The following is a 115343-nucleotide window of genomic DNA, read 5'->3' on the forward strand; positions in this document are numbered from 1 at the left end:
CGCTGGCCGATTTCTCAGCGTTCTGCGTCGCGGCAATGAGCCGCCCTCAGCTGTCGGCGGAGCTTCGCGTGCAAGAAATTCGGCTGGCATTCGACACGTTGCGATTGAGCCCGGAATGGCGTCCTCGAAAGCGCCTCGAGGACGCGGGAAGGGCGTATGTCGCACACGTGGCGCCGTTTCGTCTCGCACCTGATATGCGTGCATTGCCTTCGGAGTCATGCCTAGCGACCACCTGGCTGTGGATCCTGAGATTCGGTGCTTGGCAACGCTTGCATCCTTTGATTTTGTTGAGCGTTGCACATTGGTTGCGCGCTGGCCGGGACGAGTGCGCTGACGGCTAAGGCACTCGTCGACTGGTATACGAAGGCCGAGCCTCGAATAGCTTCGCCATAAGTTGTCGTTGTTTAGAAGGGTTGGACGTAGTGATAGTAGTCAAGCCGGCGCCTGGAGAGTTCTATCTCGGGCACTATGCGCGAGCGTGGTGCATCAACAATCAAGGTTCTCGTATGACGCCTGCCATGGCCCGCGTTCCGCATGGGAGGCTGTCCCATTTCATCAATACCTTTCTTCCCTATCCGATTGAGGACTTCGCAAGTTCGCTTGGCATGCAGGCCGAGGCTTACTGGAGGTCGCATACGCTACAGCCCTTGTATTTCTTCACGCGTCTGTCGAGCGAGGGAGCGGTAGCTGATTGGGCCGTGTCTAAGAAAAAGTTGGGGGAGGGCTTTGGATTCACACGCGCAGAGGTGGTTCGCTACTGTCCGGCGTGCGTGGACGAGCAAAAGAAGACGTTGGGTTTTGCCTACTGGCGTCGAGAACACTTTATCCCGGGGGCTGACCTGTGCTTCGAGCATGAGCTTGCTCTTCTCGTGGTCAAGCAAGAATATCGCGCCACGGCGTTCGCGGATGCCCCTGGCGGAGGTCATGATTCAGTCGAAGATGAGACGCCCGACTTGGAAGAGGTCCGTGATTGCCCTGCCGTTCAGAGGTACCTTGCTCGGGCAGTTGACGTTCTTTGCGCGATAGCCGGCGCCGACGCGCCGGCTCTCTCGCTTCCTCAGAGAAAAACAGAGAGGAAGCAGTCTGATCTCAACGAGGACCTGTTGCCGGTGGAAGTCATAGACAAATTGCGGCGGTCGGTACCAGATCAGTGGTTGCGAAGACATTTTCCCGCGCTGAGCGATGCTTCATCATTTCAAAAGGGGAAGTTGCGCATTAGCGACCTTCCCGGTACTGCGCTGCTCCTGCTAGAAGCGTGTGACTCGATGCTTGCAAGTCAGCGGCCTAAGGTCGAGGGTCAGTCGCTCGACGCGAGGGCTGATGATGGTAGGTTAGCTGCATAGATCTGATTTTGCATGGACGATGATCTGTTTTTTGCACGCAGAGTTTCCAGTCTTTCCTCTGTAAAGGGGTTCCGCTTGCGCTTCATTGCAGTCATTGACCTTGCATATGTGAAAGGACGCTCAGCAGAAAAAATTAAGAGATCAAGGGGGAGGCCCTGTGCACAGATTTGAGTCCCCAACTTCATTCCTCTGGCAGGAACTCCGAGCCACGCCCCCAAGCTGGGACTAGCTCGACATAAAGAGATTTTCGCCCGACGATGACGGCCAGCATAGGGCGCTTGTCCCGCCGCTTCGCGGCAAGGCGGGTCCATTCCGATCTATCAAGAGCAGAAGGACGTGGATAGTCTTCCGGGTGCGTGTGCCATTCCCCCAGATAACGGACGGTTCCCTGACTCGCAGTCCATCGAGAGAGCGCGATGGCGTCATGACCATACGGCATTCTCTCGAATAGGTAGCGAAATCGTTTGTCCCACGCCGTGGGAACCGTCGCTTGGTGGAGAAGCAAATGGGCACCGTGCACCGAACCAAGCAGAAGTCCGCCGGCTTCGCAGTCGGCATCACTGGCCTGGACATGCTGAGAGAAAGTCTCCAGCGTGGGCTCTGAAAAATGCAGCAGCATTCTTTTGTCGTGGGTGGCCCAGGAGCTCATGAATGGCATAAGGGGCAGTCCCGATCCGGAAGCGGATCGCAATCGGGCGTTGCAAGTTGATGGGAGCGATCGATCAATCTCGTTCGCAGCGCAGGAGAATAGATATCGTTTACCCAATCAAGAGCCATCTCGGCGCCCAAACTTGCTGCTTGCACCGATACTGAAGCAGGGAATGGCACATACAAACCTTCGCACCCATGCCCTGCCAGGATGACAGGAAGAGGATCCCGGGTGGAGTGGAGCTCGCCCCTTCTACTGCTGTGCCAAAGGCATCGATAGCACGCACCAGCTACGTTCGTTCTCAGAAGCCCACGGACAGTCGTTCCTGGCCCCTCTATCCATACTGAAAGCATAGGCAGCGGGGAGGGATAGCGGCCACACAACCAATGCCCTAATGACTCTTCGCCAGTAGCATCGATGAGAAAATCAATTTTCCCCAGATGTGCCTTTCTTACATCGACTGGTAGGGCTCGGATATCGGCGCCCGGCGCTAAGCGCTTGAGTTCCTTCGCCATAGCCTCGGCCTTGTTCGATAGAAGGTCCGGAAATCCTAAGCGGTGGCGCCCAATGTTCTGTGGGAGAAGGCAGTCAAAATCAACCAGTGTGATTTTTCCGCCGGATGTACCCGCCCCAGCTTTGACAAGCATATCGGCCAGATAGCCACCAATCGTTCCACACCCGACGACGGCGATGCTCTTGCCTGCTAGGATGTTTAATTTTGGAACATTTCGCTGCGCAAGATAGCGATCATCGATTCGGATCACGGAGACAGGCATCACCTTTAGTCCGTAACTTGTATCCCTACCATCGGCAAGTTTGCTCTTCCGGGATGCCTCCTGGCGATCATAGAGAACCACAAAGCCATACGTCATCAAGGGCGACTCAATGACAATCAAAACACCATTGGCCTGCGTTCGTTCACCTTCCTTGATACGCTCGTGAATCTTCCGACGACACCGCGAATCGAGAGTGCCTTGCCACGTCAAGATATCCCCAACTGTTTCTGGTGGCCAGTGCTTGGTTAGGGGCCGCGGTTGAGCCGTGGTCTTGACTCTGTAGGTCAGTACTGTTCTATCGGTAACTTTGTAGCCGAGAGAGTGCAGCTTGTTTTTTGTTCGCTCCTCGTTGTCGGTAATGAACCATAAGGGATTTCCGCTAGCCTGCGCGACAATACAACTTTGCCGCCCCAAATCCTTCCCCTGCATATCCACGAAACAGAGCCAGCCATCCCAGTAGGCGAAAAACTCCTCTGCAAGGTCGTCGACCATCTCGCCCTTCAATATCTGGCCAAACACCGAAGCCGCACGTTCTAGGCAGGCTAGGTATTGGCCGACTGGGTCGTAGATATCCAGAACAACCGTCCCCTTGGAGAGATAGCAAAGGGAACCATCTCCCCCAAGATGGGGAACGGCTTTGGGCAGCTGTGGGGGAATCTCGAGCAGTCTAATGCGAGGAAGCTCGAAGAATGTGGGATCCAGCTGGACCTCGCACGGGCAACACTCGCCCGAGCCGGGAGAAATCAAGCGCCCGTGCAACTTGACCCAGCCGTCCTTCCTCTTGCCAACAAAGTCGAAGCCTCGCTGCTTGAACGCCTCGACTACATCTGCGACCGTTACGGTGTTGCTCATCCTGCTTTCGTTCGCCCAACGAGTTCGCTCGGGCCAGCGGCGGCCGGAGCTGCCGCAATGGTGGCAGCGATGGACACCGCCTTGACCCGGTCAGGCTGATTCGGAAAACGTGGCCCGAATTCACGCTGCATCCAAATGCATGCCTGTGAGGGGCTGCCGGCGTCGGTCGCGCCGCGAAGCACCTTCTCAAAGGCCTCGAACGCCATTGCGGTATCTTCGACGCCGTCCGGGCCGAGCCGCTTGGTCAGGGACTCCGACTCCTCCACCGGATTGTTCACCCCCGCACGCAACCGGGTCGGCAATGCAGCGACGACATCGAGCAAGGCCAAGTCATCGCGTCGATCGCGCCTTTCGAAGAGAGGTGCCGCTGCGGCCATTAGCAAGATTGAAGCAGGCCCACCGGTTGGCCACCTCCAGTCACGGAACGCTTTCAAGTAACGAACCACGCGTCGGAACTGCTCGCCCTTAACCTCCACTTCGCCCAAGAACCATTCCTTCACGGGCCTGGGATCGGATGCCATCCAGTTGCATTCCCTATGGGCAAGGAGCACCTTGTCAGCGGGCAGCGCCGTCCACGCGTCCCGCTCCGCCCTGCTCATCGCCTCCGTCAGTGAGTCGAAGCCATACCGTTCCATCGAGGCCTTTGCGAGAGTGACAAATTCCTCATCGGGTATGGCATACAACGGAATATCAATGTGGGCGTATGAGGCGATGATGATGCGAATGCACGTCGGTTTGTCTGTGACAAGCTTCCAGCCCTTCTCCTCGACCAGCGGCTTCAGAGCCTCTTCCGCAGCGGCGAAGAATACGGTTGTGGCTGTGCTAGGACGCTTCGTCTGCGACACGAAACTCAGTGGTAGATAGCAGCCGTCATCTACATCCGCTTGCTGTGGACGCTGTGCCGGCGAGTTCAGCGTCTTATAGGCCCACGAACCTTGCGTGAAGAACCGAGGCTGTGGCGCTCCTTCGGTGTAGCCACGCGCCTTCAAGACGCGAGGGATGCCTGTACGCAAGCAGTCCCTGACGTCCGTACGTGCGTTAGCGATCCATTCACGCTGCTCAGGCGTCAAATCCAACTTGTCGTGCATGCACGACTCGTCTTCTACTGTAGTAAAAAAGAGCGGACTAAGGTTCAGCACGTGGCCTCCGGAACATTTTTGTTGGGGCCGTGATAGAAGATGGGCGCGCCGGCCGAGTGCGCACGAAATGGTTTAAAAAGTGGATCACCAAGCGCCCGTTGCGCCGCATGCTTTCCACGGTCCTTGAGCGTATTCGTGGCGCCAACTGAAACCCGATCCAGCGCCTTGACGTCTCTGCTTTGATCAGGTGTTGCCTTGTCGTCGATCTGAAAGTAGTTATTCCCTAACGACTGCCGCAACATATAGTCCACGGACGATTCTTGAGCAGAGATCACCAAGTCGAACAGCCCTCCGCGCCATTTGCCAAACCCACGGTCAAGACTGGCACCGCCACGGACCGTCGCGCCGATCGTCATCGTACCGATGGCGAGAACCCGAATCAGCGCGTCCGGCTTTGGCGCTAGGAATGTTCTGACCTCGTGCAACCCGAAGAGGCCAGGGGCATTGCCGACCAATCCCCCGTCTGCGAAAACGCCTCGGTCATTGCGAGCCAGTGGAAAGTAGACAGGTGCCGCAGCAGTGGCCAACGCAACGTCGACGATCTTCATGTGGTGATCCACCTCGAAGGAAGGATGGTGAGGCGTCTTGAAAAACTGCCCACGTCCCGTCGAGTAGTTGACTGCGGGCACAAGGACTCGATGCTTGAGATTACCGATAGTGGTGTCTTGGAAGCGCTCAGTCAGCACATCTCTCAATCCCACGGCGTCATGCTTCGCGCGCAGCCAGAATCCCAGGAGCCGCCTTGCAAGACTGCGGCAACCAAAAATGCGGTTGCCTTGATCTTCAAACAGCGTTTTGAGATCCTGGGCCGGTATCTCTGCAGCCAGTCCCAAAGCCAGCATCCCACCCGCCGAAGTGCCGCAGATCAGGTCGAAATGCGAAGCAATAGGACGGCCCAACACGATTTCGAGTTCGGCGAGCACCGTGGCCGTATACAAACCGCGATACCCGCCGCCCGAAAGGGCAAGCACATGGTAGGTGGGGACGTCGGTCATGGCGCCTCAGCCCTTCGGGGGGAAGGAGTCGTTGCCGTGACTGTCCTTGTCGCGGATACGGCCATCCGGGCGATGGATGACGAGTTCGGACTTCTGGTTGCGGGCAATGTCACGCCCCGCATCTATCGCTTGTTGCTGCGTGTTATGCACAGAGGTCGCCCTCTGATTGCCTGCGCCCTTGACAGCCCAACCGTCTTGGTGAGGAACAACATGCTGATTCTTACCGGCCATGGCGGCTCTCCTACAGTGAAAGCAACGAAGTCCTGGCAGTAGGCCAGGTTGTCAATGGCCGCCTGCTGTAGCACAATTCGTTGCTCAGACAGACAACAGGAAGGCCAAGCCAATTCAACCTGGAGCAGGCTTAGAACCCACATCCGTTGTCTGGCTGGACAACAATGTATCAGAGCATGTGCGACGGCGCAACTGTCATGCAACATGCACCTTTGGACACAAATGGATGTGGGACTAGAGCAACAGATGGCCATGCCGTCTCCCGCAACCGCAAGGACAAGAATTCATGCCGCAAACAGGCTTGGGCGTCGCTATCAAGACGCTACGCGAACGTAGAACTCTCTCGCTGCGTGAGATTGGCCAGCTATCGTCCGTGGACCATGCATATGTCTATCGCCTCGAAACAGGCGAAAAAACCAACCCTTCCCAAGACCTAGTCGAGAAGCTATTGAAAGTTCTGAAACCCTCGGAGAGGGACGCGGCTCTGGTGACTTGGCTCGCTGACCATGCCGATGCGGATACGAGCCTTGTCGAATTTGTGCTACAAGATCCATCTATCGGTATCGACGTATTTACGATGGCGGCGGGCGTCAGGCATCGCGGCAATGCAAGGCCCGATCCCGCCACATTGATTGCCCGAATCAAGAAGGCTCTTGAGGATGACGACGAGGACGATTGAATATGGATGAGGCGGCTGTCAGGCAGAAGGCGCGCTCGTTTGTTGCGCAAGTCGATATTGCAAACATTCGAGAGGATCTTTCTGCCTACGTAGTGGCAGCCAATGCCAAGGTCAAGAAGGATGAGCTTGGCCAGGGTGAATCCGGCTACACCCTTACCAAGCCAAGTGGGAAGCACATCATCACTGTGAACTCCCTGGAAACAGAGGAGCGCCAGCGATTCACCATTTGCCACGAAATAGCTCATATCGTGCTCGGCCTAGAGTCGAGTCATGAAGAAGTCCCGTCGTGGTCTTACGCCAAGCGACATCCTAATGAGGTAGCCTGCGACGCGTTTGCGGCCGAACTGCTGATGCCCTATCAGTCATGGCTTGCTGCCACCCCGAAGGAAGAGCCTTCTTTCGAGCTGATTCAGCACATGGCCGATTTGTTTGGTGCATCGTTTCCTGCTGCTGCGTCCAGATTTGCCACTCTCAGCGATGCCCCCTGCGCTTTTGTCACCATGGAACGCGGCGCAGTACGGTATGCAGCACGCTCTACCTCTTTGCGACAAGCCGGGGCATGGATACCTCCTAGATCGACGATCCCAGCAGGCTCAGTCGCACATCAAATCAGGTCTTCTGGAGTCAGCGCCACTGATACCGGGGAAGTCTCCCAAGACGTGTGGTTCGACAATTGGGAAAAGGGCCTTGATCTCTGGGAGCTATCGAGGCACTACGCCCGCACTGACACAACCATTTCACTACTATGGTTTGACGGTGAAGACTTGCCTGAAGTTGAAGTGAATCGTTTCGGCGCGCGAGTCGAAGACGATGGCGGCCTAGCGGAACTTACTGGAGAGCTTTCGTGGCCAGGCCGAAGCAAGCGTCGATAGCTCTCTGATCCACTGCGACCAACGTGCACCCGAGCATTCGCCCTGTTGGCTGACATGATTTGAGGCTGGCCAAACAGTGACGATCTTATCGACACCAAGTTGGAACACCTCCGTGAGGCCTTGGATCTCGCGGCGCAGTTGCTAAGTATTCCGGCTGTGTGAATGAGCCGCCGACATACAGGTGGTGCGGCGAGTATGTCAAAAAAGCGGCGTTGGTGACTGTCCGCTTGAATCCACAGCCGAAAGCCGCCACTGGCAACAAGCGCCCCGGTGTCGTCAATACAAAGCACGACGCTTCCAACTCTGACAATTCCCAACTCACAGCCGAGTGTCTCGAGACGTCCGTGTCTCCTCCGCAAAGCCCGTATTGGCATCTCCCATATCTGGGGCTTAGACCGTCGAACCAATTCGATTGCGTTTATTGCGAAGTTCGCCTTTCTTTGACCTGCAGACTGTTTATCGGCGAGGAAAAGAAGAAGATGTCCGCCCAATGGCTGGCGTTGACCACCAAAGCCAAAAGGCGAACTTCAACGAAAAAGGCGAACTTTATTCCTGCTGCTCAGGGATTCCCCCAATCACATTTCCCTTGCGGAAAATCAATGCTCTATAGGACACTTTGTGTCATAGCCGCGATTCAGCGGCGGACACAAGGGGAATCCTATGAAACGCATGATCATGGCCGCCGCCTTGGCGCTGGCCGCAAGCAGCGGCGCGCAGGCCGCTTTTCCGGATCATCCGATCCGGCTGGTGGTGCCGTTCGGCGCCGGCGGCATCACCGACATCGTGGCGCGCCAAGTCGGCAAAGGCATGGGCGATGCGCTCGGCCAGAGCGTGGTGGTGGAGAACCGGCCTGGCGCGGGCGGCGTGATCGCGGCGCAGGTGGCGGCGACGGCGCCGGCCGACGGGTATACGATCTTCATGGGCACGGTCGGCACCCAGGTGGTGAATCCGCTGATCTACGCCAAGCTCAGCTATGACCCCGACACGTTCGCGCCGGTCGGCCTGGTGTCCGGCTCGCCCTATCTGCTGGCGGTGCGCGGCGACCTGCCGGCGGCCAATTTCGCCGACTTCGTGGCGTACGCCAAGGCGCATCCGGCCAAGCTGAATTTCGGTTCGGCGGGCACGGCCAGTTCGCCGCATCTGGGGCTGGAGCTGCTTAAGATGACGGCGGGCGTGGACATCGTGCACGTGCCGTTCAAGAGCGGCAGCGAGGCGGTCAACGCGGCTATCGGCGGGCAGGTGGACGTGGTGATGGATGCCAGTCCGGTGATCATGCCGCACGTGGCCTCGGGCAAGCTGCGCGCGCTGGCGGTGGCGGCGGACCAGCGTTTGCCGTCGGCGCCGCAGGTGCCGACCGCGGCGGAGGCTGGCGACGCGGGGCTGCAGATCAGTTCCTGGAATGCTTTCTTCGCGCCGGCCGGCACACCGCCGGCGGTGCTGGAAAAGCTCAATGCGGCGCTGCGCCGGACCTTGGCCTCGCCCGATTTGAAGGCGCGCCTGGCGGCGCAGGGCACGCAGCTCTATAGCGGCGCGCCCGATGAATACCAGCGCTTCATCGCGGCCGAAAAGAAGAAGTGGGCCGGGATCGTCAAGCGCGCCGACATCAGGATGGATTGATCATGATGACTCACCCGCTGGCGGGGCAGCCGCTGGAACTGGCGGACACGTTGCGCTCAGGCAATGCCTGGAAGATCCGGCTGGCCTGCGGCTACATGGGGCTGGCGCTGACGCGCCGCACCTTCGACATCGTGCAGGGCGATCTGGAGACCGAGGAATTCGGCCGCATCAACCCGTGGCGCCAGGTGCCGGCGCTGCGCACGCCCGAAGGCGTGTGGCTGGCGGAGTCGCAGGCCATCCTGTGGTACCTGGGGCGCGGCACGCCGTGGCTGCCGGAGGGGCGCCTGGCGCAGGCGCAGGTGGCCAGTTGGCTGAGCTTCGAACAGACCCAGCACATGCATGCCTTCGCGCAGCCGCGGTTGCTGATCCACCTGCGCGGCACGGCGCAGGTGGATGAGCCGGCGATGGTCGAATGGCGCCGCGCCGGCATGCGCGCGGCGGCGTGGATGGATGCGCATCTGGCGGGCCGCGCCTTCCTGGTGGGCGAGTCCGCCACCATTGCCGACATCGCGCTGTATCCCTACACCAGCATGGCGGAGCAGGGCGGCTACGACCTGTCCGCCCTGCGCCACCTCAACGCCTGGCTGGCGCGCATGCGCGCCCTGCCGGGTTTCACGCCGTTGTTGGAAACGGCATAGCAAGGAGTCAAGCATGGCCGATACGATGCACCTGGGCAAGGATGAACTGATCGCGCGGGCGCAGGCCGAGATGCAGCGCCAGTTCGATACGCCCGACTGGACCCTGCGCGAGCGCCTGGCGCTGACCTGCCGCATTTTGTTCGACGGCGGACATGATTCGGGCCTGGCCGGCCAGATCACGGCGCGCGCGCCGGAGCCGGACCGCTACTACACCCAGAGGCTGGGCCTGGGTTTTGACGAGATCACGGCCGGCAACCTGCTGCTGGTGGACGAGGACCTGCGGGTGCAGGAGGGCGGCGGCATGCCCAATCCGGCCAACCGCTTCCATTCCTGGATCTACCGGGCGCGGCCGGACGTCAACTGCATCATCCACACGCACCCGCTGCACGCGGCCTCGCTGTCGATGCTGGAGGTGCCGCTGGAGGTCTCGCACATGGACAACTGTCCGCTCTACGGCGACGTGGCCTTCCTGAAGGATTGGCCCGGCGTGCCGGTGGGCAACGAGGAAGGCGAGATCATCTCGGCGGCGCTGGGCGACAAGCGCGCCATCCTGCTGTCGCACCACGGCATGCTGGTAGCGGCGGGCACGGTGGAAGAGGCGTGCGTGCTGGCGCTGCAGTTCGAGCGCGCCGCGCGCATGCAGTTGCTGGCGATGGCGGCCGGCGCCATCCAGCCGATTCCGCCGGCACTGGGGCGCGAGGCGCACGACTGGATCCTGACGCCTAAGCGTTCGCAGGTGGGATTTTCGTACTACGCGCGGCGGGCGCTGCGCCAGCATCCCGACGTGCTGGGCGCGTAGCCGCCCCGGCGGCAGGCTGGCGCCGGTCAGCGGCTGCCCAGGTGGGGCGGGGCGCTGAGCGACTCGACGGTTGGACGGGTTTCGGGCATGCTTAGCGGTCGTTTTCGCCATTTGCCCGCCCATGATCGACCTGCCTCACCGCCTGCGCACGCTGCGCCGCCAGCAATCCCTGTCCCTGGAACAGCTGGGCGAGCGCACGGGCCTGACCAAGAGCTATCTGTCCAAGCTGGAGCGCGGCCTGAGCGAGCCGTCGATTTCCACCGTGCTGCGGTTGGCCGAAGCCTATGGCGTGGGCGTGTCGCAGCTGGTGGGCGGCGACGGCGCGGCGCAGGACGAGGTGGTGAGCCTGGTGCGGGTGGCCGACCGCGAGGTGCTGCAGCGCCGCGGCCTGGGCAGCGAATACCATTACGAATCGCTGGCCGGGCGCCGCAAGGTCAAGGCCATGGAACCCTTCGTCGTGCACCCGCCGCGCGAGTTTCCCGACGCGGCGGCGGTGTTCCCGCATCCCGGCGAGGAATTCCTGCTGGTGCTCAAAGGGGCCATCGAGGTCCAGGTCGGCGAACGCGTGTTCCGCCTGGAAACGGGCGATTCCCTCTATTTCGATTCCGAACTGCCGCATCGCATGCGCACGGTCAGCCGCGGCGCGGCCGAGGTGCTGGTGGTGGCGGCGCATTGATTCCAAGGAAAGCGCAGTGAAGCATGATCAATCGCGGCTGGTCCGCATCGACGCCGGTCCCATGAAGAACCCCGTGCCCGGCAAGCCCAGGCGTCCCCTGTCGGGCGACGCGGCGTTCCGCACCGTGACCGCGTTCGAAGGCAATGGCGGCCGCGCCGAGGCCGGCGTATGGGAAAGCACGGCCGGCAGTTTCCAGTCCAATACCACCGGCTACATCGAGTTCGGCTACATCGTCGAGGGCGCGGCGCGCCTGGTCGATCCGGACGGCACCGTGCACGAACTGACCGTGGGCGAGGCCTTCGTCATGCCCGAGGGCTATACCGGTCGCTGGGAAGTGGACCAGTTCGTCAAGAAGATCTACTTCATCAGCCGCACGGCCTGAGGCCTGCCGGTCGCCGCCGGCCGCGGAAAGGGTGGATGGCCGTCACGGCGTTGGCCGCTGCGGATAGGCCGAGGTGCCGAAGGTGTTGCCCATGCGGTTGCCGATGGTGGCGGGCGTGGGCAGGCCCATCTGGTTGGGCGGCCGCTGCGCGATGGCCTCGGAGCCCAGCGTGGGCGGCGGCTTGGGCGTGGTGTCGGGCGCCATTTTCTGATTGAGGCAGTCGTACGACAGGGCGCGGTAGCCGTTGACCTCGGTGTCGATGCAGGCGCCGCCGGGCGCGGCCCTGGCCGCCGGCGAGGCGGCCTGGGGGACTGGCGTGGGCGTCGTCTGGGCGCCCGCCGTCAGGGGCGTTACCGCCGGCGCCACCAGTATCAGCAGGCAGGCGCGGCGCGCGGAGGGGCTGTGTGTGCGCATGCGGGTTCCTTTGAACGGGTCCAGTGGCCCGGGGCCGCCATGTCACCAGTATAGGGACGAATCGCGCCGCACAGGTGACGATTGCATGGCGGTCTGGCGTGGCGCGGATGTGGCGTGTCGCGATTGCGTCATGCACGCGCCCTGGCATGGTGCCTTTCCGTCCGAGCAGCGCGGCCTGTTCGCGCGCCAGGTTTATTTCCGCCGAACTGCGCGCCGGCGGCCGGGAATACAACGAAAAGTCCAGTCCGCGTCACGGCAGCTACCTGCGTGGCCGCCAGGCCATCGCCGCGCTGTTCCCCGGCACGACACCCTGGGCCTACGAGGGCGATGTCACGCTCTACGGCGGCCAGTGACGCGTTCGTGAGGTTTGCCGGCAAAGGGGCCGCTACCGTCACGAGCGCGTCACCCGACCGTCACATGCGGCCGCTACCATGCCGCTTCCGCCCTGCGTCCGGCCCCTCGCCGGCATGCTGTGGCCACGCCATTTTAGAGACATCGGGGTGTTATGACAGTCACGCAGGCGCCTGGGGCCGCTTGGGCGTTCGCCTGCTGGTTCGCGTTCGGCCTGTCGGTGCTGCCGCCAGCCGCGCTGGCTCAGCAGCGGGCGGCGGACACGGCGTTGATGCCGTTCTACATCGCCGCGCAGCCGCTGGATGCGGCCCTGGCCGCCTACACCCAGGTCACGGGCATGGCGGTGCTGGTAACCAGCCGCCTGACTGCCGGCCGCCAGGCCAGCGCGGTGCGTGGCCGGCTGGCGCCGCGCGAGGCGTTGCGCCAATTGCTGACGGGCACCGGCCTGCAGGCCCGCTACACCAGCACGTCAGCGTTCACCCTGGTGGAGGCGGCCGCGTTGCGCGCGGCGGCCGTGGCGCCGGCGCCTACGGCGGTGACGCGCTATGCCGGCGTATTGCAGAACACCCTGACGCGCGCGCTGTGTCAGTGGACCGGCGCGCAGTTCGGCCGCTACCGCGCCTCGCTGCACTTGTGGATCGGCCGCAACGGCGTGGTGCGCCAGGCGCGCGTGCTGTCGGGCACCGGCGATGTGCGCCGCGACGAGGCGTTGGCCGGCGTGTTGTCGGGATTGATCATGGACACGCCGCCGCCGGCCGACCTGCCGCAGCCCGTGACCATCGTGCTGGCGCCGCGCCCGAATCCAGGCGCCGATTGCCGTCTGGCCGGCGCGGCGGGTTGACGCGCATGTCCATGACCGGCGACGCCCTGCGCAACTTGTTCCTGGCCAAGTACCAGGAATTCCGCAAGCGTCTGCGCATCCGGCTGGGGTCGGAAGACCTGGCCAACGACGCCATGCAGGAAGCCTGGCTGCGGGTCGACAGCCTGGCCGAGACCGCGCCTGTGGAGTATCCGGCCGCCTATCTGTTCAAGATCGCCGCGAACATCGCCGAGGACCAACGCCGCGCCAATGCCCGCATCCTGTCGATGGCCGAGATCGATGAACTGTATGACATGGCCGACGAGGCCGCCGGCCCGGCTCAGGTGGCCGAAGGGCGCCAGCAGATCGAGGCACTGGAGGCGGCGCTGGCCGAACTGCCGCGGCGGCGCCAGGCGATCGTGATCGCGGCGCGGGTCGATGAGGTGCCGCACCGCGAAATCGCCGAGCGCTTCGGCATTTCGCTGCGGACCGTGGAAAAGGAATTGCGCGCGGGGCTGGAGCACTGCTGCGGGAAATTGGAAAAAAAATATGTCCAGCGCTACGGTCCCCGGGCCCGGGAAACGTCTTAGCTATATGACGACCCTGTTCAGACGCTTCCGCCCCGGTGGCGACCCCGCGGCCGCGCTCAAGCGCGAGGCCCAGGCGTGGGTCTTGCGCTTGGCCTCGGGCCAGGCCAGCGTGGCCGATGGCGAGGCCTTCCGCCGCTGGTGCGGGCAAAGCGTCGAGCATGCGCGCATCTTCAAGGAAACGCGCCATGCCTGGCAGCAATTGGCGCCGGCCGCGCGGCAGGCTCAGGCCGCGCAGGCGCGCCGCGCCCGGACCGCTCGGCCGGCGCGGCGCGCCTTCCTGGGCGGCGCGGTGGCGGCCTGCGGCGCGTGGCTGGCGTTCAAGCCGCCGCTGGGCCTGTGGCCGGCGGTCGATGAACTGACCGCCGATGTGCGCAGCGGCACCGGCGAGCAGCGCCGCGTGGCGCTGGCCGGCGATGCCAGTGTGCAACTGAATACTCAGACCCGCATCAACCTGTCGCGCAGCGGCCAGGCGCAGCAGATTGATCTGCTGGCCGGCGAGGTTGAACTGGTGACGGCCGGACAGCCCGTCAGCCTGACGGCGGGCGCCGGCCAGGTCAACACCGCGTCGGGGTGTGTCAACGTGCGCTATACCGACAGCCAGGTACGCGTAACCTGCCTGGAAGGCAGCGCCCGCGTCACCTTGCGGCAGGAATCGGTGGAATTGACGGCGGCGCAGCAGGTGGTGCTGGGCGCTGGCGGCGCCAGCGGGCCGCGGCGGGTGGACCCTGACCAGGTCACGGCCTGGCGCCGTGGCGTGCTGGAATTCAATAACGTGCCGCTGGCGCAGGTGGTCGACGAGATCAACCGCTATCGGCCTGGCCGCATCGTGCTGGTGGGCGACCGTCTGGCGGGCAGCCTGGTGCAGGCGCGTTTCTCGTTGGACCAGTTGGCCGATGCTGCGCTGCTGATCCGCGACGTGTACGGCGCCCAGGTCACGTCGCTGCCTGGCGGCATCGTGCTGCTGAGCTGAAGCGCCCGCCGTCCGGCCGGATAACGCCGCGTCCCAAAACCTGGAATATGAATTTTTTGTGAAAAGGCGCAGTCGATGACGCTTGAAGCGGTCTAGGCACCCATGCGCAGAACTGCCCGGTCCGCGTCGCCGCTTTTTCCCGGCGAACCGGCCCCGGCGCTGCAGATGCCAGATCCGATTCCACCAAGGAAAAGCCGTCATGCCCAGCCGTAATCACGCTCTTGTCTCCCGCAGTTTCCCGTGTCGCTCGCGCCGTCCCGCCTGGCGTCTGGCGCCGGTCGCCCAGGCGTTGGCGCTGCTGCTGATCTCGGGCGGCTGGAGCGGCGCAGCGCAGGCCCAGGCGCGCGCCTTCAGCCCGGGCTGGTTCGCCGACAAGAACGCGGTGCAGTCCACCGCGCAACGAACCGGCCGCATGCCCGACGGCAGCCTGGCGGGAATCGGCAATAGCGCCCGCAAGCAGGCGCAATCGCGCCAGCAACTGCAACGCTCGCTGGACAACCTGAACCGCACTGCGGCGGCGGTGGCCGCGCAGCAGGCGGCGCAGGCGGCGGCGCGAGCGGCCGCGGCGGCCAACGGCACCGCCCTGCCGGACGGATTGGCGCAGGGCGGGCTGTGGATCGCCGAGGGCGCGCAGGCCAAGTGGGAGGGCGCCAACAAGCCGCGCACCGGCACCGAGGGCGGGCGTCAGCTGGTGACGATCGAGCAGACGCAGTCGCGGGCGATTCTGAACTGGGACACGTTCAACGTGGGCCGCAACACCACGCTGCGGTTCCAGCAGAAGGCCGACGACGCGGTGCTGAACCGGGTGGTGGGCGCATCGGCCCGGCCCAGCCAGATCCAGGGCGCGATCCAGGCCGACGGCACGGTGCTGGTGGTGAACCAGAACGGGGTGATCTTCAGCGGCACCAGCCAGGTGAACGCGCGCAACCTGGTGGTCGCGGCCGCCACCATGAGCGATGCGCAGTTCCGCGAGCGCGGCATCTACGCCGACGCCGACGGGAAGATCGCCACTTTCCAGGACGCGCTCGGCAAGATCGAGGTGCAGCCCGGCGCGCGCCTGGCCACCGCCGCGCCCGGCAGCGCCACGCGCGGCGGCGGCTACGTGCTGCTGGCGGGCAAGGACGTGCTCAATGCCGGCGAGATCAGCACGCCGCAGGGCCAGGCGCTGCTGGCTGCCGGCGACAATTTCATCATCCGCCGCGGCCAGGGATCGGACAGCAACATCGCGTCTACCACCCGCGGCAACGAGGTGCAGGTGGCCGGCGCCGGGCTGGCGCGCAACACCGGCCTCATCCAGGCGCCGCAAGGCGACGTCACCCTTACCGCCCAGCGCGTGGAGCAGGCCGGCGTGGTGGTGTCGACCACTTCGGTCGACGCGCGCGGCACCATCCATTTGGACGCGCGCGGCAACGGGGCCGCCGTGACGCTGGCCGAGCGCGCCGTCAGCGCCATCCTGGTGGACGCCGGCCTGGCGACCGCGCTGGACGGCCAGCGCGGCAGCCTGCTGCAACCGGCCGTGAGCGGCAATACCGCGCTGGTCCCCGGCGACGAATTCCGCCGCGACCTGTCGCTGCTGCGCATCAGCAGCCAGGGCACGGTGGATTTTCAGGGTGGCTCGCTGTCGCTGGCCACCGGCGGCCAGGTGGCGGTCAAGGCCGATGGGCGCGCGCTGGTGCGCGACGGCGCGCGCATCGACGTGGGCGGCGCGGTCGGCGTGATCGTGTCGATGGAGTCCAACAACCTCAAGATCAACCTGCAGGGCAACGAACAGCGCGACGCCCCCGTCAACCGCGACAGCAAGCTGCTGAACAACAGCGAGGTGTGGCTCGACCGCCGCGACCTGGTGCGCCTGGCCGCCGGCAGCGGCGGCAACGACACCGACCGCTGGTACACGGCCGGCGGGCTACTGGAAGTGGGCGGCTACCTGGGCACGCTGGGCGTGCCGGTGAGCCACTGGCTGGCGCAGGGCGGGGTGGTGCGCTTCGATGGCGCCGAGGTGGTCACGCAGGCCGGCTCGGCCATCAATCTGTCGGGCGGCACGCTCGACGTGCAGAGCGGCCAGATTCGCCAGAGCTGGTTGCGCGGCGAGGACGGCCGCCTGTACCTGGCCGACCGCGCGCCGGGCGACCTGCTCTACAGTGGCCTGTACCGGGGCTACGAGTCCGTGTCGCGACGCTGGGGCGAGAACGCCACGCGGCGCTTCTACAACCCGCTGCTCGCGCCGCCGACGCGTTACGAGTCGGGCTACACCGTGGGCCGCGACGCCGGCACGCTGGTGGTCTCGACCCGCAACGCGGTGCTGGATGGCGACCTGATCAGCGACACCTACCAGGGCGACCGCCAGACGCGCGCGCCGGTGGCCGGCCAGGACGGCTACAGCCAGTCGCACCGCAACGCGGCGCGCGCGGCGCAGTTCGTGGTGGGCAGCTACAAGCCGTACTACGACACCGCCGGCAATTTCCTGCGCTACCAACTGGGCGCCACCGGCACGGCCGCCGAGGTGGCGGTGGGCAAAGACCTGGCGGGCCGTTCCGCCGGCCTGGACCTGGCCGATGCGCTGCCCGCCGACCTGAAAGGCAAGCTGTTCCTGGATGCCGACCGGCTGAACGGCTTCGGTCTGGGCGCCATCCGCATCGCCGCCGGCCGTGGCATCAGCGTGGACGCCACCCTGCGCAGCGCCGAGGGCGGCGAGATCACCCTGTACGCGCCTACCGTCGACATCAACGCCGACCTGGTCAGCCGCGGCGGCCTGATCCAGGCCGGCAATGTGCTGCGCCAGCCTGGCGAGGCCGGCCGCGTCGAAGACGTCGCACTGGCGCCGGCGGCCGGCGCCAAGGCCGCGCTGCGCGTGGCGGGCGGGGTCGTGCTCGATACGCGCGGCGTGTGGAGCAACCTCAAACAGGATCCGGCCGCGCAACGCGGCTTGGCCGTCATCGATGGCGGCCGCGTGTCGCTGCGCGGCAGCGGCGATGTGGCGCTGGCGGCGGGCAGCCTCATCGATGTGTCGTCGGGGGCGGCGCTGCTGACCAGCGGCGCGGTGCAGGGCGGACGCGGCGGCAGTGTGACGCTGGAAGCCAACGCGGTCAGCACGCAGGCCGAGTCGGGCGGCAAGGTGTCGCTGGCCGGCGCGGTGCGCGGCTACGGCATGAGCGGCGGCGGGGCCTTCAGCCTCGCCAGCGGCGGCACCGTTGTGCTGGGCGGCCCGGCCGACGGCCTGGCGGCCGATGCCGTGCGGCTGGATCCGTCCTTGTTCCAGGCCGGCTTCGCCAGCTATGACATCAACGGCCATGGCGGCCTGCGGGTCGCCGAGGGCGCCGACATCTCCGTCGCCATGCCGGTATGGCGCATGCGGCGCGAAGCCGGCGCCCTGCCGGTGTCGGGCGCCGACCCGGCCGAGGCCCTGGCGCTGTGGGCGCCGCCGCTCTACACGGAAGACCCCAAGCGCGCCAAGCTGAGCCAGCGCGGCGGCGCCAGCCTGACGCTGCGCTCGGACCGCGCCGCCCTGGGCGGCGTGCTCGAGATCGGCGAGGGCGCGCGGGTCGCGGTGGATCCGGGCCAGTCGATCCGCCTTGTCGGCGGCGACCAGATCACCGTGCTGGGGCGCCTGGTGGCGCCGGGCGGCCTGATCTCGATCCTGGATACGCGGGTGAATTCGCAGCAGAACTACACCCCCAAGGCCAACGGCCGTTCGGTGTGGATCGGCGAGCGCGCGGTGCTGGACGTGGCCGGCGACAGCCACGTCGCGCTGGCCACCGACGGCCGACGCTACGGCGTGGCGCGGGCCGGCGGCAATATCGAGATCGGCGGCGCGCTGGACTGGGAGGCCGACGCGCATGCGCTGCGCCGGCCGATGGACCGGCACCTGATCCTGCGTCCCGGCTCGCTGCTGGACGCATCCGGATCGCAGGCGCTGGTGGACCTGCCCGGGCGCGGCGCAACGCTGCTGGCCTACAACGGCGGCAGCATCGTGCTGGCGTCGGCCAACAGCCTGCACCTGGACGGCGACCTGCGCGCCGCGGCGGGCGGAGCGGGCGCGGTGGGAGGCACCCTGGGCGTGGCGCTGGCGCCCGCCTTCTATCTGCGAAGCCTGGCCGAGGCCGAGGTGCTGACGCCACGGGTGTTGACGCTGGCGCAGCGCCAGGGCGACTCGTTGCTGTCGGACGATCTGCGTCCAGGCGAACTCGGCGGGAACCTGCGCTATGGCGTCGGCCGCCTGGGCGTGGACCGCGTCGAGGCCGGCGGCTTCGGCAACCTGGCGCTGTTCGCCTCGATGCGGGCCGACAGCGGCCTGACGCTGGCCATGCCGCAGAGCCTGCGCCTGTCGGGCGCGCTGATGCTGAGCCCGGATGCGCCGGCCGGCAGCCTGGTGCGTCTGTCGGCGCCGCGCATTTTCCTGAACACCGCGACGTACGAACCGCCGTTGGGGGCCGACAGCGTGGCGCAGGTGCCGCTGGTTGAGCCGACCTGGCTCAAGCGCGGGCATCGCCTGGTGCTGGACGCCGACATGATGGACCTGCGCGGCCGGCGCGACCTGAGCAGTTTCGACGATGTCCAGGTGAACCTGCGCGGCGACCTGCGCCTGGCGAGGTTTTCCATGGGCCAGGACGCCAACAGCGCCACGCGGATGGCCGCGCCCAACCGCCTGACCATCACGGCCGCCCAGATCTATCCGATCCTCGGCGGCGGCGGCATCCTTGCCGCGGGCGAGTACTACCTCTCGACTGGCCTGGTGAGCAATCCGGACGCGGTGCTCACCATCCAGCGCGCCGCGGGCGATCTGCCCGCCATGCCGTATTCCGCCTTTGGCTCGATGACGCTGTCCGGACCCAACATCATCCAGGGCGGGGTGCTGCGGGCGCCGCTGGGCTCGATCATCTTCGACGGTCCCCAGGGCAAGCCGTCGAGCGTGCGCTTCCTGGCCGGCAGCGTCACCTCGATCAGCGGCCAGGGCTTGCTGATGCCCTATGGCGGCACCACCGACGGCATCAAGTATCTGTATGGCGGGCAGGAGATCCGGGCCGGCGGCGTGGGCGGCAATGACATCGCCGGCGGCCCCACCCGCATGATCCAGATCAACGCGAAAACCATCGTGGCCGAGGCCGGCTCGTTGCTGGACCTGTCCGGCGGCGGCGAGCTGACCGGCGCCGCGTTCGTGCGCGGGCGCGGCGGCTCGGTGGACGTGCTCAAGTACGCCATGGCCGATGCCAACCCCGGCTTCGGCTTCAGCAAGTCCGGCAATGCCGTCTACGCTATCGTGCCCGGGTTCAACGGCGACTATGCGCCGGCGACCAAGGATGCCGCCACGCCCGCCTACGGGCAGCGCGTCACCATCAGCGCGGGCGTGCCGGGGCTGCCGGCCGGCACCTACACGCTGCTGCCGGCCAATTTCGCCCTGTTGCCGGGCGCGTTCCGCGTCGAGGCTGGCGCGCCGGGCGTGTTCGATGCCGCGCAGGCCGCGCGCACCCGCGGCGGGTCGTGGGTGACGACGGGCCAGATGACGACGCCGGGCGCCAACGCCGGTTCGGTCCCGGCCAGCCAGTTGCTGCTGACCCCGGGCGACGTGGTGCGCCGCCATGCGCAATACAACGAGACCTCGTACAACGCCTTCCTGGTGGCGAACGCGGTGCGCACCGGCACGCCCTTGCCGATGCTGCTGGCCGATGCCGGCATGCTGCGTCTGAAGCTGACGCCGGGCGCGGGGCGCGAGGGCGCGCCGGCCCTGTCGTTCGACGGCGTGGCGCGTTTCGGCGCGGCGCCGGGCAGCGCCGGCGCGGGCGGCACCCTGGCCGTGGACGTGCGGGGAGGCGGCCTGGAAATCCTGGGGCCGGGCCAGACGCCCGCCCTGGCCGGCGCCGCCGCGGCCGTCTCCGCCGACGCGCTCAATGCGTTGCGCCCCGCCGCCATGGTGCTGGGCGGTGCCTTTGGCGCCTCGACCAGCGCCGATTCGCTCGGCCTGATCAGCCTGGGCGGCGAGAGCCAGCGGGTGCTGGTGCGCGGCGGCGCGCGTCTGCACGCCCCGGAGATCGTGCTGGTCGCGCCCGACAACGGCGGCATCACCGTGGAGCAGGGGGCCGTCCTGTCCACCATCGGCTTGGGCGCGGCGCCGCGCGATGCGCGTGGCGGCTATTACTACAGTGCCTCGACCGGCGGCGCGCTGATCCTGTCGAACGGCCTGGTCAACATGCGATCGTCGGAAGGCGGACGCGTGGCCATCGACGTGGGCGCCTGCGCGGGCGTTTGCGCAGGCGTCACGCGCCTGGTGTCCGAAGGCACCATCGGCGCCGCCACCAACGGCGCCTTCACGCTGCGCGACAACGTGGAATACGGCACGCGCAACCTGATGCTGAGCGTGTCCGGCCTGAACCTGGGCTCGCCGCAGGCGCTGGCCCAGGCCGCGGCGGCGGGACAATTGCCGCCGGGACTGGCGCTGGACCAGGATGCCTTGGCGCAATTGCTACGCGGCAATACGGCGCTGGGCGCGCCCGCGCTGGAGAGCCTGATCCTCAATGCCGCCGAGTCCATCAACGTCTATGGCGCGGTGACGCTGGACACCCGCGCCGCGGCCGGTCCCTCGGCCTTGCAGCGCCTGGTGCTGGGCGCGCCGGCCGTGTATGGCTACGGCGCGGCCGGCGACACGGCGCGCATCAGTGCGCCGGAAGTGATCTGGGCGGGCGCGGTCATGGCCAATCAGGGCGGCAATGTGCCGCTGGGCTACGATACCCCCGCCGCGCCGGGCGGCGCGGTGCTGGACCGCCTGGGTGACGGCAGCCTGACCATCGCGGCCGACGTCATCCGCTTCGAACACGCGCCCTACACGGTGCCGGCCACGCTGGTGCCGGCCAACCGGCTGGCGCTGGGCTTCGCGTCGGTCAACCTGGAAGCCGCCCGCATGATAACGGGCACGGCGAGCGGCAGCCTGCACGTCTATCACAAGCAGGACGGCTACGTGGCCGGCGAAGGCTGGCGCTACCAAGGCGGCGACCTGTCGCTGCGCACGCCGCTGCTGACCGCCGAGGCCGGCGCGACGCTGGCGTTGCGGGCGGGCGGCGCGCTGGCGTTGACGGGTACCGGCGCCGCGGCGCCGGCGCGCGACGTGCTGGGCGCCACGCTCGACCTGAAGGCGCGGCGCGTGACGCTGGACTCGACCGTGGCGCTGCCGTCGGGCAAGCTGAGCGTCAAGGCCGACGACGACATCACCCTGGGGGCCGGTGCGCGCATCGACCTGTCGGGCCGCGCCTTCACGGCCTACGACGCGGTGCGCTACAGCTGGGGCGGCGATCTCGAACTGAACAGTGTGGCCGGCAACATCGTCCAGGCTGCCGGGTCGGTCATCGACCTGTCGGCGCGCAACCAGCGCGGCGGCCGCATGCAGGCCGTGGCGCTGGGCGCGGCGGGCGGCCGCGTGGCGCTCGATGGCACGCTGCTGGGCGGGGCCAGCGGCGAGTATGACGCCGGCGGCACGCGAGTGCCCTATGACGGCGCCGAGATCACCCTGCGCGCGCAGACGCTGGCGGATTTCGCGGGCCTGAATCAACGGCTGAACCAGGGCGGCGTCACCGGCGCGCGTCGCTTCCAGCTCAAGCAAGGCGACCTGGTGGTGGGCGACGAGGTGCGCGCGCGCGTGGTCGAGATCAGCGTCGACGGCGGCAGCCTGACGGTCAATGGCCGCATCGACGCCAGCGGCCGCCAGGTTGGCAGCATCCGCCTGGCGGCGCGCGACGACCTGCGCATCAACGGCCTGCTGGACACGCATGGCGCGCGCCTGCGCCTGGATAGCTACGGCAAGGTCATCGACGCCGCCAACCGCGCCATCATCGAACTGACCTCGCGCGACGGCACGCTGGCGCTGGACGCTGGCGCGCGCTTCGATCTGCGCGCCGGCACCGACGATGCCAGCCGCCTGGGCGGCCGCCAGCTCGGCACGCTCGACCTGAACGCCCGCCGCCAGGGCGGCGGCGCCGGGCGCGGCGCGCTTCCCGGTTCCGGCGACGGCGCTAACGACGTGGCCATCAGCATCACTGGCACGCCGCAGATCCTGGGCGCCAAGACCGTGGCCGTGAATGCCTTCCGCCGCTACGACGATGCGCCGCTGGCGCCCAAGCCGGACGTCAGCGGCAAGACGCCGCAGCTGATCACGCAGGCTTACCTGGACGGCATCGACGGCGAGAGCGTGGCCTACATGAACGCCGCGCTCGGCAATGGCGCGCTGACTGCCCGCCTGGCGGCCCTGGGCCCGTACCACCTGCGCCCCGGCGTCGAGATCGTCAGCGCCACGCCCGATGGCAACCTGACGGTGTCGGGCGATATCGACTTGTCGAATTATCGCTACGGCCCCAACGCCAACCGCGCGGTGGCCGCGCTGCGCGGCTACGGCGAGCCCGGCAAGCTGGTGTTGCGCGCCGGCGGCGACCTGGCCATCCACGGCAGCATCAACGACGGCTTCGCGCCGCCGCCCGAGACCCTCGACGACAGCGGCTGGAAGCTGGTCGAAGGGCGTTTCCTGGGCAATGGCCAGACGCCGTTTGGCGAAGACCTGGTGGTGCCCATCGATGGCGTTCAGCTGGAAACGGGCACGGTGTTCCCGGCCGGCCGCGCGCTCAATTACGACCTGCCGGCGCAGGCCGCCACGCTGCCGGCCGGCACCGTGCTGCCGATGGCGGCGACGCTGAACGGCCCGCTGGCGCTGCCCGCCGGCCTGGTGCTGACCGGCGACCTGACGCTGGCCGACGGCCGCGTGCTGCGCGCCGGCTCGGTGCTGCAAGAGGCGCTGGCGTTGGGCGCGGGCGCCCGCCTGGGCGTGGGCTTCACGCTGCGCAACGAGGCGGCGCTGCAGGCCTTCACCTGGCCCAAGGGCGTGCCGCTGCCGGCGGCGCTCAAGGCCAGCGCGCGCCTGGACCTGGCGCGCGGTTCTTTGATCCCGTCGCAGACTTTCATCGAACTGCCGGGCCATCAACCCATCAACCTGCGTCCCGTCGGCCCGGACGGCCGGCAGGGCCGCAACTGGGCCCTGGCGCCGATGCTGGGCGAGGGCGCCAGCGCCTGGAGCCTGATGGCGGTGGCGGGCGCCGACCTGACGGCGGCCGACATGGCCGCGCGCCGGGCCGACGGGCAGGGCGACATCATCCTGGCCGACACGCACTACGGCCGGCTGGGCTTCGGCACCAAGACCGTCACCAATGTCTTCATCGGCGACCGCGGGCTGACGCAGCTCGCCATCGACGAGTTGGGATTGGACCCGTCCCTGCTGGGAACCTCGCCCAAGGCCATTGCCGAAAGTTTCTTCATGACCGAAGACGACTTCTGCAACGGCACGGGCTACTGCGAAGCGGCCTCGCGCACGCTGACGCTCGAGGGGGCGATGTTGTACTTCGGCGATGCCGCCTACGTCGGCTACTCCGTCAGGAAACTGGCGCAAGAGTGGTTCATGGATGAGAACGAGGTGTGCTTTGACGCCAGCTACTGCGCAGGCGGCGGCCGCACCGAGACCACCGTTACGCGCGACTACCGCTACGCTGACCGCGCGCCGCTGTTCAGCGTGCTGCGCACGGGCAACGGCGACCTGTCGCTGCTGGCCGGGCGCGACGTCGGCATGGCATCGGTCTACGGCGTGTACACGGCCGGCGCGCCATCGTCGCTGGGGGCGGCGCTGGACGCGCGCTTCAACCTGCCGCGCGGCGCCACCGATGACGACGCCGTGCTGGGCTCCATCCAGCACGACGGCAAGTACGACGCGGCACTGGCCGCCTATCGCGCCTGGTACCCGGACCAGGGCGGCAACCTGACCGTGGCGGCGGGCCGCGACATCTACGGCGATGCATGGAGCGCGAATTCCATGAACGCCCAGCGCTATGGCACCCAGGATGTCGAATACACCAAATACCCCAGCGCCGCGCTCAGCAACTGGCTGTGGCGCCAGGGCAGCGTGGGCATGCCGGGCGTGACCGATATCGCGTCGAGCTGGTGGATCAACTTCGGCACGTACGCGGCCAATGCCACGACCAACAGCCAGCAGCCGCGGGTCGTGGGTTTCACCGGCTTCGGCACCCTGGGCGGCGGCAATCTGAGCATCAGCGCCGGACGCGATGCCGGCGTGCGCGATGCGCGCGGCGACGCGTTGCTCAACAACAATATGGCATCGGGCCGTTCCCAGGCCGTGGTGGCCGTGGTGGCCGGCACCGGCCGGGTGGTGGATGGCGACCTGGTGCTGACCGGCGGCGGCGACATGGACCTGCGGGTCGGCGGCGCATTCAACCCCAATCTGCGCGCGATGCAGCAATCCGATGGCCGCTCCGGCGTGGGCAACAACTATGCCGGCAACTTCGAAGACGTCGACCTCAATGGGCTGCTGGTCAACCTGCGCGGGCAACTGGCCTTGACGGCGGGCCGCGTCGGCGGCATCTCGCTGCTCCATGGCGATGGCGCGCAGTTGCGGGCCACCGACCTGTATGCGGTCGCCGGCGGCCGGCCCATGGGCGGGCCGCGCCTGCTGCTGGGCGATGCGGTGGCCTCGCTGGATACGCGCGGCGACCTGGTGCTGGCCGATGCGCCGGACCCGGGCCGCGTGCGCCAGATCAACACCAGCCCCTACACCCAGGGCAGCCTGTCCAAGGGCGGCGGCGCCGAAAGCTGGTTCACGCTGTGGACGCCGGCCACGGCCATCGATCTGTTCTCGGCCGGCGGCAACGTGACGCCGTTGACCACTAACAATACCTACAAGCCGGGCACGGACCTGCTGACCGAAGACTCGACCCGGACCGGCGCGCGGCGGCAGATCAGCTACGTCTACCCCGCCAGGCTGGGCGTGACGGCGGCCGGCGGGGACATCATCCTGGCCACCACTACGCGCGAGGCGGACGACGTCAACCACGTGCTGTTGCTGGCGCCGTCATCCAGCGGTGAATTGTCGATGCTGGCCAGCGGCTCGATCTTCGCCGCAGGCGCTCACGCGGTGTCGATCTCCGGTGCGGACGCGCCGCTGCCGACGCCGTGGCGCCCCGGCTTCATGGCCGTCAATGCGGGCGAGAACAACGACCAGACCATCTTCAATGCCACGGTCGAGGGCAACAAGGTCTGGCAGAACTCGCCCAAACCGCTGTTCACGTTCGGTCCCAATACGCCATTGGATGCCTCGCCGCGCCAAGGCGGAACGGGACTGGCGCGTTTCCATGCCGTGGATGGCGATATCGTCGGCCTGCGCGCCGGCGCCGAAACGCGGATCATGGAGGATGCCTTGCAGGGGCGGAGGCGCACCGTGCTGACCTGGTACGAGGCCGCATTGCCGGTCTCGGTGCGGGCGGGACGCGACATCTTGGGGATGAGCGCGCTGGGGCTGCACAGCAATGCCAACGATCTGTCGCAGGTGAGTGCTGGCCGTGACATCGTGCGGGCAGACCTGAAGGTGGCGGGCCCCGGCACGCTGCTGGTGCAGGCGGGCCGCAACATTCGCCAGGACGACGTGGCCAGCATCGTCAGCATCGGCGCCATCGTGCGCGGCGACGCGCGTCCCGGCGCCGATATCGCGGTGCTGGCGGGCGTCGGCCCGCAGGGGCCGGACTACGCCGGCCTGCTGGCGCGCTACCTGGACCCGGCGCGGGCGCTGGCCGCCGGCCAGACGCTGGGCGCCAATCCGGACCGCGTGGTGCAGTCCTATGCCGGCGAACTGTCGCTGGCCGGCTGGCTGCGCCAGGTGTATGGCTACCAGGGCGACGAGGCCGGCGCGCCGGCCGAACTGGCGCAGCGCCAGGCGCAACTGGATGCCGAGGTGGCGGCCGATCCGTCGCGCAAGCGCCGCGACCTGATGCAGGACTATCGCCAGGAAAGCGAGTTGCACCTGGTCAACTGGCTGCGCGCGCATCAAGGCTACGACGGCGGCGAGGACGGCGCGCGCGCCGCCCTGGACGCCCTGGCGTCCGAACAGCAGGGCATCTACGCGCGCCAGTTGTACTTCGCCGAACTGCGCAAGGGCGGCCGCGAGTACACCGATCAGGACGGTCCGCGCAGCGGCAGCTATCTGCGCGGCCGCCGCGCCATCGCGGCGCTGTTCCCGCGGACCGATGCCGAAGGCGCGCAGCGCTTGTACCAGGGCGACTTCACCATGTATGGCGGCGCCGGCCTGCGCACGCAGTTCGGCGGCGACATCCAGGTGCTGACGCCGGGCGGGCAGCAGGTGCTGGGCATCGAAGGCGCGGCGCCGCCGGCGACGGCGGGCGTGGTGACGCAGGGGCAGGGCGACATCCAGCTGTACGCGCTGGGCAGCGTGCTGCTGGGGCAGAGCCGCATCATGACCACCTTTGGCGGCCACATTCAGGCGTGGTCGGCCGAGGGCGACATCAACGCCGGCCGCGGCGCCAAGACCACCGTGTTGTACACGCCGCCCAAGCGCGTCTACGACGCCCTGGGCAACGTCACCCTGGCGCCGACGGCGCCGTCCACCGGCGCCGGCATCGCCACGCTGGCGCCGATCGCCGAAGTGCCGGCGGGCGACGTCGACCTGGTCGCGCCGCTGGGCACTATCGACGCGGGCGAGGCCGGCATCCGCGTGTCGGGCAACGTCAACGTGGCGGCGCTGCACGTGGTCAATGCCGCCAACATCCAGGTGCAGGGCGACAGCAAGGGCATCCCGGTGACGGCGGTGGTCAACACCGGCGCGCTATCGTCGGCCAGCGCGGCTTCCTCGGCCGCGTCCGGCGCGGCGCAGGACTCGGCGCAGCGTGCCCGCCAGCAGGCGCGCCAGAACCAGCCGTCCGTCATCAGCGTGCAGATCCTGGGCTATGGCGCGGAACCGCTGGCCGGGGCCGGCGTGGCGCCGCAACCGCGCGAGGCCGTGCCGTCCTACCGTCCTGACGGTGTGGTGCAGGTGCAGGGTGCGGACAGTGGCGGTTGATGCGCGATGGGTTGCAACCGGCGCGGAAAAGACTGGCCGGCTGTCATGCCGCCGTCATGAAAACGGAGTGTGAAAAAGCCCGCGGGGCCCGGCATTTGCCGGGCCCTGATTCTTTGACGCGCACCTTCTCTCGGGGCCCGCGCTGTTTCATGAAATTTTTCTTACAACGCGCAGTCCGCGCCGTCCGGGAACGTCTAGTAACAAGCAGAAGCTGTAGACGCGGGTATGCGGGCAGAAAGCGGTAACCGGATTGTCGCAAGCGCGCTGCACGGTAGCGGCCGGTGCCAGACCGGCCATCACACAAGGAACTGAGTGCATCGCTATGCATGATTTCGAGAGCAGGGGCGGCGCGCTGCGCGCCATGATGCGCAGCGCGCCGGCAGCGGTGGTGCTGGCGTTGGCCGCGAACGTGGCCTGGGCGCAGCCGGCGGCGGCCGCGCAGGAGGCGCGCCGCGTCAACGTCAACGAATACATCGTGCGCGGCAACACCGTGCTGGACGCCCGCGACATTGAGAAGGCCGTCTATCCCTACCTGGGGCCGGACCGCACGCTGGCCGACATCGAGGCCGCGCGCGAAGCCTTGCAGACCATCTACCAGGAGCGTGGCTATCAGTCCGTGTACGTCGACCTGCCCGAGCAGCAGGTAGCCGACGGCATCGTGTTCCTGCAGGTCGCGGAAACCAAGGTGGGCCGCGTGCGGGTGGTGGGCGCCAAGCACTATTCGCCGCTGGCCATCCGCGATGAAGTGCCGGCGTTGCAGGAAGGCGAGGTGCCCAACTTCAACCAGGCGCAGGCCGAACTGACCAACCTGAACAAGGGCGCCAGCCGCCAGGTGGTTCCGCTGGTCAAGGAAGGCCGCATTCCCGGCACCATGGACGTCGACCTCAAGGTCGAGGACAAGAACCCGTGGCACGCCAGCCTGGGCCTGAACAACGACTACAGCGCCGACACCACGCGCCTGCGCGGCACGGCGTCGCTGGGCTATGACAACCTCTGGCAACTGGGCCATTCGGTCAGCCTGACCTTCTTCACCGCGCCGCAGGAAACCGACAACGCCAAGGTCTGGTCCGGCTCGTACTCGATGCCGCTGGACCACCAATGGAGCCTGCAGTTCACCGGCTACAAGAGCGACAGCAACGTCGCCACCATCGGCGGCACCAACGTGTTGGGCAAGGGTTATTCGTTCGGCATGAGCGCCATCTACACCCTGGCGCCGCAGGGCGATTGGTACAACTCGCTGTCGTTCGGCCTGGACTACAAGAAGTTCGACGAGACCACGCGCTTTGGCGGCAGCGAGGACCTTATCCCGCTCAAGTACGTGCCGTTCACGTTCTCGTACAACGGCTACCGCTATTCCGAGTCGTCGCAGAGCAGCATCGGCCTGTCGCTCGTCGGCGCCAGCCGTTCTTTTTTCGGCCTGGGCAGCGACTGGAAAGAGTTCGACGACAAGCGCTACCGCGCCAGCCCCAGCTTCGCGCTGCTGCGCGGCGACGGCACCCATACCCAGAACCTGTTCGGCGATTGGCAGCTAGGCCTGCGCGCCGGCTTCCAGTTGGCCTCGGGCGCGCTGGTCTCGAACGAGCAATTCTCCGCCGGCGGCAGCACCAGCGTGCGCGGCTATCTGGCCGCCGAGCGCACCGGCGACGATGGTTTGCTCGGCTCGGTCGAGTGGCGCACGCCGTCGCTGGCGCGCTGGCTCGGCAGCAACGTCAACGAATGGCGCTTCTACGCCTTTGCCGATGCCGCCACGCTGCGCCTGCGCGATCCGCTGCCCGAACAGGACGCAAGCTATTCGCTGGCCAGCGTCGGCCTGGGCACGCGCCTGCAGGTGCTGGACTGGTTGTCCGGCTCGCTGGACTGGGGCTATCCGCTCAAGGACGGCCCCAGCACCAAGAAACACGATCCCCGATTGAACTTCAGCGTCCGTGCCAATTTCTGAGCACGCGCGCAACCGTATTTATCCCGGAGTCCTGACCATGCAACGCTTATTGATGCTCCTACTGACCGTGCTGGCCGGCGTGCTGCCGTCCGCCGCCAACGCCTGGTGGCAGCCCGACTGGCAGTACCGCAAGCAGATCACCGTCGACAGTACGCCGCAGGGAGCGCCGTTGGGCGCCGCGGCCGGCCGCGCGCCGCTGCTGGTGCGTCTGCACACCGGCAATTTCACCTTCGACGGTATCAACGAGAAGGGCGCCGACATCCGCTTCGTGACGGGCGACGACCAGACCGTGTTGAACCACCAGTTGGAAGCTTTCGACCCGCTGCTGGGCATGGCGCTAGTCTGGGTCGATCTGCCGGCACTGGCCGATGGCCAGCGCCAGGACATCTGGATGTACTACGGCAACCAAAAGGCGCCGGCATCCGCCAATGGTCAACTGACATTCGATCCCAACTACACGCTGGTCTACCACTTCGACGGCGCCGCCGGCGTCCCGCCGCGCGATACCACCGGCAACAGCAACAACGCCCAGACGCCGATGGCTGGCGCTATCGATGGTGTCATTGGCCGCGCCGCGCAATTCGCCGGTGGCGCGCCGCTGATGCTGCCCGCCAGCCCTTCGCTGGCCGTGCCGGCCGCGGGCGCCTTCACCTTCAGCGCCTGGGTGCGCGCCGACCAGCCAGCCGGCGAGCAACTGGTGTATGCCCGCCGTGACGCCGGCAATGCGCTGCTGATCGGAATCAACCAGGGCGTGCCCTTCGTCGAAGTGAACGGCCAGCGCAGCCAGCCCGGCCAGTCGCTCACGCCGGCCGCCTGGCAGCACCTGGCCGTGACGGCCGATGGCAGCCTAGTCACGCTGTATGTGAATGGCCGCGCGACGTCTTCGTTGACCGCCAGCCTGCCGCCGCTGAATACCCCCGCCGCCCTGGGGGGGGACGTGCCGGCGCCGGCCGTGGCGGTTGCGCCCGCCGCATCCGCCGCCGTCGAAGCCGGTGCCGAGCCGCTGGAAGCGGCCGCCGCCGCCGCGCCGCGCGTCTATGCGCCGTTTGTCGGCGCCATCGACGAAGTGCGCCTGTCGCGCATCGCCCGTCCCGCCGCGCTGATCCTGGCCGACGCGATCTCGCAGGGCGCCGAATCGCGTTTGGTGGTCTATGGCAACGACGAGGAACAGTCGGGCTTCGGCTTCGGCGGCCTGGGCTTCCTGCTCAAGGCGGTGCCGGTCGACGCCTGGATCATCATCGCCATCCTGGTGCTGATGATGGTGCAGTCGTGGGTCATCATGATCAAGAAAAGCCGCAACGTGGCCCGTGTGGCGCGCGCCAACGAAGCCTTCCGCGAATCCTTCGCCACCGTCGGCCAGCGCCTGGAGCTGCTGGCCGACGATGCCGCCCTGGCGCGGCGCCTGGAGCACGCTTCGCTGTGGCGTCTGTACCGCGTGGCGGTTAATGAAATCCGCACCCGCCGCGCGCAGGGCGCCGACACGCGCTCGATCTCGGCCGCCACCATCGAAGCCATCCGCGCCTCCATGGACGCAGTGCGCACCAAGGAAAACCAGTTGCTGGGTGCCAGGCTCGGCTCGCTCTCGAACGCCATCGCCGGCGGCCCGTACATCGGCCTGCTGGGCACGGTGCTGGGGATCATGGTGGTGTTCCTGGGCACCGCCATGGCCGGCGACGTCAACATCAATGCCATCGCCCCGGGTATGGCCGCCGCGCTGCTGGCCACCGCCATGGGTCTGTTCGTTGCCATCCCGGCGCTGTTTGGCTACAACCGGCTGGTCTCGCGCAACAAGGAAGTCAGTGCCGACATGCGCGTGTTCGTCGACGAGTTCGTGACGCGGCTGGCTGAAGTGCATGGCGAAAGCCGGGACCAGGAAGCCGCCCATCACAGCGCCGTACTCGCGTCCGCCGCCACCCGCGCGGCCGTGCGCGACCCGCAGCCGGCCGCCGCCGAAGCATAAGGAGACGACCCCATGGCTTCCGTATCCGCCTCCCAGGACGATGACGACGACGCGCCCGTGGACGGCATCAACATCACCCCGCTGGTCGACGTGCTGATGGTCGTACTGGTCATGTTCATCCTGACCGCCACGGCGCAGATTGCCGGCATCAAGGTCAACCTGCCCAAGGCCAGCTCGTCCATCGCCCTGTCGCAGCCCAAGACCAAGGCCATTTCGGTCAACGACGCCGGCCAGGTGTTCCTGGACGCCTACCCGGTGACCCTACCCGAGCTGGAAGACCGGCTGCGCACGGAGAAGGCGCTGAATCCCGACTTTCCGGTGATCGTGCGCGGCGATTCCACCGTGCAGTACCAGAAAGTGGTGGACGTGCTGGACCTGCTGCGCCGGCTGGAGCTGGCTCAGGTCGGGCTGGTCACCGGCAAGCCGAAATAGGGGCCGAGGCGACCGTCATGCCGCACCACGACTCCGATTCCCCGCGTACCCCCCATCCCGCGCGCCGCTGGCTCAAGCTGGCGGCGGTGGCGGTGGCGTTGATCGCGGCCGCCTATGCGCTGTGGCGCTGGGCCAACGACATGGCTGGCGTGCGCCGCGACGCGCCCAAGGTCACCGCGATCATCCCGCTGCCGCCGCCGCCGCCGCCGCCGCCCGAGCCGGAAAAGCCGCCCGAGCCCGAGCCTCCCAAGGAAGAGCCGGTGGCGCCGCCCGAACCCGAGCCGCAGCCCACGCCCGAACCGCCCAAGCCGCAGGACGAGGCGCCGCCGCGTCCGGCCGACGATCTGGCCAACCCGATGCAGATCGACGGCGATGCCCAGGCGGGCACCGACGCCTTCGACATCGGCGCCGGCCAGGGCAAGGGCATGGCTGGCGGCGGCGGTGGCCGCGCCGGCAACGCCACCTATAGCCAGTACCTCGCCTACGCGCTGCAGAAGATCCTGCGCGAAGACGAGCGCACGCGCAACCTGACCTTCCGCCTGCAAGCCAACATCTGGCTTACGGCCAGCGGTCAGATCACGCGTGTCGAACTGACCCGTTCCAGCGGCGATGCCGATGTCGACGCCCGCGTGGTGGCGGCGCTGCGCGCGGTGCCGGGGCTGGATGAACGTCCGCCGGCCTCGGCCAGCATGCCGATCCGGGCATCGCTGACCGGCCGCCGTCCTTCTTGAAAGTACTGAATTGAACCGATCCTGGAGTGCCAAGAGAATGAAGTTCCAATTGAACCGGTTGGCGGCCTCGCTGGCCCTGGCCGCGGCTGGCGCGGCGGCGTTGCCGGCCACGGCCAGCGCCGCGCCCGCCCCATCCGAAAACGCCACCATCAACCTGATTCGTCTGCTGGTGCAGCAGGGCGTGCTCAAGGCGGAGCAGGCCGACGCGCTGGTGGCCCAGGCCGAAGCCGAAGCCAAGGCCGCCCGCGCCGCGCCGCAGGATCGCGGCGCCGCCGTGGCCCAGCCGGGCGACGTGCGCGTGCCGTACATTCCGCAGACCGTGCGCGACCAGATCCGCGACGAGGTCAAGGCGGAAGTGATGGTGCAGGCCAAGGAAGAGAACTGGGCCCAGCCGAATACCTTTCCCGACTGGGTCTCTCGTATCACCATCGACGGCGATGTGCGCGTGCGTGATGAGTCGCGGTTGTACTCGGGCAGCAACAGCAACGAGATCGTCGACTTCGCCAAGCTCAATGCCAAGGGCCCCTACGACCTGAACCGCAACACCAACGGCAATTACCCGCCGATGCTGAACACGCGGGAAGACCGTCGCAACCAACTGCGCATCCGCGCCCGCCTGGGGGTGCGCGCCGACATTTCGGAATCGTGGACCGCCGGCATCCGCCTGGCCACTGGCAGCGACGACAGTCCGGTCTCAACCACCCAGACGCTGGGGGGCGGCATGGCCAAGAAGGACATCTGGCTCGACCAGGCCTATCTGACTTACCGTCCCACCGCATGGGCCACGGTGACGGGCGGCCGCATCGCCAATCCGTTCGAGTCGACCGACATGCTGTTTTCGAACGACCTGAACTTCGACGGTGTCGCCGCGATCTTCAAGCACCCGCTGCAAGGCCGCGACGTAACCCTGTTCGGCACCTTGGGCGCGTTCTCGACCGAGTACGGCTCGAACGGCTGGAACTCGTCGTCGTTCTCTGAAGGCAAGAGCGAGGACAAATGGCTGCTGGCCGCGCAGGCCGGCGCCGACTGGAAGATCGACAACCGCAACAGCCTGCGTGGCGCGCTGGCCTACTACCACTTCGACAACATCGCCGGCAAGCGCTCCAGCCCGTGTTCGCCGTGGGCCGGCCAGGAGAACTGCGACACCGACTGGTCACGTCCGGCCTTCATGCAGAAGGGCAACACCCTGTTCCTGCTGCGCGACATCACTTCCAATCCGCTCGACCCCGCCAACACGCCGCAGCCGCAGTACGTCGGCCTGGCCTCCAAGTTCGACCTGCTCGACCTTAACCTGCGCTGGGATACGCGCGTATTCAATGGCTTGGGCCTGCGCGTGAACGCCAACTACATCCGCAACCTGGCCTACGGCAAGGGCAAGATGTGGAGCCGGTCGCAAGGCAATATCGTCAACAACTTCGGCGACAACGGCGAGGTCGAAAGCGGTCCCAATGCCTGGATGCTGCAGGCCACGCTGGGCCGATCGTACGACTTGAAGGAAAAGGGCGATTGGCTGGCTTTCGTCGGCTACAAGTACATCCAGCCCGATGCGCTGCCCGACGCTTTCAACGATTCGTCGTTCCACCAGGGTGGCACTAATGCGCGCGGCTACTACATCGGTGGCGGCTACGCCTTCGACAAGAACGTGTACGGCGTGTTGCGCTGGATGAGCACGCGCGAGATCTACGGCGCGCCGCTTTCCATCGACACCATGCAGTTCGAGATCAACGCCAGGTTCTGAGGCCATGGACATGCATACCTTACGGAACGACGTACGGCCATCCCGCGCGACCGGGCAATGCCGGCGGCTGGCCGCCGCCGTCGCCCTGAGCGCCGCGGGGCTGGGCATGGCGGTGCCGGCGCGAGCCGACACCATGGAAGAGCGGCTGCGTGCCCAGTTGCGCAGCACCACCCAGCAATTGCAGCAGTTACAAAGCGAGCAGGCACAGGTCAACGCCGCCAAGGTGGCGGCCGAGGCTCAGCGCGATGCCGCCCAGAAAGAGCTGGAAGCCGTGCGAGGCCAGTTGGCGCGTGCCACGGGGCAGATCGAGAAGCTGGCCGGGCAGCAGGACGCGGTCATGGCCAGCGCGCAGGCGCAGGTGGCCGCCAGCCAGACGCAATTGGGCAAGTTCCAGGGCGCCTACGACGAACTGCTGGCCTTGTCGCGCAGCAAGGAAGCGGAACGCCAGGTTTTGGCCCGCACTCTGGCGCAGCGCGACACCGAGGCCAAGGCCTGCGTCGCCAAGAACCGCGAGATGTATGAGGCCGGCAAGCAGATCCTGAACGCATACGAGCGCATTGGCGCGGGCGGTATTTTCGCCATGAAGCAGCCATTCGCCGGCAGCGCGCGCGTCAAGTTCGAGGAACAGGCGCAGGCCTATGGCGACCAACTGTACGACGCGCAGGTCGGCGCCGCGGTGCCGGCCCGGCCCTGAGCGGGGCCGGGCGCTGTCTTATCCCTTTCATGCGGGACGATTGTAATGAACAACTTTGCTTCTTTTACCTGGGAATGACTGTGATGACCGACTCCAGCCTGATTCTGGAAATCAACGTGGAACGCCTGCAGGAGTTGCTGCAGGCGGCCGGCTACCGCGTCACCGTGTCCGAGCAGAACGGCATGGTGCAACTGCTGAGCGCCAGCCAGGGCGTGGGCTTCGCGGCGCGCATGGGCAACCCGGCCATCGAGCCGGGCAGCTACCTGGACTACACGCTGAGCTGCGCGTTGCGCGTGCAGGGTGACCTGCCTCCTGGGTTGGCCGAACGCTGGAACGTGGAAAAGCGCTTTGCCCGCTTGACGCTGCAGGGCGTGTTCCTGGTGCTGGAACTGGACGTGATCCTGGCCGGCGGCGTGTCCGGGAACTACCTGCGCGCCACAGTGGAACTATGGGATCGCCTGCTACAGGAATTCCTGCTGTTCCTGCGTGCCAACGCCAGCATCGAAGCCGGCGCCGAAACCGGCGCCGCAGCCGCCGCCGAGGTGGCCAACTGAGCCATGCGTCTGGCGCGATGCCGCTCGGGCGTTGCCAGCCCCAGTCTGCCGCGGCGGCGCATGGCGCTTTCAAGCAAGCGAGGTTCCGATCATGAACATGCTTTCCAATCAACCGGCGCGGCTGCGCGTGACGATGGCGGTGCTGCTGGTCGCGGTACTGGCCGGCGCCGTGGCGCTGATGCGCGACAGCCCCGCTCAGAGCGGCGAACCGCCTCCCACGGCCGCCAAGGCGGCGCCGGCCAAGGAGGCCGCACCGGCTCCGCTCCAGGCCGACACCCTGCCTGCCGCGGCCAAGGGGCCCGCCGTGGCCACGCTGGGCGCGGTGCAGGTGGACCGCGACGAACTGGTGCGCCAACTCGAATCGTTGCCGCCCGAGGCCCGCGCCCAGCTCAAGGGCAACCGGGGCGCGCTGGACCAGTGGCTGCGCGCCCGCCTGGCGGAAAAAGCGCTGGTCGAACAAGCCCGCGCCCAGGGCTGGCAGGAACGTCCCGAACTCAAGCGCGCCTTCCAGGCGGCGCAGGAGCGTATCGTGCTGCAGACCTACCTGGATTCGGTCACCCGCGCGCCCGACGACTATCCGGCCGAAGCCGACCTGCGGTCCGCCTACGAGCGCGCCAAGCCGCAACTGGCGCAGCCCGCGCTGTACCGCGTCAGTCAGATTTTCCTGCCGGCAGCGTTGGATGACAGCGACGCCGTGGCCGCCGCGCGCAAGCAGGCCCAGGATCTGGTCAAGCGCGCCCAGGCGCCCAAGGCGGATTTCGCCGCGTTGGCCCAGCGCTATTCGCAGGACGGCTCCAGCCGTGCCCAGGGTGGCGACATTGGTTATTTGCCGCTGGCGCAGTTGATGCCGGAAATGCGGCCGGCGGTCGAGCAACTGAAGGCGGGCGAGGTGTCGGCGCCGCTACAGTCGGCCGCCGGCTTCCACATTCTCAAGCTGGTGGACCTGCGCGCCGCCAGCGTGACGCCGTACGAGCGGGTCAAGGACGAGTTGCGAGCCGCGTTGCGGACCCAGCGCCAGGAACTGGCGGCGCGGGCTTACCTGGAGGGGTTGTTGAATGCGGGAACCGTCAGCATTGATGGCGCGGCCCTCAATGCCGCCTTTGACCAGACCGCGGCGGCCACGGTGGCCCAGCCCGCCGTCGCCGCCCGGGCTCCGTGAACCCGGCGGTATCGCGGCGGCGCTGGAGGCGCGGCTCAGCCAGGCTCTGGGCCAGTCCGGGCCGCCCGCCAGCCTGCAGTGCGCGGCCGCGCTGTTGCAATCGCTGCGCGTCGCGTTTGCCGGCGAGTTGCTGCACTGGCTGGCGCTGGTGCCGCAGGTCGAACCCGGCCGGCCGCGTGACCCGTTGCGCGACCACAGCCTCGATCTTGCTGACCTGCGCGTGCTGTACCGGGCGTTGCGGGTGGCGTGGCTGGCCGAGCTGGTGTTCGGCGGCGTGGAAGGCGCGCGGCGCTGGCTGTGCAGCCCCAAGCGTCGGCTGCATGGCCGTGTGCCGCTGCTGCTGTGCCAGTATGGCCGCTACGCCGTGCTGATCGAACAGTGGTTGATCGATATCGACGAAGGAAACGGCCCATGATCGCGCTCTGGCGCTTGAGCAACAGTCAGGACCTGATGCCGCGCGCCCGTCCCGCGGGCCGCTGGCATGGCGCCGGCGCGGCGGTGGTAATGCTGGACGCCACGCCCGCCGCAGCGGTGTTCGCACGCCTGGCGCAGGCCGAGGTGGCGCATCCGCGCGCCTTGCCGCGCCACTACTTCCTGCTGGAGGTGACGGCGCCGGCCGCGGCCGTGGCCGCGCCCCGGCCTCCGGCGGGCTGGCAGAGCGATCCGCAGGCGGCGCGCGCTTTTGGCAATGCCTGGCTGGCGCGTGGCGAGACGCTGCTGCTGCGGGTGCCATCATTGGCCGGGGGCTTCCAGTACCTGCTGAATGCCGACCATCCGCAGCGCGCGCAGTGCCAGATCGTGTCATCGCTGGCCTATCCGTTCGCGCCGCATCTGGCGGGTATCGATGGCGCCGTACTGGAAGGCGCCGGCTGGCTGGCGTCGACGCGCGATTGAGGCGGCGCCCGGAGCGGGCAGCGGCGGAAGAGTGGGCATAGAATAAGGCCGAATCCGTCTTTGTCCGCAGGAGCCTGCCGCATGACCGCCCATCCCGCTGCCCCGCCCCCCGGCGCAGCGTTGCCCGCCGTGACCGCGCGGGTCGACGTCGTTTCCATCCAATCCCAGGTTGTCTACGGCTGCGTTGGCAACAACGCCGCGATGCCGGTGTTCCGCCAGGCCGGGCTGCGCGCCATCGCGCTGCCCACGGTGATTCTGAGCAATACCCCGCACTATCCGACGCTGCATGGCGGCGCGATGCCGCCGGACTGGTTCCAGGGGCTGCTGCGCGGCCTGGACGAGCGCGGCGTGACCGCGGTGGCGCGCGCCGTGGTCTGCGGGTACCTGGGTCAGCCCGCCCAGGCCGACCTGCTGGCGGACTGGCTGAGCGGGCTGCGCGCCACGCGGCCCGAGGTGCGCGTGCATATCGATCCGGTCATGGGCGACCGCAACGACGGTCTGTACGTGGACGCCGGGCTGGTGGCGCAGTACCGCCGCAGGCTGGTGCCACAGGCCCACGGTATGACGCCCAACCATTTCGAGCTGGAGCAGATGGTGGGCCGGCCGCTGGCCTCGATCGACGAGGTGGCGGCGGCCGCGCGCGAGCTGATGGCCGAAGGGCCGGAATGGATCGTGGTCACCAGCGCCGCGCCGCAGGCGGCGGCGCCTGGCACCCTGCAGTTGGCGGTGGTGACGGCCGCCGACTGCAGGGTGCTGCGCCACCCCGAGGTCGCCATCCCGGCGTCGGTGCATGGCACGGGCGACGTGTTCATGGCGGCGATCACGGCGCGGCTGCTGGCCGGCGACCCCCTGGAGGAAGCGGCGCGCGATGCCGCTGCCGCGGTGACCGGCGCCTTGGCGCGCACCCGCGACCTGGGCTGGGAAGAACTGGCGGTGGAAGGCTGACGCCGGCGGGCCGGTGCGCCAATCCGGGCCGCGTCAGTACATCTTGTACGGCAGGAATTTGCCGCTCATCACGATCTGCACCCGGTCGCCCTTGGGGTCGGACTCGCGCGCCAGATCCATCTTGAAGTCGATGGCGCTCATGATGCCATCGCCGAATTCCTCGTGGATCAGCGCCTTGAAGGTGCTGCCGTAGACATTGACCAGTTCATAGAAGCGGTAGATCAGCGGATCGGTCGGCACCGTGGTGGGCAGCGAGCCCTTGTACGGCACCACCTGCAACTGGGTCACGGCGTCGGCGGGCAGGTCCAGCAGGCGGGCGGCAGCCTGGGCCTGGGTTTCGGTCATGGTCATCTGGCCCAACAGCGCGGCCGTGGTCCACTCCTTGCTCTGGCCCACGGCCTCGGCGATGGCGGCCCAGGAGAGTTTCTTTTCGAGGCGGCGGGTGACAATCAGTTCGGTGACTTCGGCGCGGGACATCATGGGGATTCACTCCTTGTGGGAAGCCTTGTCGACCAGGAAGTCGACGAGATGGTTGCGGATTTCGTAGTAGCGCGGCTCGTGGTGCAGGCTGGCGCGGGTCCGGCCGCGCGGCAGGTCCACGTCGACGGACTCGGCGATGCGGGCGTGGGGGCCCGCGCTCATCAGCAGGATGCGGTCGGACAGCAGGATGGCTTCGTCCACGTCGTGCGTGATCATGAATACCGTCTGGCGCGTTTCCTGCACAATAGCGCGCAGTTCGTCCTGGATGGTGCCGCGGGTCAGCGCGTCGAGCGCGCCGAAGGGCTCATCCAGCAATAGCATGCGCGGCTGAATGGCGAAGGCCCGGGCGATACCCACGCGCTGTTTCATGCCGCCCGACAGTTCGCAGGGCTTCTTGTCGGCGGCATGGGCCAGGCCGACCATGTCCAGGTAGCGCAGGCTGTGTTCGCGCGCCTGGGTCCGGGAGTATTGCGGCCAGCGCGAACGCACGCCGAATTCGACGTTCTGCAATGCGCTCAACCAGGGCAGCAGGGCGTGCGCCTGGAACACCACGCCGCGCGACAGGGACGGCCCGGCGATTTCGCGGCCGTCCATGATGACCACGCCCTCGCTGGCCTCGTCGATGCCCGCCAGGATATTGAGGATGGTGGTTTTGCCGCAGCCCGAGTGGCCGATGACGCAGACGAATTGCCCTTGCGCGATATCGAAGCCGATGTGCTCGAACACCGGCGCGCTTGCCTGGCCGTTGCGTCCGGGATAGCGCTTGGCCAGCGCCTGCACTTGCAGAAAGGGGGGGCTCATGGTGTTCACTCCCGATAGCTGACCAGCCGCGTGGCGCGCGCCAGCAGGGTGTCCAGCAGCATGCCGATCAGGCCGATGAACAGGATGGCGCAGATGATGTTGGCGATGGAAAGGTTGTTCCACTCGTTCCAGACGAAATAGCCGATGCCGGTGCCGCCGATCAGCATTTCCGCGGCCACGATCACCAGCCAGGCGATACCGACCGAGATGCGCATGCCGGTCATGATGGTGGGCGCGGCCGCCGGCAGGATGACCCGCAGCGCGGTTCGCAGGCGCGAGACCTCCAGCGTGCGCGCCACATTCAGCCAATCCTGCCGTACGCTGGCCACGCCGAAGGCCGTGTTCGCCAGCATCGGCCAGAGCGAGCAGATGAAAATCACGAAGATGGCCGAGGTATTGGCATCCTTGATGGTATAGAGCGCCAGCGGCATCCAGGCCAGCGGCGAGATCGGCTTGAGCACCTGGATGAACGGATCGACGGCGCGGTGGACCATGCGGGACATGCCGACCAGGAAGCCCAGCGGAATCGCCACCAGCGCCGCCAGCAGGAAGCCGGTCAGCACCCGCGCCACCGAATACGCCAATTGCACGCCGATGCCCTTGTCGTTCGGGCCGCGATCGTAGAACGGATCGCGCAGGTGCTGCCACAGCTTGGCGCCGACCTCGGCGGGACCGGGGAAAGGCGTCGCCGAACCGCTGGCGGCGGCGCTGCCGACCAGCGCCGCGTAGGCCGGATCGACCGTCACGGTGCCTTCGGCGGGGCGGGTGGCGACGTGCCAGATCAGCAGGAACGTCAGGAACAGCGCGACGGAAAGGCCGGTGGCGCGCCAGGGTTGCTGCGCCTGCATCAAGTCCTCCGGATCTTGAAGCTGGCCAGGTAGGCCTCGGGCTGGCTGGCGTCGAACGGCTTGCCCATCACGCTGAAGGTCTTGGCGCTTTCGGCGGGCGGCGTCAAGCCGGCCTCGCGCATCAGGTGCAGCGCGTCGGTTGCCAGGAAAACTTCGTTGGCGACCTTCTGGTAGTCCACCTCGCCTTTTATCTGGCCCCAGCGCTTCATCTGCGTCAGGATCCACACCGCGAACGAGCCCCAGGGCATCGGATCGAAGTCGATGCGCTCGGGGTCCGACAGCACGTTGCCCAGGCCGTCGGCATAGGTGCCGGTGAGCACCTGTTCGACCACTGTGACCGGCTGGTTCAGGTAGTTGGGCGTGGCGATGGCGCTGGCGATTTCCTTGCGATGGGCCGGGGCGCGGGCGTAGGCGGTGGCTTCGATAATGGCCTTGAGCAGCGCCTGGTAGGTATTGGGCTGGGAGGTGACGAACTCACGGCTGGCGGAAAAGGCGCAACACGGATGGCCATCCCAGATCGCCTTGGACAGCGTGTGGATGAAGCCCACGCCGTCATATACCGCGCGCTGGTTGACCGGGTCGGGCGCGAGAAATCCGTCGATATTGTCCGCGCGCAGGTTGGCCACCATCTCCGGCGGGGGCACCGACCGGATCTGCACATCGGTGTCGGGATCGATGCCGTGTTCGGCCAGGTAATAGCGCAGCAGGTAGTTGTGCATGGAATAGTCGAACGGCACGGCGAACTTGAAGCCTTTCCAGTCCTTCGGGTCGCGCCGGTTCTTGTGCTTCATGGCCAGCGTGATGGCCTGGCCGTTGATGTTCTCGACGGCCGGCATGGTCCAGGGCTGCGGGCGGCTGGCGCCTGCCCCCAGCGAGATGGCCAGCGGCATCGGCGACAGCATGTGGGCGGCGTCGTATTCGCCGGACATGGCTTTGTCGCGGATCAGCGCCCAGCCTGCCGTCTTCACCACCTCCACATCCAGGCCCTGCTTGCCGTAGAAGCCCATGGGATGCGCCATGATGATGGGCGTGGCGCAGGTGATGGGAATGAAACCCACCTTCAGCTTGCGTTTTTCGAGCGGGCCGGTGGACTGCGCGAAGGCCTCCTTGGCGGCAGCCAGCGGGAACAGCGCGGCGACCGCCGCCATGGCGGTGCCGCTGCCCACCGCGCGCAGAAAGCGGCGCCGCAGCGCATCCTGGGGGAACAGGGCGCGCATGACGGCGTTTTCCACTGCGTTGTCGGCCGCGTGCGCCAGGGTGGCGTCAGGGGCCGCCGTCCGCGCGGCGCGCTCGTGCTCGGCGCGGGACGCGTGGCGACCGCAGCCGCAGGCCAGGCGGCTGCCGGGGTCGAACGGATTGCTGAACAGGGACATGGGAGCCTCCGGTTTGGGAATGCCCCCATCTTGGCGCCGGCCGTGCCTGCGCGCTATCGCCGGTTCGACGATATGCGTGTAGTGCGCCAACTACACAGTGCGTGGCCTGCGCCAGGGTGGTGCGTGATGGCTCAGCGGGCACCCAGCTGGTGCGTGTTGGCGTAGGCCACCAGTTCGACCAGCGTGCGCACGCCGAGTTTCTCGAAGACCCGTGCGCGGTAGGTGGAAATGGTGTTCACCGACAGCGCCAGTTGCTCGCCGATGGCCGATACCGATTTGCCGGCCACCAGCAGTTGCAGCACCTGGAATTCGCGGTTGGACAGCAGTTCATGCGGCGGGCGGGTGCTGTCCTGGCGCACGGTGTGCGCCAGCAGCTCGGCGACCGGGCCGGTGACATACATCCTGCCGGCGGCGGCGTTGACCAGCGCGGCGAGCAGTTCGTCCGGGTCGCAGCCCTTGTTCAGGTAGGCATGGGCGCCCGCGCGCAGGGCCCGCACCGCGAATTGCGATTCGGGATAGACCGACAGCATGACCACGCCCAGCGCCGGATGGTCGGCGCGCACTGTCTTGAGCATGTCCAGACCGTCGCGCTCGCCCAGCGCCACGTCCAGCACCATCGCGTCATAACGGTCCTGGCGCAGCGCGCGCAGGGCGGCCGGGGCGTCCGCGGCTTCGGTCACCGCGCCGATCCGCGGGTCTTCCTGCAGGATGCGGGCCAGGCCACGGCGGATGATCAGGTGGTCGTCGACGATCAGCAGGTTCAAGGGCATGACGAGGACGCTCCGGTCAAGGGCGGGTTCAGCCGCAGGCGGGCGCGCATGCCGGCGCCGGGCGCGCTGTCCAGTTCCAGCTCGCCGCCGATGGCGCGGGCCCGCTCGCGCATGCCCAGGATGCCGAAGGTCTGCCGCGTCTGCGGCAGCGCCATGCCGACGCCGTCGTCCTCCACCGCCAGCAGCAGTCCATCGTCGCCCCAGACCGCGCTGACGCTGACGCTGCGGGCCCTTGCGTGGCGCTGCACATTGGTCAGCAGTTCCTGCACGATGCGGTAGACGGCGATTTCGGCTGCCGGCGCCAGCCGTCGGCATTCGGTATCGGGGGGGCACAGGTAGCGGCACTGCAGGCCGCTGCGGGCCTGCAGGTCCTGCAGCAGGGTTTCCAGCGCCGCCCACAGGCCCAGGTGGTCCAGCACTACCGGCCGCAGGTCGTTCAGGATGCGGCGGGTGGCGTCCATCGCCACCTGCGTGACTTCCAGCATCCGGTCCAGGTGCGCCTGCAGCGGGGGTTGCGCCGCAAGTTGCCGGCGCAGCCAGTTCAGGTCCAGTTGCAGCGCGGTGAACGAGGCGCCCAGGTCGTCGTGGATGTTGCGGGCGATATGGGCCCGCTCCTGTTCGCGCAGCGTGCTCAGGTGCGAGGACAGGCGCCGCAGCGATTCATGGGCGGCGCTCAGTTCGGCCGTGCGCGCGTCCACCCGCGCTTCCAGCAGCGCCCGGGTGGCATGCAGTTCGCGCTCGATGCGTTTGCGCGCGGTGATGTCGGAGAAAATCACTACGGCCCCCACCACTTCCTGCTCGTTGCGGATGGGGTACGACGCGTACTGGGCGTCGAAGCACGAGCCGTCGCGCCGCCACAGCACCTCGTCGTCCACCCGTTCGCCGCGGCCGTCGCGGAAAGCGTTGAAAATGCGGCAGTCGTGTACCGGCATCAAGGTGCGGTCGGCGTGCGAATGGTGGATCAGGTAGTGCATATTGCGGCCCACCACCTCGTCCGGGGTGTAGCCCAGCATGGCGGCCCCGGCGCCATTGATGAAAATGCAGCGGCCGCGCAGGTCGATGCCATAGATGCCTTCGCCGGCTGATTCCAGCAGCATTTCCAGCTGGCGGCGCCAGGCGGCGTGGTGTGACAGGTGTTTCAGATCCGCGAACATGCCTTATGGCGGGCCTGGAGGGCCCGGCTCCCCGGTATGTGGGCGTATTCCGCCCTGTTATTGTCCTGCCAGCGAAGTGTAAGGCAGGCGGTCCCATTTATTGCATTTTCCAAACACACCGTTCCGCCAGCCCGAACAAGCCGCCCGCGCCCGAGGGGTAAAATCAGCGGCTGACCACCACGCCGGGAGCAAGAGTGCAGCCTGTCATTTCAGTTCAAGGCCTATCCAAGCGATATGCCTCCGGATTCCAGGCGCTCAAGCGCGTCGACCTGGAAATCCAACGCGGTGAGATCTTCGCCTTGCTCGGCCCCAACGGCGCCGGCAAGACCACGCTCATCAGCATCATCTGCGGCATCGTCAACCCGACCGAGGGCCGCGTGCTGGCCGACGGCCATGACATTCTCACCGACTTCCGGGCCGCGCGCAGCGCGATCGGCCTGGTGCCGCAGGAAATCTCCACCGACGCTTTCGAAAGCGTGTGGAACACGGTGACGTTCAGCCGCGGCCTGTTCGGTAAGCCCGCGAACCCCGCATACATCGAGAAGGTGCTGCGCGACCTGTCGCTGTGGGACAAGAAGGACAGCCGCATCATGGCCCTGTCCGGCGGCATGAAGCGGCGCGTGATGATCGCCAAGGCGCTGTCGCACGAACCCAAGATCCTGTTCCTGGACGAACCCACCGCCGGCGTCGACGTCGAATTGCGGCGCGGCATGTGGGACATGGTGCGGCAGCTGCGCGAGAACGGCGTCACCATCATCCTGACCACCCACTACATCGAGGAAGCCCAGGAGATGGCCGACCGCGTCGGCGTGATCCGCAAGGGCGAGATCATTCTGGTCGAGGAAAAAGACGCGCTCATGACCAAGCTGGGCAAGCGCCGCCTGACGCTGACGCTGAAAGCGCCGCTGCCGGGCATCCCGACGGCGCTGGAGCCGTTCCACCTGGAAATGTCGGCCGATGGCCGCCAACTGGTCTACACCTACGACAACCAGGGCGGCGGCGAGATCTCCGGCCTGCTGCGGCGCCTGACCGAACTGGACATCGAATTCACCGACCTCAATTCCTCGGAAAGCTCGCTCGAGGAGATCTTCGTCAGCCTGGTGCACGGACAATCATGAATTTCTACGCAATCCGCGCCATCTATCGCTTCGAAATGGCCCGCGCCTGGCGCACCCTGATGCAGAGCGTGCTGTCGCCGGTCATTTCCACTTCCCTGTACTTCGTGGTGTTCGGCTCGGCCATCGGTTCGCACATGGTGCAGATCGACGGCGTCAGCTACGGCGCCTTCATCGTGCCCGGCCTGATCATGCTGTCGCTGCTGACCCAGAGCGTGGCCAACGCCTCGTTCGGCATTTACATGCCGCGCTTCTCGGGCACCATCTATGAGATCCACTCGGCGCCCATTTCGTACCTGGAGATCGTGGCCGGCTATGTCGGGGCGGCGGCCAGCAAGTCCATCATCCTGGGGCTGATCATGCTGGCCACGGCGCGTCTGTTCGTGCCGTTCGAGATCGCGCATCCGTTCTGGATGCTGGGCTTCCTGCTGCTCACGGCCGTCACCTTCAGCCTGTTCGGCTTCATCATCGGCGTCTGGGCCGACGGCTTCGAGAAGCTGCAGATCATTCCGCTGATGATCATCACGCCGCTGACCTTCCTGGGCGGCACGTTCTATTCCATCAAGATGCTGCCGCCGTTCTGGCAGGCGGTGACGCTGTTCAATCCGGTGGTTTACCTGGTCAGCGGTTTTCGCTGGGCGTTCTATGGCGTGGCCGACGTGAACGTCACCGTCAGCGTCGCCATGACGCTGGTGTTTCTGGCCATCTGCCTGGTGGTGGTGCGCTGGATCTTCAAGACCGGCTATCGCCTGAAGACCTGAACCGCGCCCTGGCGTGGCCGCCCGCCGGGGCGGCCAGCGCCTGGCGCCGGCGGGTGCCCGCCGGCGGGTATCCGGTTACGCCGCCGCCACCGGCGCCTGACGCGCCAGCCCGCCATGGGCGTCGAGCAGCCGCTCGCGCCACGCGGCCACCGGATCGTCGTCCGCCAGCAGTTCCAGCGCGCTGGTGCAGCGCGCCCACATGAAGAAACCGAATACCGCATAGTCCGCGTAGGCCGGCTGCGTGCCGGCCAGGTATGGCTGCCGCGCCAGCATCTGGCGCAGCGGCAGCAGCGATGCGCGCAAGGCCGCGAGCTGTTCGTCGCGCGAGGCGGGCAGGTCTTCGAGCGGGCCGAAGCGCTTTTCGCGCGTGTGGCGGAAGTAGTCCTTGTCCTTGGCGTCGATCAGCGCGTGGATTTCCGGCAGCAGCAGCCGCGCCAGCGTCGGCACCAGGGTGGTGTCGGCCCAGCTGTTGGCGAACAGGCTCAGGGCGCGGCCGGTGTCGCCGCCGAACAGCGACGGACGGTCGGGGAAGGTGTCTTCCAGGTAACAGGCGATCTGCCAGGAATCGCTGACCACGTGCTCGCCGTGCACCAGCACCGGCACCAGTTTCTGGCCCGAGAATTCGATCGCTTCCTTGTCGGTGAAGCGCCAGGGCACGGTCTTGGCGTCCAGGCCCTTGTGGGCCAGCGCCATGTGCGTTTTCCAGCAATGCGGACTGAAGCGCAGCGTCGGGTCGGCGCCGGCCAGGTCGTAGAGGATGAGATCGGATGTCAAGATGCCGCGCTCCTTGGAGGAAGAGGCCCCGGGCCTGGGGACAGCGCTCTAGGATACCTCCGATGGCGGCGCGGCCGCGAGCGCCGGCCGGCCGGCCGGCCGGGCGCGGCCATGCCGGCGCGCGCGGCGCTTACTGCGTGGCGGCGCCGGCCTGGCCCATGTTCATCAGGCGCTGCTTGACCTGCGGGTTCTGCTGCACGGCGCGGCCGATGCCGTTGAACTCCTCGACCGACAGGCCATCGGCCCGCACCAGCTTGACCATCTTGGCGTCGGCCTCCTGGATCACCTTTTGTTTGTCGGCATCGGTCTTGGCGGCGTCGACCTTGGGACGGTACTCGTTCACCACGCCCGAGACCTTCTGCGATGCCGAGGCGAAGCGCTGCAACTGCTGGTCGGTGGGCTGCGCGGCGGCCGGCGCCATCGGCGCCTGTGATTGTGCCTGGCCGGCGGGGGCGTTCTGCGCCGCCAGGACGGGCGCGGCGGACAGCGCGGCCGTCACCATGAGGGCCGATAGGATTGCGGTTTTGGAACGCTGCATGAAACCTCCTTGTTCCGGATGTGTGTCCGGCCATGATCGCAACGCTGGCGGGGAGGCTTCAAGTTTCGCAATGTGTTTTCCTGTGTCGGCGGGCCACTGTGGGGTGGCCCGGCGCGGCAGGGCGGCGCCGGGGGCGCCGCGGATACGTTTGCGCGCAATTCAGTGACGTCTGCAAACGGGGGCGTGACCATTTTTCAGGCCCGCCCCGCCCGGGGCGCGCCGCTTCAGGCCATTTCCAGCGCGATCGCGGTGGCCTCGCCGCCGCCAATGCACAGCGTCGCCACGCCGCGCTTGCCTTGCGTCGCCTTGAGCGCGCCCAGCAGCGACACCATGATGCGCGCGCCCGAAGCGCCGATCGGGTGGCCGACCGCGCAGGCGCCGCCGTGGATGTTGACCTTGTCGCGCGGGATGCCGTGTTCCTTCATGGCGGCCATGGTGACCGCGGCAAAGGCTTCGTTGATCTCGAACAGATCGACGTCGGCGGTCTTCCAGCCGGTCTTGTCGTAGAGCTTTTTGATCGCGCCGACCGGGGCGGTGGTGAACCACTCGGGTTCCTGCGCGAAGCTGGCATGGCCGACGATGCGGGCGATGGGCTTGCAGCCGAGCTTCTTGGCGGTGGACTCGCGCATCAGCACCAGCGCGGCGGCGCCGTCGGCGTTGCCCGACGAGGACGCGGCGGTGATGGTGCCGTTGGCGGCGAAGGCCGGCTTGAGCGTCGGAATCTTCTCGACGTTGAGCTTTTGCGGACGCTCGTCCTGCTCGACCACCGTGTCGCCCTTCTTGGACTTGATGGTGACGGGCACGGTTTCCCATTTCAGCACGCCGTCGCGGGCGGCCTTCTGCGCGCGCGAGACCGATTCCATGGCGAAGGTGTCCTGTTCCTCGCGGGTGAAGCCGTACTTGGCGGCGCAGTCCTCGCCGAACGTGCCCATGGCGCGGCCCACCTGGTAGGCGTCTTCCAGGCCGTCGAGCATCATGTGGTCGTACATGGTGGCGTGGCCGGCGCGATAGCCGCCGCGCGCCTTGGTCAGCAGGTAAGGCGCGTTGGTCATGGATTCCATGCCGCCGGCCACCACCACGCCGTAGGTGTCGGCGATGATGCCGTCATGGGCCAGCATGGCAGCCTGCATGCCCGAGCCGCATACCTTGGACACGGTGATGGCGCCCACCGACGACGGGATGCCCGCCTTGATGGACGCCTGGCGCGCCGGGGCCTGGCCCTGGCCGGCTTGCAGCACGTTGCCCATCAGCACCGCGTCGACCTGATCGGGCTTGAGGCCGGCGCGCTCGAGCGCGGCGCCGATGGCGACGGCGCCCAGCTCATTGGCGGACAGCGTGGAAAATTCGCCCTGGAAGGCGGCCAGCGGGGTGCGCACGGCACTCACGATAACGATGGGATCAGACATGTGAACGCTCCTTGTCGATGGGGGACAACGTAAAGGGGAGGCTTCAAGGATCAATCTCCAAGGCAGTATAGACGTGGCCTTGTGCGCTGCGATAGCCGCATTGGAACAGGTGACCCGGCCCGAATTCCGGCGTGGCCGCGCGCAGCAAGCGCAGTTCCAGGCGCTGCGCGGCCGGATCGATGCGGGTAATGGTGACGTCGGGGAAGTCGAATTCGACGCGCGTGAGCGGCTGCATGCATTTGTAGAACGCTTCCTTGGCCGAGAACAGCAGCGTGGCGAACTCGGCGCGTGTCAGCGCGCCGGCATCGAAGCCGCGTTCCTCGGGCCGCATGCAGACTGATTCAATGGCATCCACCGCGCGCGCATCGGCAATCGCCTCGATGTCGATGCCGAGCGCGCGCACCTCGCGCCGCCGCGCCACCGCCACGGCCACCAGCCGGCGGCTGTGGCTGATGGAGCCGACGTAACCTTTGGGCCAGATGGGCGACCTGTCGCCGGCCACGCCGACCTGCGTGCCGGGGGCGTCCAGCGCCTGCAGCAGCGCCGCCGCCAGGCGCCGGCCGGCCTCGAACTCCGCCTGCCGGCGCTGCCCCGGCGGCAAGCCGCCTGGCGCCGTGGCGCCGGGCGTGATCCAGGCCAGCCGCTGCGCCACGCGCGGCCCCAGCGGCAAGTCGGGCAGGTGGCCGGCCTGCGTGTCAATCATGGCCGGCCGCCCTGGCGGGCGGGTATGGAAGGGGGAGTCGGGGGCTGTGGCATGCAAGGAATGAAACAGTGTTGGAATGCGCCGGGCCATCCTGGCCGGCACGGCGCGGCGGATCGCCCGGCAGGGGCCTGGAAATCGTCCGCGCGATGGCGCGCCAGACGGCGCCGCGGGCAGCGCGAAAACCCGTCTGAAACCGCAGGAAAAAGCCCATTCCAGGTGCCGATAGCTTCTTATACACTGGCGCCTCGAAGCCCGCACGGACAAGATGCGGGCCGCCACAAAAGCGCAACGGATTCCGCTGCGCAACGGCAAAACCGGCACGCTATCCGGGGAGACAATATGAGTGACTTTCACCTGACATTGCTCGCCTTCAAGGAATCTCCCGCGCCGCAAGTCATCTGCAGCGCGCGCAAGATCTCGGAATGCAATCACTCCTTCGCAAATCTGTTCGGCTACACGCGCAGGGAACTGGTGGGCAAATCCATTCTGCAGCTTTATCCCTCGCTGTCCGATTTTCACCAGATCGGTCAACGTTGCCTCAAGCACCTGGAAAGCAATTGCTACTACGAAGACGAGCGCTTCATGCAGCATCGCAGCCGCGAGGTGTTCTGGGCGCGGGCGCGCGGCATCACCCTGACCCCGGAGGACCCCTTCGACCTGATGATCTGGAGCTTCGAGCGTATCGCCGAGAGCTGCCTGCGCACGGCCAACCTGACGCGGCGCGAGCGGGAAATATCCGCTTACGTCGCCAACGGGCTGAGCTGTAAGGAGATCGCCATGCGGCTGGATATCTCCTACCGCACGGTGGAGGTGCACCGCGCCCGCATCATGCGCAAGCTGGACGCGAAAAACACCGCCGAACTGGTCTCGAAGATCATCCTGGTCGACAACATGGCCTGACCGGCGCCGCGCATCCTGTTTCATTTTCCCAGCATCATCTCGGGCAGGATCGTGACGATCACCGGGAAAAAGAACAGGATCAGCGTGGTGACCACCTCCATGATGACGAACCACCAGGCGCCCTGGAAGATGTGCGTCAGCGGCGTCTGGCGGTCGATGCCCGCGATGACGAACACATTCAGCCCGACCGGTGGCGTGATCAGGCCGATCTCGCACATCTTCACGGCCAGGATGCCGAACCAGATCGGGTCAAAGCCCAGCGACACCACGGTGGGAAACATGATCGGCAGCGTGATCACCAGCATCGAGAACGCGTCCAGGAACATGCCCAGCGGGAAGTAGGCCAGCAGCATCAGGCCGACCACCAGCAGCGGCGGAATGTCCGAGGACACGATTCCCTGGGCGATCTGCTGCGGGATCTGCACCAGGCTGAGGAACAGGCTGAAGAGGCCCGCGCCCAGCATGGTGAACAGGATCATCACGGTGGTGGTGACGGCGCTGCGCAGGCTTTCGACCAGCTTGCCGCGCAGTTGGCCGCGCGCCTGGCGGGCGCATAGCAGCATGACGAACGCGGCGAAGGCGCCGACCGCGGCGGCTTCGGTCGCCGTGACGAAACCCAGGTAGATGCCGCCCAGCACGATCGCGAACAACACCAGCACCTGCCAGCCGTTGCGGATCGAGCCGATGCGCTCGCGCCACGGGCTCTTGGGCAGCACCGAGGCGGCCATCCGCGGCGAGGCGCTGATGACGCGGATGCCGAGGATGAACACCAGGGTCGACAGCAGGCCGGGCAGCACGCCGGCCACCAGCATCTTGCCGGCCGAGACTTCGGTCAGCGCGGCGTAGAAGATCAGCAGCACGCTGGGCGGGATCAGCACGCCCAGCACGCCGCCGGCCGCCACCGCGCCGGCCGACAGGCGCGGATCGTAGCCGGTGCGCTTCATCTCGGGAATGGCCACCGCGCCCACGGTGGCGGCGGTGGCGACGCTGGAGCCCGAGGTCGCGGCAAAGCCGGCGCAGGTCAGCACGCTGGCGATGGCCAGCCCTCCGGGCATGTGCCCGACCCATTTGCGCGCCATGTCGAACAGCCTGCGCCCCACGCCGGCATGATGGGCGAAGGCGCCCATCAGGATGAACAGCGGGATGACGGTCAGTAGGTACGAGGCCGACTGGGCGTAGGAATACGACTTGAGGCGGTTCAACACGAAGGCGGTATCCTCGACCAGGATCAGGCCGGTGATGCCCGCCAGCGCCAGCGCGGCGAATACCGGCGCGCCCAGCAGCAGCAATACAAAGATCAGGCCGGTGGCGACCAGGGTTACGGTGATGTCATCCATGGGGCAAAGGTCCGGTAGCGTTCAATGCGGGGCCAGCGCGGGCGCGGCGGCAGCCACCGGCGCGGCGCGGCACAGGGCGCAGCCGGCCTGGGCCAGCATCTGCAGGGCGCCGAACCACAGGCCGGCGGCGACGATGGCCTTGGTCCACCAGATCGGCACTTCGACATAGCCCCAGCGAAACTCGCGGATCTGGATCGATTCGAGCGCCTCGCCAGTGGCGGGGTAGGCCAGCAGGGCCAGCACCACGGCCGCCGCCAGCCAGGCCAGCGCGTCCATCCACTGCGCCACGCGCGGCGGCACCTTGCGATGCAGCAGCGTGACACGGATGTGGGCGTCTTCCATCTGGGTCCAGCCCAGGCCGAGGAACACGATCACCACCAGGCTCAGTTCCGACATCTCGAACAGGCCGGGAATGGAATGGCCGTAGAGGGCCCGCACGATGGCGTCGAGCGTAATGCCGAACATCAGGAACAGCAGGAACAGGGTGGCGATGGCGCCGAACAGGTTGGAGAAGGCGCGCAACACCGCGCCCAGGCGGGTGGAATAGTCCATGGATGCTCTGCCAGTGGGCGGCCCGGCGCGCAGGCCGGGCCGTTGGAGGGGCGTCAGGCCTCGGCGGCCAGTTCGTCGAAGCGCTTCAGGCTGCCCTGCGTGTCGTACTTGGCGATGGCCTTGTCGACCAGGGCCTGCATCGCGGGGCCGTCCAGCCCGGCCGGCTTGGCCACCCGGTCGACCCAGCCGTCGGTCTGCGCCGGCTGCACCAGGGCCCGCGCGCGATCCTTCTCGGCCTGCGGCAGCGACGAGAACTTGGTGCCCTCGGCCTTGGCGGTCTTGACGTACTGGCGCGCGGCCGCCTCGTAGATGCGCGCGTATTCGCCGCCGTAGATCTCGCTGACGATCTGGTCGCTGGCCTGCTTGACCGGATCGGGGAAGGCGTTCCAGACCCGCGCGTTGATGATGGTGGCGGCCGGACCGTGGGGGCCGTCGCCGATGTCGGTGAAGTAGGGCGCGATCTCGTGCAGCTTGTAGGCCACGGCGGTGATGAAGTCGAAACCATAGACGCCGTCCAGCACGCCGCGCTCCAGCGCGGTGTAGACCTCGGGCGCGGCCATCGGCACGGCGGTGCCGCCCAGGCGCTCGATGACTTCGTTGGCGGCGCCATAACCCCGGATGCGCTTGCCGCGCAGGTCATCGATCGAGCGGATCGGCTGGCGCGTCACCAGGGGCGCGTAGTACCAGTTGGTCCAATACAGCACCTTGCTGTTGTAGCGCCGCTCCCACTCATCGCGCAGCGGCTGGTATTCGGCGTACACATCGCGGCACAGCCATTGCAGCGCGTCTGACCGGTGCATGCGGTAGTACCATTCCAGCCCGCGCGTCACGGGCAGCTGGGCCTGGTAGTAGCCCGGCGAGATCAATGACATTTCCGAGGTGCCGTCGCGCACTGCGGACAGGTGCTCGCCGACCTTGTTGAGCGACTGGGCCCAGTAGCGCCGCACCTTGACCGCGCCGTTGGTGCGGGTTTCGAGCTGCTTGAGATACCACTCGTCCAGCCGCGAGGGGCCGGCGCTCTCGCTGATGTACGTATCGAACTTGATGCTGACCGGCTTGGCCGCCGCGGCGGCGCGGCCGGTCCAGACGGCCGGGGCCGAGGCGCCCGCCAACAGGCTGGCCGCCTTGATGAAATCGCGTCTTCTCATGCTCTCCTCCTTGGGGGATTCCGGCTTCTGATGCGCCGGTTGATGGGCCGGGCCTGGTGCCAGCCTAGCCGGTGGATTCGGCACTGCGCAGCGTGGCGCGCAATGCGGTTTTGAGAATCTTGCCGTAGCTGTTCTTGGGCAGCTCTTCATGGAATACGTAGCGCTTGGGCTTCTTGAACGAGGCGATTTCGCCGCGGCACCAGGCGTCCAGTTCTTCGGGCGCCAGCGTGGCGCCTGGGCGCGACACCACGAAGGCCACCACTTCCTCGCCCCATTGCGCGCTGGGCGCGCCCACCACCGCCACCTCGCGCACGCCCGGATGGCGCGCCAACGTTTCCTCGACTTCGCGCGGGTAGATGTTGGAGCCGCCGGAGATGATCACGTCCTTGCTGCGGTCGGTCAGCGTCAGGAAGCCGGAGGGGTCGAGCCGGCCGATGTCGCCGGTGCGCAGCCAGCCGTCCACCAGGGTTTCGGCGGTCGCCGGATCGTTGCGCCAGTAGCCCTGCATGACGGCGTTGCCGCGCACCAGCACCTCGCCCTCGGTGCAAAGGGGCACGGTGCGCAGCGCGGCGTCGACCACGCGCAGTTCCATACAGCTCTGGGCGGTGCCGACCGAGGCCAGCCGCGCCGCGCGCTCGGGATGGGCGGCGTCGGCGATCACCTCGCGCGACAGGGCGGTGATGGTCATGGGGCTTTCGCCCTGGCCATAGATCTGCACGAAGCGCTGGCCGAGCACCGCCAGCGCGTCTTCCAGGTCGGCCAGGTACATCGGCGCGCCGCCGTAGATGATGGTCTTGATGCCGCGGCCATCGCGTCCGCCGGCGCGGGCCTGCTCGACCAGGCGCTTGATCATGGTGGGCGCGGCGAAGAACGACAGCGGGCCGCTCCGTTCGGCCAGCGTCAGGATCTCGGCCGGTTCGAAGCCGCGCGAGTCGGGCACGATATGGCGGGCCGCCTTGCGCACGTACAACACGTGGTACAAGCCGGCGCCATGCGACATGGGGGCGGCGTACAGCATGCCGTCGCCGGGCTCCACGGTTTCCACGTCGACGGCATAGCACAGGCCCATGGCCACCAGGTTGCGATGGCTCAGCATCACGCCCTTGGGCCGGCCGGTGGTGCCGGACGTATAGAACAGCCAGGCCAGCGCATCCGCATCCAGTGCCGCGGGCGGCGCCCACGGACCCGCCGTGGCGCAGGCCGCGGCGTAGCCGGCGCCATCGATTTCCAACTGGCGGCAGCCGGCTGGCAGGCAGTCCGCCGGCAGGTCGTCGAGCCGGTCGGTGAATAGGACGCTGGCATCGGCGTTGGCGGCGATCCAGCCGACTTCCTTCGGGTGCAGCTTGGGATTGATGGGCACCGCCACCGCGCCCAGCCACCAGGCCGCGTACAGCAACTCCAGGTATTCGACCCGGTTGCGCGCGAACAGGGCGATACGGTCGCCCGCGGCCACGCCGTAGTCACGTTGCAGCCAGTCGGCCAGGGCCGCCGCATGGCGGGCGAAATCACGGTAGCTGGCGTGCAGCTGCGCGCCGCGATACAGGGCCGGGCGCGCGCCGTGTTCCAGCGCCGCCGCCTGCAACCAGTTGGCGATGTTCATGCCGTCACGCCCGCACCGCTTCGAGCACCGAGGCGTAGTTCGCCACGGCCATGCCACCCATGTTGAAGACCAGCCCGAGTTCGGCGCCCGGGCGTTGCATGTCACCGGCGCGGCCGGTCAGCTGGCGGTAGGCCAGCGCGTGCATCGAGACCCCGGTGGCGCCCACCGGGTGGCCCTTGGCCTTGAGCCCGCCCGACAGGTTGATGGGCAGGTCGCCGTCGCGCCGCACCGTGCCTTCGGCCAGCACGCGGTGGCCTTCGCCCGGCGCGGCCAGGCCCATGGCTTCGTAGATCAGCAGCTCGGCGATGGTGAAGCAATCGTGCACCTCGGCGAAATCCAGGTCCTGCAGCTGGATGCCGGCATCCGCGTAGGCGCGCTGCATGGCGCGGTGCGGGCCCTCGAAGGCCAGCAGGTCGCGTCCCTCCAGCGGCAGCATGTCGTTGACCTGGGTGGCGGCGCGAAAGCGCACCTGGCGCGCATAGCGCGGCGCGCGCCGCTCGCAGGTCAGGATGACGGCAGCGGCGCCGTCGCTGATCGGCGAGCAGTCGGTCATGCGCAGCGGCGCCGCGATCATGGGATTGCGTTCCGAGATCGTGTTGCAGAAATCGGCGTCCAGTTCGCGGCGCAGCTGCGCCAGCGGGTTGCGCAGGGCGTTGGCGTGGTTCTTGGCGGCGATGGCGGCCATGACCGGCAGCGGATCGTCGTAGCGTTCGGCGTATTTCTCGGCCAGGCGCGCGAACTGCTGCGGAAAGCTCATGCCGCTTTCGCGCGGGTCGTTCTTGTAGCCGGCGCAGGCCAGGGCTTCGGTCACTTCGGGGGTGCTGCGCGAAGTCATCTTTTCGACGCCGATCACCAGCACGGTGCCGGCCGCGCCCGATTGGATCGCGCGCAGGCCCGAATGGATGGCGGCCGAGCCCGAGGCACAGGCGTTCTCGCAGCGGGTCGCGGGCTTGAAGCGCAGCGCGGGATGCGCCTGGTGCACCAGCGAGGCGGGAAAGGCATCGGGCACCAGGCCCGCGTTGAAATGCCCCAGGTAGATCGCATCGATCTCGGCGGGGTCGACACCGGCGTCCTCGATCGCCTCGTTGGCCGCCATCACGATGAGTTGCTCAAGATTCAACGCGTCCAGTTTGCCGAACGGCGTATGGCCGCTGCCCACGATCGAAACGCCCGAGTGGTCGAACATGTCCCTCTCCCCATGCACATTGATGTGCGGCGGTGGTGTGCTTATGCGAATCAAGTGTAGGGCTGCGCCAATACGTATCTCTATACGTGCATCCACGTATTCGAATACGTAGCGTCGGAGGGCGGGCGTGGACTCGTACGTACCGCGTTGCTCGCGCTTGGTGGCGCGATATCGGGCCGCGTGGCGGCCGCGATGTGACGCGAGAAATACGACGCAGAGGTCCGGATTCAGGCGCTTTCGAGCACGTTGGCGTGTATTCGCGGCACGCTCTTGCGGCGCGGCGGGCGAGATACGGCAATGCGTGTTTTTGCTCGAATAAATGGGGGTGTACGTACGTGTGAAGCGGCAGTGACGCGTCTGGAATTTTCAAATCATCTGTATAAGAATTCGTCGACGCGAGCATGCGGGCGACAAGCAACGCACGAGAAAAAAATGCTGTCGCCATGGTCGGAATTGTCTTTCAAAGGAAGAGCAGATCATGACGAGTTTCGTATCGCTTTTGGTTGGAGACGGCAGTGTTCTGGTTCGTTGCGGCGAACTGCTGATGGCGAAGGGGCACCGCATCAATGCAGTGATTTCCACCGATTTGACCGTGCGCGCGTGGGCCGCCAAGGCTGGCATTCCGCAATATGCGCGGGACGACGCGGTCAAGCCGGAATCGCGGCTGTCGGCCGACATTCTCTTTAGTATCGGCAACTACTCGGTGATCCCGGACGCGCTGCTGCAGCGCGTCGGGCGCATGAGCATCAACTACCACTATGGCCCGTTGCCGGAATACTCGGGCCTGCACGTGCCGGCCTGGGCGGTGTATGACCGCGCCACCGACTACGCCATTACCTGGCACCGCATCGGCGAGATCATCGACGGCGGCGGCATCCTCAAGCGCGTCGCGGTGCCGATCGAATCGACCGACACGGCGCTGTCGCTGGGCCTGAAGTGCGACGAGACCGCGATCCAGAGCTTTGGCGCGCTGGTCGACGAACTGGCCGCCGGCCGCGAGCAGGAGACGCCACAGGACCTGTCGCGGCGCCGCTATTTCTCGCGCCATTCGCAATTCTCGGCCGAAGGCCTGATCGACTGGCACCAGGACGCCGAGCAGATCGCCGCCATGGTGCGCGCCACCGACCATGGTCCCTTCAGCAGTCCGCTGGTGTGGCCCAAGGCCTTGATCGACGGCCGCGTGCTGGCCGTGCGCAAGGTCAGCATCGAGGCGCGCGCCGACGGCGCGACGCCGGGCGACGTGGTGGCGGCCGATGCGTTCGGCGCCGGCATCGCCACCGGCAACCGCGTGCTGCGGCTGGAGTCGCTGTGCACGCTGGAAGGCGAGGAGGTCGCCATCGCCGATCTGGTCAGCGCTGGCAGCCTGCGGGCGGGCGCGCGGCTGGTTTCGGTGGGCGAGCAGGCCCGGGCCCGGGTGACGGCGGCCGGGACCGCCGCATCGGGCGCGACGGCGTACTGGCGCGGCCAATGGAACGCATGGCAGCCGTACCGGCTGCCGTACGCACGGCCGGCCGTGGCCGAGACCAATACCGCGCCAATTGTCGGCAAGCTGCCCGCTGCGGGCGGCGCGGACCGTGAACAGGCTTTCCTGGCGCAGGCCGTGGGTGGCCTGTGCACATTTCTGGCGCGCGCCTCGGGCGCGGCCGATCTGCACGTGGCGGTAGCGGTGCCGCGCGGCGAAGTCGCAGCGGACTGCCGCGATGTGTTCTGCGCCTGGGCGCCGGTCCTGGCGCGGCTGGATGCGGCGGCGCCGCTGGCGGATAACCTGGCGGCGGTGGCCGCCGCCCTGGACGCGGCCCGCGGGCATGGCCTGATTCGCCGCGATCAGATCGGCCGCGACGCCACGCTCGCCGCGCGCCATGCGCGCGGCGAACTGACTCCGGATGTGCTGGTGTCGAGCCAGGTCCCGGCCGCGTTGGCCGCCGACGAGGACCGCCCGGCGCTGGAGTTCGTGCTGCTGGCCGGCGGTGAGGCGTTCGAATTGCATTTCAACCCGCGCAAGATCGCGCGCCGCACCGCCGCCCAACTGGCGGCGCAAGTGGCCGACTGGTGTCGCCGCCTGCCCACCTGCGCCGACCGCGCGCTGGGCACGGTCGAGGCGCTGTCGGCCAGCGAGCGGCAGGTGCTGGTGGAACAGTTCAACGCCACCGACGACGACGCCACGCTGGGCGCGGTGGTGCACGAACTGTTCGAGCAAGCCGCCGCCAGCAACGAGGGCAGGGTGGCGCTGCGCTGCGCCGATCAGGCCATGTCATATGGCGAACTGAACGCCAGCGCCAACCGGTTGGCCGGCGTGCTGCGTCGCAAAGGCATCGGGCGCGGGCAGTTGGTGGGCGTGTGCCTGGACCGATCCATCGATATGGTGGTGGCGCTGCTGGCGGTGCTGAAGTCGGGCGCGGCCTATGTGCCGATCGACATGGCATTTCCTGCGGATCGTATCCGCCAGATGCTGGAGGCGGCCCAGCCGGCGCTGCTGATCGCGCCGCCGGCGGCGCGCGATGGCAGCCTGAGCCCCTGGGCCGAGCGTTGCCTGGACCTGGGCGCGGCCCTGGCCCAGGCCGACGACGACAGCGCCAACCCGCCGCGCGCGGCGCGGGCCGATGACCTGGCCTATGTGATTTTCACGTCCGGTTCCACCGGCAAGCCCAAGGGGGTGGAGGTCACGCACGGCGCGCTCGGCAACTTCCTGCTGTCGATGCGGACCCAGCCGGGCTGCGAGGCCGGCGACAGCCTGCTCGCGGTCACCACCATCTCCTTCGATATCGCGGCGCTGGAACTGTTCCTGCCGCTGATCAGCGGCGCCAGCGTGGTGATTGCGCGGCAGCAGGAAAGCCTGGACGGCCAGACGCTGCTGGACCTGATGCGCCGCCATGCCGTGACCATGATGCAGGCCACGCCCACCACCTGGCAGTTGCTGCTGCAATCGGGCTGGCCGCGCGCCGTCGCGCTCAAGCGCCTGCTGTGCGGCGGCGAGCCCTTGCCGCGTGCCCTGGCCGACGAGCTGCTGGCGCGCGCCGAGTCGGTGTGGAACATGTACGGCCCGACCGAGACCACGGTCTGGTCGAGCGTCTGGCAAGTGCAGCCGGGCGAGGACATCGTCATCGGCCGGCCCATCGCCAATACGCAGCTGTACGTGCTGGATGCCAACCTGGCGCCGGTGCCGGCCGGCTTCGCTGGCGAGCTGTGCATCGGTGGCGCCGGCGTGGCGCGCGGCTACCACAAGGACGCGGCGCAGACCGCGGCGCAGTTCGGTCCCAACCCGTTCGGGTCGGGCGCGCTGTACCGCACCGGCGACCTGGCGTGCTTCAAGGAGCCGGGCAAGCTGGTTGTGCTGGGCCGCAATGACGGCCAGATCAAGCTGCGCGGCTTCCGCATCGAATTGGGCGAGGTCGAGGCCGCCGTGGCCAGCCACGAGGATATCGGCCGCGCCGTGGTGGTGGGCCGCAACGATCAACTGGTGGCCTATTGCCTGCGCAATACCGCGCCTGCCGGCGCAACCCAGGACCGGCGCGCCGAAGCCACCGCCGTGACCGAGTGGCGTGACGTCTGGGACCGCGCCTACGAGCCGGGCGGGGCCGATCCCACCTTCAACACCGCCGGCTGGCACAACAGCTACGATGGCCTGCCGTTCGCGGCGGACGAGATGCGCGACTGGCAGCAACGCACGGTCGAGCGCATCCTGGCCACCGGCCCGGAGCGTGTCTTCGAGATCGGCTCGGGCACCGGCCTGGTGCTGTTCGGCGTGGCGCCCAAGGTCAGTCAGTACCGGGCCATCGACGCCTCCAGCCAGGCGGTCGACCAGATCAACCGCCACCTTGGCGGCCTGCCGCAGGCCGCATGCGAACACCGCCTGGCCCATGACCTGCCGGAAGTGGCGCCGGGCAGCTACGATACGGTGGTCATCAACTCGGTGGCGCAGTATTTCCCCAGCGCGGACTATCTGCTGTCCGTGCTGGACTGGGCCACCCAGGCCGTGACCGACGGCCGCATTTTCATTGGCGACGTGCGCGACTTGGCGCTGCTGGAGGCGTTCCACGCCGACGTCGCCAATTTCCAAGGCCTGTGCAGCCTGTCGGCGGACGAACTGCGCCGGCGCGCGCAGCGCGGCCTGCGCTCGGAGCGCGAACTGGTGCTGGCGCCGGAGTTCTTCGCCAGCCTGCCGTCGGTATATCCGCGGATTTCGCGCGTCGAGATCCTGCTGCGCGATGGCGCCTACGTCAACGAGATGTCGCGTTTCCGCTTCGACGTCATCCTGCATCTTGGCGCGCCCGCCGCCGGCCGCGCCGAGGCGCAGGCCGCGAGTGCGCTCGACTGGCACCGCGACGGGCTCGACCTGGCGGCGCTGGCGCAGCGCCTGGCCAAGGGCGGCAAGCCGCTGGCCATCGCCAACATTCCCAACGGACGGCTGGCCGACGTGCAGCAGCGGGTCGGCCACGTACTCGACGCCAAGGCCACGGCCGGGCCGGGCCAGTGGATCGATCCACGCGACCTGGCGCAGGCCGCCGAGGCGGCCGGCTATCGCATGGCCATGCTGCCCAGCAGGGCGCGCGATATCTGGGCCTTCGACGCGGTGTTCTGGCCGGCCGGCGAACAGCCCGACCTGGCCTGGCAGGCGCCGCAGGCCGCCACGCGCGAGACCCTGGCGCAGTGGGCCAATCAGCCGGCAGCCGGGGCGCCGCCGCGGCCGGCGCTGCAACGCGTGCTGCGGCCCTGGCTGGAGGCGCGCCTGCCGGGCTACATGATCCCGGACTTCTTCGTCGAGCTGGACGAGTTCCCGCTGACGCCGAACGGCAAGATCGACCGCAAGGCGCTGCCCGAGCCCACCGAGGTGATGCTGGAGCCGGCGGTGCAGCCCACCAACGAACTGGAACAGCAGTTGCAGGCGGTCTGGGCCGAGGTGCTGGGACACGACCGCATCGGCATCCACGACAGCTTTTTCAAGATCGGCGGCAATTCGCTGCGGGTGGTGCGGGTGCAGGCCGAATTGCAGAAGCTGCTGGGCCGCAATGTATCGACCTCGACCCTGTACGAGCACTTCACCATCAAGGATCTGGCCGCGCACCTGGCCGGCAACAAGAAGGCGGCGCTCAATACGCCCAAGCGCCGCAATGCGCTGGCCGATGAGCCCATCGCCATTGTGTCGATGGCCTGCCGCCTGCCGGGCAATGTCAACACGCCCGAAGACCTGTGGAGCCTGCTCGAACGCGGCGGCGACGGTATCGTCGAAGTGCCCAAGGAACGCTGGGACGCGGCCGCCATCTATGACGCCGACCCGGACGCGCGCGGCAAGTCGTACTGCATGCGCGGCGGCTTCGTCACGCCCATCGACCTGTTCGACGCGCCGTTCTTCGGCATTTCGCCGCGCGAGGCGCGGGCGCTCGATCCGGCCCAGCGCATGATGCTGGAAGTCACGTCGGAGGCGATCGAGCACGCCGGCTATTCGATGGACCAGCTGCGCGGCAGCCAGACCGGCGTCTTCATCGGCATCGGCAAGGGCTACCACGAGTATGGCCTGGCGCTGGCTGGCGGCCTGGCCGACCTGGACGGCTACGTCGGCACCGGCTCGGCCGGCAGCACCATGTCGGGCCGGGTTTCGTATGTGCTGGGCCTGGAAGGGCCGAGCATGACGGTCGACACCGCCTGCTCGTCGTCGCTGGTGACCACGCACCTGGCCTGCAATGCGCTGCGCCAGGGCGAATGCGACCTGGCGGTGGCCGCGGGCGTGACGCTGATGCTGTCGCCCGACCTGCACGTGGAATTCAGCCGCCTGCGCGGCATGTCACCGGACGGGCGCTGCAAGTCGTTCTCGTCCAGCACCGACGGCACCGGTTGGAGCGAGGGCGCGGCGGTGGTGGTGCTCAAGCGCCTGTCGGACGCGCAACGCGACGGCGATCCGATTCTGGCGATCCTGCGCGGCACCGCCGTCAACCACGCCGGCCACAGCGCCAGCCTGACCACGCCCAGCGGCCCGGCGCAGCAGCGCGTGATCCGCCAGGCGCTGGCCATGTCGGGCCTGCAGCCGTCGGACATCGACTACCTGGAGGCGCACGGCACCGGCACCAAGCTGGGCGATCCGATCGAGGGCAATGGCCTGGCGGCGGTGTTCGGCGGCAGCCACACGGCCGAGCGGCCGCTGTGGGTCGGCTCGGTCAAGTCCAACCTGGGCCACACCCAGGCGGCGGCCGGCCTGGCCGGCGTGATGAAAGCGGTGCTGGCGATGCACCACGAGAAATTGCCCATCACCCTGCACGTGGTCGAGCCGACCCCGGCGGTGGACTGGGATGCCGCGCAGATGGCGCTGGTGCAGCAGGAGCAGCCATGGCCGGCGGGCGAGCGGCCGCGCCGCGCCGGCGTCAGCTCCTTCGGGATTGGCGGCACCAATGCCCACGTTGTTGTCGAAGAACCGCCCAAGCCGGTCGCGCCGGCCCGCGCCGCCAAGCCGGTGGCGCCGCCGGAATCGCTGCCCTTCGTGCTGTCGGCCTTCACCCTGCCGGCGCTGCGCGCGCAGGCCGACAAGCTGCACCTGCACATGGGCATGAACATCCAGGACCGCTTCCTGGACGTGGCCTATTCGCTGGCCACCACCCGCACGCATTTCCGCAAACGCCTGGTGGTGTTCGCCAAGGGCAAGTCGGACCTGCTGGATGCGCTGGCCTCGTATGCCCGCACCGGCGAAGTGCCGGCGGGCGCGGTCAGCATGGTCGATGAGCGCGAGCGCGAGTGCCGCCTGGCGCTGCTGTTTACCGGCCAGGGCAGCCAGTTGCCCGGCATGGGCAAGGGGCTGTACCAGTCCAACCCGGTGTTCCGCCAGGCGCTGGACGACATTGCGCAGCGCTTTACCGAGTTGGAGAAGCCGCTGCTGGATGTGATGTTCGCCGAGGCCGGCACGGCCGAGGCGGCCTTGCTCAACCGCACCGACTTCACCCAGCCGGCCTTGTTCGCGCTGGAGGTGGCATTGTGGCGCGTGTGGGAGAACTGGGGCGTGCAGCCGGAACTGCTGCTGGGCCACAGCATCGGCGAAATCGCCGCTGCCCACGCGGCGGGCGTGTTCGACCTGGACGACGCCTGCCGCCTGGTGGCCGCGCGCGGCCGCCTGATGCAGGCGCTGCCGGCCGGCGGTGGCATGGCATCGCTGGAGGCCAGCGCCGCCGAGGTCGAGGCTGCCCTGGCCACGCTCGGCCTGGCCGCGCAGGTCTCGCTGGCCGGCCTGAATGCGCCGCAACAGACGGTGGTGTCGGGCGACCTCGACAGCATCGACAAGGTGGTGGCGCACTTCAAGCAGCAACAGCGCAAGGCCAAGCGGCTGGAGGTGTCGCACGCCTTCCACTCGCATCTGCTGGAACCGATGTTGGGCGCCTTCCGCCAGGTGGCGCAATCGCTCAATTACGCCACGCCCAGGCTGGCGCTGGTCAGCAGCCTGACCGGCGAGCTGGCCAGGCGCGGCGAAATGGCCCAGCCCGAGTACTGGGTGCAGCAGGCGCGCCAGGCGGTGCGTTTCAACGCCGGCATGCGCACTCTGTACCAGCAGGGCATCAACGCCTTCCTGGAACTGGGGCCGCAGCCGGTGCTGTCGGGCATGGGCGCGGCCTGCCTGGCCGATGACGGTCCGGTCACCTGGGTGGCGTCGCTCAACCCGGCCAAGGACGAGACCCAGACCCTGCAGAAGGGCCTGGCCGAGCTGCATGTGCTGGGCGCGGCGGTGGACTGGCGCGGCTTCTTCGCGCCGTATGGCGGCGAGCGGGTCAAGCTGCCCACCTATGCCTTCCAGCGCGAGCGCTACTGGCTCGAACCGATGCCCACGCGCACCGTCGGCGCCGGCCTGAACGACGCCAACCACCAGTTGCTGGGCGGCGGCGTGCAGATCGCCGGCACCGACATGACGATGTTCACCACGGTGGTGGCGGCCGACGAGCCGGCCTGGGTGCAGGAGCACCAGGTGATGGACGCGGTGCTGATGCCGGGCACCGCCTTCTTCGAAGCCATGCGCGCCGCAGGCCGCCAGGTCAAGGGCCCGTGGGACCTGGCCGACGTGATCATCCTGGCGCCGATGGTGCTGACACCGGGGGTGCCGGTGCGCATGCAGATCACCGTGGGCGCGGAATCGGGCGGGGCCCGCACCGTGCACGTCTACAGTTCGCCGGAAGCGGACGAGGACGGCGAATGGCAACTGCATGCCGAAGGCAAGCTGGTGGCGGCGCAAGTCGCGCGCCAGGAGGCCGTCGAGCTGCCGCCGCCGGACGGCGATCCGATCGACGTGGCCGCGCTCTACCAGGACCTGCATGAACTCGGCTACGGCTATGGGCCGACGTTCCAGGGCATCAACGCCGCCTGGCACGTGGACGGCGATGTCTGGGCGCGGGTGGCGCTGCCGGAGGCGGCCGCCTCCTCGGCGATCCGCTACGGCCTGCATCCGGCGCTGCTGGATTCGTCGATGCATTCGTTGCTGCTGACGCAACGCCTGAAGGCGCAGGTGGGCGACGACGTGTTCGTGCCGTTCGAGGCCGAACGCCTGTCGGTCTGGAAGGACGGCCTGGCCGAAGTCTGGGTCAAGGTGGCGCAGTTCGAGATGGGCGAGGGCGAGTTCTGGGCTTCGCTCGACCTGTATGACGCCGACGGCGAGCATGTGGGCCGATTGCAGCGCCTGCACGCGCGCCGCATCGACCGCGCCGCGCTGCGGCGCCTGGCGCAGGCCGGCATCGACCGCTTCCTGTTCCGCACGCAATGGCAGCCGGTCGAAGCGCCCGAAGCCGTGTTCGGCGGCACCTGGGGCCTGCTGGGCGGCAGCGGCACGCCGTGGGCCGACGAGGTGCGCTCGCGTCTGATGCAGGCTGGCGCGCAGGTGGTCGACATCGCCCAGTTGAACGAGGCCGAGGCCTGCGATGGCGTGATCCAGCTGTGGGCCGGCGACGCCCAGGTGATCGAGCCGTCGCACCGCCAGGCCGCCAGCGCGTTGTTGCAGGTGCAGGAACTGGCGCTGGCCGGCTTCGCCAAGCCGGTCATCTGGGTGACGCGCGGCGCCGTCGGCACCAGCAGCGACGATCCGGTGTCCGACCTGGGCGCCAGTCCGTTGTGGGGCCTGCTGCGCACCGCGCGCAACGAGCATCCGGAACTGGCCCTGCGCATCGTCGATCTGGGCGAGACCGCGGCCGACCTGGACACGCTGGCATCGGCGCTGGCGCTGGCTGACGAGCCCGAATGCGCGCTGCGCGGCGGCAAGGTCCTGGCGCCACGCCTGAAGAAGGCGCCGGCGAACGCCGGACTGGCGCTGCCGGCCGAAGGCAACTGGCGCCTGGAAATCGCCACCAAGGGCCGCCTGGACCAGCCGCTGTCGGTCAAGACGCTGGTGGATGAGCCTTTGGCGGCGGGCGAGATCCGCGCCGCGGTCAAGGCCACCGGCGTGAACTTCCTGGACGTGCTGAACGCCCTGGGCATGGTGGAAATTCCCGCGCTGGGCCTGGAGTTCGCCGGCGTGGTCACCGAAGTCGGCAGCGCCGTCAAGCACCTCAAGCCGGGCGATCCGGTGCTGGGGCTGGCGCGCGGCGCCTTCGGCTCGTCCATCGTGGTGGATGCGCGCCAGGTGGTGGCCAAGCCGGACAACCTCAGCTTCGAGGAGGCCGCCACCATTCCCATGACCTTCCTGACGGCGTGGTACGGCCTGCACGTGCTGGGCAACATGCAGCCCGGCGAGCGCGTGCTGGTGCATGCGGCGGCCGGCGGCGTCGGCATGGCGGCGGTGCAACTGGCGCGGCTGCACGGCGCCGAGGTCTACGGCACCGCCAGCGAACCGAAGTGGCCGGCGCTGCGCAAGCTGGGGCTGGCCGATGACCACATCGGCACCTCGCGCAGCCTGGACTTCGTCCAGACCTTCGCCGAGACGGCGCCGGGCCGCAGCTTCGACATTGTGCTCAACTCCCTGGCGCGCGAGTTCATCGACGCCAGCTTCGCCATGCTCAAGCCGGGCGGACGCTTTCTGGAGATGGGCAAGATCGACCTGCGCGACCCGGCCTGGGTCGAGGCCAACCATCCGGGGGTGACCTACCGCGTCTACAACCTGCCCGAGGCCGGCGTCGAGCGCATCCAGGAGATGCTGACCGCGATCGCCGCGCTGTTCGCCGAGGGCAAGCTCAAGCCGCTGCCGCTGCGCACCTTCCCGCTCGACAATGCTTCGGACGCGCTGCGCTTCATCGCGCAGGCGCGCCACGTCGGCAAGGTGGTGCTGGTGCCGACGCAGCGCCGCGGCATGGTCGATCCGGACGGCGCGGTGCTGGTCACCGGCGGCCTGGGCGGCCTGGGCCGCTACGTATCGAAGTGGCTGGTGCAGAACCATCAGGTGCGCGACCTGGTGCTGACCTCGCGCAGCGGCATGCGCTCGCCGGATGCCGAGGCCTTTGTGGCCGAGCTGGCCGAACTGGGCGCCCGCGCCACGGTGATGGCGTGCGACGCGGCCGACGCCGATGGCCTGCAACGGGTCATGGCCGAGTTCGGTGAGGACCGGCCGCTGCGCGGCGTGGTGCACGCCGCCGGGGTGCTGGACGACGGCATGCTGGCCGGCCTGACGCCGGAGCGCTTGGACACCGTGTTCGCGCCCAAGGTCGACGGCGCCTGGCACTTGCACCGCCTGACGCAGGACCTGCCGCTGGACTTCTTCGTGCTGTTCTCGTCGATCTCCGGCGTGACCGGCGCGCCGGGCCAGGGTAACTACGCCGCCGCCAACACCTTCCTGGACGCGCTGGCGCACCACCGCCGCGCCAAGGGCCTGGCGGCGACCTCGGTGGCCTGGGGCGCGTGGGACGGGCAGGGCATGGCCGCGCGCCTGAGCGATGCCGACAAGACGCGCTTCAGCCGCCAGGGCATGGAGGCGCTGGGTCCGACCGAGGCGCTCGACCTGTTCGAGGCCGCCGTCATGGGCGATGCGCCCATGGCCGTGGCCGCCGCGCTCGACCTGGGCCGCCTGCAGCGCACGCTGGAGGACAACAACGGCGGCAGCGCGCCGGCGCTGTACCGCGAGCTGTTCAGCCGCGCGGCGGGGGCGCGTGGCGCGGGCGGCGGCGGGGGCGGCGGCGCCGGCCTGCGCAAGCTGCTGGTGGAGACCGCGGTCGAGCAGCGCGAGGCCGCGGTGCTGGATGCGGTGCGCGCCGAGGTGGCCAAGGCGCTGGAGTTCGCCTCGCCGGAGGATGTGGACGTCAGCCTGCCGCTGCAGGACATCGGCATCGACTCGCTCACCGCCGTGCTGCTGCGCAATCAGCTCTCGGACATGACCGGTCTGGCGCTGCCCGCCAAGATCGCCTTTGACCATCCCAACCTGCGGGCGCTGAGCCAGTTCCTGCTGGAGAAGCTGACCGAGGCGGGACTGGAAAGCCAGGAAGCCCCGGCCGAGACCGCCGCGGCGCCCCGGGAGGCGGCCGGCGGCCGCCGCCTGGACGACCGCGTGGCGCGGCGCGGCTACCTGGAGCCGGAATTGCAGTTCGATAACGTGGTGACGCTGGAAGCGGAGCCGGAAGCCGTCTTCGTCACCGGCTCCACCGGCTTTGTCGGCGCCTTCCTGCTGCACGAACTGCTGCGCGCCAACGTCATCGCCTACTGCCTGGTGCGGGCCGACGATGCCGAGAAGGCCATGGCGCGGCAGGTGGAGATTCTGCAGAAGTACGATCTCTGGCAGCCGGAATACGCGGCCCTGCTCAATCCGGTGGTGGGCGACCTGACCCAGCCGCTGTTCGGCCTGTCCGAGCACGAGTTCGATCAGTTGGCGAATCAGGTGGACGCCATCTGCCACTCGGGCGCGCTGGTCGATTGGATGCTGCCGCTGGACAACTATCTGGCGCCCAACGTGGTCGGCACGCACGAGGTGCTGCGGCTGGCCTCGCGCGGGCGCGGCAAGACGGTGCACTTCGTCTCGACCGCCGCCACGCTGCCGCGCTACCTGGGCTACGAGGTGTCCAAGGACGAACGCGAATACGGCTACCTCAGCTCCAAGTACATGGCCGAACAGATGGTGGCGGCGGCGCGCTGGCGCGGGGCCAAGGCCTCGATCTACCGCCTCCCGTTCGTCGGCGCCAGTTCCACCACGGGCCATTTCCGGCTCGATCGCGGCGACTTCCTGCACAACCTGATCTCGGGCTGCATCGCCATGGGCAGCTTCCCGCTGCTGGGGTCGGACATCGGCGGCGTGCTGCCGGTGGACTACCTGGCCGGGGTCATCGCCCAGGTCATGACCCGCGACCAGGCCCGCATCGGCCAGGACTACGACTTCGCCAACCCGCAGGCGCCTGGCTTCAACAGCCTGGTGCAGCACATCCGCGGCGCGGGCGCGCAGGTCGGCAGCGTGCCGTTCGAGCAGTGGAAGGACGATGCGCTGGCGTATGCGCAGGCCAACCCCAAGAGCGCCATCGCGCGCATCGCGGCGGTGCTGGACGGCCTGGGCGTGCAGAGCGACCTGGAGCAGATGTTCGACGGTTTCCCGGTGGGCCGGCAGGTGTTCGGCGGCGAGGTCTATCCCTGCCCGCCGGTCGATGCCAGGCATGTCCAGCCCTACGTGGACCGGATCCTGGCCGCGATGCCCGCCGTCCGGCAGGCGCAGGAGTTGGCGCCGGTATCGCAGCCGGCTTGAGCCAGTTCGACCCGTCGCCGGGGCGGCGCCAGCCAGGCGCCGCCCGCCGGGCGGCGTTCTCAAACCGATTTCCACGACCCGTGGAGGATTTGAATGACTACCCTCGAATTGCAAGAGCAACCGCAAACCGCCGCGCCGCAAGCAGCCCAGGGCACCGGCATCTGGCAGAAGACCGGCACCTTCCTGAACGAGGCGGCCGGCGTGCACGCCCGCCATCTGGTGCGCGTGCTGGACCGCTACACGGTCGATGCGGCCGCCGTGGCCTCGCGCCTGCCGCCCAACCGCGTCCTGAACACCTGCTGCTTCTATCCCGAGCACCAGCCCACCCAGGTCATCCAGATGAATGTGGATGCCGATCTGGCCAGCAAGCTGCGGCGCGAGCTGCGCCTGCAGGCCAAGGTGGCGGGCAGCTTCTCGGACACGTCGGTGGGTACGTATTTCCCGCTGTCGACCATGTTCGAGAACAGCGCCCTGTTCATTCCCTCGGCCAAGCGCTTCTATGACGACAACCAGGACAAGGTCATGGAGCACTTCCCGCAGGCGGCCACCACCGTGGTCAACGCCTTCGTGGTGCCGGCGGGCAAGAAGCCCTATGGCACCCATTCGGCCAGCGGCATCGCCCTGCAGATCCCGTCGCTGGTCAAGAAGGGGCTGGGCTTTCCCAAGCATTACAAGAGCTTCCACACCGCCCTGACGCCCACGCCGATCACGCGCCAGCCGTTCGTCATCTTCGAGGACGCCGAGGTCGAAGCGCCCAACCTGAATTTCGTCTACATGAAGATGCTGGACATGGACCTGGAGCCCGAGGAAAAGGCGGCCATCGACAAGGCCCTGTACCTGTACACCGAAGGACTGCTGTCGGAAATCGACCTGCCCACGGTGCGCGACTTCCTGATGGCCAAGTATTGGGAGAAGAAATACGCCGACAAGCCCTCGTCCGGGTGGTTCTGCGATTCCAAGGTGGGTCAGGCGCTGTTCTTCGACAACTATCGGGCGCACGCCGACAGCACCTTGCCGCAGGCCACCGAGGACCGCGTCACCATCGACTTCCGCTGCTTCTCCAAGGTGGAGTATCCGGCCGGTATGACCAGCGGGCTGGACTTCATCGTCGATCCCAAGGAACGCGCCTACCAGACCAAGCGCAAGCGCGCCGGCATCGAGTTCCTGCTGACCGCGCTGGGTTACCACGATATCGACGAGTTCCTGAAGATGATCTTCGGCTCGCCCTACGGCCACATCAATCCGTTCGAGCTGCTGACCGACCTGCAGTTCGGCGTCTACAACAAGACCCGCCATCATCTGCTCGACCAGAACCTGGACGCGCACTACGAGCGGGTCGAACGCCTGTACGAGCAGATCGAGCGGGACGGCGAATATGTGTTGCCGGAGCGGGCGCGCCAGTGCCTGGCGGCGATGGCGGGGAGCTGATGATGGCGGATACCGCGCAAGACCCGGCCTTCGCGGCCATCCTGGAAAAGTACTGCGCCATCACGCGGGTGCCGTATGACGCTTTCACCCGCGCGTTCCTGGGGCGCTGCCAATCGTTCTCGGTCAAGGCCAATGGCGCCGTCTACAAGTACTACCGACGCGGCGCCGGGCCGACCGTGGTGCTGGCGCACGGCATCCACAGCCACCTGGGCAGCATGGTGCCGCTGGCCGAACAATTGCTGGACCTGGGCTACGAAGTGGTGCTGTTCGACATGCCGGCGCATGGCGAGGCCGCCGGCAGCGGCACCGACCCGGTGCAGGTGCGCGACTTCATCCGCAAGGTCTGCGCCCGGCTGGGCGAGATCCACGCGGTGGTCAGCCATTCGCTGGGGGGCTTGTGGGCGCTGTCGGCCATGCATCAGGGGTTCCGCGCCGACGCCTTTGTCTCGATCGCGACGCCGTCGAGCACGCGCTTCCTGGTAGAGAAGTTCGTGCAGCTCAACCAGCTCGACAGCGATATCGAGGCCCGGTTGTGCGCCGAGCTGGAGCGGCGCCATGGCGCCGCGTTGTGGACCGACTATGCGCCGCGCCATATCGTCGGCACGCTGGACCTGCCCGGCCTGGTGATCCACGGCGCGCGGGACGACTTCGTGCCGCCGGCGCACGCGCAGGAACTGGCCGATGCGTGGCCCCAAGCCACGCTGGAGATCGTCGATGGCGCGGGCCATTTCGAGATCCTGGGCCTGGGCGCCGTCGGCAAGCGGGTCGGGGCCTATCTGCGCGAGGTGCCGGTGGCCGCCGCGGCATGAGCGGCTCGCCCCGGCGCCGGCGGGCCGGGGCTTTTTTTCCATAAAACGCTTTTGACAGGACTTGGGATCACAGATGAAACACGCAACGCAAGTCGAAACCCTGCGGAAGATGTTCAAACTGCGCGAAGTGGACCGCGACGAAGACATGCTGGGCCGGGTGGTGCAGGTGCCGGCCAGCGTCTATATGGACGAGGGCGTGCTGCAGCGCGAACTCGACACGGCTTTCCGCGACTATCCGCTGGTGGTGGGCGCGTCGACCCAGGTGCGCGAACCCGGGTCATATCTGCTCAGTCCCTGGGACCGGCTGCCGTTCGTGGTGGTGCGCGACAAGGGCGGCGCGCTGCGCGCCTTCCTGAACGTGTGCCGTCATCGCGGCGCGCGCCTGGTGTCCGGCAACGAGACGGAACTGAAGTTCTTCACCTGTCCGTTTCACGGCTGGGTCTATGGCCTGGACGGCGAGCTGAAGGGCGTGACCAAGCCCTATAACTTTCCCGATCTGGACTGCCAGCAGCACAAGCTGGTGGAGCTGACCGTGACCGAGCACATGGGGCTGGTCTGGCTGCATCCCACGCCGGGCGCCAGCATCGATCTGGATGCCAGCCTGGGCGCCGACATGAGCGAGGAGATCGCCGGCTTCAAGCTCGACGAGCTGGTCCTGCACAGCCGCAAGGTCAGCACCCTGAACGCCAACTGGAAGCTGCTGCTCAAGACCTACCTGGAGCGCTACCACGTGCCGATCCTGCACAAGCACACCATCGGCCCGGTGTTCGAGAAAGGGGTGATCGCGCATTTCGAGCACGGCCTGCACATCCGCATCGCCGCGGCCAAGACCAACCTGATGGAGGCGGCCGCCAACGATCCGCAGTCCTGGCGCATCCTGGACTACGCCTCGGTGTTCTACACGCTGTTCCCCAATACCTTTCTCATCAACCACGCCAATATCGTGTCGCTCAATTCCTTCTATCCGATCGCGCCCGACAAGACCATCTGGACCCACGACATGCTCTACCGCGAGGCCGACTATGCCGGCGAGGAAGGGCAGGCGACGCTGGCACAGCGCTTCGGCAACATCGACGCGGTGTTCCACCGCGAGGACTTCGGCATTGTCGAAGGGGTGCAGGCCGGGCTGCGCTGCGGCGCCAATCCGCAGCACACGCTGGGGCTGGAGGAAGGGTTGCTGGGCATGTTCCAGCACAACATTGACCGCGTGACCGGCTGACGGAGCGGTTGCCATGACCGGCATCGACTGGGTCTTCGTGTCCGGCATCGCCGCCATTCTGCTGACCCCCGGCCCCACCAACACCTTGCTGGCCGCGGCCGGGCTGGCGCGCGGCTGGCGCTGCTGCGCGCCGCTGGTGGGGGCCGAACTGGCGGGCTATCTGGCCGGCATCAGCGCCTGGGGCCTGTTCCTGGCCTCGGTCCAGCCGGCCTATCCGTGGATCGGCATCCTGGTGCGCGTGGCCAGCAGCGCGTACCTGGCCTATGTGGCCGTGAAGGTCTGGTGCTCCGCGGGCCTGGACCTGGCGGGAGGCCGCCAACCGATCGGCGCGGGGGCCTTGTTCGTCGCCACCCTGCTCAATCCCAAGGGACTGGTGTTCGCCTCCGCATGGTTTCCGGCGCGTGCCTTTGAGCACATGCCGGCCTATCTGACGGCGCTGGCGCAGTTCAGTTGCGTGCTGGTGCCGATCGCCTTCATCTGGGTCCGGTTCGGCGCGGCATTGGCGGGGCGTCGCGCCGGCGTGATCAACCCCGCAAGACTGCAACGCGCCGCCGCGCTGGTAATCGGGGTATTCTCTGTATCGATTGTTGGGTCCGCCGTTCGCTTGTCTCTGCTACCAGGATAAAACAACGTATGACGACTGAAAACAAGCTCTCCGCCGTTGCCGCCGCCGATACGGGCGCCGCGCGCAAGCCGCGCAAGAAGCCCATCGCCGCCCGGGCCATCGGCGCCGTGTTCGGCATTGCCGGCACCGTGGCGCCGGGCGCCACCGCCAAGGTGGTGCAGAAGCTGCTGTTCACGCCGGCGCGGCTCAAGCCGTCCGAGCCTGGACGCAGCGTACTGGCCCAGGCGCGCGCCGAACCGCATCAGATCGACGGCCAGACCGTTTATTACTACGCCTGGGGCGACAGCGGCCCGCGCGTGCTGCTGGTGCACGGCTGGGGCGGCGATGCCGCGCAGATGACGGCCTATGTCGAGCCGCTGCGCCAGCGCGGCTACCAGGTCGTCGCCATCGATATGCCGGCGCATGGGCGTTCGAGCGGCAAGCAGGCCTCGGTGCGCCACTTCGAGCCCTGCGTGGCCCATGCGGCCCAGGCCTTTGGGCCGTTCCACGGCGTGATCGCGCATTCGCTGGGCGCGGCCGCCGTCACCTTCGCCCTGTCGCGCGGCTTTGGCGCCGAACGCGCGGTGTTCCTGGGCCCGGTCAGCCGCTATGACAGCGTCTGGGACTATTCGCGGCGCATGATGAACCTGCCGCCCAAGGTCATGCCGCTGGTGCTCCAGCGCGCGCAGGACTGGCTCGGCATCACCTTTCCCGAAATGGAACCGGCGCGGCTGGCGCCGGCCATGGCGACGCCGCTGTTGATCATGCACGACCGCGGCGACCGCGAGAGTCCCTACGAAGACGCCGCGGTGCTGGCCCAGGCTTGGCCGGGCGCCGAACTGGTGACCACCGAGAAGCTGGGCCACACCCGCGCGTTGCGCGATCCGGCGCGGGTGGCGCAGGTGGTGGACTTTATCGCGCAATAGGGCGGCGCCGCGCTACGCCAGCACCAGGCTCAGCAACACCAGCGCCAGCAGGGCCACGTAGACCCGCGCGTGCAGCCGGTCGGGAATGCGCGGGATCCACGGCGCCGCCAGCCGGATGCCCGCCAGCGCGCCGAGCGCCAGCGTGGCGAAGGCCAGCAGGTCGACATAACCGATGATCCAGGGCGCCAGCGGCGCTGGCAACGTGCGCGCCGCCGCCATGTAGGCGAGCGTGCCGACCAGGGCTACCGGCAGCGTCAGCGGATTGGCCATGGCCGCGGCCTTGGCCATGGGCAGGCCGCGGCGGCGCAGCAGCGGCACCGTCATCACGCTGCCTCCCACGCCCAGGAACGTGGCGACCACGCCGATCACCACGCCGCCACCGACTACCACGCCCCGGCCCAGCGGGCGCGCCGCCTGAGCCTGTGGGCGCGCCATGAAGCCCTGGCGCAACAGGCAATCGAGCAGGGTGACGGCCAGGTAGGCGATGAAGGCGTCGCGCACCAGCTCGCCGCTGGCGCGGGTGGCGGCCCAGGCGCCCAGCAGCGCGCCGGCGGCAATGAAGGCCGCCAGCGGCCAGACATAGGCGCGCACCAGGTTGCCGGCGCGCAGGTGCCGGCGGGTCGCGGCCAGCGAGTTGACGATCATCACGCAGGTCGAGGTCGCCACCGCGATATGCATCGCCGCCTGGCCGATGGGGTCATCGGCGCCGTGCGTGGCGCGCAGCACGCCATACAGCACCGGCACCACCACGAAGCCGCCACCGAAGCCGAACAGCACGGTGGTCACGCCGCTCAAGGCCCCGAACAGCGCCAGAGTCACATACAGCATCGCAAACATCCTTGGAGGGGAAAACGCCACGATAGGATGGCGCGCGCTGGCTGGCTTTCGAGGATTGGACAATAATGTTCGTGTTTCGGCCAAACCCGCCGCCATGCGCAATACCCACATCGACCCGCACGACCGCCTCGACCGCGCCGTGGTCGCCATCGGCAACGACTATGCGCCCGGCGCCTTGCTGCCGGCGCATACGCACCGCCGCGCGCAGCTGTTATACGGCGCCACCGGTGTCATGCACGTGGCCACGCGCGACGGCAACTGGGTGGTGCCGCCGCAGCGCGCGGTGTGGATTCCCGCCGGCGTGGCGCATCAGGTGCGCATGCAGGACGTCAGCACCCGCAGCGCCTATATCGAGCCGGGCGCGGCGCGCGCCGGCGCGCGCGTCTGCGAAGTGGTCGAGGTCTCGCCATTGCTGCGCCAGTTGCTGCTGGCGGCGGTGGACATGCCGGCGCGCTACGACCGCGCCGGCCGCGACGGCGCGCTGGCCGCGCTGCTGCTGCACGAGGTGACGCGCGCGCCGGTGCTGCCGCTGCACATCCCGCTGCCGCGCGACAAGCGCCTGGCGCCGCTGTGCCGCGCCTTCCTGGCCGCGCCCGACGTGCGCCAGTCGCCGCTGGCCTGGGCCGCGCGCCTGCACATGAGCCCGCGCACGTTCAGCCGCCATTTCCGCCAGCAGACCGGCATGGCGTTCGCGGCCTGGCGCCAGCGCGCCTGCGTGGTGCTGGCATTGGCGCGGCTGGCCGCAGGCACGCCGGTCACGGCGATCGCGCTGGATTTCGGCTATCAGAGTCCGGCGGCCTTCTCGACCATGTTCCGGCGCGTGTTGGGACGGCCGCCCACGGGGTACCTGCAAGCGACCCACTGAGCGCCGGCCGCGGCGCGGCTCGCCCTCAGGCGGCGCCGGCGCCGTACCACAGCACGGCGAAGAAATGACAGGCCGTGCCGCCGAGCACGAACAGATGCCAGACGAAGTGGCTGTATCGCCAGCGGTTGTCGCACACGAAAAACACCACCCCGCCGGTATAGGCCAGACCGCCCGCCACCAGCCACCACAGGCCGCCTTCGGGCACCGCCTGCAGCAAGGGCTTGACTGCGATCACCACCAGCCAGCCCATGGCCAGGTAGAGCCCGGTGGAGATGGCCGGCCGGTCCAGGCGCTTGCTGACTTTCAGGCCCACGCCCAGCAGCGCCAGCCCCCAGACCAGCGCGAACAGCGTCCAGCCCCAGGGCCCGCGCAAGGCGCCGAGCGCGAACGGCGTGTAGGTGCCGGCGATCAGCAGATAGATGGCCGAATGGTCGAGCAGGTTGAACAGGCGCTTGGCGCGGTTGTCGGGCAGCGCGTGGTAGAGCGTCGAGGCCAGGTACAGCAGGCACATGCTGGCGGCGAACACGGCGGTGCCGGCAATGAAGGCGGCATCGCCGCGGCGCGTGGCGGCGACGATCAGGATCGGGGCCGCGGCCAGCGCGCCGGCCGCGCCCAGTCCATGACTGATGGTATTGGCGATTTCCTCGCCCGGGGTCTGGCGGCGGTCGTTCGGGAACATGGCTTGTCGCGGCCTGCAATGAACATGGAACCTGGGATTGCAACCTTAAGGTTTTTGCGCGGCCGCCTCAAGCCGCCGCCAGGGCGCGGGGCGGAAACGCTTGATCTGTGGCAAACCCGGGCCAGGTTGGTTTGCGCGAAAAGCTGCGGGGACAAGTTACTGTGTGATACATTTCACACGCTCAATCAGCCGCCCGCAGAGGCGGCGCGACGCGTTATCGAAGGGCAACGCATCCGGCGGGCCCGCACAGACTCTCAAGGGGAGGCGCTTCTATGATTCCGGCAATCGGCCTGATGGTTGGGGCATACATCGTCACGCGCATGACCGCGACACTGACGCAACCCGGCACCAGCAAGGTCGTCAAAGTCCTTGCCATCATCACGATCGTGGTGGCGCTGGTGTCCTGCCTGGAGCTGCTGACCAGCAGCGCGGCGATTTCCTCCGGCCGTTTCTGAGCCGGACTGCTCCAGGTGTCCGCCCGCAGGCGGGTGCCAGCGGGCCGCGCTGCGGCCAGGCACCTGCCAAATGCCGCCGTGGAGTCACACAGCGTTTACAGGCCCAAACCATGGCGCGCAGTTTCGCTCATCTGTTTTTCAATGCCGCGAAGAAGCTGGGCAGGATCCAGCGCGCGGCATTGCGCATGGCAGCGCCCCAGCAGGCCCGCCAGCGCGCCGCGTCGGCGCGCCAGGCCGCCGCGCGGCGTGGCGCGGTCCATCCCGCCGGCGCGGGCGCGCCCAACCTGGGCGGCGGCCGCTGGGAGGCCACGCGGCAATTTTCCGACGCCCATGGCCGGCGCCTGAGCTTCGCCCGCTATACCCCGCCAGCGGCGCCGCGCCAGGGCATGCCGCTGGTGGTGATGCTGCACGGCTGCCGCCAGACCGCGCTGGCCTTCGCGCGCGGCTCGCGCATGAATCAATGGGCCGACGCCGGCGGCTTCATGGTGCTGTATCCGCAGCAGTCCATGACGCGCCAGGTGCAGCGCTGCTGGCGCTGGTTTCAGCCCGACGCGCAGCACGGCGGCGGCGAGGCCGATCTGATCGCCGCGCTGATTCGCGCCGAGGTCGCGCGGCACGGGCTCGATCCGCAGCGCGTCTACATCGCCGGCCTGTCGGCGGGCGCCGGCATGGCGGCGCTGGTGGCGCTGCGCCATCCGGCGCTGATCGCGGCGCTGGCCATGCATTCGGGACCGGTGGTGGGCGATGCGCACACCGCCGCGGCCGGGCTGCACGCCATGCGGCGCGGCTCGCTCAAGCCGGTGCTGCCGTTGCTACGGGACGTGGCCGATGCGGCGGTGTTCCGGCTGGGCATGCCCGCCATGATCCTGCAGGGGCAGATGGATCCGGCGGTGGCGCCGCGCAACGCCCGGCAGTTGTTCGAGCAGTTCCGCGCCGTCAATGGCCTGGCCGAGGACGAACCGACGGTCGAGCGGGTGCTGGGCCTGGGCACCGAAAGAGCCTACCGGCGCGTCGACATGCTGCGCAACCGCAAGGCGGTATTGCGCCTGTGCGAGATCAGCCGCATCGAACATGCCTGGAGCGGCGGCGACGCCGCGGTGCGCTACCACGCGCGCGGCGGCCCCGATGCGTCGGCGCTGATCTGGCGTTTCTTCCAGGGGCATCGGCGCCTGCCGGCGTAAGGGCCGGCCAGGGCGCGATTGGTCGGAAAAAATATATGCACATGTCGCCATGGCCGCCCGCCGCGCCTGCCGTGGCGGCGCTAACATCGCGTCATGTGCGGTGATCCGGCGCCACCTCAGGGGCCGGCCGGCAATGCTTTTTCGGAACTGATCATCATGTCCCTGTCCTTGTACCAGGCCTCGGTGCCTGTCTTCATCCGCGGCCTGAGCGTGCTGGCCGCGCTGCTGGAAAAAGGCGCGGCCCACGCGGCCGCCAACGGCATCGATCCGGCCACGCTGGTCAACGCCCGGCTGGCGCCCGATATGTATCCGCTGTCGGGCCAGGTGCAACGCGCCAGCGATGCGTCCAAGTTCGCCGTGCAGCGCCTGTCGCTGGTCGAGTCGCCCAAATTCCCCGACGAGGAAACCACCTTCGAGCAACTGCAAAAGCGCGTGGCCGACACCATCGCCTATCTGCGCGCAGTGCCGGCCAGCGCGCTCGATGGCGCCGAAGCGCGCAGCATCACGCTCAGCTTCGGTGAATTCAAGCCGCAATTCCAGGGCGACGCCTATCTGCTGACGTTCGCGCTGCCCAACTTCTACTTCCACGTCACCACCGCCTACGACATCCTGCGCCACGTCGGCGTGCCGATCGGCAAGCTGGATTTCCTGGGCCCGTATCCGGGCTGACCGGCGCGGCGGGGCGCGCGCCCGCCCTGGCCGGCGGGCGCTGGCGTTCAGCCCGGTTTGTTGGCCGGATCGCCGCAGCCTTCCATCGGACCCATCTTGGCCATGTTCGCCTGGATTTCCTCGGGCGTCAGGTCTTCCTTGTGGGTGGCGATGGACCAGCGGTGGCCGAACGGGTCCACTACCTGGCCATAGCGGTCGCCCCAGAACATGTCGGCCGCCGGCAGGGTGACCTGGGCGCCGGCCGCCACCGCCTGCTGCATCGCGGCATCGACATCCTGCACGTACAGGTGCAGCGTCACCGGCGTGCCCTTGAGCGCCTTGGGCCCCAGGCTGCCCCACTCGGGAAAATCGTCCATCAGCATCATCACCGAATCGCCGATGCGGATGGCCGCGTGCATGATCTTGCCGCCGGGGCCGGGCAGGCGCGCCAGTTCCTGCGCGTCGAAGGCCTTGCGATAGAACGCAATGGCGTCCGAGGCGCCTTCGCACACGATGTGCGGGGTCAAGGTGTGCATGCCGTCGGGAATCGCCTGCTTTGCGGGGGTAGCCATGATGTGTCTCCGAAAATCCTGGATGAAGGTTGGGTCTTGGGGGAGGGCGGCGCGCCAACCAGCCTGCCCGTCCTTTCCCACGACGAATGGCGGCCGCCGCAATCGACAGGCCGCCTCGTTTTTTTTACTGGGGGCGGGCGGTTTTGCCGACCAGCGTGGCAAAGCCGCCCCAGCACATGCGCTTGAAGTCGAACACGCCTTCGCACGACATGCTGTTCAGGCGCGGATCGGCCATGACCTTGGCATTGATGCGGTCGCGTTCCGCCTTGCTGGCGAACGCGATCCACGAGAACACCACGGTCTCGCCCGCGCGCGCGCCGGCCGCGGCGCTGAACGAAGCGAAGCCCTCGCCGTCGATGTCGTCCGCCACGCATTCGCGGAACTCCAGCGCGCCGTGTTCCAGCCAGATCGAGCCGGCCAGCTCGGCCATTTTGCGATAGGCCTCGATGTTGGCCTGGGGCACGCTCAACAGGTAACCGTCTATGTACTGTTCCATCTGATGCTCCTTGACTTCGTGTTGTTGTGTGGACCGGCGCGGAACCCGCATTCGCGCGTCGGCAGATGTCACTGTATCGGGATCGGCGGCGCTTTCAGATAGGCGTTTGCGACATTCTTGAGGGTGGATTGCGACAGGCCGCAAGCGTATGCTTGGCGGCATGAAAAACATCGCCTTTCTGCTGCCCAGCGGCGCCAACATTGCTTCGCTGGAAACCGCCCGGCACGGCTTCCTGGTGGCCAATGAATACCTGGCCGCGCAGGGCCGGCCGCCGCGCTTCAATGTGCGCACGCTGGCCGCCACGCGTCAGGTCAGCCTGGATGAAGGCCGCATCACGGTGCAGGCCGACCTGGTGCTGGACGAAGCGCGCGATATCGACATCTGCATTGCGCCGCCGTTGCTGGGCGCGGTGTCCGACGCGGTGCTGTCCAATCGCGAATTGATCGCCTGGCTGGCCCGCCATTACCGTGGCGGCGGCGAAGTCGCCAGCCTGTGCCTGGGCGCGGCGCTGCTGGCCGCCGGCGGCCTGCTCGATGGCCAGCAGGCGGTGGTGCATTGGGCGGCGCGCAACCTGTACGCCAGCATGTTCCCGTCGGTGGACTGGAGCTGCGACCGCGTGGTCCAGTCCGGCAACGGCATCTACACCAGCGGCGGCGCTTTCTCGGCCGCGCACCTGGTGCTGCACCTGATCGAGAAATACACCGACCGCGACACCGCCATCTGGTGCGCCAAGTACTTCCAGCTCGATTGGAGCCGCCAGAGCCAGCTGCCGTTCTCGGTGTTCATGGGCCACAAGTCACACGCCGACCAGGTGGTGCGCGCGGTGCAGGAGTACATCGAAAGCCGCTACACCGAGAAGATCACGGTCGAGGACCTGGCCGACCGCCACGCCCTGGGCCGCCGCACGCTGGAACGGCGCTTTCGCCAGGCCACCGGCAACAGCATCGTCGAATACGTGCAGCGGGTGCGCGTCGAGGCCGCCAAGAAGCGCCTCGAAAGTTCGCGCAAGAGCGTGGCCGAGGTGATGTACGAGGTCGGCTACAACGACACCAAGGCCTTTCGCGACCTTTTCAACAAGTATTGCGGCATGTCGCCGGTGGGCTATCGCGAACGCTACCAGTAGCGCCCGCCCGGACGCCCGCCATGGCTGGCGCGGCAGGGCGCGCGGCCTTTCAGCCACGGCGGCGGCGGAATGCCAGCCAGGCGACGACCGCGGTGAACGCCGCCACCAGCACGCAGATGATCCAGAAACCATGGTGGTCGGCCGATAGCGGAATGCCGCCCACATTCATGCCGAACAGGCCGGCCATGATATTGATGGGCAGCGCCAGCACCGTCACCAATGTCAGCGTGAAGAGCGTGCGGTTGTTCTGTTCATCGAGCCGCGCCGTCATTTCCTCCTGCAGCAGCTTGATGCGTTCGACCAGGCCGGCCATGTCGCCCAGCACCACCGAGAATTCCTCGGTCGATTCGCGCAGTTCCTGCACGTCGCGCGGACGCAGCCACGCCGGCGGACGCGCCAGCAGGCGGAACACCGAGCCAGGTTCCGGCGCCAGCATGCGCTGCAGGCGCACCAGTACGCGCCGGGTGGCCGCCAGATCGAGCCGGCCCGGGCCGCCGCGCGCGGCCAGGAAGTGGTCCTCGATGTCATCGACATCGACGCTGGCCTTGCGCACGATCTCCATCATCAGGTCGGCCTGGTCGCGCATCAGGTGGGTCAACAACTCGGCTGGCGAACCGAATGGCTCGCCCCGCCGCACATGCTCGCGCAGGCGGTCCAGCGAACGCAGCGGCTTGCGCCGCAGCGTGACCAGCAGCTTGCGATGGGCGCAGGCCCACAGCGTCGAGACCTGCGCCGGGGTGCGGTCGAAATCGAAGATCACGTCGTTGAACACCGCCACCAGCGTGCCCTCGTGCTGCTCGATGCGGGTCGAATGGGCGTGCCCGCCCAGCATGCCGATGAAGGTGTCGGGCAGGTCCAGGTGCGCCTGCAGCCAGCGCACGCAGCCGGCTTGCGACAGGTTCAGGTGCAGCCACAGGAAGGCGTCCTCGTCGTCGCCGTCACTGGCGCAGGCTTCGGCGGCGCGCGCCAGCAGGCCGGCGACCGCGGGCGCGGCGATCTCGGCGGCGGGGCCGCCGCCGGCGAAGCGGAACGCGCAGATCAGGCCGGAGATATCGGTTTGGTAGTCGGCCGCTGCCGCTGGGGTGGTCATGATGCGCGATGGTGACGCGCCAATGTGACCGTTCTGCGACAGGGCGGGCGTGGGGCCACGCTTGACGGGCGGGCGGTCTATAACGTATCGTTTTGCGCTGTTATTAGGCCAAGATTGTCATGCACTCCCGTTTCGACCAGTTCCGCGCCACCCCCCTGGGCCAGCAGCTCGAGGCGCTCATCGACGACCCCGCGCGCTATCCCGAATACGCGGCGCTGTCGCGGGTCGGCGTGGCCGCCGTTGCCGCCATCGCTGACGACATCCAGGAAAGATTCCCCGAGGTGGCGCAAGACACGACCGCGCGCCAGTTCTGCGGCGCGCTGGTGGCCGACCGCATGCGGCGCCACGGCCACGAGGTGGTGCAGGCGCGCGGCCGCATCGGCGGCGCGGTCTTCAGCTATGGCGCGGTGTTCAGCGCGCGGCCCGTGGTGCTGCCGTTCGCCGAGGTCATCGCCAGCCTGGCGCGCATGCCGGAAGCGCTGGCCGCGCGCATGGCGGCCATCGACCCGGCCTGGCGCGGCCGGCGGCCCGCCGGCAGCGGTTTTTCGATGACCGAGCATGTTTGTCACCTGCGCGACCTGGACAGCGTCTTCGCGCAGCGCATCGACGTCATCCGCACCGCGCCGCTGCCCGTCATCGCTTCGGTTGACGGCACCGCCCTGGCGGCCGAGCGCGCCTACCAGGAGCAGAACCCCGAACTCGCCCTGGCCGCGTTCCGCCGCGGCCGCCAGCGCCTGTGCGCCACGCTGCGCCAGCTCGATGCGGCCGCGCTGGCCCGCTGCGGCCTGCGCGATGGCCTGCACCGCATGACCCTGGATCAGATCGTGCGTGAACTGCTCGACCACGACCGCACCCACTGCCTGGAGCTGGAGGAACTGGCCGCCGAACTGGCGCAGGAGGCCGGGCCGGCGGGCGCCGGCAATCCCGCCGCCTGACGCCATGGGGCGGACAATGCCGCGCCGGTTGCGCGGGATCGGCATGGGCGGGCGCGCCGCCGGCCTCAGTCGGGAATCTGCGGCTCGACCAGCCGCATCAGCTGGGCCAGCGATTCCTGCCAACCCAGATAGCACATCTCCGGCGGAATCACCGCCGGAATGTTCTCCTGCACCACCGTCATCTCGGTGCCGCAGGACACCTTGCGCAGCGTGATGGTGGTCTGCATCCGGCCAGGCAGGTTCGGATCGTCGAATTCGTCGCTGTAGCGGATCTTCGCGCCCGGCACCAATTCCAGGTATTCGCCGCCGAAGCCGTGGGCGTGGCCGGTGCCGAAATTGCGGAACGCCATGCGGTGCCGGCCGCCGACTTTGGCGTCCAGTTCGAAGACTTCGCAGGTGAAGCCGTAGGGCGGCAACCAACGCGCCACGGCGTCCGGTTCCAGGAAAGCGCGGTACACGGTGTCGGGCGCAGCGCGCAGCACGCGATGCAGGGTCACAGTGCCAGTCGTCATGATGAATCCACCTTTGAAGGGAAGTTGGGCGTACAGGGACGACGTTCGAGCTTCCCCCGGATCGACAAGGGCGGCATGGGGACAAACCCTAAGGGGCGTTCGCCGCGCCTCAAGCGATCTCCCGTAGCAGCACGTCCTCATAGAACGCGCCGATCGGCAGCGTGCGGTCGCGCACCTGGATCTCCAGCACCCAGATGCCATCGGCCGGCACGAATTCAGCCTGCGCCAGCCGGTGCCTGCCGTACAGCGCGTGCGGAAAATCCGCCACCCGGTGGCCCGGCACCTCGCGCACCAGCTCGCACCCATAATCGCGCGCGTAGGCCTCGGCGCGGTCGTACAGGGCCGCGCCGGTCAGCCCCCGCAGCCAGTCCTCGCGCGTGCGCCGGAACACCTGGCGCGCGGCTTCGGCGCAGCGCTGGCGGTCGGCATCCGCGCCCAGCACGAAGGTGTCGCCATAGTCGCCCTCATAGCCGTCCCATACCGGGCCGATATCCACCACGAATACGTCATCGTCGCGCAGCCGGCGCTGGAAGTCGGTGGGCTGCACCGCTGGCGACTGCGAGTCGGGGCCGAAGCGCACGTAGGTCGGATGCCAGTTGTGCGAGGCGCCCATGCGGCGCAGGTGGGCGTCGGCGGCCATGACCGCCTCGCGCGTGGTCATGCCGGGCCGCAGCAGCGCGGCGATCTCGCGCACCGCATCGCGTGAACGGCGGCGCGCGTCGAGGATGCCGTCCAGGCTGAAGCGCTGGCCGACCTGTTCCCAAGGATGGGCCGGGGCCGGCGCGACGCGCTTGCCAGGCAGGTCCCGCGCCGGCACGAAGGCCTCGGACACGAAGCAGTCCGGCGGCAGGCCGGCCGCGCACAACCGGTCGCGCGCCGCGCGTACCATGGCCGGGTTGCCACAGGCGTAGGCGACCGTGCGCGGCCAGTCATGGTCCGCTGCCAGGGCGGCGTCCTGCACGTGCCAGGCGGGCGCGGCGGCGGCCCGCGACAGCACCGCCTGCCATTGGAAACCGCTGTGCTTGCCCTGCAAGGCGTTGAGCAGCGGGCCCGCGTAGCAGTCGTCCGCGTCGCGGCCGCCCCAGTAGAGCGTGACGCGCTTGATGCGCGGGTCCTGCAATGCCGCCATCATGATCGGGTGGACGCCGGCATAGCCGGTGCCCGTGGCCAGCAGCACCAGGGATTCGACCGCCCCGGGCCAGCCTTGCGCCGGCCAGACACAGGCGCCATGCGGACCCGCCAGGGTCAGCGTGTCGCCGGGCATCAGGCGCGGCAGCACCCGTTCGGTGAATCCGCCGCCGGGCATGCGCCGGATATGGAATTCGAGCCGGGTGGGGCCGGCCGCGGCCGGCACGCTGGCGATGGAGAACGGACGCTCGCCGCCATCTTCCATCAGGAAGCGCACATGCTGTCCGGCCTGCCAGGTGAAGGCCCCGGCAGTGTCGTGGGGCGCCACGATCAATTGGGTCACGTCAGCGGTCAGCGGCGCCCGCGACAGCACCGTCGCCGGATAGTGGCGCGCCGTTCGCGCCGGCGCCTGCCAGTGCGGAAAGCGCAGCGTCAGGTCGCCGGCCGCGCGGCACTGGCACATCAACAATTCGTCGGCGGCGGTGACATAGGTGCGCTCGGTGGGCGGCGCGAGGCGGGCGTAGGCGCCGCCGGCGACCTGGGCGCGGCACGAACCGCACTCGCCGCGCTGGCAGGAAAACGGCACGGCCACGCCCTGGGCCAGCGCGGCCTCCAGGATCGAGGCGCTGCCATCGCTGGTGAAGCAGCCGTGCTCGAGGGTGATGGTGTGGGCGGGCGTGGACATGGCGCGATTCCGTTGGCGTGCCCGAGGGGGCGATGGGGCCAATGTAGCGATAGAATGGCCTGACGAAATAGGGCCATTTCTATGAACCAGACCAAGCCACTTTCGCGCGATGCCCGCCAGGAGGCCAGCCTGGACCTGCCAGTCGATCCGCCGCGTCCGGACGAATCCAAGCAGTCCTGGGTGTATCGGCAGATCCGCGAACGCATCCTGCGCGGCGTCCTGCCCTCGGGCGGGCGGCTGCCTTCCACCCGCAGTCTGGCGGCGCGCTGGCATGTCGCCCGTTCCACCGTCGAGGCCGCCTACGACCAGTTGCGCGGCGAAGGCTACACCGCCGGCGCGGTCGGCTCGGGCACCTATGTGGCAGCGGTCATCCCGGACAATTTCTTCCGCCACGGACTGCCGGGCGATATGGCCATGGCGCCCGCCGCGGCCGGCGCGCCGCCCGCATCGGGCCGCGCGCCGCGCTTGGCCCCGGATGGCGACCATTCGGTTCCCCCCTTGCGGCACGAACCGCCTTTCACCGCGCGCGGCGCCGACGCTTCGCTGTTTCCCATGGCGGCCTGGCGCCAGGGCCTGCAGGCCAGCGCCCGGCGGGTCACGGCGGCGCAACTGGCGCGCGAGGATCCACAGGGCTGGTATCCCCTGCGCGAACAGATCGCGCGGTATCTCGGGGCGGCGCGCGGCATTGCCTGCGATGCCGATCAGGTGGTGGTGCTGACCGGCATCCGCGACGGTCTCGACCTCAGCGCGCGCCTTTTGCTCACGCCGCGCGACAAGGTGCTGGTGGAAGATCCCGGCTATCTCAACGCCATGCCGCTGTTCAGCCAGTACACGCGGCGCGTGGTGCCGGTGGCCATCGATCCGCACGGGTTTTCGGTGGCGCGCGCTCGCCGCCATCACGGCGTCAGGCTGGTGCACGTGACGCCGGCGCACCAGTCGCCCACCGGCATCACCATGCCGGTATCGCGCCGCCTGGAGCTGCTGGACTGGGCCGCGCAGGCTGGCTGCTGGATCCTGGACGACGACTACGACAGCGAATTCAACTACGACGGCGCCCCGCTGGCGGCCCTGAAAAGCCTGGACCGCGCCGACCGCGTGATCCACTGCGGCAGCTTCAACAAGACCCTGTTCAACGCCCTGCGCATCGGCTATGCGGTGCTGCCCCGGCCGCTGGTGGCGGACTTCGCCCGCGCCCGTTACCTGACGGGGCGCTCCAGCAGCATCGTCGAGCAGATGACGCTGGCGGCGTTCCTGGAGGACGGCGGCTTTGCGCGCCACGTGCGGCGGGCGCGGCCGGTCTACGCGCAGCGGCGCGACCGGGTGCTGCGCATGTTGCGCCAGGCGGTGGGCGCGGCGCCGCTGCGCGTCAGCGGCGAACAGGCGGGCTTTCACCTGGTGTGGTGGCCGCCGCCCGGCATCGACGTGGCGGCCTTGCTGGCGCGGGCGCGCACGCTGGGCCTGGGCCTGCAGCCGGTCGCGGAATTCTGCCGGTGCGTATCCTGGCCGACGGGCGTGGTGATCGGATACAGCGCGCGCCAGGAGGCGGACCTGGACCGCCTGGAGGCGCTGCTGCGGGAAGTCGCCGGCGTTTCGTAGCAAAATGCGGCATGGCGGCGCCGAGCCGCCGCTCATACCCGCTCGTTTCCAGGATTCCGCATGCCGCAACTCGATCTCTACCAGGTAGACGCCTTTTCCGCCGCGCCCTTCGGCGGCAACCCCGCCGCCGTGGTGCCGCTGGCGGCGTGGCTGCCGGACGCCACGCTGCAACGCATCGCCGAAGAGAACAACCTGTCCGAGACCGCCTACGTCGTGCGCCGCGGCGACATCCACGAGCTGCGCTGGTTCACGCCAGCGGTCGAGGTCGACCTGTGCGGCCACGCGACCCTGGCGGCCGCCTGGGTGCTGTTCGAGCAACTGGGCGCCAAAGAAGAGGTGCTGCGCTTTGCCACCCGCAGCGGCGAACTGCGGGTCAGCCGCGCCGGTGACGGGCTGGCGATGGACTTTCCCGCCAAACAGCCGGTGGCCGAAGCCATTCCCGACGGCCTGTTGCCGGCGCTGGGCCTGCCGGCGGCGCGCGCCCTGTACCGCAGCGACGACTACCTGGTGGTGATCGACGACGAAAGCCTGATCGACGGCCTCGCGCCGGACTTCGCCGCGCTGGCGAAGTTCGACGTGCGCGGGGTGGCGGTGACGGCGCCGTCCTCCCGCTACGACTTCGTGTCGCGCTGGTTCGGCCCGCGCGTCGGCGTCAACGAAGACCCGGTCACGGGGTCGGCGCATACCTCGCTGGCGCCGTACTGGGGCGAGCGGCTGGGCAAGACGCGGCTCTCCGCCGAGCAGGGCGGGGCGCGCAAGGGCCAACTGCGCTGTGAGTTACGCGACAACGGCCGCGTCATCATCAGCGGCCAGGCCGCGCTGTACCTGCGCGGCACGATCTTCCTGTGAACCTTGCCGCCATCACCGAAAACCTATCGCGGCATCAGCACTTCAAATAGGGCCATCGCGGCGCGCGCCTAGAATCTGCCGTCACGAGATCCCGGCGGGCCGAACGGCCCGCCAGCGGACGCGACCACAAGGAGACGCAGGGCAATGGATGCGGTATGGATAGTCGCCATCGGCGCGGCCGTGGCGGGGTTCGTGCAAGGCCTGTCGGGCTTTGCTTTCGGCATGGTGTCCATGTCGTTCTGGGCCTGGGTGCTGGACCCGCGGCTGGCGGCGGCGCTGGCCGTGTTCGGCGCGCTCACCGGCCAGCTGCTGGCGGTGTTCTCGGTGCGGCGCGGCTTCAACTGGGCGCTGCTGTGGCCCTTTCTGCTGGGCGGGCTGGCCGGCATTCCGCTGGGGGTGCGGATCCTGCCGCACCTGGACATGGACTGGTTCAAGGTGGTGCTGGGCGCGCTGCTGGCGCTGTGGTGTCCGGTGATGCTGATGGCGCAGCGGCTGCCGCGCATCGGCGGCAACCGCTGGGGCGACGGCGCGGTCGGCCTGGTGGGCGGCGTGCTGGGCGGCATCGGCGGCTTCGCTGGCAGCGTGCCCACGCTTTGGTGCACCTTGCGCGGCTTCAACAAGGACACGCAGCGTGCCGTGATCCAGAACTTCAACCTGTCGATGCTGGCCGTGACCATGGCCACCTACCTGGCCACCGGCATCGTCACGCGCGACATGGCGCCCATGTTCGCGGTGGTGGCGCCGGCCATGCTGATTCCCACGCTGCTGGGCACGCGCCTGTACATCGGGATCTCGGAAGTCACGTTCCGGCGGCTGGTGCTGGGGCTGCTGACGTGTTCGGGGCTGACGCTGCTGGCGTCGTCGCTGCCGCGCCTGCTGGCGCATTGACGCCGCGTTGACCCCAACGTCGCGCCACGCTATGGTCGCCTGATCATCAAATCCGGCTTGAAGATCATGACCTCCACCCGCATGCTGCCCGGCACGCGCGCGCTGCGCACTTTCGAGGCCGCCGGCCGCCTGCTGAACTTCACCCGCGCGGCGGACGAGGTCGGCCTGACCCCCGCCGCGGTCAGTTACCAGATCAAGGAAATCGAGGACCAGCTCGGCCTGGTGCTGTTCACCCGCACCAGCCGCAGCATCCAGCTGACGCCCGCCGGCGCGGAACTGCTGCGGGCCGCCACCGACGCGCTCGACGGCCTGCGGCGCGCCGTCGGCCGCGCCCGCCGCATGGCGCGCGGCCCCGGCCACCTGCGCCTGTCGCTGGAGGCGCGTTTCGCCACCCACTGGCTGCTGCCGCGCCTGGCGCGCTGGCGCGCCGCGCATCCGGAGCTGGAGCTGAGCTTCGACATCAGCGAACAGGTACGCGATTTCGAGGCCGACGACATCGACGCCGCCATCCGCTTCGGCGCCGGCCGCTACCCGGGGGCGCGGGCCGACCGCCTGTTCGCCACGACGCTGGCGCCGGTCGCCAGCCCCGCCTTGCTCGCCAGCGGCCCGGCCATCGCCGCGCCGCAAGACCTGGCGCACTATCCCTTGTGCCATATCGACTGCGTGGTCGACGGCATGGCCTGGCCCGATTGGAAAGCCTGGATGGCCGCAGCCGGCGTTGCCGGCTTCGACGATGGCCGCAGCTTGGCCTTTCCGGATTCCAGCCACGTGGCGCAGGCGGCGCTGGACGGCAGCGCCGTGGCCCTGCTGGAACCGGCCCTGATCGAAGCCGACCTGGCCAGCGGACGGCTGGTCAGGCTGTTCGACCGCGAGGTCGGCATGGCGCCGGATTTCGCGTATTACCTGGTGTACCCGGAGGGCAGCGCCGATGATCGGCGCCTGGTGGCTTTGCGGACCTGGCTGCGGCAAGCGGCGCAGCATCTTGCCAGCGCCTGACCCGCGGGGCACGCCAGCGACAAATGGCGCCTGATGATGGGGCGCATTGGCCTGCGCGCCGGCTAGGACGTGACGTCCTGGCGATGGACGCAAACGAGGTGTGCGTACGCCGTTGCGCCGATCGCCTCATGGAACAGGTTCAAGACCGTCCCACGCCGTCCCGCACGCTCACCGCCAGCATCTGCGCCGTTGCCGCCGACAGCGTCCAACCCAGGTGCCCGTGGCCGGTGTTGTAGAACACGCCCGGCCGCTTGCCTGGTCCCACGCGCGGCATCATGTCGGGCATCATCGGCCGCAGACCGCACCACGGCACCACGCGCGCGGTGCGTACGCCGGGAAAGTGGCGGCGGGTCCAGTCCACCAGCGGCTGGATGCGTTCGGCGCGGATGTCGAGGTTGAAACCGTTGAACTCGGCGGTGCCGGCCACGCGGAAGCGGTCGCCCAGGCGGCTGGTGACGATCTTGGCGGCCTCGTCCAGCAGGCTCACGCTGGGCGCGGCGGCCTGGCTATCGGCGTCATCCAGGTGCACGCTGATCGAATAGCCCTTGACCGGATAGATGTTCAGCCGGTCGCCCAACTGCCTGGCGAACCGGCGGCTGGCGGCGCCGGCGCAGATCACGATGGCGTCGGTCTCGTGCGGCTCGCGCCGCGTGCCGTCCTCGCGCGCGACGTCCAGCACGTAGGGCCGGCCGTCGCGGCTGATGGCGCGGATGTCGGCGTCCTGCTCGAACTGCACGCCGCGGCGCACGCAGGCTCGCGCCAGCCCACTGGTGAACTTGTGGATGTCGCCGGTGGCGTCGGACGGCGTGTAGAAGCCGCCGTGGCAGGGCGTGCGCAGCGTGGGCTCGATGGCGCGGATTTCCTGCGGCGTGACCGCGTGCCGATCCAGCCCGCCTTCGCGCAGCAACGCATTGGCGCGGCGCGCGGTCTCGAAGCTGGCGGCGTCGTGGTAGATGTGCAGGATGCCGCGGCGCTCCAGGTCGAAATCGATGCCTTCTTCCTCGGCCATGGCATACAGGTGCCGGCGCGCCTCGATCGCCATGCGCGTGGTGGCGATGGTGTTCTGGCGGTAGTTGCGGATCTGCCCCATGAACTGCACCAGCCACGAATACTTGTGCCAGCTCGGGCGCGGGTTCAGCAGCAGCGGCGCGTCATGGCGGCCGAGCCAGCGCAGGCCCTTCATGATGGTGGCGGCGCTGTTCCAGACCTCGGCATTGCTGGCGGACAACTGGCCGCCGTTGGCGTAGGAAGTCTCCATGGCGGGATAGCGCTGGCGGTCGTAGACGGTGACGTCGTAGCCCAGTTTGCTCAAGGCATAGGCGGACGTGACGCCGGTGATACCGGCGCCGATGATGGCGATGCGGGGCATGATGGCTCCAGATGGCGTGGCCACGACCCGATGATCGTGGCACCCCATCTGTCTCTGTACCTGAGAGCTTCACCCGGGCGCGGCGGCGCGGGTTCCCCTTCGGTGGGCGCCAGGCGCCTCTCTCCAGATTGTCTAGACCGCGCAGTCCTGTTGCCTGAGAGTTTCCGGGGCGGTTGCTCCGTCGGCGCCCGCCACGGGGCGGGACTCTTCTGCGGGGTTTTGAATCGACGAGGTGAGGATAGCCAAAATCCGTCGCGCGCGGGACCCAGGGTTAATACCAGGGTGGTGCGGGATTGGCTCTACACTGGGCGCCGACTCCGCCGGCACGGGCCGGCCCCAGCGATAGGACGATCCCGCATGCGCGCTCCGGCAACGCCCCGCATTTCCCTGTTGATTTCCGCCCTGGTGATGGCCCTGGCGCCGGCCGCCATGCTGGCGGCGCCAGCCACGGCTTCCCCGGCCACCGCGCCGTCCAGGGCCGGTACGCCCGTAGCCGGTACGCCCGTAGCCGGTATGCCCGCCAAGGCCGATCGTGCCACGGCTGCCGTCGACGCCGCCGTCGCCGAGGTCATGCGCCAGTACGGCATCGCCGGCATGGCCATCGGCGTCAGCCACAACGGCGAGCAGCGCTTCTTCAACTATGGCGACGCCTCGCGCCAGCCGCGCCGCGCGGTCTCCAGCGACACCCTGTTCGAGCTGGGATCGATCAGCAAGACCTTCACCGTCACGCTGGCCGCCTACGCGCAGGCCAGCGGCCGTCTGTCGCTGGACGACAGCCCCGCCAAATGGCTGCCCGAACTGCAAGGCAGCGAATTCGCCAGGCTGACGCTGGTAAACCTGGCCACGCACACCGCCGGCGGCTTTCCCCTGCAAGTGCCGGGCGCGGTGCAGAACACGGCGCAACTGATGGACTACCTCAAGGCCTGGACGCCGCGGTATGCGCCTGGCACCAAGCGCACCTACGCCAACCCCAGCATCGGCATGCTGGGCGTGGTGGCCGCGAGGGCATTGGGCCAGCCCTACGTCGCGGCGCTGGAGCAGGATCTGCTTCCCAAGCTGGGTCTGCGCGACACCTACCTGGAGGTGCCGCCACGAAAAATGGCTGACTACGCCCAGGGCTACGACAAGCAGGACGCGCCGGTGCGCGTGAATCCCGGCGTGCTGGCCAACGAGGCTTATGGCGTGAAGTCCAGCGCCCGCGACATGCTGCATTTCGTCGAGATCAACCTGGGCACCGCGCCGGTCGACGCCACGCTGGGGCGCGCGATCGCCGCCACCCACACCGGCTACTACCAGTTGGGCGCGATGACGCAGGATCTGATCTGGGAGCAGTACCGCTATCCGGTGTCGGTCGACGACCTGGTGCACGGCAATTCCGCCCAGGTCGCGTTCGAGACCCTGCCGGTCAAGGCGCTGCGGCCGCCGCTGGCGCCGCAGCAGGCAGCGTGGATCAACAAGACCGGCGCCACCAATGGCTTCGGCGCCTACGTGGCGTTCGTGCCGGCGCGCAAGCTCGGCATCGTGATCCTGGCCAACCGCAACTATCCCAACGAGGCGCGGGTGCGGCTGGCGCTTCAGGTGTTGAAGACGCTGGCGCCCTGAACGCCACGGACCCGAGGCGCCGGCCGCCCTTCAGGATGCGGCGGCCGCCTTGGCGCCATCGAAGGTCGGCAGCAACCCCATGATCTCCAGCCGCGCGCACAGCTCGCCCAGCCGCCGCAGCTTGTACGCCTCCACATCCACGCCGGCATAGTCGTAGAAGCCTTGCCCTTCGCGCAGGCCGTTGCGGCCCTGTTCCATGTTGCGCTCGATGATGGGCGGCGCCGCGAAACGCGCGTCGAGCGCGCCCGACAGGTAGCGCGAGGCATAGTAGAGAATGTCGCCGCCGCCCCAGTCGATGAACTCCAGCAGGCCCAACACCGAGAAGCGCAGGCCGAAGCCCAGCCGCACGGCGGTGTCGATGTCCTCGGCGCTGGCCACGCCTTCCTCGACCATGCGCGCCGCCTCGTTCATGGCCAGCGCCTGGATGCGCGGCACGATGTAGCCGGCGGCGGGCGCGCACTGCACCGGCGTCTTGCCGGCCAGGCGCAACACCGCCAGCAGGTCCTGCAAGGCAGCCGCGGTGGTGCGCGGGCCGGGGCTCACTTCCACCAGCGGGATCAGGCAGGCGGGATTGAGCCAGTGCGCGTTCAGGAAGCGCCCCGGCTCGGGCACCATGCCGGCCAGCTCGGTGACGAGAAAAGTCGAGGTGGTGGAGGCGATCACGCTGTCGGCCGCGCAGACGCGGCCGAGCCAGTCGAAGGTCTCGCGCTTGACGTCCAGCTGTTCGGGCACGGCCTCGAACACCACGCGGGCGCGGGCCAGATCGCCGGCCGCCTCGTCGCGCGCGACCAGCCGCACCCGGCCCAGCGCGGTTTCCGCCTGGGCCGCGTCCAGCAGCCCCAGCCGCGTCAGCGTAGCCATTTCGCGCCGCAGTCCGCCCTGCACCGCGGCGAAATACTCGGCGCGGGCGGCGCGCGGCTTGATGTCGATCAGCGTCACGTCCAGCCCCGCATGGATGTACGACAGCGTGATGCCGATGCCCATGCGGCCGGCGCCGGCCACGCACAAGGTCCCGTCCATGCTCATACCCCCCGGGCCAGCAGCGCGGCCATCGTGTCGCGCGAGAACTGCGCCAGCCCCAGCGACTCCAATGTGCGGCCCTCGGCGTACAGGTCGCGGCCGGTCACGGCAGCGGCCACGTTCAACAGGCCTAGCGCCACCGGCGTGGGTACGCCGGCCCAGCGTCCCAGTGACACCAGCAACGACAGGCCCAGGCGCGTGTCCTCCAGCATGTAGCGGTGCGTGGCCAGATCGATGGCCTCGCGCCAGTCGCCGCTGTCGGTCAGTTTGCCGTGGGCGCCGCGGCCGTACATCCACTCATCGCCCGCGCTGGCGTAGTGGTCGGCCAGCGGGAAGTGCGGCGCGGCGTAGCCCAGCGCCGCGCGGATGGCGATGCGCTCGGCGTCCAGGGCGTCGGTCACGCGCCGGATCGACGGCTGCGTGCCTTCGTTGTGGATGTCCCAGCGCTCGAAGTGTTCGAGCGGACCGGCGTTCATCAGGATCAGCGGCGGATGGATCACCGGGCCGGCGTTCATCAGGGCGCCGGACAGCGCGTCCTCGACCGGCTCGATGCTGGGATAGGCCTGCGCCAGCGTCTCCAACGCCGGGCCGGCCAGCCGGCTCGGAAATACCCCGGTGGGCAGGCGCGTGGCGTAGGCGCTGATGACGACCCGGTCGCCATGCTTGCGCGCCAGGTAGGGCAGGGTGCCGGTCTCGGCGAAGGCGACCTCGGCCGGATTGCCGGCGTCGCGCAGGGCGCGGGCGAACAGGTAGCTGCCGAAGGTGCCGGGAGGCAGGAATACCACCTGGCCGTCGCGCAGGTGCGGCGCCAGCTCGGGCGCCAGCGCCGCGTGCGCGGTGGATGGCAATGGAATCACCAGCAGTTGCGCGTCTTCGGCGGCGCGGGCCAGGCCGGCCGCCAGTTCGATCTGGCCGGGCGCTTCGCCCAAGGCGATATGGCGGGTGCCGCGATAGTCGGTGACGGCCAGGGCGCCGGCGCGGCGCAGGCTGTCGAATGCCGCCGCATCGCGGCGCCACAGCCGCACCTGATGCCCTTTTTCCGCCAGGTCGGCGGCCGCCGCGTAGCAGCCGTGGCCGCCTCCAATTACCCCGATACGCATGATCAAGCTCCTTCGAGAGAGCCTTGATGCTAGCGGCGGCGCGCGCGCCGGACTGCGCGGCAGGCGCAAGCGGAATACGGAATCGGCAAGGGAATGCGCGGCGCGCGCCTCAACAGGCGCGGGCGCGGCGCCGCCTGAGCGTGTCGGACGGCAGGCAGCCGTAGCGTTTGCGGTAGTGCGTGGCGAAATGGCCGAAGCTGGTCACGCCGCAGCGCAGCAGGATGTCGGTGACACTGTCGCCGTCGCCCGCCTCGGCCAGCGCGGCGTGCGCCAGCGCCAGGCGGCGGTTGCGCAGGTAGTCGCTGGGACTTTGCTGCAGGAATTGCGTGAAGCCATTCTGTAGTGTGCGGATCGACACGCCGCAATGCGCGGCCAGCTCGGGCAGCGCGATGGGCGCGTCGATGTGGTCTTCGATGTAGTCGCGTGCGCGCCGCACGTGCAGCGGCAGCGGCTGGCGCCGGTCGGCGCGCAGCGCCTCGGAGTAGTTGTGTGGCAGCTGCATCAGCAGCAGCGAGATGAGGTAATCGGAAAAGCCCGCCGCCAGCGTCTGCGTCACCCCTTCGATGGCGGGATGCTGATACAGCCGGCACAGGTAGGCCAGCGTTTCCTGCACCGCCGCCAGGCCGGCCGAGCCGGGCGCGGCCTCCAGGTCGAACACCAGCGCCTGCTTGAGCGGGCGCTCCAGCAGCTGTTGCAACTGGCGTTCCAGCGCTTGCCGTTCGACCCGCAGGATCAGGCTGCGGCAATCCTGGCCGATGCGCAGGATGCTGCGCTCGGACGGCGACGAGATGGTCAGGCCGCCTTCGCGCAGGGCGGCGCTGCGCTTGCCCAGCGTGACCTGGCCGGCGCCTTGCAGCGTGACGCGCACCAGGTAATAGCGGGCGATGTCGCCGGCGTCGATCTCGACCTCGGCGCCATAGTGCAGGTCGAACAGCGCGGCGCTGCCGAAGAACACGCCGTACAGCCGCGATTGCAGCGGGTCGCCGCGCGCCACGCACATGCGGTGCGACCACAGGTGCTGGCTGACCTGGTCGGTGATCTCGGAGAGATTGCCCGAATTCAACAGGCAATGGCGTTGCAGCGGATAGGTATCGTGGAACATGCTTTCCTGCGCCCCGGGAATAGCCGTTGCGCGCCCGGTATAGAGCCGGCCGGCGCAAAGGCCTACAACAGATGCAGCCATCGGAATGGCGAACCAGACAGCGGGACGCCGCCGCCGCCTCGACGCGGCCGGCGCGATCCCATTGCGATACAAGGGAAAAACATGACGGGCGATACCGGAACCGACGCGGTGCAAAAGCGCTATGCCTATGAGTGGTATGTCGTCCTGATCTGCATGCTAGCGTACATATTTTCGTTCGTCGACCGGCAGATCCTGGCCCTGATGATCGAGCCCATCAAGCGCGACCTGCAGCTCTCGGACACCCAGTTCAGCCTGCTGCACGGGCTGGCTTTTTCGCTGTTCTATGCCTTCATGGGCATTCCCATCGCGCTCTTGGCCGACCGCTGGTCGCGGCCCCGCATCATCGCCATCGGCGTGGCCTTCTGGAGCCTGGCGACCGCCGCCTGCGGCCTGTCGAAGAGCTTCGGCCAGATGTTCCTGGCGCGCATCGGCGTGGGCGTGGGCGAGGCCGCGCTGTCGCCGGCCACCTATTCCATGCTCAGCGACATGTTCCCGCGCCATAAGCTTGGCCGCGCGGTCGGCATTTATTCGATCGGCTCGTTCATTGGCGGCGGCCTGGCGTTCCTGATCGGCGGCTACGTCATCGACCTGCTCAAGAGCGTCGACAGTGTGCATGTGCCCGGGGTGGGCGCGCTGCGGCCATGGCAAGTGACGTTTTTCATCGTCGGCCTGCCGGGCGTGCTGGTGGCGTTGCTGATCCTGCTGACCGTGCGCGACCCGCAGCGCAAGGGCCTGCGCCACGATGCCGGCGGCGGTGTGCGGAAACCGGCGGCTGGCGACGTGTTCCGCTTCCTGGGCCACCATCGCGGCACCTTCTGCTGTCATTACCTGGGGTTCTCGTTCTACGCCATGATCCTGTTCTGCCTGCTGGGCTGGACGCCGGCCTTCTACATGCGCAAGTTCGGCCTGTCGCCGGTGCAGGCGGGCTACATGCTGGGCACGGTGGTGCTGGTGGCCAACACCGCCGGCGTTTTCTGCGGCGGCTGGCTGATGGACTGGCTGGCGCGGCGCGGCCATGACGATGCGCCGCTGCGCGCCGGCGTCATCGGCGCGATCGGCATGGCGCTGCCGGCCGTGGCCTTTACCCAGGTGGACGGGTTGTGGCTGTCGGTGGGCCTGCTGTTGCCTGCGATGTTCTTCGCTTCGTTTCCCATGCCGACTTCCACCGCCGCCATGCAGATCCTGCCGCCCAACCAACTGCGGGCCCAGGTATCGGCGCTGTTCCTGCTGATCTCCAACCTGGTCGGGCTGGGCCTGGGCACCACGGCGGTGGCGCTGTTGACCGATCGGGTGTTCCACAATCCGGCGGCGGTCGGGCATTCCATGTCACTGCTGATCGGCGTGGCCACGCTGGCATGCATCGGCCTGCTGGCGGCCGGTTGCGGCAAGTACCGCCGCAGCCTGGCGCGGGAAGAGGGCGAGCGCGCCACGCGGGTTGTCCCGGCGCCGGCCGCGCCGGCCCGCGCGCCTGTCGGGCAGACGCCGTGATGTCCCGATGCCGGGCGCGGCCTTTGCCATCGCGCAAACTCAGGCGGGCGGTTCAGCGCTGATGCGCGCCGCTCGGGCGATAATCGCGCGCATGACCTACCAACTTCTCAAAATGCTGCATGTCGCCGCCGTGGTTGCCTGGCTGTGCGGCTCCCTGTTCGTGTCGCTGTTCCTGCTGTCGTCGCAACCGCCCGACAGCGACGAGGCGCCCAAGGAACGCAAGATGCTGGGCGCGCTGCGCCGCTGGACCCTGTGCGTGACCACGCCGGCGATGGTGCTGGCCTGGCTGGTCGGGTTGCATCTGGCGGTGACGTTCGGCTGGTTCGCCATGACCTGGATCTGGATCAAGATCGCGCTGGCGCTGACGCTGTCGGCCTTGCTCGGGGTGCAGAGCGCGGCGCTGCGGCGCCAGGCGCAAGGCAGCGCCCGGCGCGCGCCGTTGGTGGACCTGTACGCGCCGTTCACCGTGATCGCGGCGGCGGTGATCGTGACGCTGGTGGTGGTCAAGCCATTCTGAACGAATGTTCCGGGCCGCGCCGCCGCGCCGTCCGCGTCAGCGCAGCGCCGACATCAGGCTGTCGAATTGCTGCGCTTCCAGCCGCGCGCGTTCCGCGGTCAACTGGCGCACGGCCAGTTGATGGGCGCGGAAGCGGTCGAGCAGGCTGTCGCGATCGAACACGATCTCGTTGCCCGCCACGCGCCACGAGCGGCGGTTGTCGTCGAGCAGGTTGATCATCTGCGCGTACTGGTCCAGCATCTGGCGCTCCAGTTCCCAGTTGCGCGCCAGCGAGGCCTTCTGCCGCGGCCGCGCCTTGATCGCGCCCTCGACCATCTGGTTCTTCTGCTGCTCGCTCAGATCGAGCGAACGGAGGATGGCGGGCACGTCCGCCAGCAGCCGCTGGTTTTGCTGGCTGTATTTCTGCACCACGTGTTGCGCTTGCTCCAGGATCAGCCGGCTCTCGATCAGGCCGCGGTCGCGCGCGAGCCGGTTGGGGATGAACAGCTCGGACAGCCGCGCCTCGTCCAGTTCGGTCACGTAGGCGCGGTACTGCGCCACGTGCTGGCGCAGGATGATCTTCATGCCGCGCTCGATTTCGCCGTACATGCCATGGGCCTTGGGCGTGGTGTCGATGTCCGGTATATCGCCGGGCGGATTGTCGGGCGCGTCGAGCACCGCGCGCATCCATTCGCCGGTGCGGCGGAGCTCGGCCATGGCGGTCGCCCTTTGCGCGTCGCGATAGGCGCCCAGGCCGGCCAGGACGGCGCCCGCCACCAGCAGCACCAGGCCGGTGGCGAACGCGATGCGCATGCGGTGCAGCGGCGTGCGCAGGCGCTTGAACGGCGACAGCGCCAGGATCGCGACGATGGCCGGCAACAGCAGCATCAGCGCGCAGCCGATCGCGGCGCCGATCCGGTAGCTGAGCGTTTCGGCGGCGTCGCCCGGCGCCGGCGTGTTGCGGCCGCTGAGGACCAGCAGGGCCAGCCACAAGCCGATGTACAGGAACCCGGTGGCGGCGCGCAGCGCGGGGCTGGGCCGTGGCGCTGCGGGGCGAGCGGGGCGAGCGGGGGGCGCGAAGATCGGCGTGTCGGCGCCCGGCGGACTCAGGGTGGGTTCTCTACGCGTGTCCACGATGGGCGGCGATAATGAAATATTTGGTATTGGATGTTACAGTGCGGGCGTATCAGGCGCAATGCGGCTCACGCTTCCAGATTATCCATTCGCCTTCGCCGGCGAAGTGGCGCGGGCCTTGCGCGATGGCCGCCAGCCCCGCGCGCAGCGCGCGCGGGTCCCGGTCCGGCATGTGCCGCAGCAGGGCCGCCGGCAAGGCATCGGGGTCGAGGTGCTCCAGGCTGAACTCCACCGCCATCAGCGTGCCCGCGTCGCGTACCCGGATGTACCAGAGGCTCTCCATGTAGTCGCCGTACCATGGGTCCGGAAACAGCGCCGGCGTGAAGCGCAAGCCGAATTCGCAGATGTCGTTCCAGGGCCAGGACTGGCGCCGGCCGCCCGCGCCATCCGGGCCGAGCGCGCGGGTGAAGCCGGCTTCGTCGAAGCGGATGGTTTCGGCATAGGGATCGGGCGGGACGGGCGGACCGGCGAACAGGCGTCTGAGCAGCGACCACATAGGGCAGAAGGGGCAACGTCGATGGCTGCAGTGTAGCGGCGGCCATGGCGTCCCGGCAGGCGCTGCGCAAGAGAGATTGCCGCAAGATTGTTACAAGCATTGATACACATCAATCCTGTGCGTCGCGGTGCGCGTTAGGGTTGAGGTTTTTCCTGACGGGTCGCCGGCGACTGCCTGGCCATCCGGCATCGCCCCCACGCGCAGCAAGGACAGTACTGATGACAGACAAGACCCCGCAAGTTTCCGAGCAGAACCCGGCCGCCGACGGCCAGGCCGCGACGCGTCCGCAACGTCCCGCCAAGCGCACCGCCCGCGCGGCGCGGTCCAGCGCGTCCGGCGCCGCCAAGGCCGGCCAGGCGGCAGTGGCCGCCAATGGCGCCACCGCCGCGCGCCGGCCCGCGGCTGGCACCGCCTCGCCCGCCGCCATGCCCGCCATCGAGCCAGCCATCCAGGCGCACAAGCGCGTCAATGCGCGCGCGACCGCGGCGCGCCAGGAAACCACCGCGGTGCTGGCCGACATCGCCCGCCGCTATCGGGTCGGCGACTCCGGCGAGGCGCACGCGGCGTTGCGCTCGGTGATCGAGGAACTGTCGCCCGATGACGCGATCGCGGTGCAGCGCGCGCTGCTCGAAGCCAACGCGCAGGCCGGCGGCGCCCGCCGTAATCCCGACGAGGAACTGGCGACCGACTGGCGCGAAGGCATTTATCCCTACCGCCATCGCATGCTGCGGCGCAATTATGAAAAGCAGAAGTACGCCCTGCAGGTCGAGTTGCTGAAGCTGCAGGCCTGGGTCAAGGCCACCGGCCAGCGCGTGGTGATCCTGTTCGAGGGCCGCGACGCGGCCGGCAAGGGCGGCACCATCAAGCGCATGATGGAACACCTGAACCCGCGTGGCGCGCGCGTGGTGGCGCTGGAAAAGCCGTCCGACACCGAGCGCGGCCAATGGTATTTCCAGCGCTACGTGCAGCACCTGCCCACCGCTGGCGAGATCGTGATGTTCGACCGTTCCTGGTACAACCGCGCCGGCGTCGAACGCGTGATGGGCTTTTGCTCGCAGGACGAATACCTGCAGTTCCTGCGCCAGGTGCCCGATTTCGAGCGCCACCTGGTCACCAGCGGCATCCACCTGGTCAAGTTCTGGTTCTCGGTCAGCCAGCAGGAGCAGCGCCGCCGCTTCCTGCAGCGCAAGGTGCATCCGCTCAAGCAATGGAAGCTCAGTCCGGTGGACCTGGCCTCGCTCGACAAGTGGGACGACTACACCCGCGCCAAGGAGGCGATGTTCGCGCACACCGACACCGCCGACGCGCCCTGGATCGTGGTCAAGTCCGACTGCAAGAAGCGCGCGCGCCTGAACGCCATGCGCTACGTATTGAGCCGTCTGCCGTACGAAGGCAAGAGCGGCCTGCCGGAGCTGGCGCTGGACCCGCTGATTGTGGGAAGGGCGCTATAGCGGGCCCGCCACGCCGGCCGCCTCACTTGCCTCGCATCTGATCGATCAGGCGCCGGTCGCGCTTGGTCGGCCGGCCGGCCGCGATGTCCAGCGCCGGTTCGGGCGCCAGGCGCCGCATCTCGGCCGCGCGCGCGCGCGCAGCCACGCTTTCCGGGGTTTCCTCGTACAACTGGCGCGCCACCGGCGCCGGACCGCGCACGCCGCTGACCGCCACCACGCGCACGTGCAGCGCCGGATCTTCCTTGCGGATGCTGACCAGGTCACCCGGGCCGACCTCGCGCGCCGGCTTGGCCGGCTGGCCATTGACCTGCACCCGGCCCTTGCCGATTTCATCCACCGCCAGGCTGCGCGTCTTGTAGAAGCGCGCCGCCCAGAGCCATTTGTCGAGCCGTATCTTGTCCATTGCCGCCATCGCGATATTGCGCCATCAAGCGCACATGATAGCGGCAGGCGTCATGCCGGCGTGTCGCGCAGCAGCGCGGCGAAGGCGCTGGCGGGCAGGGCGCGGCTGAACAGGAAGCCCTGCATCGCATCGCAGCCTTCCTCGATCAGCATTTCGCGTTGCGCCTCGGTCTCCACGCCTTCGGCCAGCGTGCGCATGCCCAGCGAATGCGCCAGGCGCACCACGCCGCGGATCACGGCAGTGGCGGTGGGGACCTTGCCCAGCGCCCAGACGAACGACTGGTCGATCTTGAGCGTATCGATCGGCAGGCGCGCCAGGTAGGCCAGGCTCGAATAACCCGAGCCGAAATCGTCCAGGGACGCCGAAATGCCGGCCTCGCGCAGCGCGGCCAGGATGGCGGAGGCCTTTTCCACGTCGCTCATCAACGAATTCTCGGTGACTTCCACGTCCAGCAGCGTCGGCGGCACGCCGTGCCTGCGGGCCAGGCGCACGATGGTGTCCGCCAGATCCGGCGCCACCAGCTGGCGCGCCGACAGATTGAAGGAAATGCGCGGCACCGGCAGGCCTTCGGCCAGCCATTCGCTGATGTGCAGGCAGGTGGCGTTGGCCACCCACTCGGTCAGGGCCGGCTCCAGTGGCGAGTCCAGGAGCACGTCCAGGAACGCGGCCGGCGCCAGCAGCCCGCGGGTCGGATGACGCCAGCGCAGCAGCGCCTCGGCGCCGCACAGCGACGCGTCGTGCATGCTGATCTGCGGCTGGAAGTGCAGTTCGAACTGGTTGTTGTTCAGCGCGTCCTGGATGTCGCCGCGCAGCGACAGGCGCGCGCCCAGGCCCTGCATCAGCTCGCGATGGTAGACCCGTACCTGGAAGCGCCCGGCCGACTTGGCCGCGTACATGGCCGCGTCGGCGTAGTTCAGCAGCATTTCGGCCGATTCGCCAGGGGCATTCATCAGGGCGATGCCGATGCTGGCGCCGAGCGAGACCGAGCGGCCGTGGATATCGCTGGGCCGCGCCAGCGAATTCAGGATCGAATTGGCCAGCGCCTCGGCCGCGCGCTCGTTGGTCCCGCGCAAGACCAGCAGGAATTCGTCGCCGCCGACCCGCGCGCAGAAGATCGAGGGCGTCAGGAACCTGCGCAGGCGCTCGGCCACGTCGCACAGCAGCAGGTCGCCCTCGGCATGGCCGAAGGCGTCGTTGACTTCCTTGAAACGGTCCAGGTCCAGGAACAGCACCGCCAGCGTGGCGCCCTGCGCGGCCAGCGCGGGCTCGGCCTCGGCGATGGCGGTCGAGAGCGTGTCCATGCACTGGCGCCGGTTGGGCAGGCCGGTCAGGTAGTCGTGGTTGGCCTGGTACCTGAGCTGCGCGCTTTCCTCGCGTTCGCGCGAAACATCGCGCAACAGCACCAGCAGGCCGCCGTTATGCGGAAAGGCGCGCGCCTCGAACCAGCTCGCCAGCGGCGCATGGTAGCCGGTGTGGCTCGCGGGGCGGCCGGTCTGCAGGGCGCCGCGGCAGGCGTCGTAGTAGCCAGTCCCGACCAGCTCCGGACAGGCGTCCCACAGGCCGTGCCCGATCAGGTCGGGCCTGCTGCGTCGCAGCAGTCGTTCGGCGCCAGGGTTGAGATAACGGACACGCCAGTCGCGGTCCAGCGACAGCAGGCCGTCGGCGAGCGCGTCGAGCGTGGCGCCGTCGGCGCCGGCCGCGATGGCGGCGGCGGAGGGGGAAGCGTCGTGGCTATCGTGGTTCATCTCGTTGCGCATATCCCTGGGCACGATCAATGTGCTGTTTTATCGCATCGCTAGGCCGCCGTAAAACCAAAAAAAGCGCCCCGTGAGGCGCCCAAGACCGGCAATCCGGCGGACGGGCATGCGCCCGTCCGTTCTCAATCCATTTTCAATCCGGCTTCCTTGACCACGCGCTGCCATTTCTCGATCTCGGCGCGGCGGAAGGTGTCCAGTTCGGCCGGCGTCGAGCCGATCGGCTCGGCGCCGATGCCCGCGAGCTGCTCGGCGATCTGCGGATCCTTCAGCACCTTGGCCAGTGCCTGCGAGACCTGGTTGATGATTTCCGGCGGCGTGCCGGCGGGCGCGAACACCGCGTTCCATTCGTAGGTTTCGTAGCCGGGCACGCCCGACTCGGCGATGGTGGGCAGATCCGGCGCGGCCTTGGAGCGTTCCGAGCCGCCCACGGCCACCGCGCGCAGCTTGCCGTTCTTCACGTGTTGCCAGGCCGAGCCCATGCTGGCGAACATCACCGGCACCTGGCCCGACATGACGTCGATCATGGCCGGGCCGCCGCCCTTGTAGGCGACGTGCTGCAGCTGGGTCTTGGCCAGCAGGTTGAACAATTCGCCGGCCAGGTGCTGGGCCGAGCCGGGGCCGGCCGAGGCGAAGTAGACCGGTTCCTTGGCGCCCGGTTGGCCCAGGCGGATCAGGTCGGCCACGGTCTTGACTTCGTACGACGGCGTCACCACCAGCACGTTCGGCACGCGCAGCAGCAACGACACCGGCGCGAATGCGGTCAACGTGTCGAACTGCATCTTGGTGTGCAGCGCCGCGTTCTGCGCGTGGTTGGAGGCGTCCAGCATCAGCGTATAGCCGTCGGGCTGGGCCTTGGCGACCGCCGCGCCGCCGATCATGCCGCCGGCGCCGCCACGGTTTTCAATGACCACCGGCTGGCCCAGCTCGGCCGCCAGCTTGGGGCCGATCAGGCGGGCCACTACGTCCACCGTGCCGCCGGGCGGATAGGTCACGACCAGCGTGACGGGGCGCTCGGGATAGGCGGCGCTGGCCGCGCCTGCGGCGCCGGCCAGCATGCCGGCGGCGGCCAGCAGGCTGACGCGGCGCGCGAAGCGTTTGAACAGAGGGGTCATTGGGAGTCTCCTTGGAATTGGAATAGTCGCAATGGCGTGTCGGCCAGTACGGCGCGCCGTTGCGCGGGGTCGTCGATCCAGTCGTCCAGCCACTGCGTGGCCGCGGGGTAGGACGCCAGGTGGCGATGCTCGGTATGGGGCCAGTCGCTGCCCCACATGAGGCGGGCGGGGCCGCAGGCATTCAGCAATTGCCGCGCGGCCTCGCGGCCGGACGTGGCACAGGCCGGGCCGCTCCAGTTGCGGTAGGGGGCCGACAGCTTGACCCAGACCTGGCCGCTGGCGGCCTGCCGCAGCAGGTACTGGAAACCCGGGTCGGCCACGCCCAGCGCCGGATCGGGGCGGCCGAAGTGATCGACCACCACGCGGCAGCCGGCCCGCAGTAGGGCCGGCAGGATATCGGCCAGGCGCGCGGCCTGCAGATGGAGCTCGACATGCCAGTCGAGCGCGTTGATGCGTTCGAGCAGGTGACGCCAGTCGGGCGCGGCCAGGTCGGGCAGGGCCAGGCCGATCAGGTTCAGGCGGATGCCGACCACGCCGGCCGTGGCCAGCGCGCGCAGCGCCGCATCGTCGATGGCGGGGTCCACCACCGCCACGCCCCGCAGCCGCGCCGGCGCGGCGCGCAGCGCCTCGACCAGGTGGCTGTTGTCGGTGCCCAGGAAGCTGGGCTGCACCAGCACGCCGTGCGACAGCCCGTGCGCATCCAGCAGGCCCAGGTATTGGGCCAGCGTGGCATCGTAGTCGGGCGTGTGGCGGCGCGTGTCCGCCAGCGCCAGGCCCTGGTGAAAGACATGGGCGTGGGCGTCGACGGCGGGGCCGGTGACCGGTGGGGGCAAGGCTGTCTCCTGCGAGGTGCTGTGCATGCCCCAACGGGGTGCGCAGCTGTCGGGTTCTATGAGCGGGATTCTAGGCAGAAGGGGTATAGTTTTCTATTCTGTGAAACTGCTTTATTCATATTGGATTGATATGGAAACCCGGCACCTGCGCTACTTCCTCGCCGTGGTCGACCACGGCAGCGTCAGCCGCGCCTCGGAATGGCTGGGCATTGCCCAGCCGGCCCTGAGCCAGGCGCTGGGCCGCATGGAAAAGGACTTGGGGGTGCGCCTGTTCGAACGCTCGCGTCAGGGTTCCTCGCCCACGCCGGCGGCGCTGGCCATCCTGGAGGACGTGCGCGCCAGCATCGCCCGCATCGACGCCGCCACGCGCCGCGCCCGCGAGATCGGCCGCGGCAGCGCCGGCCAACTGACGGTGGGGCTGGTGTCCTCGGCGCTGTTCAACACCTTGCCACGGGCACTGCGCGAACTGCGGCGGCAGGCGCCCGGCGTGCGCGTGATCCTGCGCGAGATGAGCAACGCCGAGCAGGCCGAGGCCCTGCAGACCGGCGAGATCGACATCGGCCTGATGCACACGCCGGTGGCGCTGGGCGGCCGCATGCGCGAGCGCCAGCTGTTGCGCGAGCGGCTGGTGGCGGCGGTGCCGGACGAGTTCGACGTGGCCGCCGACGGCCAGGTGTCGATGGCGCAGATCGCGCAGGCGGGTCTGGTGATGTATCCGCAGTCGCAGCTGCCGGCGTTCTACGCCGACATCCTCGATGCCATGCGCAAGGGCGGCCATGACGCCCATGTGGCGCAGGAGGCCAACCGCACGCTCACCGTGCTGGCCTGCGTGGCCGGCGGCTGTGGGGTGGCGCTGCTGCCCAGCTGGATCCGGTCGATGGATTTCCGGGGCGTGCGCTTTTGCGAAGTGCGCGATGGCGAGCGCCTGCCCAGCTTCGACCTGAGCGCCATCTGGCCGGCCCGCTCGGTGCCGACGCTGGCGGACCTGTTCGCCAATCTGGACCTGGGCGGCGACTGAGCGTTCAATCCGTCCGACGCACACTTAAGCCACGCTTAAGACGGCGTTTTCGCCGGAACCGCGGCGCCCCTGACGTTCTAAACAGAAACAACGTCAGAGGGGCGGTTCATGGATCTGGACTGGCAGCAGCAGTTGTGGCAAAGCGCGCTGTGGATGGCGCGCGCATTCGGCATCAGCGCCGTGGCGTTGGCGCTGGTCGCGTTCGCGCTGTCGCGCGGGACCGATTGGGGGCGCAAGTTCTGGCGCCTGGCCTGGCCCTACCTGACGCCGCGCCGCAGTTGGCGCCCGCTGCTGACGCTGGCCGCGCTGCTGTTCCTGGCGATGTTCGCGGTCCGCATGACGGTGCTGTTCTCGTTCTGGTACAACGGCTTCTACAGCGCCCTGCAGGCGCTCGACGCGAACGCGTTCTGGCATTTCCTCGGCATTTTCGCGGTGCTGGCGACGGTGCACGTGGTGCGCACGCTGATCGACAGCTACGCCGGCCAGGCCTTCGACATCCATTGGCGCGTCTGGCTCAACGACCGCCTGACCGGCGACTGGCTCGACGCGCGCGCCTACTATCGCGGCCATTTCGTCGATGAGCCGGTGGACAACCCCGACCAGCGCATCGAACAGGACATCGCCGCGTTCGTGACCGGCTCGCGCACGCTGGCGATCGGCGCGCTCAGCGCCGTGGTGTCGCTGGTGGCGTTCACCGCCATCCTGTGGAACCTGTCCGGCGCACTGGACGTGGCCGGCGTGGAGATTCCGCGCGCCATGGTCTTCATGGTGTACCTGTATGTCATTGTCGCCACGCTGTTCGCCTTTCGCATCGGCCGGCCGTTGATTCTGCTGAACTTCCTGTCCGAACGCCTCACCGCCAACTTCCGCTATGCGCTGCTGCGCCTGCGCGAGAACGCCGAGAACGTCGCGTTCTATCAGGGCGAGGCGGTCGAGCGGCGCACGCTGTGGACGCGCTTTTCGGCCTACATCGCCAACCTGTGGGCGCGGGTCTACCGGGGGCTGAAGTTCGATGGCTTCAACCTGGTGGTGAGCCAGGTGGCGGTGGTGTTTCCGTTTCTGCTGCAGGCGCAGCGCTTTTTCAGCGGCGCGATCAAGCTGGGCGACGTAATGCAGACGTCGCAGGCGTTCGGGCAGGTGCAGGATTCGCTGTCATTTTTCCGCACCTCTTACGATGCCTTCGCGCAGTACCGCGCCACGCTCAACCGCCTGGCGGGCTTTCTCGACGCCAACGCGGCGGCGCGGGCGCTGCCGGCGATCGAGGCGCAACCCTTGCCCGACGCCTTGGAGATCGCCAGCCTGGAGGTGTCGCGTCCCGATGGCCACGTGCTGCTGCGGCATCTGGACTTGGCGTTGCGGCCGGGGCAGGCACTGCTGATCAAGGGGCCTTCCGGCAGCGGCAAGACCACGTTGCTGCGCGCCCTGGCGGGCCTGTGGCCCTATGCGCGGGGCGTGGTGCGGCGGCCGCAGGGCACGGCGGCGCTGTTCCTGTCGCAGCGTCCCTATCTGCCGCTGGGCACGCTGCGCGATGCCGTGGCCTACCCGGGACATGCCAGGGCCGACGACGATGCGCGCCTGGCGGCGGCGTTGCGCGCAGTGAACCTGGGCCACCTGGCCGGACGGCTTGAGCACGAGGCCGACTGGTCGCGCATCCTGTCCATCGGCGAACAGCAGCGCGTGGCGTTCGCGCGCGTGCTGTTCAACCGGCCCGCCATCGTATTCCTGGACGAGGCGACCTCGGCCACCGATGAAGGGCTGGAGCACATGCTCTACGGCCTGCTGCGCGAGTACTTGCCGCAGGCCATGCTGGTCAGCGTCGGCCATCGCAGCACGCTTGACGCCTTCCATACGCACCGGCTGGACCTGGATGGCGCGGGCGGCTGGGCGGTGGCCGCCATGGACGCGACGGACGTGATCGACCCGGCGCCGCCGCGCGGCCTGGCGGCGGCCTAGCGGCGTCCGTGTCGCTGCTGGCCGGGTGCGAGGCGCGGGCTCAGGTGCCGACCCGCAGCGGGCTGGTCAGCTTGCGCAGCGCTGCGATCACGCTTTGCGCGGTGATGCGGCCGGTCTTGGGATTGGCCGACGGGATGTTCTGGATCTCCATCGAGAACGAGGCCGAATCGGACACCACCTCGACGCGGTGCACGTTGCGCTCGAGCGACGGGTCGGCCCAGATCTCCAGGGTGGTGCGGTCCGGGCCGATGCCGGCCAGCGACACGCTCACGGCCACGTTCAGGTTGGCCGGAAAGCCCGCCGCCGCTTCGCGCGGCGAGCCGCGAAAGATCAGGCGCGGTTCGGTGATGCCGTCGATGTCGATGTTGTTGTCGGTCAGGTAGGGCGCGCCCAGCAGGCCGCGCACCGGCTTGCGCGTGATCATCGTCACCGAGTGGATCTCGCCCTCGGCGGCGGCGGTGATCGCGTCCAGGCCCAGGATGGCGCCGGAAGGCACCAGGATCTGGGCCTGGTGGCGGCGCGCCAGCTCGATCAGGTCGTCGTGGCGCAGCAGCGCGCCGGCGCTCAGCACCACCAGCTTCTTGCCGGTCTTGAGCACCGGCTCGGCCAGTTCGCGGAACACGGCGGCGGGGGCGCATTCGACGACGACGTCGCAATGCCCGGCAAGGTCGCCGAGGGTGGTGAACTGCGGGCTGGCGGTGCGCCACGCCACGGCGGGCGCGGCGCGGGGGTCGCGCACCGCCACGGCGGCCAACGTCAGCCCGGGCAGGCCGGCATCCAGGGATTGCGCCACGGCCTGGCCGATGGCGCCGAAGCCGGCGATGCCGACACGGTAGCTATTCATGAGGAATCCGGAAGAAAAGGGATCGCGGCGCGCCGCGAGGTTGGCAGGCCGGCCGGCGGCGGCAGGGCCGGCCAGGGTCGGCGGTCACTGTAGCGAGGGGGCGGGCGGGCGTCAATTGGCGCGGGCCGCCGCGCGCAGCACCGGCCGCGCCCGGCGCGTGGCCCACACCAGCAGCAGCGCCGCCAGCAGCGAGGCCACGCCGGCGCCGGCCATGGCGGCGTGGAAGCCGTCGGCCAGCGCGGCGGCGAACAACGCCGCCACGCCGTCGGGTTGCGCCGGCAGCACGTGCCGGGTCACCGCGACGCGCGCCACCGCCTGCGCATCCGCCTGGCCCAACCGCGTCAGCGCCGCGGCCAGGTGGTCGACGGCGCGGCTGCTCATCAGCGCGCCCAACAGCGCGATGCCGATGGTCATGCCGGTCTGGCGCAGCGCGTTCATGGTGGCCGAAGCCATGCCCGAGCGCTCGCGCGGCACGGTCGCCATCACCGCCATGCTGGTGGCCGGCACCGCCAGCCCCATGCCCAGGCCCAGCAGCACCATCAGCGATCCGGACAGGGCATAGGGCGTGTGCGCATCGAAGCTCAGCATGCCCAGCATGGCCACGCCGACCATGCCGTAGCCGGCGATCATCAGCCGCGGCAGGCCGAAGCGCGGGTTCAGGCGGCCGAACACCGTCGACACGACGCCGGTGGCCACGAATTGCGGCGCCAGTTGCCAGCCGGCTTCCAGCGGCGACAGACCGCGCACGTGCTGCAGGTAGAGCGAGAAGAAGAACAGGCTGCTGTAGGCGCCGAAGCCCATCACGAACGAAGCGAAGTTGGTGCTGGCGAAGCCCGGGTCGCGGAACAGGCCCAGCGGCAGGATAGGGCGCGCCACGGTGCGCTCGACCCACAGGAAGGCGAGCAGCCCGATGGCGGCCACGGCCAGCGCGGCGAGGGCGGCCGGCGCGTGCCAGCCATGCTCGCCGGCGGTGATCAGGCCATAAGTCAGCGCGCCCAGCCAGATCACGCTCAGGGCCTGGCCGGCCGGATCGAACGCCGCATGTTCGGGATGCGCGCTTTCCTGGATGCCCCAGGCGCCCAGCGCGAGCGCCAGCGCGCCCACCGGCAGGTTGATCAGGAAAATGCTCTGCCAGCTGAAGTGCGCCACCAGCAAGCCCCCCAGCATCGGCCCCACGATCAGCGAGATGGCATTGCACGAGGCCCACAGGCCGATGGCGCGGGCGCGCTCGGCCGGATCGGGAAAGGCCTGCGTCAGCAACGACATGGCGCCGGGGATCAGCAGCGCGCCAGCCACGCCTTGCACCGCGCGGCCGGCCAGCAGCAGCGGCAGGTTGTCGGCCAGCCCGCAGAAGGCCGACCCCAGCGTGAACAGCGCCACGCCCGCGAGCCACGAGCGCTTGCGGCCATAGCGGTCCCCCAGCGGCCCGGCCGAGAGCATGAAGGCCGACAGGAACAGCGCGTAGGCGTCCACCACCCATTGCAGGCCGGCCATGTCGATGCGCAGCGCGGCCTGCATGGTGGGCAGGGCGACGTTGACGATGCTGATATCCAGGATGGTGATGAAGCTGCCCAGGTTGACGGCGAACACCAGGGCGCGGCGGCGGGAGGCATGCATGCGAAAGGGCCGGGAAGCAAATGTGAAACCGTATTCTAGTAATCGACTGACCGTCGGTCAATATATAAAAAGACGCATTCCCAATGGCTCCCGGACGCCGCGCCGGGCGCCTCCTCTACACTGGGAATCATTGAGAATGATGGAACCCCCGCTCGCGATGGCCCCCGTTTCCGCCAAGTCCGCCGCCCGATCCTCAGCCCGGCCCGACCCGCAGGCCTGCGCCGCCCCGCCACCGCGTACCAAGCCGGCGCCGGTGCGCCTGGACGAACTCATGGCCGCCGCCGAAGACCTGTTCGTGCGCCAGGGCGTCGAAGCCACCACCATCGACCAGATCGTGGCGCAGGCCGGCGTGGCCAAGGGCACCTTCTATCACTACTTCTCGTCCAAGGCGGAGGTGCTGGCAGCGCTGCGCGCCAAGTTCTCGCAGGGCTTCCTGGACCGCATCGACGCGGCCATGGCGGCCTGCGCGCCGGACGACGGCGTGGCGCGGCTGCGGGCCTGGACGCATGCCGGCGTGCAGGCTTATTTCGACGGTTATGCGCTGCACGATGTGGTGTTCCACGACGTCAACCACCCCCATCGCGGCGCCGCCGAGCGCGCGGCGGTGCTGGCACAGGCCGAGGCGATGTTGCGCGCCGGCCAGCAGGCCGGCTGCTGGCAACTGGCGCAGCCGGCGTTGACCGCGATCCTGCTGTACCACGGCATGCACGGCGCGGTCGATGACGCCATCGCGCGCGGCGCGGCCGACGCCGACGCGCTGGCCGCCAGCCTGATCCCGCCGTTCCTGCGCTTGGTGGGCGCGCCCGGCGCGGCCTGATTCCCAGTTTCTCGATGAGCGGGCCCGGCGCGCCCGGCCGGCCTACTTCAGGATGCGCGCATCCATGCTGTTGTCGGCCAGCGCCTGCGCCTGGGCCTGGGTCATGCCCAGGTGCTCGTACAGCGCGTGGAAGTTCTCGGTGACGTAGCCGCCGAAATAGGCCGGGTCGTCGGAATTGACCGTGACCTTCACGCCGGCGTCCAGCAGCGACAGGATGTTGTGCTGCGACATGTGCTCGAATACCCGCAGGCGCGTGTTCGACAGCGGACAGACGGTCAACGGGATCTGCTCATCGATCAGGCGCGCCATCAGGCGCGGGTCCTCGGCGGCGCGCACGCCGTGGTCGATGCGCCGCACCTTGAGCAGGTCCAGCGCTTCCCAGATGTACTCGGGCGGGCCTTCCTCGCCGGCATGGGCCACGGCCGGCAGGCCCTCGGCGCGGGCGCGGTCGAAGACGCGCTGGAACAGGCGCGGCGGAAAGCCTTTTTCGCTGCTGTCCAGGCCGACGGCGATGAAGGCGTCGCGGTAGGGCAGCGCCTCGTCCAGCGTGCGCATGGCCTGTTCCTCGGGCAGATGGCGCAGGAAGCTGAGGATCAGGCCGCTGCTGATGCCGAGCTTCTCGCGGCCGTCCGCCAGCGCCTGGCTGATGCCGTCCAGCACCACCTTGAACGGCACGCCGCGGTCGGTGTGGGTCTGGGGATCGAAAAACGGCTCGGTGTGCACCACGTTCTGCTCGTGGCATTTGACCAGGTAGTCCCAGGTCAGGTCGTAGAAGTCCTGCTCGGTGCGCAGCACGTCGGCGCCGCGGTAGTACAGGTCGAGGAATTCCTGCAGGTTGCTGTAGTCGTAGGCGGCGCGCAGGGCATCCATGTCGGGCCACGGCAGCGCCACGCCGTTGCGGTGGGCCAGCCGGAACAGCAGCTCGGGTTCGAGCGTGCCTTCCAGGTGCAGGTGCAGTTCCGCCTTGGGCAAGGTGTTGAGCCAGTCGTACATGGGCGCTCCTAAGTAGGGGTATTGATGGCCTGCGCCAGCCTGGCGGCGAATGCCCGGCGGCCTCCACAGGCTGGGTCCGGCCGTCAGCATTCCGCGGCCGAATGCCTGCGGCAGGGCGCCGATCATATCCGGAATCGGCGGACCCTCGCGTCGCCGTGGCATTTCCCGTTCACCACGGAAGCGGCTGCCTTTGCCGGTGCCGGATGCGGCATTTTCCTCTGAAGGGCGCCATGGCGGGCGCGGCAGCGGCGATGCGCCGATTATTGTCCCGCGCCGGGCCCTTGGCAACGCGCATCGGGGTTTCGGTATAGTTCGTCGCCAGGGAGGCGGGCGTGCGATGCGCATGAGGACAACACAGCAGGGCGGGGGGGCGGTGGCCGCGCGACGGTGGGCATTGGCGGGGCTGCTGCTGGCGGCGCTGGCCGGCTGCGGCGTGTCCACCGTGGACGAGGTGCGCGTGACCTGGCCGCCGTTCAAGGACGGCACGGCGCTGGTGCTGCCATCCGATCCGGCGCAATGCCCGGACCTGGCCGGCACCTATCGCGTCGCCGGCCAGGCGCGCGCGGGCGAGGCCGCCGCCGGCGTGGCTGATCTGCGCCGCTTCCTGGCCTACACCCTGGACCTGCCGGACCTGCGGGATACGGCGCAACTTGCCTGGCGCCCCACGCCGGCCGCCCGCGTCACCTTCAAGGCCGCGCCGCAGGGTTGGCAGGTCCTGGCCGATGACGGACAGGGCGGCCGCTTTACCGGCCTGTTGCCGCTGCGCGACGTCACGGCCGGCTCGGTCCGTCCAGCGCATGGACCGCTGGCCGACATCCAGCACTTCGGCGGCTGCACCCAGGGCCGCTATTGGATCAGCGCCCGGCGTGACTGGCGCCAGTACGAATCCATGGGCGTGTTCCGCACCGTGGCGCTGCTGCGGCCCCAGGCGGGCGGGCTGCTGGTGAGCGTGCAGCGCGAGTCGCACAGCATCGGCCTGCTGCCATGGTATTCGTCGGATGAAACGCGGTCGCAGTTCTGGTTCGGGCCGGCCGGGCCATGACGGCCGTTGCCGCGGTGCCCGCCCGTTTCGTCTCCGGGCCGTTGCGAAACCATGTGCTTGAAATGGTGTTGACGGGCTGGGCCAGCATGCTGGCCGTGTTCGCCATCGAATTCCTGACGCTGCTTTACCTGGGCACGCTGCGCGACGAGGCCGTGCTGGCGGCGGTGGGATTCGGTTCAATGGCGCTCTTCACGGTCACGTCGATCTGCATCGGCGTGACCGTCGGCGGCGCGGCGCAGGTGTCACGTGCGCTGGGGCAGGGGGATGCGCCGCGCGCACGGCGGCTGGCGGCGGCCTCGCTGCTCCTGATGATGGCGGCCGCGTTGTTGTCCGCCGCGGGGTTCCTGCTGGCGATCGGGCCGTTCACCCGGATGATTGGGTTGGCGCCGGACGTGCGGGCGCTGGTGCTGTCCTATGTCGCCATTACCGCGCCGTTCTCGGTGGTGATGGGCGTGGGCATGATGCTGTCGAACCTGCTGCGCGCCGCCGGTCAGGGCCGCCAGTCGATGTGGGTGCTGTTGGCCGGCACCGCCACGGTGGCGATTCTGGATCCGCTGGTCATCTTCGTGTTCGACGGGGGCATGCAGGGTGTGGCGTGGGCCGGCGGGGCGGGGCGGTTGGCAACGGTCATGCTCGGGGCCTGGCTGGTATTCGGGCGCTACCGGTTGGTGGCGCGGCCGGTGCGATCGGAGCTGTGCGCGGATCTGGCCGCGGTCGGCGCCATTGCCCTGCCGGCCGCGTTGAGCGCCCTGGCAACGCCTGCGGCGGTGGTTTTCACTGCCTCCGTTTATGCCGGGTTCGGCCCCAGCATCATGGCGGGCGCGACCGTGGTGGACCGGGTGCTTCAGCTGTCGTATTCCTTGTTCTTCGTGTTGCCAGGCGCCATCGGCCCGATCCTGGGTCAGAACCTCGGCGCGGGCCAGTGGGAGCGGGTCCGGCGGACCGTGCGCATCACCGCCGGCCTGGCCCTGGCGTATGGGGTCGGCGTGGCGGTGTTGCTGGCCTTGCTGGCGCCCTGGATTGCCGATCTTTTCCGGGTTACCGGCCCCGGGCGCGAGCTGGTCATGGCCTTCTGCCGTTACGCCAGCTTCATGTGGGCGCTGAACAGCCTTTTCTTCGTCTCGGTGGCGGTATTCAACAACCTGGGCCATGCCACCTATGCGACCGCGGTCGGCTGGTTGCGCGCGACCGTGGGCACGCTGCCGTTCGTCTGGCTGGGCGCCCGGTATGGCGGAGCCGAAGGCGTGTTGCTGGGGCAGACCCTGGGCTTTGCCTTGTCGAGCCTGATGGCGCTCGCGCTTTGCCTGCGCGTGTTGCGGCGCCCGCCGCCACGGCTTGCGGCGGCAGGCGCCGCAGCGTGAGGCTTGGCCGCGGCCGGACAGCCGGCCGCGGGCAGCGCGCCGTCGGTTCGATTTCGGCGCCCGCTCGCGGTACGATCCGGGCTGACCTCGATTTTTCAGGATTACCATGCGACAGAACGCGCTTCGCACCCGAATCGATCCCCTGGCGCGCGCGGTCCTGGCCGCTGCGCTGAGCCTCGCCGCCTTGGGCGCCGCCCAGGCCCAGTCGCCGGCTTCCGCCACCGGCACGCGCAATTCCGGGGCCGAGCCTGCCTCGTCCGGGCCGGTGTTGACGCCCAAGCGCAGCTTCGACGAACTTGCCACGCCCGCCGCCGCCCCTGCGCCTGCCGCTGCCCCAGCGGCGGCGCCGGCCCAGGCTCCCGCGGCGACCGCGGCCCCCGCTGCGCCCACGGTCATCGTCCCGACTGAACTCGACACCAAGGCGTGTATCGCCAAGCTGCGCAAGGGCGCCGCCGCCAATGGCCTGACCGTGGCCGACTGGGACAAGTACACCGCCAAGGCCAAGCTGCTGCCCACCACCGTCGCGTCCGCCCAGGGCCAGCCCGAGGGCCGCGAAACCTGGTGGGACTACATCGCCAAGACCGTCGACGACGAGCGCGTCGCCGACGGCCGCGCGGTGATGGCCAAGTACGGCCCGCAACTCGATGCCATCGGCCAGCAGTACCAGGTGGACCCGGCCACACTGGTCGCCATCTTCGGTATCGAGACCAACTATGGCCGTCAGGTCGGCAAGACCGACGTGCTCAATGCCTGGCTGACCCGCGCCTGCACCGAGAACAAGACGCTGTGGGAAAAGAACGCCTACGCCTCGGTGCGCCTGCTGCGCGACGGCGTGGTGCCGGCCGACAATTTCGTCGGTTCCTGGAGCGGCGCCTTTGGCATGACGCAGTTCATTCCCACCTCGTTCTACGAGTTGGCGGCGGACGGCGACGGCGATGGCAAGATCGACCTGTACAACTCGCTGCCGGACGCGCTGGCC

The 115343-nt window shown here is 68.5% G+C and carries 95 protein-coding genes and 2 riboswitches (2 of these 97 cut by a window edge); of the genes, 54 read left to right on the forward strand and 41 right to left on the reverse strand.

Annotated features, from left to right (window positions below):
• Window positions 1-341 carry the final stretch of a TniQ family protein gene (locus K2W61_RS17730; protein ID WP_236756208.1) on the forward strand. Its footprint begins 595 nt before the window's first position, so the window shows 341 of its 936 coding nt (coding positions 596-936); the start codon falls outside the window, past its left edge; the stop codon is at window positions 339-341.
• A 165-nt stretch (window positions 342-506) separates the two neighbouring features.
• Window positions 507-1343, forward strand: coding sequence for a TniQ family protein (locus tag K2W61_RS17735; RefSeq protein WP_236756210.1), 837 nt, complete (start codon window positions 507-509; stop codon window positions 1341-1343).
• A 181-nt stretch (window positions 1344-1524) separates the two neighbouring features.
• Here K2W61_RS17735 and K2W61_RS17740 read toward each other — a convergent pair whose 3' ends face one another.
• The 5 genes from K2W61_RS17740 to K2W61_RS17760 are packed head-to-tail and all read right to left on the reverse strand — an operon-like array spanning window position 1525 to window position 5985.
• Complete coding sequence (locus K2W61_RS17740; RefSeq protein WP_236756211.1) at window positions 1525-1962, reverse strand: Mov34/MPN/PAD-1 family protein; 438 nt, start codon at window positions 1960-1962, stop codon at window positions 1525-1527.
• Window positions 1963-1988: 26 nt separating this feature from the next.
• Entirely contained in the window at window positions 1989-3620 is a 1632-nt protein-coding gene (locus K2W61_RS17745) for a ThiF family adenylyltransferase (RefSeq protein WP_236756212.1), read from the reverse strand.
• Complete coding sequence (locus tag K2W61_RS17750) at window positions 3617-4759, reverse strand: CBASS cGAMP synthase (protein WP_336885397.1); 1143 nt, start codon at window positions 4757-4759, stop codon at window positions 3617-3619. Before K2W61_RS17750 ends, K2W61_RS17745 begins: the two co-directional genes overlap by 4 nt.
• On the reverse strand, window positions 4753-5754 hold the full coding sequence (locus K2W61_RS17755; protein ID WP_236756214.1) for a CBASS cGAMP-activated phospholipase: 1002 nt from the start codon (window positions 5752-5754) through the stop codon (window positions 4753-4755). The genes K2W61_RS17750 and K2W61_RS17755 overlap by 7 nt, the downstream gene beginning before the upstream one ends.
• Window positions 5755-5760: 6 nt before the next feature.
• Window positions 5761-5985 carry a DUF2188 domain-containing protein gene (locus K2W61_RS17760; RefSeq protein ID WP_236756215.1) on the reverse strand — a complete coding sequence of 75 codons (225 nt, stop codon included), beginning with the start codon at window positions 5983-5985 and terminating at the stop codon, window positions 5761-5763.
• Window positions 5986-6271: 286 nt separating this feature from the next.
• On the opposite strand from K2W61_RS17760, the gene K2W61_RS17765 reads away from it, so the two are divergent.
• The 7 genes from K2W61_RS17765 to K2W61_RS17795 all read left to right on the forward strand — a co-directional run bounded on the left by K2W61_RS17765 (window position 6272) and on the right by K2W61_RS17795 (window position 11648).
• Window positions 6272-6664 (forward strand): helix-turn-helix domain-containing protein, encoded by a 393-nt coding sequence (locus K2W61_RS17765; RefSeq protein ID WP_175140534.1) that lies wholly within the window; start codon window positions 6272-6274, stop codon window positions 6662-6664.
• A gap of 2 nt (window positions 6665-6666) precedes the next feature.
• A complete protein-coding gene (locus K2W61_RS17770) occupies window positions 6667-7536 on the forward strand; it encodes an ImmA/IrrE family metallo-endopeptidase (RefSeq protein ID WP_236757015.1) in 870 nt (289 codons plus the stop codon).
• 660 nt (window positions 7537-8196) lie between these two features.
• Entirely contained in the window at window positions 8197-9153 is a 957-nt protein-coding gene (locus K2W61_RS17775; protein ID WP_175132632.1) for a Bug family tripartite tricarboxylate transporter substrate binding protein, read from the forward strand.
• Window positions 9154-9155: 2 nt separating this feature from the next.
• On the forward strand, window positions 9156-9791 hold the full coding sequence (locus tag K2W61_RS17780) for a glutathione S-transferase family protein (RefSeq protein WP_175132631.1): 636 nt from the start codon (window positions 9156-9158) through the stop codon (window positions 9789-9791).
• A gap of 13 nt (window positions 9792-9804) precedes the next feature.
• A complete protein-coding gene (locus K2W61_RS17785; RefSeq protein WP_175132630.1) occupies window positions 9805-10590 on the forward strand; it encodes an aldolase in 786 nt (261 codons plus the stop codon).
• A 121-nt stretch (window positions 10591-10711) separates the two neighbouring features.
• Window positions 10712-11266: a helix-turn-helix domain-containing protein gene (locus K2W61_RS17790; RefSeq protein ID WP_236756217.1), complete on the forward strand. Its 555-nt coding sequence runs from the start codon at window positions 10712-10714 to the stop codon at window positions 11264-11266.
• Between the two features lie 16 nt (window positions 11267-11282).
• Window positions 11283-11648 (forward strand): cupin domain-containing protein, encoded by a 366-nt coding sequence (locus K2W61_RS17795; protein WP_175132628.1) that lies wholly within the window; start codon window positions 11283-11285, stop codon window positions 11646-11648.
• 42 nt (window positions 11649-11690) lie between these two features.
• Here the strand turns inward: K2W61_RS17795 and K2W61_RS17800 are convergent, their stop codons facing one another.
• On the reverse strand, window positions 11691-12062 hold the full coding sequence (locus K2W61_RS17800) for a hypothetical protein (protein WP_236756218.1): 372 nt from the start codon (window positions 12060-12062) through the stop codon (window positions 11691-11693).
• A 146-nt stretch (window positions 12063-12208) separates the two neighbouring features.
• Between K2W61_RS17800 and K2W61_RS17805 the strand changes: the two genes are divergently transcribed.
• From K2W61_RS17805 to pdxK, 16 genes are all read left to right on the forward strand, one after another.
• Window positions 12209-12415, forward strand: coding sequence for a hypothetical protein (locus K2W61_RS17805; protein ID WP_236756219.1), 207 nt, complete (start codon window positions 12209-12211; stop codon window positions 12413-12415).
• 152 nt (window positions 12416-12567) lie between these two features.
• Window positions 12568-13254, forward strand: a complete 687-nt coding sequence (locus K2W61_RS17810) for an STN domain-containing protein (RefSeq protein ID WP_236756220.1) — start codon at window positions 12568-12570, stop codon at window positions 13252-13254.
• 11 nt (window positions 13255-13265) lie between these two features.
• On the forward strand, window positions 13266-13802 hold the full coding sequence (locus K2W61_RS17815) for an RNA polymerase sigma factor (RefSeq protein WP_236756221.1): 537 nt from the start codon (window positions 13266-13268) through the stop codon (window positions 13800-13802).
• Between the two features lie 4 nt (window positions 13803-13806).
• On the forward strand, window positions 13807-14772 hold the full coding sequence (locus K2W61_RS17820; protein WP_175132623.1) for a FecR family protein: 966 nt from the start codon (window positions 13807-13809) through the stop codon (window positions 14770-14772).
• 199 nt (window positions 14773-14971) lie between these two features.
• The gene (locus tag K2W61_RS17825) at window positions 14972-27655 is read left to right on the forward strand and encodes a filamentous haemagglutinin family protein (protein WP_236756222.1); all 12684 of its coding nucleotides are present in this window, start codon (window positions 14972-14974) and stop codon (window positions 27653-27655) included.
• Between the two features lie 322 nt (window positions 27656-27977).
• The gene (locus K2W61_RS17830; RefSeq protein WP_175132621.1) at window positions 27978-29594 is read left to right on the forward strand and encodes a ShlB/FhaC/HecB family hemolysin secretion/activation protein; all 1617 of its coding nucleotides are present in this window, start codon (window positions 27978-27980) and stop codon (window positions 29592-29594) included.
• Window positions 29595-29631: 37 nt separating this feature from the next.
• On the forward strand, window positions 29632-31554 hold the full coding sequence (locus K2W61_RS17835; protein WP_236756224.1) for a DUF2341 domain-containing protein: 1923 nt from the start codon (window positions 29632-29634) through the stop codon (window positions 31552-31554).
• Between the two features lie 12 nt (window positions 31555-31566).
• Window positions 31567-31986, forward strand: coding sequence for an ExbD/TolR family protein (locus tag K2W61_RS17840; RefSeq protein ID WP_175132619.1), 420 nt, complete (start codon window positions 31567-31569; stop codon window positions 31984-31986).
• Window positions 31987-32003: 17 nt separating this feature from the next.
• The gene (locus K2W61_RS17845) at window positions 32004-32717 is read left to right on the forward strand and encodes a TonB C-terminal domain-containing protein (protein ID WP_236756226.1); all 714 of its coding nucleotides are present in this window, start codon (window positions 32004-32006) and stop codon (window positions 32715-32717) included.
• A gap of 37 nt (window positions 32718-32754) precedes the next feature.
• On the forward strand, window positions 32755-34455 hold the full coding sequence (locus K2W61_RS17850) for a putative porin (protein ID WP_175132617.1): 1701 nt from the start codon (window positions 32755-32757) through the stop codon (window positions 34453-34455).
• Between the two features lie 10 nt (window positions 34456-34465).
• Window positions 34466-35149: a DNA repair protein gene (locus K2W61_RS17855; RefSeq protein ID WP_236756228.1), complete on the forward strand. Its 684-nt coding sequence runs from the start codon at window positions 34466-34468 to the stop codon at window positions 35147-35149.
• Between the two features lie 83 nt (window positions 35150-35232).
• Window positions 35233-35703: a YbjN domain-containing protein gene (locus tag K2W61_RS17860; RefSeq protein WP_175132615.1), complete on the forward strand. Its 471-nt coding sequence runs from the start codon at window positions 35233-35235 to the stop codon at window positions 35701-35703.
• Window positions 35704-35794: 91 nt separating this feature from the next.
• Entirely contained in the window at window positions 35795-36862 is a 1068-nt protein-coding gene (locus K2W61_RS17865) for a peptidylprolyl isomerase (protein ID WP_175132614.1), read from the forward strand.
• Between the two features lie 94 nt (window positions 36863-36956).
• Window positions 36957-37277 (forward strand): MbcA/ParS/Xre antitoxin family protein, encoded by a 321-nt coding sequence (locus tag K2W61_RS17870; RefSeq protein ID WP_236756230.1) that lies wholly within the window; start codon window positions 36957-36959, stop codon window positions 37275-37277.
• Window positions 37274-37756, forward strand: a complete 483-nt coding sequence (locus K2W61_RS17875; protein WP_175132612.1) for an RES family NAD+ phosphorylase — start codon at window positions 37274-37276, stop codon at window positions 37754-37756. Before K2W61_RS17870 ends, K2W61_RS17875 begins: the two co-directional genes overlap by 4 nt.
• Before the next feature lie 81 nt (window positions 37757-37837).
• A complete protein-coding gene (pdxK, locus tag K2W61_RS17880) occupies window positions 37838-38701 on the forward strand; it encodes a pyridoxine/pyridoxal/pyridoxamine kinase (RefSeq protein ID WP_236756232.1) in 864 nt (287 codons plus the stop codon).
• A 33-nt stretch (window positions 38702-38734) separates the two neighbouring features.
• On the opposite strand, the gene cynS is transcribed toward pdxK, so the two are convergent.
• The 6 genes from cynS to K2W61_RS17910 form a co-directional block, all read right to left on the reverse strand.
• The gene (gene cynS / locus K2W61_RS17885) at window positions 38735-39178 is read right to left on the reverse strand and encodes a cyanase (protein ID WP_175140685.1); all 444 of its coding nucleotides are present in this window, start codon (window positions 39176-39178) and stop codon (window positions 38735-38737) included.
• A gap of 9 nt (window positions 39179-39187) precedes the next feature.
• The gene (locus tag K2W61_RS17890; RefSeq protein WP_175140542.1) at window positions 39188-39982 is read right to left on the reverse strand and encodes an ABC transporter ATP-binding protein; all 795 of its coding nucleotides are present in this window, start codon (window positions 39980-39982) and stop codon (window positions 39188-39190) included.
• Between the two features lie 5 nt (window positions 39983-39987).
• Complete coding sequence (gene ntrB, locus K2W61_RS17895) at window positions 39988-40830, reverse strand: nitrate ABC transporter permease (protein ID WP_175132609.1); 843 nt, start codon at window positions 40828-40830, stop codon at window positions 39988-39990.
• Window positions 40830-42203: a CmpA/NrtA family ABC transporter substrate-binding protein gene (locus tag K2W61_RS17900; RefSeq protein ID WP_236756233.1), complete on the reverse strand. Its 1374-nt coding sequence runs from the start codon at window positions 42201-42203 to the stop codon at window positions 40830-40832. The genes ntrB and K2W61_RS17900 overlap by 1 nt, the downstream gene beginning before the upstream one ends.
• Before the next feature lie 131 nt (window positions 42204-42334).
• Window positions 42335-42973, reverse strand: a complete 639-nt coding sequence (locus K2W61_RS17905) for a response regulator (RefSeq protein WP_175140544.1) — start codon at window positions 42971-42973, stop codon at window positions 42335-42337.
• Window positions 42964-44127: a PAS domain-containing sensor histidine kinase gene (locus K2W61_RS17910; protein ID WP_236756234.1), complete on the reverse strand. Its 1164-nt coding sequence runs from the start codon at window positions 44125-44127 to the stop codon at window positions 42964-42966. The genes K2W61_RS17905 and K2W61_RS17910 overlap by 10 nt, the downstream gene beginning before the upstream one ends.
• A 194-nt stretch (window positions 44128-44321) precedes the next feature.
• Here K2W61_RS17910 and K2W61_RS17915 point away from each other — a divergent pair, with 194 nt between their 5' ends.
• A complete protein-coding gene (locus K2W61_RS17915; protein ID WP_175132605.1) occupies window positions 44322-45245 on the forward strand; it encodes an ABC transporter ATP-binding protein in 924 nt (307 codons plus the stop codon).
• The gene (locus K2W61_RS17920; protein ID WP_175132604.1) at window positions 45242-46003 is read left to right on the forward strand and encodes an ABC transporter permease; all 762 of its coding nucleotides are present in this window, start codon (window positions 45242-45244) and stop codon (window positions 46001-46003) included. Before K2W61_RS17915 ends, K2W61_RS17920 begins: the two co-directional genes overlap by 4 nt.
• Window positions 46004-46078: 75 nt before the next feature.
• Here the strand turns inward: K2W61_RS17920 and K2W61_RS17925 are convergent, their stop codons facing one another.
• From K2W61_RS17925 to K2W61_RS17940, 4 genes are all read right to left on the reverse strand, one after another.
• On the reverse strand, window positions 46079-46777 hold the full coding sequence (locus tag K2W61_RS17925) for a glutathione S-transferase family protein (protein ID WP_175132603.1): 699 nt from the start codon (window positions 46775-46777) through the stop codon (window positions 46079-46081).
• 130 nt (window positions 46778-46907) lie between these two features.
• Window positions 46908-47315: a DUF4168 domain-containing protein gene (locus K2W61_RS17930; RefSeq protein WP_175132602.1), complete on the reverse strand. Its 408-nt coding sequence runs from the start codon at window positions 47313-47315 to the stop codon at window positions 46908-46910.
• 224 nt (window positions 47316-47539) lie between these two features.
• On the reverse strand, window positions 47540-48721 hold the full coding sequence (locus K2W61_RS17935) for an acetyl-CoA C-acyltransferase (protein WP_175132601.1): 1182 nt from the start codon (window positions 48719-48721) through the stop codon (window positions 47540-47542).
• 43 nt (window positions 48722-48764) lie between these two features.
• Window positions 48765-49424 (reverse strand): 4'-phosphopantetheinyl transferase family protein, encoded by a 660-nt coding sequence (locus K2W61_RS17940; RefSeq protein ID WP_175140546.1) that lies wholly within the window; start codon window positions 49422-49424, stop codon window positions 48765-48767.
• A gap of 339 nt (window positions 49425-49763) precedes the next feature.
• Here K2W61_RS17940 and K2W61_RS17945 point away from each other — a divergent pair, with 339 nt between their 5' ends.
• Window positions 49764-50324 (forward strand): LuxR family transcriptional regulator, encoded by a 561-nt coding sequence (locus tag K2W61_RS17945; RefSeq protein WP_175132599.1) that lies wholly within the window; start codon window positions 49764-49766, stop codon window positions 50322-50324.
• A 20-nt stretch (window positions 50325-50344) separates the two neighbouring features.
• Here K2W61_RS17945 and K2W61_RS17950 read toward each other — a convergent pair whose 3' ends face one another.
• The 5 genes from K2W61_RS17950 to K2W61_RS17970 form a co-directional block, all read right to left on the reverse strand.
• Complete coding sequence (locus K2W61_RS17950) at window positions 50345-51661, reverse strand: TRAP transporter large permease (protein WP_175132598.1); 1317 nt, start codon at window positions 51659-51661, stop codon at window positions 50345-50347.
• Between the two features lie 21 nt (window positions 51662-51682).
• Window positions 51683-52213, reverse strand: a complete 531-nt coding sequence (locus K2W61_RS17955) for a TRAP transporter small permease subunit (protein WP_175132597.1) — start codon at window positions 52211-52213, stop codon at window positions 51683-51685.
• Window positions 52214-52266: 53 nt separating this feature from the next.
• The gene (locus K2W61_RS17960) at window positions 52267-53361 is read right to left on the reverse strand and encodes a TRAP transporter substrate-binding protein (protein WP_175132596.1); all 1095 of its coding nucleotides are present in this window, start codon (window positions 53359-53361) and stop codon (window positions 52267-52269) included.
• Window positions 53362-53425: 64 nt separating this feature from the next.
• Window positions 53426-54961 carry a class I adenylate-forming enzyme family protein gene (locus tag K2W61_RS17965; RefSeq protein ID WP_175140547.1) on the reverse strand — a complete coding sequence of 512 codons (1536 nt, stop codon included), beginning with the start codon at window positions 54959-54961 and terminating at the stop codon, window positions 53426-53428.
• 4 nt (window positions 54962-54965) lie between these two features.
• On the reverse strand, window positions 54966-56147 hold the full coding sequence (locus tag K2W61_RS17970; protein ID WP_175140548.1) for an acetyl-CoA acetyltransferase: 1182 nt from the start codon (window positions 56145-56147) through the stop codon (window positions 54966-54968).
• Window positions 56148-56625: 478 nt separating this feature from the next.
• On the opposite strand from K2W61_RS17970, the gene K2W61_RS17975 reads away from it, so the two are divergent.
• The 6 genes from K2W61_RS17975 (at window position 56626) to K2W61_RS18000 (ending at window position 73740) form a co-directional block, all read left to right on the forward strand.
• Window positions 56626-68754, forward strand: coding sequence for a polyketide synthase (locus K2W61_RS17975; protein ID WP_236756235.1), 12129 nt, complete (start codon window positions 56626-56628; stop codon window positions 68752-68754).
• A 93-nt stretch (window positions 68755-68847) separates the two neighbouring features.
• The gene (locus K2W61_RS17980) at window positions 68848-70182 is read left to right on the forward strand and encodes a hypothetical protein (RefSeq protein WP_175135697.1); all 1335 of its coding nucleotides are present in this window, start codon (window positions 68848-68850) and stop codon (window positions 70180-70182) included.
• Window positions 70182-70991, forward strand: coding sequence for an alpha/beta fold hydrolase (locus K2W61_RS17985; RefSeq protein ID WP_236756236.1), 810 nt, complete (start codon window positions 70182-70184; stop codon window positions 70989-70991). The genes K2W61_RS17980 and K2W61_RS17985 overlap by 1 nt, the downstream gene beginning before the upstream one ends.
• Window positions 70992-71064: 73 nt before the next feature.
• Window positions 71065-72210, forward strand: coding sequence for an aromatic ring-hydroxylating oxygenase subunit alpha (locus tag K2W61_RS17990; protein WP_175135699.1), 1146 nt, complete (start codon window positions 71065-71067; stop codon window positions 72208-72210).
• 13 nt (window positions 72211-72223) lie between these two features.
• A complete protein-coding gene (locus K2W61_RS17995) occupies window positions 72224-72835 on the forward strand; it encodes a LysE family translocator (protein ID WP_175135700.1) in 612 nt (203 codons plus the stop codon).
• Window positions 72836-72843: 8 nt separating this feature from the next.
• Entirely contained in the window at window positions 72844-73740 is an 897-nt protein-coding gene (locus K2W61_RS18000; protein ID WP_175140551.1) for an alpha/beta hydrolase, read from the forward strand.
• A 12-nt stretch (window positions 73741-73752) separates the two neighbouring features.
• Here K2W61_RS18000 and K2W61_RS18005 read toward each other — a convergent pair whose 3' ends face one another.
• A complete protein-coding gene (locus K2W61_RS18005) occupies window positions 73753-74568 on the reverse strand; it encodes a sulfite exporter TauE/SafE family protein (RefSeq protein ID WP_175135702.1) in 816 nt (271 codons plus the stop codon).
• A 103-nt stretch (window positions 74569-74671) separates the two neighbouring features.
• Between K2W61_RS18005 and K2W61_RS18010 the strand changes: the two genes are divergently transcribed.
• Complete coding sequence (locus K2W61_RS18010) at window positions 74672-75442, forward strand: AraC family transcriptional regulator (RefSeq protein WP_175135703.1); 771 nt, start codon at window positions 74672-74674, stop codon at window positions 75440-75442.
• Window positions 75443-75467: 25 nt separating this feature from the next.
• On the opposite strand, the gene trhA is transcribed toward K2W61_RS18010, so the two are convergent.
• Complete coding sequence (gene trhA, locus K2W61_RS18015) at window positions 75468-76121, reverse strand: PAQR family membrane homeostasis protein TrhA (RefSeq protein ID WP_236756238.1); 654 nt, start codon at window positions 76119-76121, stop codon at window positions 75468-75470.
• A 272-nt stretch (window positions 76122-76393) separates the two neighbouring features.
• Between trhA and K2W61_RS18020 the strand changes: the two genes are divergently transcribed.
• The 3 genes from K2W61_RS18020 to K2W61_RS18030 all read left to right on the forward strand — a co-directional run bounded on the left by K2W61_RS18020 (window position 76394) and on the right by K2W61_RS18030 (window position 78426).
• Window positions 76394-76576 (forward strand): hypothetical protein, encoded by a 183-nt coding sequence (locus tag K2W61_RS18020; RefSeq protein ID WP_175135705.1) that lies wholly within the window; start codon window positions 76394-76396, stop codon window positions 76574-76576.
• Between the two features lie 110 nt (window positions 76577-76686).
• Window positions 76687-77757: an extracellular catalytic domain type 1 short-chain-length polyhydroxyalkanoate depolymerase gene (locus K2W61_RS18025; RefSeq protein ID WP_236756240.1), complete on the forward strand. Its 1071-nt coding sequence runs from the start codon at window positions 76687-76689 to the stop codon at window positions 77755-77757.
• A gap of 156 nt (window positions 77758-77913) precedes the next feature.
• Window positions 77914-78426 carry a DUF1993 domain-containing protein gene (locus tag K2W61_RS18030; protein WP_175135707.1) on the forward strand — a complete coding sequence of 171 codons (513 nt, stop codon included), beginning with the start codon at window positions 77914-77916 and terminating at the stop codon, window positions 78424-78426.
• A 47-nt stretch (window positions 78427-78473) separates the two neighbouring features.
• Here K2W61_RS18030 and K2W61_RS18035 read toward each other — a convergent pair whose 3' ends face one another.
• Together K2W61_RS18035 and K2W61_RS18040 are read right to left on the reverse strand one after the other, a co-directional pair.
• Complete coding sequence (locus tag K2W61_RS18035; RefSeq protein ID WP_175135708.1) at window positions 78474-78977, reverse strand: VOC family protein; 504 nt, start codon at window positions 78975-78977, stop codon at window positions 78474-78476.
• Between the two features lie 124 nt (window positions 78978-79101).
• Entirely contained in the window at window positions 79102-79473 is a 372-nt protein-coding gene (locus tag K2W61_RS18040) for a DUF1428 domain-containing protein (RefSeq protein ID WP_175135709.1), read from the reverse strand.
• Window positions 79474-79621: 148 nt separating this feature from the next.
• On the opposite strand from K2W61_RS18040, the gene K2W61_RS18045 reads away from it, so the two are divergent.
• Window positions 79622-80596, forward strand: a complete 975-nt coding sequence (locus K2W61_RS18045; protein WP_175135710.1) for a GlxA family transcriptional regulator — start codon at window positions 79622-79624, stop codon at window positions 80594-80596.
• A gap of 49 nt (window positions 80597-80645) precedes the next feature.
• Here K2W61_RS18045 and K2W61_RS18050 read toward each other — a convergent pair whose 3' ends face one another.
• Window positions 80646-81686, reverse strand: coding sequence for a transporter (locus tag K2W61_RS18050; protein ID WP_175140554.1), 1041 nt, complete (start codon window positions 81684-81686; stop codon window positions 80646-80648).
• Between the two features lie 119 nt (window positions 81687-81805).
• Here K2W61_RS18050 and K2W61_RS18055 point away from each other — a divergent pair, with 119 nt between their 5' ends.
• Complete coding sequence (locus tag K2W61_RS18055; RefSeq protein WP_236756242.1) at window positions 81806-82621, forward strand: DinB family protein; 816 nt, start codon at window positions 81806-81808, stop codon at window positions 82619-82621.
• Between the two features lie 65 nt (window positions 82622-82686).
• Here K2W61_RS18055 and K2W61_RS18060 read toward each other — a convergent pair whose 3' ends face one another.
• Both K2W61_RS18060 and K2W61_RS18065 read right to left on the reverse strand, forming a co-directional pair.
• Window positions 82687-83133 carry an SRPBCC family protein gene (locus K2W61_RS18060; protein WP_175135713.1) on the reverse strand — a complete coding sequence of 149 codons (447 nt, stop codon included), beginning with the start codon at window positions 83131-83133 and terminating at the stop codon, window positions 82687-82689.
• Between the two features lie 109 nt (window positions 83134-83242).
• Window positions 83243-84946: an NAD(P)H dependent flavin oxidoreductase family protein gene (locus K2W61_RS18065; protein ID WP_236756243.1), complete on the reverse strand. Its 1704-nt coding sequence runs from the start codon at window positions 84944-84946 to the stop codon at window positions 83243-83245.
• A gap of 81 nt (window positions 84947-85027) precedes the next feature.
• Between K2W61_RS18065 and pdxR the strand changes: the two genes are divergently transcribed.
• From pdxR to K2W61_RS18085, 4 genes are all read left to right on the forward strand, one after another.
• Window positions 85028-86542 (forward strand): MocR-like pyridoxine biosynthesis transcription factor PdxR, encoded by a 1515-nt coding sequence (gene pdxR, locus K2W61_RS18070; RefSeq protein ID WP_236756244.1) that lies wholly within the window; start codon window positions 85028-85030, stop codon window positions 86540-86542.
• Between the two features lie 60 nt (window positions 86543-86602).
• Complete coding sequence (locus K2W61_RS18075; RefSeq protein ID WP_175135716.1) at window positions 86603-87391, forward strand: PhzF family phenazine biosynthesis protein; 789 nt, start codon at window positions 86603-86605, stop codon at window positions 87389-87391.
• Between the two features lie 144 nt (window positions 87392-87535).
• A complete protein-coding gene (locus K2W61_RS18080) occupies window positions 87536-88279 on the forward strand; it encodes a sulfite exporter TauE/SafE family protein (RefSeq protein WP_175135717.1) in 744 nt (247 codons plus the stop codon).
• 66 nt (window positions 88280-88345) lie between these two features.
• Window positions 88346-89275, forward strand: coding sequence for a LysR substrate-binding domain-containing protein (locus K2W61_RS18085; protein ID WP_236756245.1), 930 nt, complete (start codon window positions 88346-88348; stop codon window positions 89273-89275).
• Window positions 89276-89414: 139 nt separating this feature from the next.
• Here the strand turns inward: K2W61_RS18085 and K2W61_RS18090 are convergent, their stop codons facing one another.
• On the reverse strand, window positions 89415-90644 hold the full coding sequence (locus tag K2W61_RS18090) for a D-amino acid dehydrogenase (RefSeq protein WP_236756246.1): 1230 nt from the start codon (window positions 90642-90644) through the stop codon (window positions 89415-89417).
• A 44-nt stretch (window positions 90645-90688) separates the two neighbouring features.
• A riboswitch (glycine riboswitch) is annotated at window positions 90689-90775 on the reverse strand.
• Between the two features lies 1 nt (window position 90776).
• A riboswitch (glycine riboswitch) is annotated at window positions 90777-90866 on the reverse strand.
• Between the two features lie 135 nt (window positions 90867-91001).
• On the opposite strand from K2W61_RS18090, the gene ampC reads away from it, so the two are divergent.
• The gene (ampC, locus tag K2W61_RS18095; RefSeq protein ID WP_236756247.1) at window positions 91002-92246 is read left to right on the forward strand and encodes a class C beta-lactamase; all 1245 of its coding nucleotides are present in this window, start codon (window positions 91002-91004) and stop codon (window positions 92244-92246) included.
• Window positions 92247-92276: 30 nt separating this feature from the next.
• Here ampC and K2W61_RS18100 read toward each other — a convergent pair whose 3' ends face one another.
• From K2W61_RS18100 to K2W61_RS18110, 3 genes are all read right to left on the reverse strand, one after another.
• On the reverse strand, window positions 92277-93266 hold the full coding sequence (locus K2W61_RS18100) for a 3-hydroxybutyryl-CoA dehydrogenase (RefSeq protein ID WP_175135746.1): 990 nt from the start codon (window positions 93264-93266) through the stop codon (window positions 92277-92279).
• Between the two features lie 2 nt (window positions 93267-93268).
• Window positions 93269-94366, reverse strand: a complete 1098-nt coding sequence (locus tag K2W61_RS18105) for an NAD/NADP-dependent octopine/nopaline dehydrogenase family protein (RefSeq protein WP_175135742.1) — start codon at window positions 94364-94366, stop codon at window positions 93269-93271.
• A 109-nt stretch (window positions 94367-94475) separates the two neighbouring features.
• Window positions 94476-95468 (reverse strand): AraC-like ligand-binding domain-containing protein, encoded by a 993-nt coding sequence (locus K2W61_RS18110; RefSeq protein WP_175140559.1) that lies wholly within the window; start codon window positions 95466-95468, stop codon window positions 94476-94478.
• A gap of 162 nt (window positions 95469-95630) precedes the next feature.
• Between K2W61_RS18110 and K2W61_RS18115 the strand changes: the two genes are divergently transcribed.
• Together K2W61_RS18115 and K2W61_RS18120 are read left to right on the forward strand one after the other, a co-directional pair.
• Window positions 95631-97037 (forward strand): spinster family MFS transporter, encoded by a 1407-nt coding sequence (locus tag K2W61_RS18115; protein WP_236756248.1) that lies wholly within the window; start codon window positions 95631-95633, stop codon window positions 97035-97037.
• A gap of 91 nt (window positions 97038-97128) precedes the next feature.
• The gene (locus K2W61_RS18120) at window positions 97129-97554 is read left to right on the forward strand and encodes a CopD family protein (protein WP_236756249.1); all 426 of its coding nucleotides are present in this window, start codon (window positions 97129-97131) and stop codon (window positions 97552-97554) included.
• A 36-nt stretch (window positions 97555-97590) separates the two neighbouring features.
• On the opposite strand, the gene K2W61_RS18125 is transcribed toward K2W61_RS18120, so the two are convergent.
• Together K2W61_RS18125 and K2W61_RS18130 are read right to left on the reverse strand one after the other, a co-directional pair.
• Window positions 97591-98667: a hypothetical protein gene (locus K2W61_RS18125; RefSeq protein ID WP_236756250.1), complete on the reverse strand. Its 1077-nt coding sequence runs from the start codon at window positions 98665-98667 to the stop codon at window positions 97591-97593.
• 52 nt (window positions 98668-98719) lie between these two features.
• Window positions 98720-99163 carry a hypothetical protein gene (locus K2W61_RS18130; RefSeq protein WP_175135737.1) on the reverse strand — a complete coding sequence of 148 codons (444 nt, stop codon included), beginning with the start codon at window positions 99161-99163 and terminating at the stop codon, window positions 98720-98722.
• A 218-nt stretch (window positions 99164-99381) separates the two neighbouring features.
• Between K2W61_RS18130 and ppk2 the strand changes: the two genes are divergently transcribed.
• Window positions 99382-100614: a polyphosphate kinase 2 gene (gene ppk2, locus K2W61_RS18135; RefSeq protein ID WP_175135736.1), complete on the forward strand. Its 1233-nt coding sequence runs from the start codon at window positions 99382-99384 to the stop codon at window positions 100612-100614.
• 22 nt (window positions 100615-100636) lie between these two features.
• Here ppk2 and K2W61_RS18140 read toward each other — a convergent pair whose 3' ends face one another.
• The 4 genes from K2W61_RS18140 to K2W61_RS18155 all read right to left on the reverse strand — a co-directional run bounded on the left by K2W61_RS18140 (window position 100637) and on the right by K2W61_RS18155 (window position 104746).
• Window positions 100637-101017 carry an RNA-binding S4 domain-containing protein gene (locus tag K2W61_RS18140; RefSeq protein ID WP_175135735.1) on the reverse strand — a complete coding sequence of 127 codons (381 nt, stop codon included), beginning with the start codon at window positions 101015-101017 and terminating at the stop codon, window positions 100637-100639.
• A 50-nt stretch (window positions 101018-101067) separates the two neighbouring features.
• Entirely contained in the window at window positions 101068-102762 is a 1695-nt protein-coding gene (locus tag K2W61_RS18145) for a putative bifunctional diguanylate cyclase/phosphodiesterase (RefSeq protein WP_236756251.1), read from the reverse strand.
• Window positions 102763-102896: 134 nt separating this feature from the next.
• A complete protein-coding gene (locus K2W61_RS18150; RefSeq protein ID WP_175135734.1) occupies window positions 102897-103886 on the reverse strand; it encodes a tripartite tricarboxylate transporter substrate binding protein in 990 nt (329 codons plus the stop codon).
• On the reverse strand, window positions 103883-104746 hold the full coding sequence (locus tag K2W61_RS18155; protein WP_236756253.1) for an amidohydrolase family protein: 864 nt from the start codon (window positions 104744-104746) through the stop codon (window positions 103883-103885). The genes K2W61_RS18150 and K2W61_RS18155 overlap by 4 nt, the downstream gene beginning before the upstream one ends.
• 103 nt (window positions 104747-104849) lie before the next feature.
• Here K2W61_RS18155 and K2W61_RS18160 point away from each other — a divergent pair, with 103 nt between their 5' ends.
• Together K2W61_RS18160 and K2W61_RS18165 are read left to right on the forward strand one after the other, a co-directional pair.
• Window positions 104850-105737, forward strand: a complete 888-nt coding sequence (locus K2W61_RS18160) for a LysR family transcriptional regulator (protein WP_175135732.1) — start codon at window positions 104850-104852, stop codon at window positions 105735-105737.
• 108 nt (window positions 105738-105845) lie between these two features.
• Window positions 105846-107690, forward strand: a complete 1845-nt coding sequence (locus K2W61_RS18165; protein ID WP_175140566.1) for an ABC transporter ATP-binding protein/permease — start codon at window positions 105846-105848, stop codon at window positions 107688-107690.
• A gap of 40 nt (window positions 107691-107730) precedes the next feature.
• Here the strand turns inward: K2W61_RS18165 and K2W61_RS18170 are convergent, their stop codons facing one another.
• Together K2W61_RS18170 and K2W61_RS18175 are read right to left on the reverse strand one after the other, a co-directional pair.
• Window positions 107731-108534, reverse strand: a complete 804-nt coding sequence (locus K2W61_RS18170; RefSeq protein WP_236756254.1) for an aspartate dehydrogenase — start codon at window positions 108532-108534, stop codon at window positions 107731-107733.
• 111 nt (window positions 108535-108645) lie between these two features.
• The gene (locus K2W61_RS18175; RefSeq protein WP_175140568.1) at window positions 108646-110151 is read right to left on the reverse strand and encodes an MFS transporter; all 1506 of its coding nucleotides are present in this window, start codon (window positions 110149-110151) and stop codon (window positions 108646-108648) included.
• 157 nt (window positions 110152-110308) lie between these two features.
• Between K2W61_RS18175 and K2W61_RS18180 the strand changes: the two genes are divergently transcribed.
• Entirely contained in the window at window positions 110309-110968 is a 660-nt protein-coding gene (locus tag K2W61_RS18180; protein ID WP_236756255.1) for a TetR/AcrR family transcriptional regulator, read from the forward strand.
• Between the two features lie 42 nt (window positions 110969-111010).
• Here the strand turns inward: K2W61_RS18180 and K2W61_RS18185 are convergent, their stop codons facing one another.
• Window positions 111011-111961, reverse strand: coding sequence for an adenosine deaminase (locus K2W61_RS18185; RefSeq protein ID WP_175140570.1), 951 nt, complete (start codon window positions 111959-111961; stop codon window positions 111011-111013).
• Window positions 111962-112304: 343 nt separating this feature from the next.
• Here K2W61_RS18185 and K2W61_RS18190 point away from each other — a divergent pair, with 343 nt between their 5' ends.
• The 3 genes from K2W61_RS18190 to K2W61_RS18200 all read left to right on the forward strand — a co-directional run.
• Window positions 112305-113003 (forward strand): hypothetical protein, encoded by a 699-nt coding sequence (locus K2W61_RS18190; RefSeq protein WP_175133889.1) that lies wholly within the window; start codon window positions 112305-112307, stop codon window positions 113001-113003.
• Window positions 113000-114364 carry an MATE family efflux transporter gene (locus K2W61_RS18195; RefSeq protein ID WP_236756256.1) on the forward strand — a complete coding sequence of 455 codons (1365 nt, stop codon included), beginning with the start codon at window positions 113000-113002 and terminating at the stop codon, window positions 114362-114364. The genes K2W61_RS18190 and K2W61_RS18195 overlap by 4 nt, the downstream gene beginning before the upstream one ends.
• A 106-nt stretch (window positions 114365-114470) precedes the next feature.
• On the forward strand, window positions 114471-115343 hold the 5' portion of the coding sequence (locus K2W61_RS18200; protein WP_236756257.1) for a lytic murein transglycosylase. It continues 588 nt past the right edge of the window; only the first 873 of its 1461 coding nucleotides appear in the window; it begins with the start codon at window positions 114471-114473; its stop codon lies beyond the right edge, outside the window.

It is taken from the genome of Achromobacter pulmonis, assembly GCF_021733725.1.
Classification (GTDB): domain Bacteria; phylum Pseudomonadota; class Gammaproteobacteria; order Burkholderiales; family Burkholderiaceae_B; genus Achromobacter; species Achromobacter pulmonis.

Bases quoted from the DNA above. Each gene is read 5' to 3' on its own strand.
- K2W61_RS17735 (WP_236756210.1), top strand. From the start codon at position 507: ATGACGCCTGCCATGGCCCGCGTTCCGCATGGGAGGCTGTCCCATTTC.
- K2W61_RS17740 (WP_236756211.1), bottom strand. From the start codon at position 1,962: ATGCTGCTGCATTTTTCAGAGCCCACGCTGGAGACTTTCTCTCAGCAT.
- K2W61_RS17745 (WP_236756212.1), bottom strand. From the start codon at position 3,620: ATGAGCAACACCGTAACGGTCGCAGATGTAGTCGAGGCGTTCAAGCAG.
- K2W61_RS17755 (WP_236756214.1), bottom strand. From the start codon at position 5,754: ATGACCGACGTCCCCACCTACCATGTGCTTGCCCTTTCGGGCGGCGGG.
- K2W61_RS17760 (WP_236756215.1), bottom strand. From the start codon at position 5,985: ATGGCCGGTAAGAATCAGCATGTTGTTCCTCACCAAGACGGTTGGGCT.
- K2W61_RS17765 (WP_175140534.1), top strand. From the start codon at position 6,272: ATGCCGCAAACAGGCTTGGGCGTCGCTATCAAGACGCTACGCGAACGT.
- K2W61_RS17770 (WP_236757015.1), top strand. From the start codon at position 6,667: ATGGATGAGGCGGCTGTCAGGCAGAAGGCGCGCTCGTTTGTTGCGCAA.
- K2W61_RS17775 (WP_175132632.1), top strand. From the start codon at position 8,197: ATGAAACGCATGATCATGGCCGCCGCCTTGGCGCTGGCCGCAAGCAGC.
- K2W61_RS17780 (WP_175132631.1), top strand. From the start codon at position 9,156: ATGATGACTCACCCGCTGGCGGGGCAGCCGCTGGAACTGGCGGACACG.
- K2W61_RS17785 (WP_175132630.1), top strand. From the start codon at position 9,805: ATGGCCGATACGATGCACCTGGGCAAGGATGAACTGATCGCGCGGGCG.
- K2W61_RS17790 (WP_236756217.1), top strand. From the start codon at position 10,712: ATGATCGACCTGCCTCACCGCCTGCGCACGCTGCGCCGCCAGCAATCC.
- K2W61_RS17800 (WP_236756218.1), bottom strand. From the start codon at position 12,062: ATGCGCACACACAGCCCCTCCGCGCGCCGCGCCTGCCTGCTGATACTG.
- K2W61_RS17805 (WP_236756219.1), top strand. From the start codon at position 12,209: ATGGTGCCTTTCCGTCCGAGCAGCGCGGCCTGTTCGCGCGCCAGGTTT.
- K2W61_RS17810 (WP_236756220.1), top strand. From the start codon at position 12,568: ATGACAGTCACGCAGGCGCCTGGGGCCGCTTGGGCGTTCGCCTGCTGG.
- K2W61_RS17815 (WP_236756221.1), top strand. From the start codon at position 13,266: ATGACCGGCGACGCCCTGCGCAACTTGTTCCTGGCCAAGTACCAGGAA.
- K2W61_RS17820 (WP_175132623.1), top strand. From the start codon at position 13,807: ATGACGACCCTGTTCAGACGCTTCCGCCCCGGTGGCGACCCCGCGGCC.
- K2W61_RS17825 (WP_236756222.1), top strand. From the start codon at position 14,972: ATGCCCAGCCGTAATCACGCTCTTGTCTCCCGCAGTTTCCCGTGTCGC.
- K2W61_RS17830 (WP_175132621.1), top strand. From the start codon at position 27,978: ATGCATGATTTCGAGAGCAGGGGCGGCGCGCTGCGCGCCATGATGCGC.
- K2W61_RS17835 (WP_236756224.1), top strand. From the start codon at position 29,632: ATGCAACGCTTATTGATGCTCCTACTGACCGTGCTGGCCGGCGTGCTG.
- K2W61_RS17840 (WP_175132619.1), top strand. From the start codon at position 31,567: ATGGCTTCCGTATCCGCCTCCCAGGACGATGACGACGACGCGCCCGTG.
- K2W61_RS17845 (WP_236756226.1), top strand. From the start codon at position 32,004: ATGCCGCACCACGACTCCGATTCCCCGCGTACCCCCCATCCCGCGCGC.
- K2W61_RS17850 (WP_175132617.1), top strand. From the start codon at position 32,755: ATGAAGTTCCAATTGAACCGGTTGGCGGCCTCGCTGGCCCTGGCCGCG.
- K2W61_RS17855 (WP_236756228.1), top strand. From the start codon at position 34,466: ATGCATACCTTACGGAACGACGTACGGCCATCCCGCGCGACCGGGCAA.
- K2W61_RS17860 (WP_175132615.1), top strand. From the start codon at position 35,233: ATGACCGACTCCAGCCTGATTCTGGAAATCAACGTGGAACGCCTGCAG.
- K2W61_RS17865 (WP_175132614.1), top strand. From the start codon at position 35,795: ATGAACATGCTTTCCAATCAACCGGCGCGGCTGCGCGTGACGATGGCG.
- K2W61_RS17875 (WP_175132612.1), top strand. From the start codon at position 37,274: ATGATCGCGCTCTGGCGCTTGAGCAACAGTCAGGACCTGATGCCGCGC.
- pdxK (WP_236756232.1), top strand. From the start codon at position 37,838: ATGACCGCCCATCCCGCTGCCCCGCCCCCCGGCGCAGCGTTGCCCGCC.
- cynS (WP_175140685.1), bottom strand. From the start codon at position 39,178: ATGTCCCGCGCCGAAGTCACCGAACTGATTGTCACCCGCCGCCTCGAA.
- K2W61_RS17890 (WP_175140542.1), bottom strand. From the start codon at position 39,982: ATGAGCCCCCCCTTTCTGCAAGTGCAGGCGCTGGCCAAGCGCTATCCC.
- ntrB (WP_175132609.1), bottom strand. From the start codon at position 40,830: ATGCAGGCGCAGCAACCCTGGCGCGCCACCGGCCTTTCCGTCGCGCTG.
- K2W61_RS17900 (WP_236756233.1), bottom strand. From the start codon at position 42,203: ATGTCCCTGTTCAGCAATCCGTTCGACCCCGGCAGCCGCCTGGCCTGC.
- K2W61_RS17905 (WP_175140544.1), bottom strand. From the start codon at position 42,973: ATGCCCTTGAACCTGCTGATCGTCGACGACCACCTGATCATCCGCCGT.
- K2W61_RS17910 (WP_236756234.1), bottom strand. From the start codon at position 44,127: ATGTTCGCGGATCTGAAACACCTGTCACACCACGCCGCCTGGCGCCGC.
- K2W61_RS17920 (WP_175132604.1), top strand. From the start codon at position 45,242: ATGAATTTCTACGCAATCCGCGCCATCTATCGCTTCGAAATGGCCCGC.
- K2W61_RS17930 (WP_175132602.1), bottom strand. From the start codon at position 47,315: ATGCAGCGTTCCAAAACCGCAATCCTATCGGCCCTCATGGTGACGGCC.
- K2W61_RS17935 (WP_175132601.1), bottom strand. From the start codon at position 48,721: ATGTCTGATCCCATCGTTATCGTGAGTGCCGTGCGCACCCCGCTGGCC.
- K2W61_RS17940 (WP_175140546.1), bottom strand. From the start codon at position 49,424: ATGATTGACACGCAGGCCGGCCACCTGCCCGACTTGCCGCTGGGGCCG.
- K2W61_RS17945 (WP_175132599.1), top strand. From the start codon at position 49,764: ATGAGTGACTTTCACCTGACATTGCTCGCCTTCAAGGAATCTCCCGCG.
- K2W61_RS17950 (WP_175132598.1), bottom strand. From the start codon at position 51,661: ATGGATGACATCACCGTAACCCTGGTCGCCACCGGCCTGATCTTTGTA.
- K2W61_RS17955 (WP_175132597.1), bottom strand. From the start codon at position 52,213: ATGGACTATTCCACCCGCCTGGGCGCGGTGTTGCGCGCCTTCTCCAAC.
- K2W61_RS17960 (WP_175132596.1), bottom strand. From the start codon at position 53,361: ATGAGAAGACGCGATTTCATCAAGGCGGCCAGCCTGTTGGCGGGCGCC.
- K2W61_RS17965 (WP_175140547.1), bottom strand. From the start codon at position 54,961: ATGAACATCGCCAACTGGTTGCAGGCGGCGGCGCTGGAACACGGCGCG.
- K2W61_RS17970 (WP_175140548.1), bottom strand. From the start codon at position 56,147: ATGTTCGACCACTCGGGCGTTTCGATCGTGGGCAGCGGCCATACGCCG.
- K2W61_RS17975 (WP_236756235.1), top strand. From the start codon at position 56,626: ATGACGAGTTTCGTATCGCTTTTGGTTGGAGACGGCAGTGTTCTGGTT.
- K2W61_RS17980 (WP_175135697.1), top strand. From the start codon at position 68,848: ATGACTACCCTCGAATTGCAAGAGCAACCGCAAACCGCCGCGCCGCAA.
- K2W61_RS17985 (WP_236756236.1), top strand. From the start codon at position 70,182: ATGATGGCGGATACCGCGCAAGACCCGGCCTTCGCGGCCATCCTGGAA.
- K2W61_RS17990 (WP_175135699.1), top strand. From the start codon at position 71,065: ATGAAACACGCAACGCAAGTCGAAACCCTGCGGAAGATGTTCAAACTG.
- K2W61_RS17995 (WP_175135700.1), top strand. From the start codon at position 72,224: ATGACCGGCATCGACTGGGTCTTCGTGTCCGGCATCGCCGCCATTCTG.
- K2W61_RS18000 (WP_175140551.1), top strand. From the start codon at position 72,844: ATGACGACTGAAAACAAGCTCTCCGCCGTTGCCGCCGCCGATACGGGC.
- K2W61_RS18005 (WP_175135702.1), bottom strand. From the start codon at position 74,568: ATGCTGTATGTGACTCTGGCGCTGTTCGGGGCCTTGAGCGGCGTGACC.
- K2W61_RS18010 (WP_175135703.1), top strand. From the start codon at position 74,672: ATGCGCAATACCCACATCGACCCGCACGACCGCCTCGACCGCGCCGTG.
- trhA (WP_236756238.1), bottom strand. From the start codon at position 76,121: ATGTTCCCGAACGACCGCCGCCAGACCCCGGGCGAGGAAATCGCCAAT.
- K2W61_RS18020 (WP_175135705.1), top strand. From the start codon at position 76,394: ATGATTCCGGCAATCGGCCTGATGGTTGGGGCATACATCGTCACGCGC.
- K2W61_RS18025 (WP_236756240.1), top strand. From the start codon at position 76,687: ATGGCGCGCAGTTTCGCTCATCTGTTTTTCAATGCCGCGAAGAAGCTG.
- K2W61_RS18030 (WP_175135707.1), top strand. From the start codon at position 77,914: ATGTCCCTGTCCTTGTACCAGGCCTCGGTGCCTGTCTTCATCCGCGGC.
- K2W61_RS18035 (WP_175135708.1), bottom strand. From the start codon at position 78,977: ATGGCTACCCCCGCAAAGCAGGCGATTCCCGACGGCATGCACACCTTG.
- K2W61_RS18040 (WP_175135709.1), bottom strand. From the start codon at position 79,473: ATGGAACAGTACATAGACGGTTACCTGTTGAGCGTGCCCCAGGCCAAC.
- K2W61_RS18045 (WP_175135710.1), top strand. From the start codon at position 79,622: ATGCTTGGCGGCATGAAAAACATCGCCTTTCTGCTGCCCAGCGGCGCC.
- K2W61_RS18050 (WP_175140554.1), bottom strand. From the start codon at position 81,686: ATGACCACCCCAGCGGCAGCGGCCGACTACCAAACCGATATCTCCGGC.
- K2W61_RS18055 (WP_236756242.1), top strand. From the start codon at position 81,806: ATGCACTCCCGTTTCGACCAGTTCCGCGCCACCCCCCTGGGCCAGCAG.
- K2W61_RS18060 (WP_175135713.1), bottom strand. From the start codon at position 83,133: ATGACGACTGGCACTGTGACCCTGCATCGCGTGCTGCGCGCTGCGCCC.
- K2W61_RS18065 (WP_236756243.1), bottom strand. From the start codon at position 84,946: ATGTCCACGCCCGCCCACACCATCACCCTCGAGCACGGCTGCTTCACC.
- pdxR (WP_236756244.1), top strand. From the start codon at position 85,028: ATGAACCAGACCAAGCCACTTTCGCGCGATGCCCGCCAGGAGGCCAGC.
- K2W61_RS18075 (WP_175135716.1), top strand. From the start codon at position 86,603: ATGCCGCAACTCGATCTCTACCAGGTAGACGCCTTTTCCGCCGCGCCC.
- K2W61_RS18080 (WP_175135717.1), top strand. From the start codon at position 87,536: ATGGATGCGGTATGGATAGTCGCCATCGGCGCGGCCGTGGCGGGGTTC.
- K2W61_RS18085 (WP_236756245.1), top strand. From the start codon at position 88,346: ATGACCTCCACCCGCATGCTGCCCGGCACGCGCGCGCTGCGCACTTTC.
- K2W61_RS18090 (WP_236756246.1), bottom strand. From the start codon at position 90,644: ATGCCCCGCATCGCCATCATCGGCGCCGGTATCACCGGCGTCACGTCC.
- ampC (WP_236756247.1), top strand. From the start codon at position 91,002: ATGCGCGCTCCGGCAACGCCCCGCATTTCCCTGTTGATTTCCGCCCTG.
- K2W61_RS18100 (WP_175135746.1), bottom strand. From the start codon at position 93,266: ATGGACGGGACCTTGTGCGTGGCCGGCGCCGGCCGCATGGGCATCGGC.
- K2W61_RS18105 (WP_175135742.1), bottom strand. From the start codon at position 94,366: ATGCGTATCGGGGTAATTGGAGGCGGCCACGGCTGCTACGCGGCGGCC.
- K2W61_RS18110 (WP_175140559.1), bottom strand. From the start codon at position 95,468: ATGTTCCACGATACCTATCCGCTGCAACGCCATTGCCTGTTGAATTCG.
- K2W61_RS18115 (WP_236756248.1), top strand. From the start codon at position 95,631: ATGACGGGCGATACCGGAACCGACGCGGTGCAAAAGCGCTATGCCTAT.
- K2W61_RS18120 (WP_236756249.1), top strand. From the start codon at position 97,129: ATGACCTACCAACTTCTCAAAATGCTGCATGTCGCCGCCGTGGTTGCC.
- K2W61_RS18130 (WP_175135737.1), bottom strand. From the start codon at position 99,163: ATGTGGTCGCTGCTCAGACGCCTGTTCGCCGGTCCGCCCGTCCCGCCC.
- ppk2 (WP_175135736.1), top strand. From the start codon at position 99,382: ATGACAGACAAGACCCCGCAAGTTTCCGAGCAGAACCCGGCCGCCGAC.
- K2W61_RS18140 (WP_175135735.1), bottom strand. From the start codon at position 101,017: ATGGACAAGATACGGCTCGACAAATGGCTCTGGGCGGCGCGCTTCTAC.
- K2W61_RS18145 (WP_236756251.1), bottom strand. From the start codon at position 102,762: ATGAACCACGATAGCCACGACGCTTCCCCCTCCGCCGCCGCCATCGCG.
- K2W61_RS18150 (WP_175135734.1), bottom strand. From the start codon at position 103,886: ATGACCCCTCTGTTCAAACGCTTCGCGCGCCGCGTCAGCCTGCTGGCC.
- K2W61_RS18155 (WP_236756253.1), bottom strand. From the start codon at position 104,746: ATGCACAGCACCTCGCAGGAGACAGCCTTGCCCCCACCGGTCACCGGC.
- K2W61_RS18160 (WP_175135732.1), top strand. From the start codon at position 104,850: ATGGAAACCCGGCACCTGCGCTACTTCCTCGCCGTGGTCGACCACGGC.
- K2W61_RS18165 (WP_175140566.1), top strand. From the start codon at position 105,846: ATGGATCTGGACTGGCAGCAGCAGTTGTGGCAAAGCGCGCTGTGGATG.
- K2W61_RS18170 (WP_236756254.1), bottom strand. From the start codon at position 108,534: ATGAATAGCTACCGTGTCGGCATCGCCGGCTTCGGCGCCATCGGCCAG.
- K2W61_RS18175 (WP_175140568.1), bottom strand. From the start codon at position 110,151: ATGCATGCCTCCCGCCGCCGCGCCCTGGTGTTCGCCGTCAACCTGGGC.
- K2W61_RS18180 (WP_236756255.1), top strand. From the start codon at position 110,309: ATGGCCCCCGTTTCCGCCAAGTCCGCCGCCCGATCCTCAGCCCGGCCC.
- K2W61_RS18185 (WP_175140570.1), bottom strand. From the start codon at position 111,961: ATGTACGACTGGCTCAACACCTTGCCCAAGGCGGAACTGCACCTGCAC.
- K2W61_RS18190 (WP_175133889.1), top strand. From the start codon at position 112,305: ATGAGGACAACACAGCAGGGCGGGGGGGCGGTGGCCGCGCGACGGTGG.
- K2W61_RS18195 (WP_236756256.1), top strand. From the start codon at position 113,000: ATGACGGCCGTTGCCGCGGTGCCCGCCCGTTTCGTCTCCGGGCCGTTG.